General features: G+C 56.6%; 102 protein-coding genes, 4 tRNA genes and 1 pseudogene (1 of these 107 running past the window's edge). 65 read left to right on the top strand and 42 right to left on the bottom strand.

Annotated elements, in window-relative coordinates; translation table 11 throughout:
• The 3 genes in view from MXF20_RS11885 to MXF20_RS11875 are tightly spaced (at most 23 nt apart) and all read right to left on the bottom strand, a layout consistent with a single transcriptional unit that may run on beyond the window.
• Positions 1-362 carry the 5' portion of a molecular chaperone gene (locus MXF20_RS11885; RefSeq protein ID WP_418936852.1) on the bottom strand. Its footprint begins 337 nt before the window's first position, so only the first 362 of its 699 coding nucleotides appear in the window; it begins with the start codon at positions 360-362; its stop codon lies off the left edge, out of view.
• Between the two features lie 23 nt (positions 363-385).
• On the bottom strand, positions 386-889 hold the full coding sequence (locus MXF20_RS11880) for a spore coat U domain-containing protein (RefSeq protein ID WP_325969537.1): 504 nt from the start codon (positions 887-889) through the stop codon (positions 386-388).
• Positions 890-911: 22 nt separating this feature from the next.
• On the bottom strand, positions 912-1,481 hold the full coding sequence (locus tag MXF20_RS11875; protein WP_325969536.1) for a spore coat protein U domain-containing protein: 570 nt from the start codon (positions 1,479-1,481) through the stop codon (positions 912-914).
• A 547-nt stretch (positions 1,482-2,028) separates the two neighbouring features.
• Between MXF20_RS11875 and MXF20_RS11870 the strand changes: the two genes are divergently transcribed.
• A complete protein-coding gene (locus MXF20_RS11870) occupies positions 2,029-4,122 on the top strand; it encodes a putative bifunctional diguanylate cyclase/phosphodiesterase (RefSeq protein ID WP_325969535.1) in 2,094 nt (697 codons plus the stop codon).
• 159 nt (positions 4,123-4,281) lie between these two features.
• Positions 4,282-6,375, top strand: coding sequence for a putative bifunctional diguanylate cyclase/phosphodiesterase (locus MXF20_RS11865; RefSeq protein WP_325969534.1), 2,094 nt, complete (start codon positions 4,282-4,284; stop codon positions 6,373-6,375).
• A gap of 413 nt (positions 6,376-6,788) precedes the next feature.
• On the opposite strand, the gene MXF20_RS11860 is transcribed toward MXF20_RS11865, so the two are convergent.
• Together MXF20_RS11860 and MXF20_RS11855 are read right to left on the bottom strand one after the other, a co-directional pair.
• The gene (locus tag MXF20_RS11860) at positions 6,789-8,105 is read right to left on the bottom strand and encodes an Ig-like domain-containing protein (RefSeq protein WP_325969533.1); all 1,317 of its coding nucleotides are present in this window, start codon (positions 8,103-8,105) and stop codon (positions 6,789-6,791) included.
• A 15-nt stretch (positions 8,106-8,120) separates the two neighbouring features.
• Positions 8,121-9,152 carry an Ig-like domain-containing protein gene (locus MXF20_RS11855; protein ID WP_325969532.1) on the bottom strand — a complete coding sequence of 344 codons (1,032 nt, stop codon included), beginning with the start codon at positions 9,150-9,152 and terminating at the stop codon, positions 8,121-8,123.
• Between the two features lie 208 nt (positions 9,153-9,360).
• On the opposite strand from MXF20_RS11855, the gene MXF20_RS11850 reads away from it, so the two are divergent.
• Positions 9,361-10,791 (top strand): PLP-dependent aminotransferase family protein, encoded by a 1,431-nt coding sequence (locus MXF20_RS11850; protein WP_325969531.1) that lies wholly within the window; start codon positions 9,361-9,363, stop codon positions 10,789-10,791.
• Positions 10,792-10,803: 12 nt separating this feature from the next.
• Here MXF20_RS11850 and MXF20_RS11845 read toward each other — a convergent pair whose 3' ends face one another.
• From MXF20_RS11845 to pepA, 4 genes are all read right to left on the bottom strand, one after another.
• Complete coding sequence (locus MXF20_RS11845) at positions 10,804-11,310, bottom strand: GNAT family N-acetyltransferase (protein WP_418936851.1); 507 nt, start codon at positions 11,308-11,310, stop codon at positions 10,804-10,806.
• 63 nt (positions 11,311-11,373) lie between these two features.
• A complete protein-coding gene (locus tag MXF20_RS11840; protein WP_325969530.1) occupies positions 11,374-14,229 on the bottom strand; it encodes a valine--tRNA ligase in 2,856 nt (951 codons plus the stop codon).
• 5 nt (positions 14,230-14,234) lie between these two features.
• Positions 14,235-14,693 (bottom strand): DNA polymerase III subunit chi, encoded by a 459-nt coding sequence (locus MXF20_RS11835; protein ID WP_325969529.1) that lies wholly within the window; start codon positions 14,691-14,693, stop codon positions 14,235-14,237.
• A gap of 302 nt (positions 14,694-14,995) precedes the next feature.
• On the bottom strand, positions 14,996-16,507 hold the full coding sequence (pepA, locus tag MXF20_RS11830; RefSeq protein WP_325969528.1) for a leucyl aminopeptidase: 1,512 nt from the start codon (positions 16,505-16,507) through the stop codon (positions 14,996-14,998).
• Positions 16,508-16,774: 267 nt separating this feature from the next.
• Here pepA and lptF point away from each other — a divergent pair, with 267 nt between their 5' ends.
• Together lptF and lptG are read left to right on the top strand one after the other, a co-directional pair.
• Complete coding sequence (gene lptF, locus MXF20_RS11825) at positions 16,775-17,875, top strand: LPS export ABC transporter permease LptF (RefSeq protein ID WP_325969527.1); 1,101 nt, start codon at positions 16,775-16,777, stop codon at positions 17,873-17,875.
• The gene (gene lptG / locus MXF20_RS11820; protein ID WP_325969526.1) at positions 17,875-18,951 is read left to right on the top strand and encodes an LPS export ABC transporter permease LptG; all 1,077 of its coding nucleotides are present in this window, start codon (positions 17,875-17,877) and stop codon (positions 18,949-18,951) included. The genes lptF and lptG overlap by 1 nt, the downstream gene beginning before the upstream one ends.
• Positions 18,952-19,066: 115 nt before the next feature.
• Here the strand turns inward: lptG and MXF20_RS11815 are convergent, their stop codons facing one another.
• The 3 genes from MXF20_RS11815 to MXF20_RS11805 form a co-directional block, all read right to left on the bottom strand.
• A complete protein-coding gene (locus MXF20_RS11815) occupies positions 19,067-20,344 on the bottom strand; it encodes a DUF445 domain-containing protein (protein WP_325969525.1) in 1,278 nt (425 codons plus the stop codon).
• 23 nt (positions 20,345-20,367) lie between these two features.
• Complete coding sequence (locus tag MXF20_RS11810) at positions 20,368-21,870, bottom strand: DUF853 domain-containing protein (protein ID WP_325969524.1); 1,503 nt, start codon at positions 21,868-21,870, stop codon at positions 20,368-20,370.
• Between the two features lie 170 nt (positions 21,871-22,040).
• Positions 22,041-23,615, bottom strand: coding sequence for an ABC transporter substrate-binding protein (locus tag MXF20_RS11805; protein WP_418936850.1), 1,575 nt, complete (start codon positions 23,613-23,615; stop codon positions 22,041-22,043).
• A 527-nt stretch (positions 23,616-24,142) separates the two neighbouring features.
• On the opposite strand from MXF20_RS11805, the gene MXF20_RS11800 reads away from it, so the two are divergent.
• From MXF20_RS11800 to MXF20_RS11790, 3 genes are read left to right on the top strand one after another with little or no spacing between them, the layout of a single operon-like run.
• On the top strand, positions 24,143-24,874 hold the full coding sequence (locus tag MXF20_RS11800; RefSeq protein ID WP_031279537.1) for a gluconate 2-dehydrogenase subunit 3 family protein: 732 nt from the start codon (positions 24,143-24,145) through the stop codon (positions 24,872-24,874).
• 32 nt (positions 24,875-24,906) lie between these two features.
• Positions 24,907-26,676, top strand: coding sequence for a GMC family oxidoreductase (locus tag MXF20_RS11795; protein WP_021506726.1), 1,770 nt, complete (start codon positions 24,907-24,909; stop codon positions 26,674-26,676).
• A gap of 4 nt (positions 26,677-26,680) precedes the next feature.
• Entirely contained in the window at positions 26,681-27,925 is a 1,245-nt protein-coding gene (locus MXF20_RS11790) for a cytochrome c (RefSeq protein ID WP_325969523.1), read from the top strand.
• 111 nt (positions 27,926-28,036) lie between these two features.
• On the opposite strand, the gene MXF20_RS11785 is transcribed toward MXF20_RS11790, so the two are convergent.
• The 5 genes from MXF20_RS11785 to MXF20_RS11765 all read right to left on the bottom strand — a co-directional run bounded on the left by MXF20_RS11785 (position 28,037) and on the right by MXF20_RS11765 (position 31,197).
• Positions 28,037-28,714 carry a MarC family NAAT transporter gene (locus MXF20_RS11785; protein ID WP_021506728.1) on the bottom strand — a complete coding sequence of 226 codons (678 nt, stop codon included), beginning with the start codon at positions 28,712-28,714 and terminating at the stop codon, positions 28,037-28,039.
• A gap of 217 nt (positions 28,715-28,931) precedes the next feature.
• Positions 28,932-29,567 carry a hypothetical protein gene (locus tag MXF20_RS11780; protein WP_021506729.1) on the bottom strand — a complete coding sequence of 212 codons (636 nt, stop codon included), beginning with the start codon at positions 29,565-29,567 and terminating at the stop codon, positions 28,932-28,934.
• A 95-nt stretch (positions 29,568-29,662) separates the two neighbouring features.
• Positions 29,663-30,142, bottom strand: a complete 480-nt coding sequence (locus tag MXF20_RS11775; protein ID WP_021506730.1) for a carboxymuconolactone decarboxylase family protein — start codon at positions 30,140-30,142, stop codon at positions 29,663-29,665.
• Positions 30,143-30,154: 12 nt separating this feature from the next.
• Positions 30,155-30,760 (bottom strand): FMN-dependent NADH-azoreductase, encoded by a 606-nt coding sequence (locus MXF20_RS11770; RefSeq protein WP_325969522.1) that lies wholly within the window; start codon positions 30,758-30,760, stop codon positions 30,155-30,157.
• Positions 30,761-30,771: 11 nt separating this feature from the next.
• The gene (locus MXF20_RS11765) at positions 30,772-31,197 is read right to left on the bottom strand and encodes a GNAT family N-acetyltransferase (RefSeq protein ID WP_325969520.1); all 426 of its coding nucleotides are present in this window, start codon (positions 31,195-31,197) and stop codon (positions 30,772-30,774) included.
• 120 nt (positions 31,198-31,317) lie between these two features.
• Between MXF20_RS11765 and MXF20_RS11760 the strand changes: the two genes are divergently transcribed.
• The gene (locus tag MXF20_RS11760; RefSeq protein ID WP_325969519.1) at positions 31,318-32,697 is read left to right on the top strand and encodes a PLP-dependent aminotransferase family protein; all 1,380 of its coding nucleotides are present in this window, start codon (positions 31,318-31,320) and stop codon (positions 32,695-32,697) included.
• A 107-nt stretch (positions 32,698-32,804) separates the two neighbouring features.
• Here the strand turns inward: MXF20_RS11760 and MXF20_RS11755 are convergent, their stop codons facing one another.
• Positions 32,805-33,320: a DUF2501 domain-containing protein gene (locus MXF20_RS11755; protein WP_325969517.1), complete on the bottom strand. Its 516-nt coding sequence runs from the start codon at positions 33,318-33,320 to the stop codon at positions 32,805-32,807.
• A 249-nt stretch (positions 33,321-33,569) separates the two neighbouring features.
• Here MXF20_RS11755 and MXF20_RS11750 point away from each other — a divergent pair.
• From MXF20_RS11750 to MXF20_RS11740, 3 genes are all read left to right on the top strand, one after another.
• Positions 33,570-33,654, top strand: a tRNA-Leu gene (locus MXF20_RS11750).
• Positions 33,655-33,744: 90 nt separating this feature from the next.
• Positions 33,745-35,694: a site-specific integrase gene (locus MXF20_RS11745; protein WP_062729761.1), complete on the top strand. Its 1,950-nt coding sequence runs from the start codon at positions 33,745-33,747 to the stop codon at positions 35,692-35,694.
• A gap of 352 nt (positions 35,695-36,046) precedes the next feature.
• On the top strand, positions 36,047-36,916 hold the full coding sequence (locus tag MXF20_RS11740) for a hypothetical protein (protein WP_045345920.1): 870 nt from the start codon (positions 36,047-36,049) through the stop codon (positions 36,914-36,916).
• Between the two features lie 143 nt (positions 36,917-37,059).
• On the opposite strand, the gene MXF20_RS11735 is transcribed toward MXF20_RS11740, so the two are convergent.
• From MXF20_RS11735 to MXF20_RS11705, 7 genes are all read right to left on the bottom strand, one after another.
• Positions 37,060-37,395, bottom strand: a complete 336-nt coding sequence (locus tag MXF20_RS11735) for a hypothetical protein (RefSeq protein WP_008806418.1) — start codon at positions 37,393-37,395, stop codon at positions 37,060-37,062.
• Entirely contained in the window at positions 37,395-37,808 is a 414-nt protein-coding gene (locus MXF20_RS11730) for a GNAT family N-acetyltransferase (protein ID WP_045345921.1), read from the bottom strand. The genes MXF20_RS11735 and MXF20_RS11730 overlap by 1 nt, the downstream gene beginning before the upstream one ends.
• Positions 37,809-38,109: 301 nt before the next feature.
• Positions 38,110-39,951, bottom strand: a complete 1,842-nt coding sequence (locus tag MXF20_RS11725; RefSeq protein ID WP_045345922.1) for a TIGR04141 family sporadically distributed protein — start codon at positions 39,949-39,951, stop codon at positions 38,110-38,112.
• A gap of 505 nt (positions 39,952-40,456) precedes the next feature.
• Complete coding sequence (locus MXF20_RS11720; RefSeq protein ID WP_021314595.1) at positions 40,457-41,008, bottom strand: DUF4468 domain-containing protein; 552 nt, start codon at positions 41,006-41,008, stop codon at positions 40,457-40,459.
• Positions 41,009-41,110: 102 nt separating this feature from the next.
• On the bottom strand, positions 41,111-41,683 hold the full coding sequence (locus MXF20_RS11715; protein ID WP_045345923.1) for a hypothetical protein: 573 nt from the start codon (positions 41,681-41,683) through the stop codon (positions 41,111-41,113).
• 408 nt (positions 41,684-42,091) lie between these two features.
• Positions 42,092-43,105, bottom strand: a complete 1,014-nt coding sequence (locus tag MXF20_RS11710; protein WP_045345924.1) for a hypothetical protein — start codon at positions 43,103-43,105, stop codon at positions 42,092-42,094.
• A 155-nt stretch (positions 43,106-43,260) separates the two neighbouring features.
• Positions 43,261-43,728, bottom strand: a complete 468-nt coding sequence (locus MXF20_RS11705; RefSeq protein ID WP_062729760.1) for a DUF1643 domain-containing protein — start codon at positions 43,726-43,728, stop codon at positions 43,261-43,263.
• Between the two features lie 192 nt (positions 43,729-43,920).
• On the opposite strand from MXF20_RS11705, the gene MXF20_RS11700 reads away from it, so the two are divergent.
• Complete coding sequence (locus tag MXF20_RS11700; protein WP_045345926.1) at positions 43,921-44,475, top strand: recombinase family protein; 555 nt, start codon at positions 43,921-43,923, stop codon at positions 44,473-44,475.
• Positions 44,476-44,582: 107 nt separating this feature from the next.
• Positions 44,583-45,752, top strand: a complete 1,170-nt coding sequence (locus MXF20_RS11695) for a hypothetical protein (RefSeq protein ID WP_045345927.1) — start codon at positions 44,583-44,585, stop codon at positions 45,750-45,752.
• A gap of 40 nt (positions 45,753-45,792) precedes the next feature.
• Here the strand turns inward: MXF20_RS11695 and MXF20_RS11690 are convergent, their stop codons facing one another.
• Positions 45,793-46,290 carry a hypothetical protein gene (locus MXF20_RS11690; RefSeq protein ID WP_062729759.1) on the bottom strand — a complete coding sequence of 166 codons (498 nt, stop codon included), beginning with the start codon at positions 46,288-46,290 and terminating at the stop codon, positions 45,793-45,795.
• A 240-nt stretch (positions 46,291-46,530) separates the two neighbouring features.
• Between MXF20_RS11690 and MXF20_RS11685 the strand changes: the two genes are divergently transcribed.
• The 8 genes and pseudogenes from MXF20_RS11685 to MXF20_RS11650 all read left to right on the top strand — a co-directional run bounded on the left by MXF20_RS11685 (position 46,531) and on the right by MXF20_RS11650 (position 53,204).
• Positions 46,531-46,995: a helix-turn-helix domain-containing protein gene (locus MXF20_RS11685; protein ID WP_045345987.1), complete on the top strand. Its 465-nt coding sequence runs from the start codon at positions 46,531-46,533 to the stop codon at positions 46,993-46,995.
• An 801-nt stretch (positions 46,996-47,796) separates the two neighbouring features.
• A pseudogene (locus MXF20_RS11680) lies at positions 47,797-48,093 on the top strand (hypothetical protein); the annotation flags it as partial.
• Between the two features lie 392 nt (positions 48,094-48,485).
• A complete protein-coding gene (locus tag MXF20_RS11675) occupies positions 48,486-49,766 on the top strand; it encodes a hypothetical protein (RefSeq protein ID WP_325969515.1) in 1,281 nt (426 codons plus the stop codon).
• Positions 49,767-49,769: 3 nt separating this feature from the next.
• Entirely contained in the window at positions 49,770-50,195 is a 426-nt protein-coding gene (locus MXF20_RS11670; protein ID WP_325969514.1) for a DUF1493 family protein, read from the top strand.
• 199 nt (positions 50,196-50,394) lie between these two features.
• Positions 50,395-51,273 (top strand): AraC family transcriptional regulator, encoded by an 879-nt coding sequence (locus MXF20_RS11665; RefSeq protein WP_215481541.1) that lies wholly within the window; start codon positions 50,395-50,397, stop codon positions 51,271-51,273.
• A 186-nt stretch (positions 51,274-51,459) separates the two neighbouring features.
• On the top strand, positions 51,460-51,855 hold the full coding sequence (locus tag MXF20_RS11660) for a DUF6088 family protein (protein ID WP_325969513.1): 396 nt from the start codon (positions 51,460-51,462) through the stop codon (positions 51,853-51,855).
• Complete coding sequence (locus tag MXF20_RS11655; RefSeq protein WP_325969512.1) at positions 51,848-52,804, top strand: nucleotidyl transferase AbiEii/AbiGii toxin family protein; 957 nt, start codon at positions 51,848-51,850, stop codon at positions 52,802-52,804. Before MXF20_RS11660 ends, MXF20_RS11655 begins: the two co-directional genes overlap by 8 nt.
• Before the next feature lie 70 nt (positions 52,805-52,874).
• The gene (locus MXF20_RS11650; protein ID WP_159377926.1) at positions 52,875-53,204 is read left to right on the top strand and encodes a DUF1493 family protein; all 330 of its coding nucleotides are present in this window, start codon (positions 52,875-52,877) and stop codon (positions 53,202-53,204) included.
• A gap of 37 nt (positions 53,205-53,241) precedes the next feature.
• Here MXF20_RS11650 and MXF20_RS11645 read toward each other — a convergent pair whose 3' ends face one another.
• Positions 53,242-54,021, bottom strand: a complete 780-nt coding sequence (locus tag MXF20_RS11645) for an NAD(P)H-dependent oxidoreductase (protein WP_325969511.1) — start codon at positions 54,019-54,021, stop codon at positions 53,242-53,244.
• 90 nt (positions 54,022-54,111) lie between these two features.
• Here MXF20_RS11645 and MXF20_RS11640 point away from each other — a divergent pair, with 90 nt between their 5' ends.
• The 5 genes from MXF20_RS11640 to MXF20_RS11620 all read left to right on the top strand — a co-directional run bounded on the left by MXF20_RS11640 (position 54,112) and on the right by MXF20_RS11620 (position 58,298).
• A complete protein-coding gene (locus MXF20_RS11640) occupies positions 54,112-55,002 on the top strand; it encodes a LysR family transcriptional regulator (RefSeq protein ID WP_325969510.1) in 891 nt (296 codons plus the stop codon).
• Positions 55,003-55,162: 160 nt separating this feature from the next.
• Positions 55,163-56,032, top strand: a complete 870-nt coding sequence (locus MXF20_RS11635) for an SDR family oxidoreductase (protein WP_325969508.1) — start codon at positions 55,163-55,165, stop codon at positions 56,030-56,032.
• Positions 56,033-56,075: 43 nt separating this feature from the next.
• Complete coding sequence (locus MXF20_RS11630; protein WP_325969507.1) at positions 56,076-56,672, top strand: MFS transporter; 597 nt, start codon at positions 56,076-56,078, stop codon at positions 56,670-56,672.
• The gene (locus MXF20_RS11625) at positions 56,669-57,172 is read left to right on the top strand and encodes an MFS transporter (RefSeq protein ID WP_325969506.1); all 504 of its coding nucleotides are present in this window, start codon (positions 56,669-56,671) and stop codon (positions 57,170-57,172) included. The genes MXF20_RS11630 and MXF20_RS11625 overlap by 4 nt, the downstream gene beginning before the upstream one ends.
• 79 nt (positions 57,173-57,251) lie before the next feature.
• Positions 57,252-58,298, top strand: a complete 1,047-nt coding sequence (locus MXF20_RS11620) for a DUF1176 domain-containing protein (protein ID WP_058780925.1) — start codon at positions 57,252-57,254, stop codon at positions 58,296-58,298.
• Positions 58,299-58,331: 33 nt separating this feature from the next.
• Here MXF20_RS11620 and MXF20_RS11615 read toward each other — a convergent pair whose 3' ends face one another.
• The gene (locus tag MXF20_RS11615) at positions 58,332-58,952 is read right to left on the bottom strand and encodes a TetR/AcrR family transcriptional regulator (protein ID WP_325969505.1); all 621 of its coding nucleotides are present in this window, start codon (positions 58,950-58,952) and stop codon (positions 58,332-58,334) included.
• A 323-nt stretch (positions 58,953-59,275) separates the two neighbouring features.
• Between MXF20_RS11615 and MXF20_RS11610 the strand changes: the two genes are divergently transcribed.
• Together MXF20_RS11610 and MXF20_RS11605 are read left to right on the top strand one after the other, a co-directional pair.
• On the top strand, positions 59,276-60,415 hold the full coding sequence (locus MXF20_RS11610; protein ID WP_325969682.1) for an MFS transporter: 1,140 nt from the start codon (positions 59,276-59,278) through the stop codon (positions 60,413-60,415).
• A gap of 70 nt (positions 60,416-60,485) precedes the next feature.
• Positions 60,486-61,439, top strand: coding sequence for an alpha/beta hydrolase (locus tag MXF20_RS11605; protein ID WP_325969504.1), 954 nt, complete (start codon positions 60,486-60,488; stop codon positions 61,437-61,439).
• A 49-nt stretch (positions 61,440-61,488) separates the two neighbouring features.
• Here MXF20_RS11605 and MXF20_RS11600 read toward each other — a convergent pair whose 3' ends face one another.
• The gene (locus tag MXF20_RS11600; protein WP_262265058.1) at positions 61,489-62,172 is read right to left on the bottom strand and encodes a YecA family protein; all 684 of its coding nucleotides are present in this window, start codon (positions 62,170-62,172) and stop codon (positions 61,489-61,491) included.
• Between the two features lie 206 nt (positions 62,173-62,378).
• Here MXF20_RS11600 and MXF20_RS11595 point away from each other — a divergent pair, with 206 nt between their 5' ends.
• The 4 genes from MXF20_RS11595 to MXF20_RS11580 all read left to right on the top strand — a co-directional run bounded on the left by MXF20_RS11595 (position 62,379) and on the right by MXF20_RS11580 (position 66,182).
• Positions 62,379-63,398, top strand: a complete 1,020-nt coding sequence (locus MXF20_RS11595; protein ID WP_325969681.1) for an isopenicillin N synthase family oxygenase — start codon at positions 62,379-62,381, stop codon at positions 63,396-63,398.
• Positions 63,399-63,416: 18 nt separating this feature from the next.
• Positions 63,417-64,199 carry a MetQ/NlpA family ABC transporter substrate-binding protein gene (locus tag MXF20_RS11590; RefSeq protein WP_325969503.1) on the top strand — a complete coding sequence of 261 codons (783 nt, stop codon included), beginning with the start codon at positions 63,417-63,419 and terminating at the stop codon, positions 64,197-64,199.
• 111 nt (positions 64,200-64,310) lie between these two features.
• Complete coding sequence (locus tag MXF20_RS11585) at positions 64,311-65,648, top strand: serine hydrolase domain-containing protein (RefSeq protein ID WP_325969501.1); 1,338 nt, start codon at positions 64,311-64,313, stop codon at positions 65,646-65,648.
• Between the two features lie 39 nt (positions 65,649-65,687).
• The gene (locus tag MXF20_RS11580; RefSeq protein ID WP_031279558.1) at positions 65,688-66,182 is read left to right on the top strand and encodes an RcnB family protein; all 495 of its coding nucleotides are present in this window, start codon (positions 65,688-65,690) and stop codon (positions 66,180-66,182) included.
• On the opposite strand, the gene MXF20_RS11575 is transcribed toward MXF20_RS11580, so the two are convergent.
• Positions 66,179-67,624, bottom strand: coding sequence for a PLP-dependent aminotransferase family protein (locus MXF20_RS11575; protein WP_325969500.1), 1,446 nt, complete (start codon positions 67,622-67,624; stop codon positions 66,179-66,181). The two genes, MXF20_RS11580 and MXF20_RS11575, sit on opposite strands and share 4 nt — an antisense overlap.
• Before the next feature lie 105 nt (positions 67,625-67,729).
• Between MXF20_RS11575 and MXF20_RS11570 the strand changes: the two genes are divergently transcribed.
• Positions 67,730-68,440: a GNAT family protein gene (locus MXF20_RS11570; RefSeq protein WP_325969499.1), complete on the top strand. Its 711-nt coding sequence runs from the start codon at positions 67,730-67,732 to the stop codon at positions 68,438-68,440.
• A gap of 25 nt (positions 68,441-68,465) precedes the next feature.
• Here the strand turns inward: MXF20_RS11570 and MXF20_RS11565 are convergent, their stop codons facing one another.
• The 3 genes from MXF20_RS11565 to MXF20_RS11555 form a co-directional block, all read right to left on the bottom strand.
• Positions 68,466-69,017 carry a hypothetical protein gene (locus tag MXF20_RS11565; protein ID WP_325969498.1) on the bottom strand — a complete coding sequence of 184 codons (552 nt, stop codon included), beginning with the start codon at positions 69,015-69,017 and terminating at the stop codon, positions 68,466-68,468.
• A gap of 241 nt (positions 69,018-69,258) precedes the next feature.
• Positions 69,259-71,559, bottom strand: coding sequence for a phosphatidylglycerol--membrane-oligosaccharide glycerophosphotransferase (opgB, locus tag MXF20_RS11560; RefSeq protein ID WP_325969680.1), 2,301 nt, complete (start codon positions 71,557-71,559; stop codon positions 69,259-69,261).
• 210 nt (positions 71,560-71,769) lie between these two features.
• Positions 71,770-72,159, bottom strand: a complete 390-nt coding sequence (locus MXF20_RS11555; protein WP_325969497.1) for a tautomerase family protein — start codon at positions 72,157-72,159, stop codon at positions 71,770-71,772.
• Between the two features lie 120 nt (positions 72,160-72,279).
• Between MXF20_RS11555 and MXF20_RS11550 the strand changes: the two genes are divergently transcribed.
• Complete coding sequence (locus tag MXF20_RS11550) at positions 72,280-73,203, top strand: LysR family transcriptional regulator (protein WP_325969496.1); 924 nt, start codon at positions 72,280-72,282, stop codon at positions 73,201-73,203.
• Here the strand turns inward: MXF20_RS11550 and MXF20_RS11545 are convergent.
• Positions 73,177-74,391, bottom strand: coding sequence for a glycosyltransferase family 32 protein (locus tag MXF20_RS11545; RefSeq protein WP_325969495.1), 1,215 nt, complete (start codon positions 74,389-74,391; stop codon positions 73,177-73,179). The two genes, MXF20_RS11550 and MXF20_RS11545, sit on opposite strands and share 27 nt — an antisense overlap.
• Before the next feature lie 218 nt (positions 74,392-74,609).
• Between MXF20_RS11545 and MXF20_RS11540 the strand changes: the two genes are divergently transcribed.
• Positions 74,610-75,563 carry a WD40 repeat domain-containing protein gene (locus MXF20_RS11540; RefSeq protein WP_325969494.1) on the top strand — a complete coding sequence of 318 codons (954 nt, stop codon included), beginning with the start codon at positions 74,610-74,612 and terminating at the stop codon, positions 75,561-75,563.
• A 15-nt stretch (positions 75,564-75,578) separates the two neighbouring features.
• Here the strand turns inward: MXF20_RS11540 and MXF20_RS11535 are convergent, their stop codons facing one another.
• Positions 75,579-76,133, bottom strand: coding sequence for a histidine phosphatase family protein (locus MXF20_RS11535; RefSeq protein ID WP_325969493.1), 555 nt, complete (start codon positions 76,131-76,133; stop codon positions 75,579-75,581).
• A 585-nt stretch (positions 76,134-76,718) separates the two neighbouring features.
• On the opposite strand from MXF20_RS11535, the gene MXF20_RS11530 reads away from it, so the two are divergent.
• The 4 genes from MXF20_RS11530 to MXF20_RS11515 all read left to right on the top strand — a co-directional run bounded on the left by MXF20_RS11530 (position 76,719) and on the right by MXF20_RS11515 (position 81,650).
• On the top strand, positions 76,719-78,107 hold the full coding sequence (locus MXF20_RS11530; RefSeq protein ID WP_325969492.1) for an MFS transporter: 1,389 nt from the start codon (positions 76,719-76,721) through the stop codon (positions 78,105-78,107).
• Positions 78,108-78,182: 75 nt separating this feature from the next.
• Positions 78,183-79,205, top strand: a complete 1,023-nt coding sequence (locus MXF20_RS11525; protein WP_325969491.1) for a LacI family DNA-binding transcriptional regulator — start codon at positions 78,183-78,185, stop codon at positions 79,203-79,205.
• 12 nt (positions 79,206-79,217) lie between these two features.
• On the top strand, positions 79,218-80,201 hold the full coding sequence (locus MXF20_RS11520) for a nucleoside hydrolase (RefSeq protein ID WP_325969490.1): 984 nt from the start codon (positions 79,218-79,220) through the stop codon (positions 80,199-80,201).
• A gap of 228 nt (positions 80,202-80,429) precedes the next feature.
• A complete protein-coding gene (locus MXF20_RS11515; protein WP_325969489.1) occupies positions 80,430-81,650 on the top strand; it encodes an MFS transporter in 1,221 nt (406 codons plus the stop codon).
• On the opposite strand, the gene MXF20_RS11510 is transcribed toward MXF20_RS11515, so the two are convergent.
• From MXF20_RS11510 to MXF20_RS11500, 3 genes are all read right to left on the bottom strand, one after another.
• Positions 81,647-82,111, bottom strand: coding sequence for a YbaK/EbsC family protein (locus tag MXF20_RS11510; protein WP_325969488.1), 465 nt, complete (start codon positions 82,109-82,111; stop codon positions 81,647-81,649). The two genes, MXF20_RS11515 and MXF20_RS11510, sit on opposite strands and share 4 nt — an antisense overlap.
• A 95-nt stretch (positions 82,112-82,206) precedes the next feature.
• A complete protein-coding gene (fhuF, locus tag MXF20_RS11505; protein ID WP_325969487.1) occupies positions 82,207-83,001 on the bottom strand; it encodes a siderophore-iron reductase FhuF in 795 nt (264 codons plus the stop codon).
• Between the two features lie 148 nt (positions 83,002-83,149).
• Positions 83,150-84,244, bottom strand: coding sequence for a diguanylate cyclase (locus MXF20_RS11500; protein ID WP_325969486.1), 1,095 nt, complete (start codon positions 84,242-84,244; stop codon positions 83,150-83,152).
• Between the two features lie 228 nt (positions 84,245-84,472).
• Here MXF20_RS11500 and MXF20_RS11495 point away from each other — a divergent pair, with 228 nt between their 5' ends.
• Complete coding sequence (locus MXF20_RS11495; protein WP_325969485.1) at positions 84,473-84,757, top strand: DUF1435 domain-containing protein; 285 nt, start codon at positions 84,473-84,475, stop codon at positions 84,755-84,757.
• A gap of 89 nt (positions 84,758-84,846) precedes the next feature.
• On the opposite strand, the gene MXF20_RS11490 is transcribed toward MXF20_RS11495, so the two are convergent.
• The 4 genes from MXF20_RS11490 to rsmC form a co-directional block, all read right to left on the bottom strand.
• A tRNA-Leu gene (locus MXF20_RS11490) sits at positions 84,847-84,933 on the bottom strand.
• A 28-nt stretch (positions 84,934-84,961) separates the two neighbouring features.
• Positions 84,962-85,048, bottom strand: a tRNA-Leu gene (locus tag MXF20_RS11485).
• 31 nt (positions 85,049-85,079) lie between these two features.
• Positions 85,080-85,166, bottom strand: a tRNA-Leu gene (locus MXF20_RS11480).
• Between the two features lie 144 nt (positions 85,167-85,310).
• The gene (rsmC, locus tag MXF20_RS11475; protein WP_325969484.1) at positions 85,311-86,342 is read right to left on the bottom strand and encodes a 16S rRNA (guanine(1207)-N(2))-methyltransferase RsmC; all 1,032 of its coding nucleotides are present in this window, start codon (positions 86,340-86,342) and stop codon (positions 85,311-85,313) included.
• Between the two features lie 106 nt (positions 86,343-86,448).
• Here rsmC and MXF20_RS11470 point away from each other — a divergent pair, with 106 nt between their 5' ends.
• From MXF20_RS11470 to MXF20_RS11355, 24 genes are all read left to right on the top strand, one after another.
• Positions 86,449-86,859: a DNA polymerase III subunit psi gene (locus MXF20_RS11470; RefSeq protein WP_325969483.1), complete on the top strand. Its 411-nt coding sequence runs from the start codon at positions 86,449-86,451 to the stop codon at positions 86,857-86,859.
• Positions 86,831-87,271 carry a ribosomal protein S18-alanine N-acetyltransferase gene (gene rimI, locus MXF20_RS11465; RefSeq protein ID WP_325969482.1) on the top strand — a complete coding sequence of 147 codons (441 nt, stop codon included), beginning with the start codon at positions 86,831-86,833 and terminating at the stop codon, positions 87,269-87,271. Before MXF20_RS11470 ends, rimI begins: the two co-directional genes overlap by 29 nt.
• A gap of 20 nt (positions 87,272-87,291) precedes the next feature.
• Positions 87,292-87,972, top strand: a complete 681-nt coding sequence (yjjG, locus tag MXF20_RS11460; RefSeq protein ID WP_325969481.1) for a pyrimidine 5'-nucleotidase — start codon at positions 87,292-87,294, stop codon at positions 87,970-87,972.
• A gap of 865 nt (positions 87,973-88,837) precedes the next feature.
• The gene (locus MXF20_RS11455; protein WP_325969480.1) at positions 88,838-89,434 is read left to right on the top strand and encodes an SH3 domain-containing protein; all 597 of its coding nucleotides are present in this window, start codon (positions 88,838-88,840) and stop codon (positions 89,432-89,434) included.
• Positions 89,435-89,456: 22 nt separating this feature from the next.
• Entirely contained in the window at positions 89,457-89,954 is a 498-nt protein-coding gene (tssJ, locus tag MXF20_RS11450) for a type VI secretion system lipoprotein TssJ (protein ID WP_325969479.1), read from the top strand.
• Positions 89,955-89,962: 8 nt separating this feature from the next.
• Entirely contained in the window at positions 89,963-91,303 is a 1,341-nt protein-coding gene (gene tssK / locus MXF20_RS11445) for a type VI secretion system baseplate subunit TssK (protein WP_325969478.1), read from the top strand.
• Between the two features lie 19 nt (positions 91,304-91,322).
• The gene (locus tag MXF20_RS11440) at positions 91,323-92,564 is read left to right on the top strand and encodes a DotU family type VI secretion system protein (protein ID WP_325969477.1); all 1,242 of its coding nucleotides are present in this window, start codon (positions 91,323-91,325) and stop codon (positions 92,562-92,564) included.
• Between the two features lie 3 nt (positions 92,565-92,567).
• Positions 92,568-96,197, top strand: a complete 3,630-nt coding sequence (tssM, locus tag MXF20_RS11435; protein ID WP_325969476.1) for a type VI secretion system membrane subunit TssM — start codon at positions 92,568-92,570, stop codon at positions 96,195-96,197.
• A gap of 14 nt (positions 96,198-96,211) precedes the next feature.
• Positions 96,212-96,925 (top strand): type VI secretion system-associated protein TagF, encoded by a 714-nt coding sequence (tagF, locus tag MXF20_RS11430; RefSeq protein ID WP_325969474.1) that lies wholly within the window; start codon positions 96,212-96,214, stop codon positions 96,923-96,925.
• A gap of 17 nt (positions 96,926-96,942) precedes the next feature.
• Positions 96,943-97,953 carry a type VI secretion system protein TssA gene (gene tssA / locus MXF20_RS11425; protein ID WP_325969679.1) on the top strand — a complete coding sequence of 337 codons (1,011 nt, stop codon included), beginning with the start codon at positions 96,943-96,945 and terminating at the stop codon, positions 97,951-97,953.
• Positions 97,954-98,032: 79 nt separating this feature from the next.
• On the top strand, positions 98,033-98,560 hold the full coding sequence (tssB, locus tag MXF20_RS11420; protein ID WP_325969473.1) for a type VI secretion system contractile sheath small subunit: 528 nt from the start codon (positions 98,033-98,035) through the stop codon (positions 98,558-98,560).
• A gap of 2 nt (positions 98,561-98,562) precedes the next feature.
• A complete protein-coding gene (tssC, locus tag MXF20_RS11415; protein ID WP_325969472.1) occupies positions 98,563-100,059 on the top strand; it encodes a type VI secretion system contractile sheath large subunit in 1,497 nt (498 codons plus the stop codon).
• 314 nt (positions 100,060-100,373) lie between these two features.
• Positions 100,374-100,856: an Hcp family type VI secretion system effector gene (locus MXF20_RS11410; RefSeq protein ID WP_021313206.1), complete on the top strand. Its 483-nt coding sequence runs from the start codon at positions 100,374-100,376 to the stop codon at positions 100,854-100,856.
• A 149-nt stretch (positions 100,857-101,005) separates the two neighbouring features.
• A complete protein-coding gene (locus tag MXF20_RS11405; RefSeq protein WP_058771447.1) occupies positions 101,006-101,998 on the top strand; it encodes a hypothetical protein in 993 nt (330 codons plus the stop codon).
• Between the two features lie 415 nt (positions 101,999-102,413).
• A complete protein-coding gene (locus MXF20_RS11400) occupies positions 102,414-102,809 on the top strand; it encodes a lysozyme inhibitor LprI family protein (RefSeq protein WP_325969471.1) in 396 nt (131 codons plus the stop codon).
• Between the two features lie 310 nt (positions 102,810-103,119).
• Positions 103,120-104,940 (top strand): type VI secretion system-associated FHA domain protein TagH, encoded by a 1,821-nt coding sequence (gene tagH / locus MXF20_RS11395; RefSeq protein ID WP_325969469.1) that lies wholly within the window; start codon positions 103,120-103,122, stop codon positions 104,938-104,940.
• Entirely contained in the window at positions 104,937-105,728 is a 792-nt protein-coding gene (locus MXF20_RS11390; protein ID WP_325969468.1) for a PP2C family protein-serine/threonine phosphatase, read from the top strand. Before tagH ends, MXF20_RS11390 begins: the two co-directional genes overlap by 4 nt.
• Before the next feature lie 10 nt (positions 105,729-105,738).
• Positions 105,739-106,716: a hypothetical protein gene (locus tag MXF20_RS11385; protein ID WP_325969467.1), complete on the top strand. Its 978-nt coding sequence runs from the start codon at positions 105,739-105,741 to the stop codon at positions 106,714-106,716.
• Positions 106,717-106,732: 16 nt separating this feature from the next.
• On the top strand, positions 106,733-107,557 hold the full coding sequence (locus MXF20_RS11380) for a type VI secretion system accessory protein TagJ (protein WP_325969465.1): 825 nt from the start codon (positions 106,733-106,735) through the stop codon (positions 107,555-107,557).
• Positions 107,547-108,122, top strand: a complete 576-nt coding sequence (gene tssE / locus MXF20_RS11375; RefSeq protein WP_021506795.1) for a type VI secretion system baseplate subunit TssE — start codon at positions 107,547-107,549, stop codon at positions 108,120-108,122. Before MXF20_RS11380 ends, tssE begins: the two co-directional genes overlap by 11 nt.
• A gap of 2 nt (positions 108,123-108,124) precedes the next feature.
• Positions 108,125-109,999 (top strand): type VI secretion system baseplate subunit TssF, encoded by a 1,875-nt coding sequence (tssF, locus tag MXF20_RS11370; protein WP_325969464.1) that lies wholly within the window; start codon positions 108,125-108,127, stop codon positions 109,997-109,999.
• On the top strand, positions 109,996-111,042 hold the full coding sequence (gene tssG / locus MXF20_RS11365; protein WP_325969463.1) for a type VI secretion system baseplate subunit TssG: 1,047 nt from the start codon (positions 109,996-109,998) through the stop codon (positions 111,040-111,042). Before tssF ends, tssG begins: the two co-directional genes overlap by 4 nt.
• A 54-nt stretch (positions 111,043-111,096) precedes the next feature.
• Complete coding sequence (gene tssH / locus MXF20_RS11360) at positions 111,097-113,706, top strand: type VI secretion system ATPase TssH (protein WP_325969462.1); 2,610 nt, start codon at positions 111,097-111,099, stop codon at positions 113,704-113,706.
• A 29-nt stretch (positions 113,707-113,735) separates the two neighbouring features.
• On the top strand, positions 113,736-115,202 hold the full coding sequence (locus MXF20_RS11355; protein WP_325969461.1) for a serine/threonine-protein kinase: 1,467 nt from the start codon (positions 113,736-113,738) through the stop codon (positions 115,200-115,202).
• The last annotated feature ends 141 nt before the right edge of the window (positions 115,203-115,343 follow it).

Genomic DNA, 115,343 nt, shown 5'->3' with positions numbered 1-115,343 from the left:
CGCGGCGTTGGGATCTCATCCAGCACCACGCGATAGGCTTGCTCCTCGCCGGCGGGCGGCGCGCTCTGTCGGATCAGGCGCACCAGCTGCTTTTGGCCCGGCTCCAGCCTCACCAGTGGCGGGCTGGCCACCACCTGCTGCTGGGTTTGATACTGTTCCTGGCCATTGATTTGCTGCCAGTTAAAGATGCGCACCTGCATGATGGTGGTGGCGTTACCGCGATTCTCCAGCCACAGCTCGCTGGCTTTTTCCTGTGGGTTGATGGCGGGATCGATCGGCCAGATCATCAGCGAATTGGCGGCAAAGCTGGCGGGCGACAGGGCCAGAAGAAACCACACAAGCAGGGCGCGCAGGCTCATCATTTTTCATCCTTTTTATGCTGCCGTCACCAGCTCAGGGTGACGGTTAACGTATCGGTATAGGTCCCGGCGCGCGTCGGGCCGGGCAGGGTTAACAGGCCATAAATCGGCAGCACGATGTTGCTGGCGTTGCTGTAGCTCAGCGCTACCGGCGAGTTAACCGGAATCACCGTGGTGTGCGCCGCATTGGTATACAGGCTGTACGCCACGGTATTGGTGTTACTGGTATGTTTGAGGTTGCGGCTGCTGGTGTAATTGCTGCCGCCGTTGATGCTCATGCTGACGGCCGTACCCGGCGTGCAGGCGAGATTGATGGTGGTGCTTTGCACATAGCTGGCACTGACGCTGCTGCTCGCCACGCCGGATTGTGTGCCAAAATCCAGCGTGCCAAACACGCCGGTATTGGTACCGGAGACCACGCAGCCTGCCACCACTGACGCAGAGACCTGGAAGGTTGCCGTGGGCAAACTCCAGGCCGGGACACTCCCTATCAGCAGGGCCAGGCCGCCGGCGCGCTGCAGCCAGACCATCCTTCTTACCCCAACGCTGGCCTCAGTAATTCACCGCCACATTAATGGTGTCGGTGTAGGTGCCTGCCGGGATCAGCGGATTGAAACCGCCGCCGACGACGCGACCGTAAATGGCATAGTTAGTGCCGAGCGTCGGATCGGTGGTGCCGCTGGCGGCGATGTTGGTGTTATTGGCGATAGCGGTGGTAAAGGCGTTGTCGCTGTACAGGGTGTAAGCGATGCCCTGAGTATTGTCGGAGCCGAGCACCAGGTAGCGCGGCTGGCCGCTCACCGTGCCGTATACCGTGGCGGGCGCGGCGTTGCTGCTGGTCACCTGTACGTTAAACGTCTGGCCGGTGGTGCAGCGCACGTAGATCCCGTTACCGGCGGCGCCGACTAAGGTGGCGTTCAGGGTATCGAAGGTCGCCGCGCTGCTGCCGAAATTCAGGGTACCGAAGTTAACCCCGGTGGTGGCGGACTGGCCGTTCACCAGACAGCCGGTGGTGAGGGTCAGGGTCGCATTGATGGTTCCCGTTGTGGTGGCGGCAAAAACGGTTGCCGGGGCGAGCGCGGCGCTCAGGCTGGTAGCCAAAAGAAAAAGCTTGAGTTTCATAATCAATCCTTACTGATTATCCAAGGTCAGTGCTTTTTCGCCTGGTGATTCATTAATGAAACGAACCCGTAAATAACAAGACGCCGCGATCGGCAAACGAACATAATGCCCTGCCGCCTAAGAAAATTCTTAGAGGCTGACTTAGTGATTTATATCAGTTTTGTTTACTATAGAACACCCTTTTGCCGCTTGTACATCTGACCGGAGAATTTTTGCTAATCAATTGATTCTTTTCGCCGATAACGCAGTAATAACAAGGCCTGGCGAGCGGTTAAAAAAACCAAACTGCAAGTGATTCCTCCCTCTACCGCGACTTCGGGTTCAATGCTATGTTCATGCATTAATCAGATATCATTACTTTTCCCGGCCGCGACAGACGATGAGAATAAAAAATAGCCGTGCAATACCTCCAGTTATTACTGGATCTGTTTTCGTATTGCCGCATCGCCGGTGGCCATTACCTGCCTTTAATTGATGTTTTCACTTTTTCTGTTGTTAATTGACGATACCGCACCTGCGCCGCCGCGGGTTGAGTGGAGGAGCGCACATGTTGCTGGTTACCTGGGATAGCGTTCTGGTTGCCGTTTCGCTGATTGTCGCGTTTATTGCGGCGTTTACTGCGCTGGATACCGCCGGGCGCGTCGCCGTGTCGCGTGGCTTGCTGGCCAAACTGTGGCTGGTCGCCGGCGGAACCGCCATGGGCATTGGCATCTGGGCGATGCACTTCATCGGCATGCTGGCGATGATGATGCCAATGACCATGCGCTATGACATTCCGCTGACCGCCTTCTCACTGCTGCTGGCGATCCTCACCAGTATTTTCGCCTTTGCGCAGGGCCTGCAGGGCAGCCATCTGACGCGCCGCCGGCTGCTGCGCGGCACGGTGATCCTCGGCAGCGGCGTGGTCGCCATGCACTACTTCGGCATGATGGCGCTGCTGATTGAACCCGCCATTCACTGGGATTTCCGCCTGGTGGCGCTGTCGGTACTGATTGCCTACGGCGCATCCGGCACCGCGCTTTGGCTGGCGTTTCATCTGCGTCACGGCGAGAGCCTGCTGCTGATGCGCGCCTGCGCGGCGCTGGCGATGGGCGTTGCCATTGCCGGCATGCACTATACCGGCATGGCAGCAGCGCAGTTCAGCGCGCCGGGCAACATGCAGCACCACGGCATGGGGCAGGATGGCCTTGCGGTGTGGGTCACCATTATTACGCTGTCGATTCTTGGTCTGACGCTGCTGATCTCGATGCTGGATGCCCAGCTGCGCGCTGCGCGTCTTGCTGCCCGGCTGCGTCGCGCCAACAACGAGCTGCGTCAGCTGGCGCTGCATGACAATCTTACCGCGTTGCCCAATCGCGTGATGCTGGACCAGCAGCTCAGCACGCAAATCAAACAGGCGACGCTGGATGACCAGCACTTCGCCCTGATGTTTATGGATCTCGACGGCTTCAAAGCGGTAAACGATACCTGGGGCCATCACGTCGGCGATCGCTTATTGATCGCCGTGGCTGAACGCCTGCGCGCCCAGCTTGACGCGGGGATCTTACTGGCGCGCCTTGGCGGCGATGAGTTTGTCATGCTCTGTCCGCACTATGCAGCGTCGCAGGCTGAAGCGCTGGCGCAGCGGCTGGTGCACAGCATCGATGCGCCGTTTGAGCTGGATCGCTATTCGCTGCGCGTGTCGCTCAGCATCGGCATCGTGATCTTCCCGCAGCATGGCCGCAGCCCGCAGGAGATGATGTTCAACGCCGACTCGGCCATGTACCACACCAAGCACAGCGGGCGTAACGGCTGGAGCCTGTTTGAGCCGGTGATGAGCGCGGTGGCACAGCATCAGCTGGCGCTGGCTAACGACTTATGGAACGCGCTGGAATTTCAGGAGATGCGCCTGTTCTACCAGCCGAAGTTTCGCGCGGGCGGGACCATTCTGATGGGTTTTGAGGCGTTGCTGCGCTGGCAGCATCCGCGCCGCGGTTTGCTGATGCCGGATATGTTTCTGGCGCGCGCCGAGAAAACCGGCCAGATTGTGGCGCTCGGCAACTGGGTGATCAACGAAGCCTGCCGTCAGCTGCGACAGTGGCAGGACGAAGGCAACCGCGACTGGAGCGTGTCGGTTAACCTGTCAGCGCTGCAGTTCCATCAGCGCGATTTAATCGATACGCTGCGCCAGACGCTGCAGCGCTATCAGCTGCCGGAAGGCGCGCTGATGCTGGAGATCACTGAAAACATTGCCATGCGCGATCCGCAGTTTAGTCAGCAGCGCATCGCTGAGCTGCAGCGGCTGGGGGTTAAAGTGGCGATTGATAACTTTGGCATCGGCTACGCCAACCTGCTGCACCTCAAGCATCTGGAAGCCAGCGAGCTGAAAATCGACCGCGCCTTTATCAACAGCCTGCGCGCCGACAGCGAGGATGCAACCGTGGTAACCGCCATGCTGACGCTGGCGCAAAGCCTTAACCTGCGCATGGTGGCAGAGGGCGTGGAAACCGAGGAGCAGCAGCGCCTGCTGACCGGCCTCGGCTTCGATACGCTGCAGGGATATTTACTCGGCAAACCGACGCCGGCTGAGCGCATCGGCGAATTCACTACGGCACTGGCACCGCACTTTCCTGATAACGTGCTGCCGCTCACCGGCGCCTGACCAGCAATTTTTGTTCTCCTTCACATCGGAAGCTTTCATCGTTCAGTGACTCATATCGGCAGCCGGTCTGCCGATAATTTCAATTATAAAACCAACATTTTCTTTTTCATTTCAACAACACCACAGCTGACTTAACACAGCTTTATATGGGAAATCACTATGTTAGTGACTTCGTACGATCCGTTTACCGTGATTGTTTCAATCCTGGTGGCGATGCTGGCCTCCTTTACCGCGCTGGATATGGCGGGGCGTGTGGCTTCAACCTCCGGCCGGGTAGCGCTGGTCTGGCTGCTGGGCGGCGGTTTCGCCATGGGCGTAGGCATCTGGGCCATGCACTTCATCGGCATGCTGTCGATGAGCCTGGAAATGGTAATGAGCTACGATCCGCTGCTCACCGCCGCGTCGATGATCGTGGCAATTCTCGCCTCGATTTTTGCGCTGTGGCTGGTGTGCTCGTCCGTCGATCTGCCGTGGCGACGGCTGGTGGGCGGCGCGCTGGTGCTGGGATCCGGCGTAGTGGCGATGCACTACACCGGTATGGCGGCGCTGATGTTCGAGCCCGGTATCAGCTGGAACTGGGGCTGGATTGCGGTTTCGGTGCTGATTGCGCTGGTGGCCTCCGGTGCCGCGCTGTGGCTGGCGTTCAACCTGCGCGAAGGGCACGGTCGCCTCACGCTGCTGCGCTTTGGAGCTGCCGTGGTGATGGGCTGCGCCATTGCCGGCATGCACTATACCGGCATGGCGGCGGCCAACTTCCCGATGCACAGTCACGCCACGCATCATGGCGTGAACAGCGACTGGCTGGCCATGCTGGTCACGGTGGTGACGCTGGCGATCCTCGGCATTACGCTGCTGGTCTCAATGCTTGACGCGCGCATGCAGGCGCGCACCTCGATCCTCGCGCGTTCACTGGCGGAGGCCAACCGCGAGCTGGCGCAGCTGGCGCTGCACGATAATCTGACGCGGTTGCCGAACCGCATTCTGCTGGAGGATCGCCTGGAGCAGGCGATTAGCAAGGCCAATCGCGAGCGTTCGCAGTTCGCGCTGATGTTCATGGATCTCGACGGCTTCAAGGCGGTGAACGATGCCTTTGGTCACCACGTCGGCGATAACCTGCTGATTGCGGTAACTGAACGCATGACCAGCCAGATGAAAGGGCACTACACGCTGGCGCGCATGGGCGGCGATGAGTTCGTGCTGCTGATTGAGATTGGCGATCCCAACGATGCAGCGGCGGTAGCGGATATGCTGGTGAAAGCAGTGGATCGGCCATTTAGCGTCTCGCGCTACGAGCTGATGGTGTCGCTGAGTATCGGCATTGCCGTTTATCCCGGCGACGGCAAGGATGAGCGCGAGCTGATGTTTAACGCCGACGCCGCGATGTATCACACTAAAAACAACGGCCGCAACGGCTACAATTTCTTTCAGCCGTCGATGAACACGCTGGCGCAGTCGCAGCTGCAGCTCAACAACGATCTGTGGCAGGCGCTGGACAGCAACGAGCTGCGCCTGTTTTATCAGCCCAAGTACTGCGCGCCAAGCGGGCCGATCATTGGCTTTGAGGCGCTGCTGCGCTGGCAGCACCCGACGCGCGGTCTGCTGGCACCGGACACGTTTCTGCCGATCGCCGAGAAGACCGGGATGATCGTCAATATCGGCAACTGGGTGATCAACGAAGCCTGCCGCCAGCTGCATCTCTGGCACCGGCAGGGCCATCCAGACTGGTCGGTGGCGGTCAACCTCTCTGCGCTGCAGTTTGAGCAATGCAACCTGGTCGATACCGTCACACAGGCACTGGCGCAGCACCAGATTCCGGCCGAGCTGCTGACGCTGGAAGTCACCGAAACCACGGCGATGCGCGACCCGGAAGAGAGCGTGCGTATCCTGACCGAGCTGACCAACATGGGGGTAAAAGCCTCGATTGATGACTTCGGCACCGGCTACTCCAGCCTGTTGTATCTCAAGCGCTTACCGGCCAGCGAGCTGAAAATTGACCGCGCGTTCGTTAACGAGCTGCAGGCAAAATCGGAAGACGCGACCATTGTCTCCGCCATCGTCGCGCTGGCGCAGTCGCTGGATCTCAAAGTGGTGGCCGAAGGGGTAGAAACTCAGGAGCAGCAGGCGTTTCTCACCGGACTCGGCTGCGATACCCTGCAAGGCTATCTGCTGGGTAAACCGCTGCCGCCAGAGCGCATCAGCGAACTGCCGGATTTTGTTAAGGACAAACCCGGGGTGCTGACCGCGGTGAAGTAGGGCCTGTTGTTCGCCGCATCCTATTCCTCTCTCCGCGCGCGCGGTGTTTCTTTTCTTCCTCTCCCGCGTGCGCGTTGTGTGTCTTTTCTCCCTTTCCCGCGTGCGCGTTGTGTGTCTTTTCTCCCTTTCCCGCGTGCGCGTTGTGTGTCTTTTCTCCCTCTCCCGCGTGCGCGCTGTGTGCCTTTTCTCCCTCTTCCGAATGCGCGCGGTGTGTCTTTTCTCCCTCTCCCGAATGCGCGCTGTGTGTCTTTTCTCCCTCTCCCGCGTGCGCACAGTGTGTCTTTTCTCCCTCTCCCGCGTGCGGGAGAGGGCCGGGGTGAGGGCCAGACCGCACCACATCAAACAACAAAAAGCCGCAGCATCCCTGCCGCGGCTTTTATCTCATGCCCGCCTTAAAAAAGGGCGAAAAACACTTATACCAGCTCGACTTTCACCCCTTCCTGCACCAGCAGTTCAGCGTCACTACCGTTGTGGGAATAGACCTCATACTGCACGCCAGCTATGGTGACGGTGCCGGTTTGCTGAGTCCAGTTAGTCAGCAACTGTTCATCAGGGAGAATATCTTCAAGATGCACTGTTGCTCCCTCATCTCCCAGTATAACTAATTGTGTTTGTTCATTATCGATAAATAAATTCTTTGTCCCTTTATTTAAAATGTCATCCTGGGTTAAATGAAATTCCTCATTATCTTTTTCAATGTTAATAACCGAGGAATGATAGAATGTGCTAACAACTTCATTAGTATGAGCGTGGCTATCTTCTTCCTGGATGTTATTCAATTCATTTACTGGGGCGTTTTTGTAATCTGCTGCAGTGTATTTGATGTTGTCAATATCCAGGCCAGCACCTTCGTTTTTGATAATTATTTCGACATGATCGATTAGTTTCCCCTCAGGTGCGGTATAGGCTGTGGTTTTCCACGGACTATATTGAGTATGCGTTGTGGTGTAAATTACGTTATTATGTTGGTCGTAGACCTTGATGGTTGCAGGGTTTGATGCGTTTTCAATCCCGTAAAGATCAACTGAAAATGTTTTGGCATAATAGTCAAATACAATATCAATTGTCGCTGTGACTTTATCTCCACCTGCATAGAGATGACGAGATCCATTCGTGTCACTGATAACTAATGAATTTGGATTGCTCAGGTTTGAAAACTTTATTGTTCCCCCATCAATATTTAACCCTGATGATGAGACTTTTCCAACAGATTTTGAACTGAATGTTTCTGAGAAAGTTTTCCCAAAAATATCTGGTTGTATGTTCAGTTCAAATTGTGATGATTCCTTGCCTGATTCACCTGTTCTGGCTACAAATTGCCAGTTACCGTTAGGCAATTTTGTCTCCGGGATAAACGACCAGTTACCTGCGTGATCCGTTTTCACTGAGTGACCCGTATTCCAGCTGCCATCCTTAGCTCGATATTCGAGGTATACCACGGAGTTGGCTTCGGCCACACCCCGAATTTCTGGTGTCGCGTCATCAGTTGTCGCGCCGGATTTCAGCGAGCCGGTGAATTTACCCACGTTGTCAAACGCGCTCGTGATCTGTGGTATTAAACCCTCATCGGTGGCTATGGAGAGATCGAAGGTGCTTTTGCTGTTGTACGAGCCCGCATTATCACTCGCCGAAAACTGATAGCTGCCCGGCGAGAGACGATCGGTTTCATAGACCCAGTTGCCATCAGCGCCGGTCTGCACGCTGCCCAGCAGTTCCCAGTTACCCAGCACGTTACGGAAGTGAAGTTAGACAATGCTGTTCGCCTCCGCGCGGCCGTTCAGCGCTGGCGTGCGGTCATCGGTGATGGCGCCACTGTGTAACAGGCCGGTGTTGATGCCAAAATCATCCCACGCATGGGTAATAGAGAGTTCGCTTCCCGGCGTTAAATCGATCTCCAGCGTGAACTCATCGGTCCAGCCGCTGCCGGCGTAGGCGCGGAATTCCCACTTGCCTTCAGCCAGCGCTTTGTCCGGCGTCCAGCTCCATTCGGTGCCGTTCAGCGTGGCGTAGCCGCCGTCAACCCACTGGCCGTTCACGTCGCGGTACTGAATCAGCACGTTGCTGCCCGCCGGCGCGGTGCCGCGCAGGGTTGGCGTGGTGTCATCGGTCAGCGCGCCATTCAGCAGCTTGCCCTGTGCGGCACCCGCGTCGTCCAGCGCGTGGGTGATTTCCACTTTACCGGGAACCGGGATGGCGGCGTCGTCGGCAACGGTCAGCGTAAATGCCTCCGATGCCTGACTGACATAGCCGCGGCCATCGGTGGCAGTGACGTACAGTGAGTGCTCACCGTCAGCCAGCGTCGGAGTAATTTCCCAGTAGCCGTTGCTGCTGGCCTTGACGCTACCAATCAGCTGGTTCTGCGCGTTATACAGACGAACAATGCTGTCCGGCTCGGCCACGCCCTTCAGGGTCGGCGTGCGGTCATCGGTCTGCTGACCGGAACCTACCAGGCCGGTTTTATCGCCGAAATCATCTCCGACACCAATAATCAGCGGCTGGTCCGGCGCGGAGAGGTCGACGTTAACGATAAACAGCGAAGGCGCACCAATATTGCCGGCGCGGTCGATGGTGCGTACGGAGAGGTTATGCGGGCCTTCAGCCAGCGGAGATGGCGGCTGCCAGCTCCAGCTGCCGTCGGCGGCGATGGTCACGGTATAGACGGTAGAGTCCATGACGATTTCCATGATGCCGCCAGCTTCGGCCGGCGTTGAACCGCTGAAAGTGCGCTGCGGATTGGTGGTCCAGAGTTGTCTTGCGTTGGTGAGTGCTGTGCTCATGAGCTTATCCTGTTAGGTAATAATCACTGTCCTGGTGGGTCTGTCCGCATCAAACGGCAGGTGGCGATTATTAGTGGATCGGATAATTCTCCCAACGAGAACGGTCTTGAAGGAAATCCGCGCAGAAGCGGTTAAAGCAGGGATTTTTAACCGCCGCCACTGCAGGCAGGCTATACTGGCGCGCACGCAGGTCGCAGGGAACGGAGCCATGGCCAAATACCAGCAGCTGGTAGATCAGCTACGTACGCAAATTGAAGCACGCATCTGGCCGCCGGGTGAGAAACTGCCGTCGCTGCGCCAGCAGGCGGAGCAGAGCGGACTCAGCCTGATGACGGTGATGCACGCTTACGAAGTGCTGGAGAGCCAGGGCTGGATTGTGTCGAAGCCGCAATCGGGCTACTACGTGGCACCGCGCGCGGCGGAGAGCCGTCCGCGTTTGCCGACGCAGGCGATTGCCAAAACCGAGCAGGCCGATACCAACAGCTTCGTGTTTGATGTGCTGCAGGCAACGCGCGATCCGGCCATCATGCCGTTTGGCTCTGCCTTCCCCGATCCGGAACTGTTTCCTCAGCGCCAGCTGATGCGCTCGCTGGTGAAGGTCTCGCACAATCTTAAACCCACCGATGCCCTGAATAATCTGCCACCCGGTAATGAAGCGCTGCGAAAAATCCTCGCCCAGCGCTATGCGCAGCAGGGCATTACGCTGTCGCCGGATGACATCGTCATCACTAACGGGGCGATGGAAGCGCTGAATCTCAGCCTGCAGGCGGTGACCGAACCGGGCGACTGGGTGGTAATTGAGAATCCTTCCTTTTATGGCGCGTTACAGGCGATTGAACGGCTCAAGCTGAACGCGATTGCTATCGCCAGCGATGTGGAGCAGGGCATCGATCTGGATGAGCTGGAGCAGGCGCTGCAGCGCTGGCCGGTGAAAGCCTGCTGGCTGATGACCAACCGGCAGAATCCGCTTGGCTTCACGCTCAGCGCCGAGCGCAAGCAGCAGCTGGTGGCGCTGCTGACGCGTTATCAGGTAGCGATGATTGAGGACGACGTGTACAGCGATCTCTACCACGGTCACGATAAGCCGTTGCCGGCCCGAGCCTTCGACCGCGAAGGTTACGTGCTGCACTGCGGCAGCTTCTCGAAAAATCTGGTGGCAGGGTTTCGCGTCGGCTGGGTCGCGGCGGGGCGCTACGCGCAGCGCGTGCAGCGCATTCAGATGATGAGTACGCTCTCGACCAGCGCGCCGATGCAGCTGGCGCTGGCGGATTTTCTCAGTACCCGCAGCTATGACACACATCTGAAAAAGCTGCGGCAGACGCTGGCGAAGCGCAAACAGCTGGCACAGCAGGCGCTGCGCCGCGTGCTGCCCGCCGGGGCGCACATCAGCGACACGCCGGGAGGCTACTTTTTGTGGATTACCTTGCCGGAGCAGATCAATGCCACGCAGCTGTATCATCTGGCGCTGCAGCAGGGCATCAGCATCGCGCCGGGCCAACTGTTTTCCAGCAGCGAGCGTTTTAGCCACTGTTTCCGCTTCAACACCGCCTGGCCGTGGGATACGCGCGCCGAGGCGGCGGTGGAGACGCTGGGGGCGTTGATTGGCCAGCTGGCGCAGGGCGTTGCGGTAGAGAAATGAGTGGTTTTTCCCTCACAGCACCCGCAGCATTCTCACTTCGCAGTCCACGTGACCGGTACAGCCCAGCGCGCCATCAATCGGCTCAAAGCCCAGCGACTGATAAAGCTTGATGGCGCGCGTCAGGCTGCCGGTGGTCTCCAGGTAGCAGCGCCGGAACCCGCGCTGGCGGGCAAAATCCATTGCGCGCAGCGCCAGTTCGCGCGCTAAACCCAGCCCGCGCACCGACGGCAGGAAATACATCTTCTGCAACTCACAGATATCCGGTGCGCTGCAGGCGAGCGGTGCCACGCCGCCGCCGCCGACCACCTGACCTTCATGCTCCACAATCCAGTAAGCGCTGTTTGCCGCACTGTACAGCTCAAACAGCCGGTCGAGCTGCGGGTCGGACACGGTATAACCTTTATCCGCCGTCAGGCCGAACTCGGCGGAGACATCGCGGATCACCTGCGCAATTCGCGGATTATCGGCGGCGACAATCGGTCGCACCTGCAGGTTAAGTGGCGTGACGGTGGTCATCATAATCTTCCGATAGAAAAAAGCCGGGCAATGCCCGGCTTCGATTAAGCGTCAGGACTGAAGCGCTTACAATGCCGCAATCACGCCCTGCTGTTCAATCAGTTTTGCTTTTGATTGCTCCAGCTCAGCCACGCGCTCGCGCTCTTTCGCCACCACCGCTTCCGGTGCACGCGATACAAAGCCTTCGTTAGCCAGCTTGGTCTGAATCTTCTCGATCTCGACATCCAGCTTCACCAGCTCTTTCGCCAGACGCTCCAGCTCGGCTTCCTTGTTGACCAGATCCGCCATCGGGATCAGCAGCTCTGCGCCATCAACAATTTTGGTCACCGAGACGGGACCTTTCTCGCCGGCTGGCAGAATGGTCAGGCTCTCCAGACGCGCCAGGCGCGACAGGAAGGTGCGGTTCTCTTCGACACGACGCTGCGCCGCTGGCGAGCAGTCGCGCAGCAGCACGTCGAGCGGCTTGCTCGGCGCGATGTTCATTTCAGCACGGATATTACGCACCGCCACAATCGCCTGCTTCATCCACTCGATATCGGCTTTGGCCTCTGCATCTTCCTTCGCCGCGTCATACTGCGGGAACGGCTGCAGCATGATGGTATCGTGGTCGATGTTCTTCAGCACTTTCACGCGCTGCCAGATGGTCTCGGTAATGAACGGGATGATCGGATGTGCGAGGCGCAGCAAGGCTTCCAGCACCGTTACCAGCGTGTTGCGCGTGCCGCGCAGCTCCGCTTCGCTGCCGCTGTTCATCACCGGCTTGGTCAGCTCCAGATACCAGTCACAGAACTGGTTCCAGGTGAAGTCGTACAGAATGTTGGCTGCGATATCAAAGCGATAGCTATCCAGCGCTTCGCGGTACGCTTTCACGGTGCTGTTGAATTCTGTCAGGATCCAGCGATCCGCCAGCGACAGCTTCAGTTCGCCGCCGTTCTGGCCGCAATCCTGATCTTCGGTGTTCATCAGCACGAAGCGGCTGGCGTTCCACAGCTTGTTACAGAAGTTGCGGTAGCCTTCCAGGCGCTTCATATCCCAGTTGATGTCGCGACCGGTGGACGCCAGCGCGGCGAGGGTGAAGCGCAGCGCATCGGTGCCGGAAGGCACGATACCGTACGGGAACTGCTTCTCGGTGCGTTTGCGAATCTTCTCAGCCAGCTGCGGCTGCATCATGTTACCGGTGCGTTTCTCCAGCAGATCTTCCAGCGAAATGCCGTCCACCATATCCAGTGGATCGATGACGTTGCCTTTCGACTTGGACATCTTCTGGCCTTCTTCATCGCGGATCAAACCAGTCATGTAGACGGTTTTAAACGGTACCTGCGGCTTGCCGTTTTCATCTTTGATGAAGTGCATGGTCAGCATGATCATGCGCGCAATCCAGAAGAAGATGATGTCGAAGCCGCTCACCAGAACGCTGGTAGGATGGAAGGTGCGCAGCGCTTCGGTGTTCTCCGGCCAGCCGAGGGTCGAGAACGTCCACAGGCCGGAAGAGAACCAGGTGTCGAGCACGTCGTCATCCTGGCGCAGCGTCACGTCGGCGGCCAGATTGTTTTCCTGACGCACTTCTTCTTCACTGCGGCCGACATAGACGTTACCGTTGTTGTCGTACCAGGCCGGAATGCGGTGACCCCACCACAGCTGACGCGAGATGCACCAGTCCTGGATGTCGCGCATCCACGAGAAGTACATGTTTTCATACTGCTTCGGCACAAACTGAATGTCGCCGTTTTCTACCGCTTCCACCGCGACTTTCGCCAGCGGTGCGGTGCGCACGTACCACTGATCGGTCAGCATCGGCTCGATCACCACGCCGCCGCGGTCACCGTATGGCACCGTCAGATCGTGCGGTTTGATCTCTTCCAGCAGGCCGAGCTCGTCAACCGCCGCGACAATCGCTTTACGCGCGGCAAAACGCTCCATCTTCTGGAACTGTGCCGGAATTTCATCGGAACAGGCATCGCTGACTTCACCGTTGGTGTCGAACACTTCCGCACGCTCGCGGATGTCGCCATCAAAGGTCAGGATGTTGATCATCGGCAGCTTGTGACGACGGCCCACTTCGTAGTCGTTGAAGTCGTGCGCCGGGGTGATCTTCACGCAGCCGGTGCCTTTCTCCATATCGGCGTGTTCGTCGCCGACGATCGGAATACGACGGTTCACCAGCGGCAGGATCACTTCTTTGCCGATCAGATCTTTATAACGCGGATCTTCCGGGTTGACCGCCACGCCGGTATCGCCCAGCAGGGTTTCCGGACGCGTGGTGGCTACCACCAGATAATCTTTACCTTCGGCGGTTTTCACGCCGTCTGCCAGCGGATAGCGAATGTGCCACATCGAGCCTTTGCTCTCGCGGTTTTCCACTTCGAGGTCAGAGATCGCCGTGCGCAGTTTCGGGTCCCAGTTCACCAGGCGCTTGCCGCGGTAAATCAGGTTTTCTTTGTACAGACGGACGAAGACTTCTTTCACCGCGTTGGACAGGCCTTCATCCATGGTGAAGCGCTCGCGCTCCCAGTCAACCGAGTTGCCGAGGCGACGCATCTGGCGGGTGATGGTGCCGCCGGATTCGGCTTTCCACTGCCAGATTTTTTCGATAAACGCATCGCGGCCGTAATCCTGACGCGTTTTGCCCTCTTCAGCGGCGATCTTGCGCTCAACCACCATCTGCGTGGCGATACCGGCGTGGTCCGTACCTGCCTGCCACAGGGTGTTTTTACCCTGCATGCGCTGGTAGCGGATCATGGTATCCATGATGGTTTGCTGGAAGGCGTGACCCATATGCAAGCTACCGGTGACGTTCGGCGGCGGGATCATGATGCAAAAGCTTTCCTGGCTGGTATCGCCATTCGGTTTGAAGTAGCCCTGCTGTTCCCAGTGCTCGTAGAGCGGCTGCTCGATATCTTGCGGGTTATATGTCTTTTCCATATCTGCTATGTCGTTTGCGGCGGGGGTGGCGTCGCCGTATTCAATTGGAAACCAACGCTGCGATACGCTTTATAGCGGTCGCGCGCCAGTTGTTTCAGGGATTCTTCATAAGGTACGAAGTCTATCACTTCATGGAAACCGGTAGCAAAATCTGCGAACTGCGGCAGCAGGCTGATCAGCAGATCGCGCGGCGTACTGCCGCGTCGCTGTGGCCAGGCCAGTTCGACCGGTGCGCCGTAGCGCGGGCCTTCGCCTGCCAGATTGTGTGGCACAAAGGCATTGGCCGGACGCTGCCACAGCGCTTCATCCAGCCGATTGGCCTGCTGTTCATTTTCGCAGGCAATCAGGATGCGCTTACCGTCTCGCCAGCGGCTGGCAGCCAACTCGCACACCAGCGCTTCGATGGCGCTTAAGCCGTCGCTGGCGCTTTCAGACTCCATCACGTAGAAGGTGGCGTTTTTCATGGCAGGTTGTTTCCGTCAGTAACTCTGGGGCGCATTGTGCGACAGTAAGATTGCGGCGTCCAATAATAAGGTCGCCATGAACGGCGACCCTGTAAACCGTGCGGCGGATAATCAGGTCGCCATAAATGGCGACCCTACACCGTAGGGTGCGCGGTAATACGTATCATCACACTCGTAGGGTGCGCATTCATGCGCACCGTATCAATGGCCGCACGGCGTCAAACGCATTCATGCGCACCGTTCCAATGACCGCACGGTGTCAAACGCATTCATGCGCACCGTTGCAGGATTCGCCCCGGCTCTTAATCGTCGCCGTTCAGGCCAGCGCGGTTCAGCAGGAACTGCGACAGCAGCGGCACCGGACGGCCGGTCGCGCCTTTGGCTTTACCGGAGCGCCAGGCGGTGCCGGCGATATCCAGGTGCGCCCAGTTAAACTTACGCGCGAAGCGTGCCAGGAAGCAGGCGGCGGTAATCGCGCCGCCCGGACGGCCACCGATGTTGGCCATATCGGCAAAGTTGGATTCCAGCTGCTCCTGATACTCATCGGCCATCGGCAGACGCCATGCGCGGTCGCCCGACTGCTCTGAGGCGCTGATCAGCTCGTGCGCCAGCGGATTGTGGTTCGACATCAACCCGCTGACGTGGTGGCCCAGCGCGATCACGCAGGCACCAGTCAGGGTAGCGACGTCAATCACCACTTCTGGATCGAAGCGCTCAACGTAGGTCAGCGCATCGCACAGCACCAGACGGCCCTCGGCATCGGTATTCAGCACTTCAACCGTCTGGCCGGACATGGTGGTCAGCACGTCGCCCGGACGCATCGCGCGCCCGTCCGGCATGTTCTCACAGCCTACCAGCACGCCAACCACGTTCAGCGGCAGATTCAGCTCCGCCACCATGCGCATCACGCCGTACACCGACGCCGCGCCGCACATATCGTATTTCATCTCATCCATCGCCTCGGCAGGCTTGATGGAAATACCGCCGGAGTCAAAGGTCAGCCCTTTGCCCACCAGCACGATAGGACGCGCATCGGTGTCGCTGCTGCCTTTGTACTCAATCACCGACATCAGCGACTCATTGTGCGAACCGGCACCGACCGCCAGATAGGCGTTCATGCCCAGCTCTTTCATCTGCTGTTCGCCAATCACACGGGTGGTGACGTTTTTGCTGTAGGCATCAGCCAGCTGACGCGCCTGTGATGCCAGATACGCGGCGTTACAAATATTCGGCGGCATGTTGCTCAGGTCTTTCGCCGCTTTGACGCCGGCGGCAACGGCCAGACCGTGCTGAATAGCGCGTTCGCCGCTGGTCAGCTCACGGCGGGTCGGCACGTTGAACACCAGCTTGCGCAGCGGACGACGCGGCTCAACCTTGTTGCTTTTCAACTGGTCGAAGTTGTACAGCGCCTCTTTGGACGTTTCCACCGCCTGGCGCACTTTCCAGTAGGTGTTGCGCCCTTTAACGTGCAGCTCGGTCAGGAAGCACACTGCTTCCATCGATCCGGTGTCGTTCAGGGTATTGATGGTTTTCTGAATCACCTGTTTGTACTGGCGCTCATCCAGCTCGCGCTCTTTACCACAGCCGATCAGCAGGATACGTTCAGACAGGATATTGGGCACATGGTGCAGCAGCAGCGTCTGGCCCACTTTGCCTTCCAGCTCACCGCGGCGCAGCAGCGCGCTGATATAGCCATCGCTGATCTTATCCAGCTGCTCAGCAATCGGTGATAAACGACGCGGTTCGAAAACGCCAACCACAATGCAGGCGCTGCGCTGTTTTTCCGGGCTACCGCTTTTTACACTGAACTCCATGCACTCTCCTGAATCTTAAAGACAACGGCCTTAGCTGTCGTTAGAATGTAGCGCGTTCGTAACCCATTAATTTGTTGCGACGCCATGACAATTTAACGCCGGCGGCCATAATGAGTGGGGTGACAATGTGTTGTTTTTTCACCACCCTAACGCGTTCGTCATACTATTTTAGCTACCATGACGGCCATTGATGAAGAAAAATGGCTGATAAGCGTTGAAACTAGCGATTTTCCTGCAAAAAGACAAGTTTTCACAGGCGTACTAAGCGTGATCATCATTAGATATCTGGTTCGGGAAACGCTCAAAAGCCAGCTGGCTATCCTGTTCATCCTGCTACTTATCTTCTTTTGCCAGAAGTTAGTCAGGATTTTGGGTGCGGCGGTGGATGGCGAAATCCCAACAAATCTGGTTCTGACATTGTTAGGACTTGGCGTGCCTGAAATGGCACAACTTATCCTGCCCCTAAGCTTGTTTCTGGCGATTTTAATGACCCTTGGGCGGCTGTACACCGAAAGTGAAATCACGGTGATGCACGCCTGCGGGCTGGGTAAAGGCGTCCTGATTAAAGCGGCGATGATCCTGATGCTGTTCACCTCGCTGGTGGCGGCGGTCAACGTGATCTGGCTTGGCCCATGGTCCTCGCGCTATCAGGATGAAGTGACACAAAATGCCAAAGCCAACCCGGGTGCGGCGGCGCTGGCGGCAGGGCAGTTCCAGACCTCCAGCGACGGCAACACCGTGCTGTTCGTCGAAGACGTGAAGGGCAACAAATTCGGCAGCGTGTTCCTGGCGCAGCTGCGGCCGAAGGGCAACGCGCGGCCGTCGGTGGTGCTTGCTGACAGCGGTCACATGGAGCAGCACAAAGATGGCTCGCAGACGGTGACGCTGGACAAAGGCACGCGCTTTGAAGGCACGGCACTGCTGCGTGACTTCCGTATTACCGACTTCGTCAATTATCAGGCGGTGGTGGGGTATAAAGAGGCGGTGCTCGATCCCAACGATGCCGATCAGGCCGATATCAGCACGCTGATCAAAACCAAAACGCCGCAGTTCCAGGCGGAGCTGCACTGGCGTCTGACGCTGGTGTTCGCCGTGCTGGTGATGGCGCTGATGGTGGTGCCGCTCAGCGTGGTTAACCCGCGCCAGGGCCGCGTGCTGTCAATGTTGCCGGCGATGCTGCTCTACCTGATCTTCTTCCTGCTGCAGAGTTCGCTGCGCTCCAACGCGGCGAAAGGCCGGTTTGATCCGGCGATCTGGATGTGGGTGGTCAACCTGGCGTATCTGGCGCTGGCGGTCGCGCTCAACGTGTGGGATACCGTACCGATGCGCCGCTTCCGCGCGCGCTTTAGCCGTGGAGGATCCGTGTGATGTTTAAGGTCCTTGACCGCTATATCGGCAAAACCATCTTCAACACCATCATGATGACGCTGTTCATGCTGGTGTCGCTGTCGGGCATCATTAAGTTCGTCGATCAGCTGCGTAAAACCGGGCAGGGCGCGTATACCGCGCTGGATGCCGGTTATTACACGCTGCTCAGCGTGCCGAAAGATATCGAGATCTTCTTCCCGATGGCGGCGCTGCTGGGCGCGCTGCTGGGGCTGGGCACGCTGGCGCAGCGCAGCGAACTGGTGGTGATGCAGGCCTCCGGCTTTACCCGTCTGCAGGTGGCGCTGGCGGTAATGAAAACCGCGATTCCGCTGGTGCTGCTGACCATGGCGGTGGGCGAGTTTGTCGCCCCGCAGGGCGAGCAGATGGCGCGTAACTACCGGGCGCAGCAGCTGTACGGCGGCTCGCTGGTCTCGACGCAAAACGGCCTGTGGGCGAAAGACGGCAACGACTTTATCTACATTGAGCGCATCAAAGGCGACAATGAGATCGATGGCGTCAGCATCTATCGCTTCACCGATCAGCGGCGTCTGCTGAGCGTGCGCTATGCCGCCACCGCGACCTGGAAAAAAGATCGCAAACTGTGGGAGCTGTCGCAGGTGGATGAGTCGGACCTGAAAGATCCGAAGCAGATTACCGGTTCACAGAGCCTGAGCGGTGAATGGAAAACTAACCTGACGCCAGACAAGCTCGGCGTGGTGGCGCTGGACCCGGATGCGCTGTCGATCAGCGGTCTGTATAACTACAGCAAATACCTCAAGCAGAGCGGCCAGGAGTCCGGGCGTTACCTGCTGAATATGTGGGGCAAAATCTTCCAGCCGCTGTCGGTGGCGGTGATGATGCTGATGGCGCTGTCGTTTATCTTTGGTCCGCTGCGTAGCGTATCGATGGGTGTGCGCGTAGTCACCGGCATCAGCTTTGGCTTCCTGTTCTACGTGCTGGATCAGATCTTCGGGCCGCTAAGCCTGGTGTACGGTTTACCGCCGGTGCTGGGCGCGATTCTGCCGAGCGGCGCGTTCTTTGCTATCAGTTTGTATCTGTTGCTGAAGCGGCGGTAGGGAGTGTTGCAGGGGCGCGATTCGGGGCGCCCCTGTCATTCCCGCACCGTTACCGTAGGGTCGCCATTCATGGCGACCTTTTTTATTCATGGCGGCCAGGTCGATGCCCGCACCGTTAGCGCAACGTCTGCAGCCAGCCCGGCAGCTGCGACAGCAGAAACAGCACCAGGCCAATGGTACCGCCCACCAGCGTGCCGTTGATGCGGATAAACTGCAAATCACGACCAATGTTCAGCTCAATCTGCTGCGACATCTCGCGCGCATCCCAGCTCTTCACCGTATCGCTGATGTGGCGGGTGAGAAAGGTCGCGAACTCCGGTGCGACGCTGCGCGCGGCGTCTTCCAGATGCTGATTCATTGAGGCGCGCAGCGCCTCGTCGGCGGCCAGCGTTTCGCCCAGCCACAGCGCCGCCAGCCGCACCCGCTCCTGCACGCGTGAATCGTCACTGTTAAGGTCGCTCTTCAGCCAGCGGCGCAGGTCCTGCCACAGCTCGCCGATATAGCGGTTAAACGACTCATCCTCTTTCAGCCAGTGCTTGATGGTTTCAGCGCGTTCAGCCATTTCCGGATCGCTTTTCAGCCGCTCAATCAGGCGCTGTACCGCGCGGTTAAAGCCGAGGCGAAACTCGTGGCCCTGATCGCGCGCCACTTCATCCAGTATCGAATCCACCGCATTGGCGACCAGCTCAGCGCTGTGCTCGCCCAGCCATTCAGTCGGCAGCACTTTGGCTTTGATCGGATGCTCGCGCTTCAGCCAGCGCACGATCTGCAGCGCGATAAACTCGCGCGTGCCGGGTTTGTGCAGCAGACGCAGCAGCTGCTGTACGGCGGCGTCCAGCAGTTCCTGATGGCGATTGTTTTTGGTCAGGCTGTCCAGCAGCAGCGCGCTGGACTGCGTCAGGTCGACCTTATCCAGCGCTTTCTGCACCGCACGGCGCAGAAAGCGCTGAATACGCTGATCGTCGGTGAGATCGAGGAAACCGCGCATCACCTGCAGCAGATGGCGGCCAATGCGGTCGGCGTTGCCCGGCGTATTGAGCCACTGCGCCAGCAGCTGCGACGGATCGTGGCGGCGAATCAGTGCCAGCAGCGAATCGGTATCGAGAAACTTCTCCTGCACGAAGCGGCCCAGATTCTCGCCGATGCGATCTTTGTTGCGTGGAATGATCGCCGTATGGCGCGAGATGAACGGCACCGGCACGCGACGAAACAGCGCCACCACCGCAAACCAGTCGGCCAGCGCGCCGACCATCGCCGCTTCGGCAATCGCCTTCAGCCCCAGTACCCAGAAGCTGGGCGGCAGAAACAGCGTCACGACAAAGGTCGCGGCGGCCATCAGCAGCAGCGACAGCGCCAGACGCTTGCTCCGTTTTAATTGTTGATATTTATCCATACCACGATCATAGCAGAGAGCGATTAACGGCGGCGTCCACCGAGCAGGCTGCCCAGCACGCCGCGGATGATCTGATTGGTCACCTGACGCGCCGCGCTTTTCGCCACGCTCTGCACCACGCCGTCACGCTTGCCGCCGCGCGGCCCGGTGCTGCCGAACAGAATCTCTTTCAGCCCGCCCAGAATGCCGTCATCCACCGCCACGCTGTTGCCTTTGCTGGGCGGCGCATCGGCCTGCTGCGGCGCGGTCTGCACGCCCTGCTGCAACATCTCGAACGCCGATTCGCGGTCGACGGCACTGTCGTATTTGCCGTACAGCGGCGAATGGTTGATCAGGCTGTTGCGCTCGTCGGCGCTGGCCGGTCCCATGCGCGAGCCCGGCGCGATCACCATGGCGCGCTGCACCATCGACGGACTGCCTTTCTCATCGAGGAACGAGATCAGTGCTTCGCCGGTGCCCAGCGCCTGAATCGCCTCAACGGTGTCGAACGCCGGATTGGCGCGCATCGTTTCGGCCGCGCTTTTCACCGCTTTCTGATCTTTCGGCGTGAAGGCACGCAGCGCATGCTGCACGCGATTCCCCAACTGACCAAGCACGTTGTCAGGGATATCCGCCGGGTTCTGCGTGACAAAGTACACGCCAACGCCTTTCGAGCGAATCAGGCGAATTACCTGCTCCACTTTCTCCAGCAGCACCGGCGGCGCGTCGTTAAACAGCAGATGCGCTTCGTCAAAGAAGAACACCATCTTCGGTTTGTCCAGATCGCCGGCTTCCGGCAGCTGTTCATACAGTTCCGCCAGCAGCCACAGCAGGCTGGTGGCGTAGAGTTTCGGCTGCTGATAAAGCTTTTCCGCTGCCAGAATATTGATGAAGCCTTTGCCGTCGGCGTCACAGCGCATCCAGTCGCGGATATCCAGCATCGGCTCGCCAAAGAAGTGTTCGGCCCCTTGCTGCTCCAGCGCCAGCAGGCCGCGCTGAATCGCGCCGACCGAGGCGCTGCTGATGTTGCCGTACTGCGTCTGAAACGCTTTGGCGTTATCACCGATGTATTGCGTCATGGCGCGCAGATCTTTGAAGTCCAGCAGCAGCAGGCCCTGATCGTCGGCGATGCGGAAGATGATTTGCAGCACGCCGGACTGTACCTCGTTGAGGCTGAGCAGCCGCGCCAGCAGCAGCGGACCGAGATCGGACACCGTCGCGCGCACCGGATGGCCCTGCTGGCCGAAGATATCCCACAGCATCACCGGATTTTTCTGCGCCTGCCAGTCGGTGACGCCAATCTTCGCCAGCCGCGCCAGCAGCTTTTCCGAGCCGTCGCCCGCGGCCGCAATGCCGGAAAGATCGCCTTTGACATCGGCCATAAACACCGGCACGCCGATGGCGGAAAACGATTCCGCCAGCTTTTGCAGCGTCACGGTTTTACCGGTGCCGGTGGCGCCGGTTATCAGTCCGTGACGGTTGGCCATGGCGGGCAGCAGGTGCAGTTGAAGGTCAGGCGTCTGGGCGATCAGCAGTGGGGTAGTCATGGTGTTTGCGCTCTCCGGCATTGCGTAATGACTCAAAGAATAGCAAGCGGTGCGCGGGAGAGAGAGGGATATTTGGGTGAAAAATAAGGGGAGTTCCGATTGCTGCCCGCGCGATCGGCCCTTCTCCCGCAGGCGGGAGAAGGCTGGAATGAGGGGCAGTGCGTACCGACCTACCTCTTCTCTGCCGCATCGAAAAACAGCAGGCTCACGCCGATGCCCTGCTGCACGTGGCTGACATTATTCCGCACCGCCACCTGCTGTGCGCCCTGCAGCATCACCACGAACGGCGAATCCTGCTGCACGCGCTGTTGCAGCGCGGTATACAGCGCGCGGCGCTGGCTGGCGTCGCTCTCCCCGGCTGCGGCGCGCGTCTGCGCGCTCAGCTCAGGAATCTCCCAGCCGACGCGCCATGCCAGCGTTTTCGAGCCGCCCGGCACGTTATAGGCAAAGGCGCTGGCGTTGGTATTTGGATCCACATAGTCTGCGCCCCAGTAAATAAAGATCGACTGGAAGTCACGGCCGCGCATTTTGCTCCACAGCTCCGATTCCGCCACCGGCTGCAGCTCAATCTGCACGTCGGCTTTGGCAAAGCTGGCCTGCAGCGCCTGCGCCACGTCGATGTACGGCGGCTGATTGATCACCGTCAGCGAAAATTTGCTGCCGGGCCTGATACCGCCCTGTGCCAGGATCGCTTTGGCTTTGGCCACATCGTAATGGAACGGCTGATTCTCCAGCGCGCCGTCAAAGCCCTGCGGCAGGAAGCTCTGGTGAATACGGTACTGGCCTTTCAGCAGATCGCGTGAAATGGCGTTGTAATCCACCAGCCAGCGCGCCGCCTGCCACAGCGCCGGATTACCCAGCGCCGGCTGCGCTTTGTTTTGCGTATTAAACGCCAGGTAATAGACCAGGCTCGACGGGAATGCCTCGATGCGCAGCTGCTGGTCGTTTTTCAGCGCATCGATCTGGTCCGGGCCCAGCTGGTAAGCCACATCGACATCGCCCTGCTGAATCAGCAGGCGGCGTGCACCGGCATCGGCCACGCCTTTCAGCAGGATACGTTTTAACTGCGGCTGCGGGCTGGCGTGCGGATTTGCGCTCAGCACCAGCGCTTGCTGCGGTACATATTGCTGGATGCTGAACGCGCCGCTGCCTGCGGAGTGAGTGTGCAGCCAGCCGTTGCCGCTGTCGTTGGCGGTGATGTGCTGCTGCACGGTTTTGCTGTCCACCACCGAGGCCACCGGCGCGGTCAGCAGGCGCAGCGCCAGATCCTGACCAATCTGCGCCGGCCACTGAATCTCCAGCTGGTGATCGTTTACCGCCCGCAGCTGGCTGGTAATGTTGTCCGCCGTCCAGCCAAACTCAGCGAGAATAAACGACGGGGCTTTATTGAGCTGCACCGCTCGCGTCAGCGAAAACACTACGTCCTGCGCGGTCACCGGGTTACCGCTGGCGAAATGCGCATCCGGTTTCAGGTTGAACACCAGGCTGTGCGGCGTGCTGCCGGGCTGCCATGAGGTGGCGAGCAGCGGCGCCAGTTTTTGTGGCGCATCGCGATCGGCCTCTACCAGCGTCTGATAAATGTTGCGCTGCACGCTGTTGCTGACGGTCTCAAAACTTTCTGCCGGGTCGAAGCTGATAATGCCGTCGAGCGGCACGGCCACCACCAGCGTGTCTTTTGGCGTGGCGGCCTGCAGGGCAAAGGCGCTGCTGAATAAGGTGAAGAACAACAAGAGTGCTCGCATCATAATTATCCTGAGTGATTGATTCAGCGACTTTATCGCTGTCGCGCTGCAGGCTAAATGCCGTTTTGTTCTGAGCTGTGCCGGAAATAACAATTAATACCGTAAATTAACTAACGGCGCTATTTTTGTGCGCGCGCTGTCATATTCAGGAAATAAACTGGTCAGGCGTTGCTCATTTAGCCAGTAGGCTGTTATTGATAAGAATAAGCCCTGGTATGGAAGTATTATTTTTTCTGATTAATTAAGCTGAGCGACTATTTCTCACGCCGATTTGTTTCAGTCATTTGCCCAGTCTCTGGCGCTAATCTCCTGGCATTTGTACGGTTAAAAGCGCAATTCCCGCTGCGAAAGCGCGTCCACAGCGCATGGCGACTTTTCGTCAGGTTGATGGTTTCTCATCAAAACACATTTCTAATTTAATGCTTACATCCTGAAATATCTGTATCCATAAGATTGCCAGCTTGTTTGCCGATTTATAAATCTATTAACAAAAATAATTCCCTTTCTTAGCAAGTGAGAGTCGTCGCGCCATGCTTTTAGAAAAACCGACCACCAGACGTAAGTTTTTACTTGGGTCGTTGCTGGCTTTGCCATTAAGCGACCTGGTATTAAAAGGACTGACTGCAGCCCAGGCTGCGGAAATGGCAGCACCGGACCTTGCCGACTATAAACCGATCTTTTTTAGCGCTGAGGAGTGGCAATTTATTCTGGCCGCGACCGATCGCCTGATCCCTGCCGGTGGCAACGGCAAAGCGCCGGGTGCGCTGGAAACCAACGTACCAATCTTCATTGACCAGCAGCTGCACAGCCCGGAGTTCGGCGCAGAGATCTACCTGCAGGGGCCGTTTGACGTGCACGCGCCCGCCACCATGGGCTATCAGATCCCGTTCACGCCGCAGCAGATGTATCGCACCGGCATCAAACTGGTGGAGCAGTGGACGCAGAGCACCTACCACAAAGCGTTCTCGCAGCTGACGCTGGCAGAGAAAGACGCGGTGCTGACCAAAGTGAATAAAAACGACGGTATCGACTTCGCCGCGCTGGGCGAACCGAACCTGAAAGCCTCGCAGTTCTTCAGCCAGCTGCTTTCCGATACTAAACACGGCTACCTCGCTGACCCGATGTACGGCGGCAACAAAGGCATGAAAGCCTGGATCGCCATCGGCTTCCCGGGGGCACGCGCCAGCTTCACCGAGTGGGTGAAGCAGCACAACGTGCCGTATCCGCTCGGACCGGTCAGCCTGATGGGCGAACGCGCCTGAATCCCCGTATTTGGTATGTGAGACAGAAAAACATGGCACAGATTACAAAGAAAGAAGTCGACGTCGTGGTGTGCGGCCTCGGCTGGGCCGGCTCGCTGATGAGTATCGAGCTGGCAATGGCCGGACTGGACGTGCGCGCCCTTGAGCGCGGCGGCGAGCGCGACTACCCGGATTTCGCTTACCCGAAACCGGCCGATGAGTACGCCTATAACGTGCGCAACAAAGTGTTCGCCACGCCAAAAGAAGTGGCGGTCACCGTGCGTTACAACATGGACCAGACGGCGTTGCCAACCCGCAAATGGGGCGCATTTGCTCCAGGTACCGGCGTCGGCGGCGCGGGCATGCACTGGACGGCGGTACTGATTCGCCCGACGCCGACTGATATCAAACTGAAAACCTATGTCGATCAGGCGTATAAGCCCGGCATCCTGCAGGATGACATGCGCGTGATGGATTTCCCGTTCACCTGGGATGAGATCGAGCCGTATTTCTACAAGTTTGAGCTGATTTGCGGCCAGTCAGGCACCACCGGTAACCTGCGCGGGCAGATCCTGGAAGGCGGCGATCCGTTTGAAGGACCGCGTTCCGAGCCGTATCCGCTGCCGGCGCTGGACGATACGCTGAACAACGTGATGTTCAAAGAGGCAGCGAAGAAGCTCGGCTATCATCCGTTCCCGAACCCGTCAGCCTGCGTCTCGCGCGCGTGGAAAAACCCGTACGGCAACCAGATCGCTCCCTGCAACTACTGCGGCTACTGCTCGAAATATCCGTGCCTGAACTACTCAAAAGCCTCGCCGCAGACGGCGGTGATGGATGCTCTGAAGCGCATGCCGAACTTCTCCTATGAAGTGCACGCGGAAGTGTACAAAGTGGTGCTGCACGACGACGGCAAAACTGCGAAAGGCGTGCTCTATTTCGATGCCGACGGCAACGAAGTGTTCCAGCCGGCGAAGATTGTGGTGCTCTCCAGCTTCCAGTTGTACAACGTGCGCCTGATGCTGCTGTCCGGCATCGGCAAGCCCTACAACCCGATTACCGAAGAGGGTGTCGTCGGGCGTAACTATGCGTTTCTGTCCAACGGCGGCGCCACGCTGTTCTTCAAAGACAAGAACTTCAATGCCTTCGCCACCGCTGGCGCGACCGGTCAGATGTTTAACGACATCTCGCCCGGCAACTTCGACGGTCCGGGACTTGGCTTCCTGGGCGGCGCCAAAATCCACAGTTCGCAGGCAACCGGTACGCCGATTGGCACCGCGCTGCCGAAAGGCACACCGAGCTGGGGCATGGGGTACAAAGAGGGGCTGGAGCAGTGGTACAACCATTCGATGAAGATCAGTATTACCACCACCTGCCAGTCGTACCGCGATATCTATCTGGATCTGGATCCGCACTACACCGACCATCGCGGTCAGCCGCTGCTGCGCATGACCTTTAACTGGAAACAGAACGAGCTCAAGCTGCAGCAACACCTGAAAGGCATCGTTGGCGATATCGCCAAAGAGCTGAATCCGGACAGCATGAGCATGAGCTTCCTGCCGATGGGCGCTGACTTTGACCTGACCAAATACGTCTCTACCCACAACGTGGGCGGCGCGGTGATGGGCGACAACCCGAAAACCTCGGCGCTGAACAAGTACCTGCAAAGCTGGGATGTGCACAACGTGTTTGTGCCGGGCGGTAACGCCTTCCCGCAGAACTTCCAGGCGAACCCGACCGACACCATCGGCGCGATTACCCTGATGGCGGCGCAGGCTATCAAAGAGCACTATTTGCAGAATCCCGGCCCACTGGTACAGGCATAAGCACATGAAATTTAAATCATTGTTAATCGCTCACGCGGTGCTGCTGGCAAGCTGTGCGGTGCAGGCAGCAGATGACGCATCACTGATTAAAAAGGGCGAGTATCTGGCGCGCCTCGGCGACTGCATGGCGTGCCACACCGTGGCGGGCAAAGCGGATTACGCTGGCGGGCTGGCGATTGAGTCGAACCTCGGCACCATTTACTCCACCAATATCACGCCGGATAAACAGCACGGCATCGGCAACTACAGCGAGCAGCAGTTCTCGGACGCGGTGCGCAAAGGCGTGCTGCCGGACGGCTCGCGCCTTTACCCGGCGATGCCGTACCCGGATTACGCCAAAATCAGCGATGAAGACCTGCACGCGCTGTACGTCTACTTCATGCAGGGCGTGAAGCCGGATAGCGCGCAGCCGCCGGAAACAAAGCTGAGTTTCCCGTTCAGCCAGCGCTGGGGCATGCGTTTCTGGAACTGGGCGTTTACCTCGGACAAACCGTTCCAGCCGATTGGCGGCGCGTCAGCGGAGGTTAATCGCGGGGCTTACATCGTGGAAAGCCTCGGCCACTGCGGCAGCTGCCACACGCCGCGCGGCCTCGGCATGAACGAGAAGGCGCTGGACAGCAGCGACGATCGCTTCCTCGCCGGCGGCAGCCTGAATAAGTGGGAGGTGCCGTCGCTGCGCGGAGTGCCACGCTGGAGCGAGCAGGAGATTGTCGATTATCTGCAAACCGGACGTAACGATAAAGCCGCGGTGGGCGGCGAAATGACGTCGGTGGTGGAGCACTCCAGCTCGCACATGACGGATGCCGATCTGCAGGCGATTGCCGCTTACCTGAAGTTCCTCGGCGGCAATCCGCCGCTGCAGGCGTACGACGTGCAGGCGCAGCAGAAGACCGAAGCGAAGCTGACGGCGGCGAAGAATCTGTCCGAAGGCGAGCGTCTGTATCTCGACAACTGCGGTGCCTGTCACTTTGTCACCGGCAAAGGCGCACCGGGCATCTTCCCGGAACTGGATCAGGCCACTATCGTCAATGCGCAGGATCCCAGCGGGTTGATTCACACCATTCTGGGCGGTGCGCAGCAGCCCTCAACGGAGAAAGCACCGTCGACGCTGGCGATGCCGCCGTTTGCGTATCGTCTGACCGATGATGAAGTGGCGCAGCTGGCCACCTTTATTCGTCAGGGCTGGAGCAACCACGCGCCGGCAGTGACGAAAGAACAGGTGGCGGATGTGCGGAAAACGCTGCACTAAAACGTAGCGGCGCGACCTGTCGCGCTGTCCTGATGGCAATGCCCGGCGTCGCGTGATGTCGGGCATTGCGCGATGAACCGCGCCGCTAGCGTACGGTGCGATTTTTTATTTTTAATGAAACGTGTGCGCCACTTCCAGCACGCCGTTGATGACAAACTGCACGCCCATACACACCAGTAAAAAGCCCATCAGGCGCGAAATTGCTTCGATGCCGCCTTTGCCGACCAGCTTCATGATGGCGCCGGAGCTGCGCAGCGAAATCCATAAAATCACCGCCACCGCCAGGAACGTCAGCACCGGCGCGATGGCTACCACCCACGCGGGGAAATCGACGCCGGCTTTCACCGTCGAGGCCGAACTGATGATCATCGCGATGGTACCCGGTCCGGCGGTGCTCGGCATTGCCAGCGGCACAAAGGCGATATTCACCGTTTCGCGCGGGTCGTCGCTGGCGTCGAGTTCATCCAGCTTGTGTTTGGCCTCCACCGAATGCCCGACCGGTTTGGCGGGAAACAGCATGCGAAAGCCGATAAAGGCGACGATCAGCCCGCCGGCCATGCGCAGGCCGGGAATGGAGATACCAAAGGTGTGCAGCACCGCGTTACCGGCGTACCAGGCGACCATCATAATCAGGAACACGTAGATCGACGCCTGCAGCGCCTGGCGATTACGTTCCTGAAAGTTCATGTCACCCGCGAGGCCGAGAAACAGCGCCACGGTGGTTAACGGGTTAGCAAGCGGCAAAATCACCACCAGGCCGAGCCCGATGGCTTTGAACAGTTCCAGCATGATTTATTCCACATCCAGGTGCGCCCATGATGGCGCGGTTAACAGGCACAGCATTCAGACGCGCTCTTATTGCACCCAACCCGTAGCGGCGCAATTTATTGCGCATCAGACAGCGATGCGGCTGTCCAGGGCGCGCGAAAAATCGCGCCGCTACAGAATGTGCGATGAACGGGGCAGAATCATTCATCTGCATTCCCCGTCGCGGCGTAAAGCAGCATCAATGCTTCGGCGTTTCCATTGCTTCCAGCAGCTCGGGGAAAAAATCTTCCAGCAGATCCGGCGTCATCAGCTCGGGATAATGAATCAAATGCTCGCGAATGCGCTCATTCACGTCGGGCAGCAGGCGCTGAGCGGCGTCGCTGGCGCTGATTTTCTTCTGCTTCATCAGGCGCAGCACGTTATCCGGCAGGTTATCCTCATCTTCCTCGCTCTCCACGCCTTCCAGATCGTCCAGCTCATCCAGCAACTCCATCAGCGCTTCAATCTGCGGCGTGCGTGACTGATACTCTGCCGGCTTCTCGTTCTCCAGATAGCGCAGCAGCGCGCGCACCGGCGAGCCGTCTGGCGTGGCGGGCGGTTCACTGGCGAACCAGCTGAGCAGCGCATGCTGGCTCACCTGATGCACGTGATAACCGTTGTCCACCAGCTCATCGGCGAGGATATCGGCGGTATCGTGCTCAATCAGGCAAATGTGGGTGCGACCCGGCGTGAACTGCTCCAGCCACTGATAAATCTCCTCAATCACGCTGTCGGCGTAATGAAACGTCTGGCTGAGGTAGCTGTCATCCGGCTGGTGAACGCAGATGCGAATCAGGTCGGGATCGAAGTAAATCGCAATGTTGATGCCTTTCATGCGCGGTGTCCTGTGTGGTGCAAAACTTCACTATAGCGTCAGGGCGCGCAGAAAAACATGCTATCGCCAGCAGCCGCAGCCACTGACGATAAAAATTACCGCAAATCAGCACGATCCAGCCCGTAAGCGCTGTCGAGCGCGCCGGGTGCCATCTGCGACAGGATCATCAGCCGGTTCCAGGTATTGATCACCGCGATCTTAAAGGTCAGCTCGCTGATCTCCACCTCAGAGAAGTGTGCGCGCAGCTCGCCGTACAGCGCCTCGTCAACGCCGTGCTCGCCAATGCGCGTCAGCGCTTCGGTCAGGGCAAAGGCAGTTTTCTCACGCGCGCTGAACAGCGGCGATTCACGCCAGATCGCCACATGGTGCAGCCGCAGCTCGTGCTCGCCGTCAATCGCCGCCTGCTTGATGTGCATATCGAGGCAGAACGCGCAGTGGTTGAGCTGCGAGGCGCGGATATCCACCAGATGCCTGAGCGACTTCTCCAGCGACGCGCTGGCGACGCTGTTCGACAGATCCGACATCGCTTTGGCCAGCGCCGGGGTGGTTTTGAAATGGTTAACGCGTTGAGTCATGATTTTCCTCCGTCAGAACAGACGTTCAATGGTTTCGAGTGCTTCGGGTAACGCGCGGGCACGGCTGAGCGGGTCGTGCGTGCCGTCGACGCGGATAAACTGCACATCGCTGATGCCGATGTACGCCAGCGCCGCGCACACGTACGGCGTGAACTGGTCATCCTGCATAAAGGGCCCGTGGGCAAACACGCTGCCGCTGGCCATCACGCAGTAAACTTTCTTGCCGCTCACCAGCCCGACTTTGGTGCCTTCGGGCGTAAAGGCGAAGGTACGGCCGGCGCGGGTAATATGGTCGAACCAGGCTTTCAGCACCGACGGCAGCCCGAGGTTCCACATCGGCGATGAGATAACCAGGGTGTCGCAGGCAAACAGCTGATCCACCAGCTGTTCCGAGGTGCGAATGGCATTGCGCTGCGCTTCATCACGCGCCTCCGCTGGGGTAAAAAAAGCCCTGATGGTAAAGGCATCCAGATGCGGCAGCGGCTGTTGCGCCAGATCCAGCACCGTTTCGTGCAGATCGTGATGGCGGCTGCGCAGTTTTTCGATCAGACGCGCCGAGGCGATGCGCGACGCCGATCCCGCCAGATCCGGGCTGACTTTAATATGCAGCACATTCATGCAGTGATTCCTCATACGATAGGGCGATAAAAATGCAGGCCGAGCGCCTGATAGCCGCAGTGCTGATAAAACGCCTGCGCCCGGGTATTACTGATTGCGGTGTCCAGCACCATGCGGGTGCAGCCATACTCACGCGCCAGCACCGCTAAGCCGTCGAGCAGCGCGGCGCCGAAGCCCTGACCGCGCAGCGCGGGATCGCTCACCAGGTCATCGACGTAGCAGAAGCTGCCATGGATAAAATTCTCCAGCAGGCGATAACCGGCCAGCACCGCCGGCTGTCCCTGATGTTCGATACCGGCGAGGCGATAGCCCTGCGCCTGCTGACGCTGCGCCTGGGCGATAAACTGCGCCTTATCCGCCAGCCGCCCGCGCAGCGCACGCATCAGCGGGTAGCAGCGCGCGAGTTGTTCTTCGGTGGCGTAATGCACAATCTTCATGGCTGTCATCCGTATTGCGGGGGGAATGCCTGCATCTTAAACTGCTATGTCTGAGCGAAAAGGGCCATTATGCGTGAAAACAGGTAGGACATAGTGCAGTGGCTGAGAAAGGAGTGACGCGTGGGTTACAAAGAGATTTACCAGCGCTTCCGGCAGCAGATTCTTGCCGGACAGCTCCGGCCGGGCGATCGCGTACCGGCGATCCGCGTGCTGGCGAGCGAGCTGCAGGTGGCGCGTAAAACGGTTGAGGCCGCCTATGAAATCCTCATCGGCGAAGGCTATTTTGTCAGCCAGGGCGCGAAGGGCACGCGTGTCAATCCGCAGCTGAAGCTGGCGAGCGCAGCCACGCCACCGCGCGCACCGGCGACGACGCCCGCGCTGCTGCCGGTGACCGAGGGCAAAGGCGAGCTGCGGCTCGGCATCCCGGCGCTGGACGAGTTTCCGCATAAAAAGTGGCGGCTGCTGTCGGCGAAAGCGGCGCGCAGCCTGCGGCCGGACGAGATGATGATACCGCCGGTGATGGGATATGCGCCGCTGCGGGCGGCCATCGCCAGCTACCTGAACATTTCACGCGGCCTCAACTGCCAGCCGGAGCAGATCTTCATCACCAGCGGCTACCGCGCCAACCTGCGGCTGATTCTGGCGGTGCTGGCGCAGCCGGGCGACAAAGTGCTGTTCGAAGATCCCGGCTACTTCTTTGGCCAGCAGCTGCTGAAGCGCATCGCACCCAACCTGCACTATGTGCCGGTGGATGGGCAGGGTGTCGACGTGGATTATCTGCTGCGCTATCACGCCGATGCGCGCTTTGCAGTGGTGACGCCAACGCACCAGAGTCCGCTGGCGGTCAGCCTGTCGCTGCCGCGCAAGCATCAGCTGCTGGCGTGGGCGCAGCAGCATGACAGCTGGATTATTGAGGATGATTACGACGGCGAATTTCACTACACGCGTAAGGTGATTCCGGCGCTGAAAAGCCTGGATGTGCACGACCGGGTTATCTACACCGGCACCTTCAGCAAAACCATGATGCCGGCGATGCGCATCGGCTATCTGGTGATGCCGCAGCACACGCTGGCACAGTTCGGCGAGCTGGGCGAGATTCTGGAAACCGGCCTGCCGCTGCTGCCGCAGAAAATCCTCGCGCAGTTCCTCAGCGAAGGGCATTTTTATCGCCACATAAAGAAGATGCGCATCCTGTATCAGCAGCGCCGCCGCATGATGCTGGAGGCCATCGAAGCCAGCTTTCCGGGGCTGTTTACCTTTGAGCTGACCGACGGCGGTATGCACATCGTGGCGTTTCTGCGGCGCGGCACCCAGGACGTGGCGCTGGCGACGCTGTGGGCGCAGCAGGCGCTATACGTGCGGCCGCTGTCGGGCTGGTACGCGCAGACGCAAAAGCGCTATGGCCTGGTGATTGGCTACACCAATATTCAGTCGTTTGAACAGGCAAGGGCGCTGCTGGCGCGGGTGGCGGATGCGACGCGGACGTTGCTGGCGGTATAGCGGCAGTGTGGGGAGAAGAGGGCGCGGGGGACAGCCCGCGCCGGCTGGCATAAGGTGAGCGGCGATTCAGACGGCAGGAAGGCGGCCCCTGAACCCGCGCGAAGGAATCACATGCCGATGTATTTTTTGCCCTGCTTCAGCACTACATCGCAGGCTTTGGTTTTCAGCTTCTCACCCATCGGCGAGTTGCTCAGGCTCTGCAGATTCAGCTGCTGACCATTGCCGGTGTTCAGCATGCCCTGCAGCCCCTGCTGGTAATCGGTTTTCTGCTGCTGCGCGGTGGTGCTGCTCAGGCCCAGCTTGCTCAGCACCTGATCTTTCACCGACTTCACGTTGTTATCCACCACGTTGTGCTGCACGCAATATTCCATCACGCCGGCGGCGTTGGTCATGCTGTTGGCGCTCACCGCTTTATCGCCGCCGTTCAGCAGGCCGCTGAGCGAAGAGAGCGACAGTCCGCCGTTCTGCGTGTTGCTGGTGGCGGTGTTGCCGCTGTTCTGCTGCGACAGCTGCGATGCGGCGCTGCTCAGCTGATCCTGCCAGCTCGCCGCCGATGCGCTACCGGCCACCAGTGCCGCCGCGATACCCCATCCCCAAACTAACCGTTGTGTTGCTTTTTTCATCTCAACCTCGTTGTGCTTATACGTCTGACTGCGTCAGTTGTGGTTAAGAGGCATGTGGCGGCAGAAAGTTCCGGAGAAGTGGCCGCCGCGCGCGAGTTTGGGAGTGTTCCGGAGGCGACTGCCGGGGTTTTGCGCAGCGTTTTTGGCAGCGCTGCTTTTTTCGACGCTTAGCGCACATCCCCATCGATTCCGGTTGCGCCGCAAGCGCGTAACGGTATAATCGCCCACGTTTTCCGCATCCTCTTCAGTGCCGAAGTGGCGAAATCGGTAGACGCAGTTGATTCAAAATCAACCGTAGAAATACGTGCCGGTTCGAGTCCGGCCTTCGGCACCAAGACTCATCTAACCTATTGTTTTAAAACAATTTAATTCATAATCTTGCTTGAAATCGCGTAGCCCCTCTTACAAAAGGGTATACGAGGCGATGTCTCAGCGATATAAACTCTATCGTCGAACGAGCGGCATTTATGTTGTCCGCATTAGCGTTCCCCAACGTTTTCGTCGATACGCAGGACAGTGTGAGATTCACACTTCAACAGGCACTCACGATCTTCATGAAGCAAAGCAGAAGTCCGCGCTCCTGTTGGCGGTCTGGTATCAGACCTTACAAGAGTATGAACAATTGGATTATCGAACTTTAAGTGACTGCGCCCCACTGCTTGCTGGTGAGGGTATGATCTCGATTTCTAACTTTGCTCAGTCAATCGAGTTGCCTGTATCGCAATTGATTCGAGAGGTGATTAATCGTAACCTCCCGGTATTCTGGCTGGCGACTGGTCAGTTCGGTTTCTATGTTGATGAATTTAATGCAGTAGAGCGGGAACCCGGTGCAAAACGAGAAAAACAGTCTGATGATGAAAAGGATCAACCTAAAGAAGTCATCATTCTCAATAGCGCGTTTGAGCTGGGTATCGAGAGCTTCGCAAATGGTTATCTCCGCCCCTTCAATCCCCGGCATACTTTAGATTGTCTGTTGAGCGCTGGAGTATCCGAAGGAGAGGCTGCATTTCGAACTAGTGGTGATAACCAAAGTGGAGGTTGGTTCTTCGATTTACCCGGCGTAGATATAACTGTTGATAGCCTGTTGATTAGCAAAGTTCATGCTGAAGGCCTTCGACTTACATGGCTGGTTAAGACCACGCCACCAGCAGTTAGCATTCACCCTGCAGTGCCTCTTGTCGCTCCTGTTATCGCTAACGAATATGTTCACCGCAAACATTACAATGAAAACTTGTCATGGCTTCGTGAAGAGTATTTGAAACATCGGCGTAAGGGCAAGGTATCAGAAGCGGCGCTCCGCGATATTCGCTATTACTTCGATTTGATGATTGAAGTGATGGGGGATATTCAATTGGAAGATTTCGACCGTGATTTCCTCCGGGCTTATGAGAGCAAGTTGCGCACAATTCCTGCTAACCGTAATTTGATGAAAGGTAAGCACGGGGTTAAAACGCTGGATGAGTTAATCGCCAAAGCGGCAGAATGTGGCGATAAACTGATGACAGAAGAGTCTGTCAAAAAGTATATCAACGGCCTTTATGGTGCAATGGAGTGGGCTGTTGATGATGGTAAGTTTCTGAAATCGCCATGCGACAACTTTTTCCCTCCCGATGATAAAGGTGAGCGAGAGCAGGATCACACTGACATATTTGAACCGCATGAAATTAAGGCAATTTTTTCGCAACCGTGGTTTGTGGCTGGAACTGTTGAACGTAATGCGCAAGGGCGATTCCATCAATATTGCCCGTTTCACTATTGGGCGCCGTTGTTGGGCTTGATGACGGGGGCAAGGGTTAACGAGATTGCACAGTTAATGCTGGACGATGTTCTGGCAGATGACGGCGTTTATTACCTGAACCTTGAAAGCGATAGCGAAAACGGAAAGAAACTAAAAAACGCCAATTCCCGCCGCAAGATTCCTGTTCATTCTACGCTGATTAAACTCGGTTTTATCGAGTATGTGGATGCGTTGAAAGCTGCCGGGTATGACCGTCTTTTTCCCGAGCTTAAACCACATAAAACTAAAGGCTATGGTAGGCCAGTTTCCGCATGGTTCAATGAATCATTGCTTGCGGGTCGATTAAAACTTGAAAGAGACAGAAGCAAATCTTTCCACTCTTTCCGGCATTCTGTTTCAACTTTGCTTAAAGAGAAGGATGTTAGTTCGGAACTGCGTGGGCAGCTACTTGGGCATGTGCGCGGCAAAACAGAAACTGAAGTGCGATACAGCAAAGATTTAAAACCGGTTCACATGGTTGAGGTTGTCGAAAAGATTGATTTTTCTTTGCCCGAGATAGCGAGATTCAACATTCCTGATGGGCTGGATGCTGTAAGAGATGCGCTGCGAAGAAAGCGTGGCAAACAAACAGGTTGAGTCAGTTACTATTCAGTTGAGTGATGCTCTTGAATGCGCTGGGACGCTTCCTGGCGCATTTTTTATTAAAGGTCGTGGATTTAATAGTGCCAAATTTGGAGACGCTTAAAATGCGTCTGGTGAGACTTGATTTGCATTAGCTCAGAATTGATCTGACGGTTTTCTCTGACAACATACAATCAAGTCTAACAGTCCGCCTTGAGCGAAGAGCGGAAGTGAATCTGGAATACAATCTAAGGTTATGATATGTCTAACTAACAGGCCACCATAAACTAGTTAGCGCTGGAAGTGTGTCTCAACTGGTTTTACAGTTCAAAATGTGCTTGTATAGTGCGCTCAAAAAGGAGGGCATATGTCAAATGATGCTTTGATGATTGCAAGTGCTATTTTAAATTTGCAGCAGGAGTCGAGTAATTTTAAGGATTATATTTTTCCTGCATTGACTACTTCAGGTTCTGTGTTACTCGGTTACTTAATGGCTAATAATACATTTGCCAAACAGGAAATCATTAAGTCAGAGATAGCGCGAGTCAATGATTTTAATAAATTCCTAGTAGCAATCGATAGTGGTATGCAAACTCTGATAGCAATAAAAAACACATATATGGGTCGAATAAATTCTAACCCTATTGAAAGGGCTTTAAGTATACCTACAATTAGCTGTTATTTTTCACCGCCGCCAGATGTTACATTGATTATTTTTTTAGCAAAGGCTAATGAATACAATGCGTCTCGTGCATTTTTTGAGACATGGAATAACCTTCCTCGCGTGAATGCTATGTTAGGTAACTTTCAAAACCTTCATGATAAAATAAATCATCGCAATACTGTGTTATCTCAATTGCGTGAATTCTATCAAATAGATGATCAGGGACGTAGTGTTATGAACATCGGAACATTAACTCCTGAACAGTTTAAAGTCTTGAAAACAGCAGTGGACCTAACGGAAGGCGTATTATGTTTGGTTGAGGGGTTACTTAAAGAGTATTATTCTTGTTTAAAGAATATACCCAGTGCGGCAAAGTTATCTATAAATGAAAAAGTAACAAAAAAGCATGTTGAAGTATTAACCTATTCAAACCCATCACCTCAATTTCAAAAATCATTTTCCTCCATTCCAAATGTGGATATTTCAGCTCTAGCTTTCATACTTGGCGTTTCAGAAGAAGTTGCAAAAGCATCATTCATTACAGGTTATGAAAAAGTTCCGGTTGTTTTTTAGCTAATGTTAAATGAGTTAAAACTCTTCAATGCTCAAAATCGACATAGATGAGTCCGCTCTTGGCACAAAGCTGCCTGTCAGATTAGGTTTGGCTATCTGCCTTAGCTGTTTTAGGTCAAATCTAAGCTAATACACTTGATTACCTACGATTGCACCCGCAACCCGTCAACGCTTTCCGGTGGCAGGCTTATCACTGTTTTAATGCTTGTCTCGATGCTGCCAATGATGTCTTGGCGTGGGCCGTTCCGCCAATCAGCGCTTGCGTAGAAAGAATCTAGAACCATAGCCATGCTTTCTTGGTTGTTAAAAGCACGAATAAGGTAGTAGCAATCGGAATCATGCAGGGAGTTACCAAACGATACTACATCGATCCCGTGGCGTTGGTGTAGAGGAACGCTGATTTCCCGCATGATTGTGTGAAAAATGGTTCCGGTGCCTTTAAGTAAGGTGTATTGCAGTATTTCGACGGTTCGTTCCATTAATGCTGTCCCCAATTGAGTGCCATCCCTTCGCTTTCGGGGCGAACGCTTTTAAACCCGAATTTTTCATATAGCTCCGGGACATCTGCGATCAAGGTAATGTATGCTCCTGCGGGTGCATGTTGTCCAAGCCAGGACATTAAAGCTTCCATGATTTTCCGGCCCAGCCCTTTCCCCTGATGTTCTGGATCGACCGCAACCTCTACGATTTCGAAGTTGAGCGCGCCATCACCGACAATTCTCCCCATCCCGACAATGAGTCCCGAATATTCAATGTATACGCCATGAAAAGTTCTTGGAAGTGCATGTTTTGCAGCTTCAGGAGAGCGGGGTGTTAAACCGGATATGATGCGCAAGCGGCAAAAATCTTCTGCGGGTGGAACCGCGTCAACCAGATCGTATTTTGATTCCATATTCAGCCTCAGTGTCAAGAATTACTTTTTTTAGCACTAACATGAGCATCTATGCAATCTTCAGGAATTTGGGCTGAAAGCATATTGCCTCGATAAGGAGAAGCCTGTTATTGCCGAAGTTTTTTAACGCAATACCTTAAAGGGCAGTTTGCAAACCTAGGATCTCCACTTTTTCGCGCGACAATTGTTCCTGTAGCTTTCGTTGTATGGTAGAGAAACGTAACCCTAATTAATTATAAACAATTAAAAAACCCCGTATAAACTACGGGGTATGGCAGGTTTCTTTTTATTAAAGCATTTACTATAGACGTTCGCTCTCCCAAGCATGGCTCGTGCTTAACTTCCCGTGTTCACTAGCTTTTACATGAATCATAAATCTCGAGCCGATAGGGCTGTTAGTTATTTCTTGTGAGCATCTTGCGACTTTTGTTCCCTGAGGAAAAAGTTGGCTGTGATCAACAATAACTTCATTTTTACCATTTGCACCGGCAGACACAATCACTGTAATGCGCGGGTGTTTACTATAGCCTTCTTTAGAAGGGCTAATATCTTTTATAAAACTAACCACACCCTCTGTTCGATAAAGAGAAAGTGTTCTTAAGCTTCGCATTAAACTTATTTTAGAAAAAAGAGGGAGGTTTTCAGATTTCAGTTCCGCTGGTTTCTTGGTTATTATGCCAAACTCAACTTTATAATTACCACTATCTATCACGCGGTTGAAACTATCCAAATCTTTACCTTGAATATTTTCCTCGATTAATGACTTAAGTTTTTCTTTGCTGCTCTTTTCCAAAATGAGTAATTCTATAGAATTGACACCTTGATTGAAAAGATGGCTAAGTTGAGATGATCTTGAAGATATTTTTATATGATGAAAAATACAGTAATTATCCTGGTAACTTATTAAATCGCATGGTTCTATTTGTGAGTATCCATCGGGACTTATGTCTTTCTGATCTAAACATATATGGCATGCTGAGTTGTTTGCCACATCTTCATTATAGTTCTCTTCACTATAGTTTCTTATGTCATCCTTAATGTTGTCATGATCATATGAGGGAAGTTGGCTATCTTCACACCTTGCATCTATATAATCTTTCAAACTCTGCAAATATTCTTGGTCAACTTTATACCATTCACCTTCGCAGAGATGGTAAACAACTTCCTCGTTATCAAAGTGAATATCATAGATAAAACTTCTGTAAATGTTATATGCTTTCGTTATAACACCTTCTTCATTGCAGAGGTTAAGCGAGAAATCTTTGATTTTGTCTATATTGAACGTATTTAAGTCAACTTCTCCTAAATAGTCATAAAACTCTTCAAGACTAATGTCAGTATATATTGGGGATATGCCTTTCCTTCCTTTAAAGGAGCAGTAAATATTATCACTATAATCCACGATGTCCGGGATTGATAAGGCTAATTCATTGTTTTTATTAATGAAAGCATCTAAAAGAGAATCATCAAGACGCTTAATTTTAATAGGGTCTTTTTCTGGCGTTATTTTTTGTATGTTAGGGAAAGACTCTAAGTATTCATCACTGGAATATAAATCTAGTAGTTGGTCGCACAATCCGGTAAGTTGTTCTGGCTCGACTTTAAGTCCAACTTTTAAGCTGGTTGAACCAGTCGCATTTTTGAAGAGATCAATATATTGTGGTTTTACTTTTCCTGTCAGGCTTTTTAATATCTCGCTATTACTATCAAAATCTAAATAGGTTAAGTCAGACATAACAGGGACTTGCATTCTTTTCCTTCTTGATGCTCCGGGATCGACTATATCAGCGCTTTTTAACTCATTAGGTTCAAGGCTGTTTAAAGTAACTTTTAAGCCAAAATCATACTCGTAGGAAACATCTAGCAAGTTGTGATAAATATGGCCAAAAGTTAGAGCAAAACATCGATCTCTTACCGGAAGAAAAATTAATGCCCCTTTGTTTTCTTGTTTTAAATTTCCACCAATTGAGAAGTAGTCAACCCACCAAGGGGTTGTTCTAACCCTATCGGAAATAAACAAGGTTGCGCCTTGTGGGAGATTTAGAGCCTGAAAGCCACCGATAAGTTGATGGTTCAGCTTAAGGGAGTTCTGTGCATTGTAGCCAGCTTTAAGCAAAAAAATAGAAAAAGACCTTGTCTTCATATCATTTTAGCCCTTTGAGAGGTAAGCAGTTATGAAGTTACTCGCATTTGAGAAAAGGTTAAATTTTAACCCGTGCTATTCGTGATATAGGTCAAACATATCGCCACCTAACGACTCTGTTAACCTATTGAGTCTGAGCGTAGTGCTTGACTATAGTGCAGTATCGTTTCAAATACTCATGATGGTTCTCTACTTGTTTTTCCATATAGAGAAGGTTAAATGGTGATGCTAAAACGCGTCTGGTGACCTACGGTTGTATCCGCAAGACTCCTCAGACGCGCTAGGAAGCTATGTGGCGCGTTGTTGACTAAGGGGTATGAAATTGTGGTGCGGAATTTGCGGCGCTCTCATAGAGTTGCTAGCGTAGCCAAGTGAAACAGGATGCTTTCGAATGGAATAAAAATGCCGTGTGATAACCTGTCATAACTATCATTATGCACCCACATATAATCCCGGCTATAGAAAGCTCAAAAACTTATCCGGCAAGTTTTTGAGCTGATGGCTGTTACCAGTCTTTTGCAGCAGAGCTACTTTCAGTCACGATCTCGCGTTTGTATTGTTCCACAATATCATTCAACGCTTTTTTGGCTTTTGCTTGTCCACCAACAGTCATATTTGGCGAATCTATGGCAGGGAACGCAATCCCGCTGGTTACATGGGCCGGACGATAAATGTGGATATCATCAAAGGTGATGCGAGCTTTATCATCCTTTGTGTCGATTTTCATAGTGAATTTATATCGAACATCTTCATTAGCTAAGCAATCATTAAAACCGTCACATGGGTATTTAACATTCCCCTTGCCAACAATCGAACCTTCTTCTTTATCGGCATATTGGATTACGCTGTTAGAATCAGTGAAGACCTTTGCAACCCAAATTTTGGAACTACTGTAAAGTGCATCCTTTTTAACCCCGGGAACGTTAACAACACTGACTATACTACCCAGCGGTTGTTTAGCTGCTTCCATATCTGGTGAGGTCACACAACCTGTCAACACAGTAATACTGGATACAACCAAACTGGCTAAAACAGTTTTCATCATTACTTTTTTCATTCGATTTGTCCTTATCGCATTTTTATTAAGTGCAGTATGTAAATATGGTGCGGAATGAAGTTGGTTTCTCAAAACCGCAGGACAGGTCTCGCTTTTCTATTATCACCCGTAGTGGATATAGGCAAAAACAGCGACAGCAACGAGCGCGCCAAAACGTAATAACCCATTACGATGCTTGGTTAACCACTTCCGCTCGTAACGCAACGGCGTGTAGAAAGGTGTTACCCATTTAAGAAACTCTGCATTGAGGTTGTCCAAAGACTCTTTGGGCCCTTTAAGATTGCTGCCGACAATGTATTGGCGTCTTATCAAATCGATACGGCAGTTACCGATGTGTTCCCTTTCAGTTGTAAGCTCCGATTCATCAACGAAATCAAAGGACTCTACGAGAATTTGGTGTGCTGCCTGAAGATCTTTATGGGTGACAAAAGCATCACAGGTGATCAGGTCGCCTTGAGAGGTGAATGTCAGGAGATCAATCCCGTGAGTTGCTTGTAAATTATCGATTAGTTGTTGTCTGATGGCTCTATCAAATGGTCGGATGTATCCCCATTTCGGATCGATATCTCGACCATACTCCTCATAGCTGAAAAACTCGCCTTCAAGGGAGATCCCACCCCAATCAAAGCGCACATAACAATCCGGTTGGGCTTGGTAATGATTGGATACGGGCATAAGCTTCCTTGAGAAAGGAGATCAGAAAAATCCTAAGTGGTTAATTGAACTATGCGGGAGAGAATTTTTCAACAATGTTTATCTGCAAGTATAAGGATGATTTTGCCACCACCGAAGTTTTTGGACGCAATGCCTGAGAGGGGGACTTCCAAACCTAGGAGATCCACTTTCCCGCACCAAACTTATCCGGCTGCATTTGCACCGCGAACCCGATGTCGTGTCACAACGTTTGGTTCGTGTTTGATTGAAGGAAACAGTAACCGACAAACACCGATAGCTAAGACATGTAATCTGACAGTTGAGTTGTTATATATACAGTTATTAAGAGAGCTGTATCCAGACCAGCAGGAATGCGGCCTCTTTCCTGCTGATTGTCACTTTTTTTTGGAATAACGAAAGGGGGGCGGCTTAAACGTGGAGGCGCCGTAAAGCACCCTTAACGGCGTTTTGCAGATCGCTAACAACCGCCAGATGCGAGCTTTCTTTCCGCAGGCGCTTGTCAACGTTAACCATCATCCAGCTACGTTTATCCCTACGTCCGATGTTATTGAAAGAATGCAACCCGCGCTCGGCTGTTGCGTCGTTCACCTTACGAACTGCGTTGACAGCGGTAAACCGGAACAAATCACCGTCAGCCATCATTTCAGGCTCAATTGGTTTGCGAAATTTGAACAGGTGAGCGAGGGTTTCAAATCGAAAGCGCTGTATGTCGCTAAGATGGTGAAGAGAGTAGTGAGTGAGCGCAGCACCTTTTAACGTGACTTCAACACGAGCGCGTTGCTCTTCTAAAGGTAGTTTCTGATCGTTGTCAGTGCGTTTGTGATAGACCTGCCACGAGATGTTGTCCCACTTGTTACCTGTCCTGAAGTTTCGATATGGAGTGATACGTGTTCCGGGGAAAAGGTAGACATTTTTCCACGAAGCGGGATTGAATTGCCTTGGTCGGGTTCCGTTACTAAACAGGCTTGTCTGAAGCCGATAGGTCATTGCTCGTGTCGCTGATACTGACCGTTGTTTATGCCAGAAATCGCAGAAAACTTCGACTCCCACGATTTGTGGCTCACACGCAAATGGGAAACGGTTTTGCAATTGCTTGAGTGCAGCTTCCAGCTTCCCGCCATGGTTTGCCAGTAGATCACGGAAGCAAATCCGAAAAGTATCGTTAGTGCTGCTTATCGTAGGTTTTACCCACGTTTTAACGTTGTTGTCGGGACGGGGGGCGCATGATGACAACTTTGAGATACGTAGACCGCAGGGTTTAACCCAGAGTTTTAAACCGGTGATTTTAAGTAATTCATCCTGAACGTAGCGATGCTGGGTCAGTCTGGAGAAGCTGATCTTTAAGTCCAGCCAATCGATCCCGGCTGAAACCTTAAAGGATTTGCGGTCTGCTTCAGCAGCTACGTATTTTCGACTCTTCATAGTGCGACCTTATTGAAGGGAACTTCAAACCGGCATCAGGGTCGTTCGAACTGAGCAGATTTGAGAACATTTCGAGCACGGTAGCACAACGGTTTTACGATAAAAACCTTATTTATCAATATACTGCGTTCATATTCTGAACGCAGTAGTCCTTGCTAACTTAAGGGTATGAGAACACTGTCATTTTTCATATACAGAGGATGTTTGGGTTCACCTGTGGCGTTTAAGACAAAGCACATTGTGGTTTCTGGTAGCAACTGTCGGACTACTGCTGAGCGCTTGAGATGTCTGCCTTCGTTGCCCCATGCCGCCACTACCAGACCGGCACCGGCAATAAGCCTTAACAGATGGCTATCGTTATCTATACCAATGGGGTCAGGTGCTTTCATCATTTCATGTCGCTGGGTATGAACGAACGCGAACAGGTTGGCCATGTATACCCCGCCGTAGCCCCAGTTTTTGGCAAACGATATGCAGCGGCTCAAGGTGCGATCATCATTCTCAGCATCGGCATATGAAGGGTTTAGCCCGATGAAAAGGGCATATGGTTTTGATTCGTCCCAGACTCGTGATAACGAGTAGCGATACTGGCCGCACGGTGAAAAAATCGCGTCTTTAATCATTCCAGTTGTCCTTATGAAGTGATGGTTTCAGCCTAACATTTCTTTATCCGTTTTAAGCGCCAACAAACGACCGTTTTCTGGCACCTCCCAATTGCACGCTTTCACACTGTTGGAAAAATAGCCTTGGCTTTTCTGGCAGGCCATCCTAATGTTGGCCTCGTTTTCTGGCAGGGGTCAGATGGGGAGATAACAATGGCAACTTTTGGCTACGGACGTGTTTCGACATCGCAGCAGGATACTGAGAACCAACGGCTGGAGCTTGGGCAGGCTGGGTGGCAAATTGATTACTGGTTTGCCGATGTTGTTAGCGGGAAGGTTCCGGCAATGCAACGTAAAGCATTTTCTGAAATGCTCAATAAAATCCGCGATGGTGAAACGTTGGTGGTAGCGAAGCTTGATCGTCTGGGGCGTGATGCGATTGACGTCCTGCAAACGGTAAGGGCGCTGGCTGACCGTAATATCAAGGTTATTGTCCACCAGCTTGGCACGACTGATCTCACCTCCGCAGCGGGTAAGCTTCTATTGTCGATGCTGGCAGCGGTTGCAGAGATGGAGCGCGATCTTTTGATTGAACGCACTCAAGCGGGGCTGTCACGAGCAAAAGCTGAAGGTAAGAAGCTGGGAAGACCGTCTAAAATCGCGCCAGAAGCCCGTAGAGCGATTATAGAGAAAAAGAATAGTGGAACCAGTGTCAGTGCTTTAGCGCGTGAATACGGTGTTTCTAGGGCTACTATTAACGCTGTTTAATTACGATCTCAATTTTTAACAGCATAGGTGTTGGCGAACTTATCTGGATCGTTTTTAATTCAAAGATAAATTGGGTAGTTTTAGTAAGACAGAATTAAGGATATCTCATGGAACAGATGAAAGCCCCCGGTTTCTTGGCTGGCAATATTGGTGAACCGATAACATTAGAGAGGGTTGAACCCCTTGCAGGTTTTTCCTCTGCCTACGCAGCTAAAGGAGATATGTGTCAGCTTTGGACGAAAAACGGATTCACATCTGATCAGGATATTTTTCATAAAATAGCTAAAAGCTTCATTTCAATGCTTGAGCATTATACTCAAAGAGAGGGGAAATTTGTAAAACTATCTAACTGTGAAATGCTTCTTTTCATTATCCATGGAGATTTATCTGCTGAAATTTGGAATGATAAAGCCGCAGTGGCTAGCAATATTATTATGAAAAAACAAATTCAGCCAGGAATGGTTGTTTTTGAAAAGGAAATTGCTGATATATTAGATGTGCACTTTCCACTTTTAGAGTTCAAGCAGGATGATAAAGTTATATGCTTGTTTAGAGAGGGGTGGCGCTTTGGTTTATATTTTGATTTAAATCCAGATGGCGATTTCTCCGTGGATGATATGAATAAAAGTCTTGGTGTTTTGCACCGAATTGTGAAATATAAAAATATATACGATTCGATGTTCGATTCCGAAACGTTATCTTTTCTTATTGCCCGTGGTTGGTTTCCTTTTGCTGAATTGATCAACAACGGTTTTGATGTATTGCAGTATCGAGAGAAAAATGATGAGGTGTTTAATAAGTCGGCAAATCATCTTGTCTCTTTGTTTGATAAAGATAGGGTTAATTCAATACACAGTCGTTGGAAAAGCAAAGTTTACCTAAGTGAGAAGATGCCTATATTAGATGCTGCCTTTAGTTCTTTCTATAATGGAAATTATATTGCGACAATAAAAATTATACTTACTGAAATTGAAGGTGTTCTTCAACCTTTTTATATAAAAGCAAACTTAAAAAAAGGTAACAGCTCAGCCTTAACTGGTTTCGTCAAAGATGCTGCGATTAGAAAATTGCAAAGTAAAAATACACTGCTCTTTCCCGAAGAATTTTTGATTTATCTTAAACAAAACACATATTGTAGCTTTGATTTGATGACAGGAACTGCCAGCGCCAATTCTAGACACTCTGTTGGTCATGGTGCCGCAGCAGCAAAAACTTATACGAAAGAGAAAGCGATTCAAGCTATATTAACTTTTGATCAAATCGTTTTTTATTTGTAAGAGTAACGTATCTTTGATTTAGGGGGAAGTTACCCCCTATTTACTCAAACGAAGCCGCGATGACTTCTCCGGTATTGGCATTGAAAACACAAAAATACTGAAGCGGTATTTGCATCCCAAGGCTGTTAATCGCCTTAGCTTGTTGTCCGAACATTTGAATAGTTCGTTTGTTCTCGTCGTGCCAGAGGTAGGTGCTGAATACCGGCTGCGCTTCACTTTGCTGCCACACATGGCGAAACGTCGCTTTCTTGTCCATTACCTGTTTGCACTCTTTGACGGGGTTGTGGTGCGCTTTTGCATAGCATTCCGGGGCGTTACCTAAGCACGATGTTTCGTTTTTCGCTGCTGGGTGTTCTGCGCTTACAGCAGAAAATGCGCACATGCCTAGCACCAATGAGAGAGTGGCAAGAATCCCCCATGAAACTGCGCGTAGCGTGCTGATCTGACGTTTTGAAACAATGCGAGCAACAAATCCATAGCTGACGCAACTAAGCGCGACACCCGCCACCATTGGTAATAAAAAACCTGATCCCGCCATGATTCCCTCATTTTCAAAACCACATCGCGCCTACTAGCGAATGTTGGGGACGACCAACCGATGACGATCATAATACTTTGTGGATTTTAAATGTCACTATTGGTGTTCATTTTGAATCGTTAAGGGTTGTCATGAGGCAGGCGGCTAATGCGAGTGACTCAGCCCGCTGAAGTTAGGGTGGATTCAAAATGTCTCATATGGAGCGTGGCCTTTCAGTGGTCAAAATTGCACATTCAGTGCATGAGAAAATCCCTGAGAATACAGTTTGGCGAGCGGGTAAAAGAACTGCGTATAGCCACCGGATTGAGCCAAGAGGCGTTTGCTGATCGGTGTGGGTTTGCTCGTAGCTATATGAGCCGCATTGAACGCGGTGGGTCTAATGCGTCTCTGGATGCGATCGAGGTGCTGGCTAATGCTCTGAGTGTTGAGCCTTGGCAGTTGTTAGCGCCTGACTCATCCGAAAATAATGACCCAGAGCTGTTGGTTCCATACGCGGCCGATGGTTCGTGTTTTCACCCTGGGCTAGCGAGTTCGAGAGATGGCTCCTTCGGTGTGGGCGATAAGACCGCTCAGAAGCGTTTTGGCACGTTTTCCGAAGCTCTTGATTATCTGCGTAGCATGGAGACAGCAAAATGGCGTAGGCCCAATGCCAGCGGCAATTGGGGCATTGTGTCAGCGGTGCGATGGGACAAACTGAGAAAGTAGTTCAAATGTAAGTTTATGAATTTTTATGCTGTATGAATGAACAGTATTCATTAAATGCTGATAGTCTTATGTTTCATCAGCCCTTTGTTTCTATAAGAGTGAATAAAACAGCAAAATGCGGGTGCGTTACGTAGGCGTTACGGTGGCGTTTCAATTTGACTCTGAATGGATTAATTCATATCAATAACATTGAGTTAAATGGTTTTTATGAACAAAGCCCGCCGGGGTTTAACTGGTTTCAAAATCCGAACGCAGTGGCGTTTTCTTAACGCCCACTTAGCTGACAAACGTTCTTTCCTCCCGACCCGGCAGGCCTCCATAAACATCAAAAGGCAGGTATGGCACGTTGATGCTTTGTGCCGTCACGAACACTCGGTTTGATTCCGTCCACCGGATCAAACTTAAGATGTAGCCCCTAGAACAAAAAGGTCCTACGATTGTTCTTTTAAAGGCTAAAGGGAACGTGATTACAGCAGGTTATGGAGACTTAGGTTCGAGTCCGGCCTTCGCACCATACAAAGCTTTTTTCAAGTCTACCAACGTCTACTTTATTTCATAAAAACAGGGAGTTAAGCAGGCTTTCGACTTTTCTTAGTCTGTCCACGTCTACTCAATTCCTTGAACATATACCAACTGATGATGGTATAACTGATGGTATTCCCGGTTCGATTGATTTTGGTACCAACACTGTAGGTATCAACTGATGGCTCTCACCGATATCAAAGTCAGGACTACCAAGCCCTCCGACAAACCCTTCAAACTTACTGATGGGCAGAGTATGCGCCTGCTGATATCATATCTTTTTTTGTAGGATTTTATATCAAATACCCAAGTGGTATCGAAAAAATGACCTTCTCTAACAGTTAGGTTATTTTTACCTTTCTGCTACTTTCATATTATAGTCATATAAATAAGCTGGGTGATGACTTGATCAACAAAAAGCGTAGGAAGCATGTATATTCTTCATTGATTAACTTTATAGTCAGTAATGGTAGCCGAATAGAGAAAGTCTATGCTAATGAGAAAAAGAAATATGAGGCTTCGACCCTAAAAAGAGAATTATCGAAAAAGGACAAAAGGAAAAGATATGGGTTATAGTGTTTATATGGTTTTCATTAGGCTTACTTAATCTATTGTATGAATTTTAATATTAGATTCGTAAATCTGTGATTTTATAAATTCAATAATGCTTAAAAAGTATCCTTCAACATGCTTTTACTGTTATCATGCATACATAACAAGAACCTTTAACAAACGATAATAGAGGGTTGTGTATAACACTCCCTTGACCCCGTTAAGGTTAGCGAGCTGCTTAAGCATCGTTCTGTCAACCATCTTATTTATTTGAAAAATACCAATCCCACCTCTTAAGTTAATAACTTCTACTTGATAGCGCATTTTGGTAATTGGAATACAATTTTTTTGATTGGATCGTCAATAAGAAAAAGCTAGAATCCTTAGAAGGACATAGATTATCATAGGGTTAAGATATGACGATTGCGAAGGATAGTTCGACTGATGAAATCATTCACGGAAATGATCTCCGTGGAATGGATGATTTTTACATTAAGACAACTAGTTTTGAATGCCCATATGAACCATGTAAAATTAAAGCCACACCTTGTAGTTTTACTATGAAACATGTTAATCAATCATATTTTAGATATGGTGATAAACATAAGGATGGATGTGGTATTCATGATCCAAGATATAAAAACAATCATACTTCAAATGACGAAAGAAAACATAATTCTCCACCTGCTCCAGTTATATCACTTTTAAAAATTGATGTGAAACCAGGAAGTGGTTTTAAAAATGACAAAAATAGTAAAGATGAAAATCACAAGAATGTCAACAAAGGAAATGAACATCCTGTATCTTCATCAAGTATTAAGCCTGTCGTTGACTATTACATAAATAATAGCAATCATTATGAACAGCTATCAATTCCTCCATATGGCACGCGATCTTATAAAGATACATTCCAACTTATTTTTTACAAAAACAACATACGTTATTACAAACATGCTATTTATTATGGTGTAATCCAGTCTAATCTTCGTTTGCATGAAGATTCAGAAAAGCATTGTCTTACTTTCCTCGCAAGGGATAAGAAGACCCAAAAACCATTTACGCTTGAAATTGATGTTTCTAACTGGAATAAAAGTCAGAAGGATGTGTTTTGGAAAGAATATGAAAAGCAAAGGAAGGAAGCGGATAGGTATTATAAGGGGCTTAAAGATAAAAGGAATGCTAAAAAATTCCTGACGGTTTTCTTTTTTGGGATGCCGGATGAAAATGATAAATTTCTATTTAAGACAAGCCACTTTAAATTAGTATATGTGGCTTTCTTGGGTAAGTTTGAAAGCTCATATAATGATAGTAACTACTACATTGAAAATGATCTGTCTGTATCATCATTGTATGAACAACCCATTTCATTATCTGATATAGACCATAAAAATCATGAATATAATATTGAAACTTCATTAGATTTTAGTTCTCCTTTGCAAGAGCAAGAGCAAGAGCAAGAGCAAGAGCAAGAGCAAGAGCAAGAGCAAGAGCAAGAGCAAGAGCAAGAGCAAGAGCAAGAGCAAGAGCAAGAGCAAGAGCAAGAGCAAGAGCAAGAGCAAGAGCAAGGGCAAGAGCAAGAGCAAGAGCAAGAGCAAGAGCCAATAAACTCCTCTTTAAAGGAAAATACTGAGACTGTAGAAATGAAGAGTAAAGTTTGGGGGAGGCTGAAAAAGATAATCACTTTCTTTAAAAAGTGATTTATGTTTTCTATAAAAAAGCCCGTAGGTTTCAACTGCGGGCTATCAACTGCTCAGAAGTGTCTAGATTATCCGTGGCGATTCAAAAGTACCATATTCGAGTGGTATCAGGACAACTACAATAGCAAACCATTCTTGTCCAAAAGCCAAACCGAATTGAGCTATGAAACCAGCCTGAACACCGGACAATATCCCTGGGCGCGTGAAACCGGTGATGAAATTATGCAGGACTATTTTCAGCGTTTCGATGTCGATAACCGTGATTTTGACTTCCTGACATACTGGCCTTATGAAAAAGGCCTGTTACCAAACTTTCTTCGCCCCAAATCGCAGAGGATCTTAGATCAAGCGCGAAAGCCGTTAACGCTTCAGATGTTAATTGAATCGGCAAAAGCGGGGCGCTGGCTATATGATCTCAAAGAAGCCTGAGAGGCAGATTTTAAGTAAGTTTAAAAACATGAAGCCCAAATCTGCCAGCCCTCAAATGATCACGCAACATAAGTGCATAATCCCCCCGCTGATTCACAGCAAAAACCATCACCGCTCTTTACTCTCCCTCAAAACTCCGCAAGATCCATCAGGCCCACTCTCCGCCACACGGGCATACTCATTCCCCAGAGAGGATGCTATGCCAGTAAACAAAAACGATCACCGCGAGACCTATCGCAAGCGCTTTGACAAGGTGTTCGACTACATCGAACGCCATCTTGATGAAGCGCTGCTGCTGGAGCAACTGAGTGAAGTGGCGCACTTTTCGCCGTACCACTTTCACCGCCAGTTCAGCGCCTGGTGCGGCATGCCGCCGGGGCGTTATATCCAGCTGATGCGGCTCAAACGGGCGTCGTACCGGCTGGCATTCAATCCGCACGAGAAAATCATTGAGATTGCGCTCGATGCTGGTTTTCAGCATGCCGAATCATTCAGTCGCGCCTTTAAACAGGTATTTGACGTGACGCCGAGTGAGTTTCGTCAGCAGCCGGTATGGATGACCTGGCATCAGCGCATGCCTCAGCCACCCGTCAAACGGAGAGAGAGTATGTCAGTTGAGATTAAAATGTTTCCCACCACGCCGGTGGCGATGCTCACGCATCACGGCGATCCCCAGCGCATCAACGAAACTGCGGCGCAGTTTATTGCCTGGCGCAAAAGCAGCGGAGCGTCGCCGGTGCGCAGCAGCCAGACGTTCGGCGTCGCGCCGCACGATCCGGCCAGCACGCCAGCCGGGGATTTTCAGTATCACCTTTGCGGTTCGGTGACTGCACCGGTTAACGAAGACAACGCCTTTGGCGTCGTTAACAGCACCATTCCCGGCGGACGCTGCGCGGTGCTGCGTCATCACGGCTCGCACAGTGCACTGACCGAGCTGGCGCGATCGCTCTACAGCGAATGGCTGCCGGCCAGCGGTGAAGAGCTGCGCGATTTCCCGCTGTTCTTCCACTATCACAACTTCGTGCATGAGGTGGCGGAACACGAATTGCTGACGGATATTTATCTGCCGCTTAAGTGATGAGGAATCCCGATGGCGAAGGTCATCGGGAATGACTTCATGCAGTAACACTGTCTGCTAACCTGAAACCTTAATTACGCTGAAACCCGCTTATAGCAAGGCTTGTAGGAGGCTTGATGTCGTATGTTTGCTTTCCATAATGTCGTATGTTTGCTATGATGCAAAAATGAACAGAGAGGACGTAACATGACTATTAAAGCGCGCATGCAGTCACGGCTGAAACGCTCTAAGCGTTATGTTTTCACGCGTGATGACTTCAACGATCTTGCCGGTTACGACCAGATTGGCCGTGTATTGCGGGAACTGGTGAACGAAGGCCAGCTGCTTAAGGTTGGCTATGGCGTGTACACCAAAGCAAGAAAGAACGCGATTACGGGCAAAGTAATGCCTGCTGCACCCGGCGGTTCTGCTGCCGTTGTTATCGAGACGCTTAAACGTCTGAAAGTTGATTATCGTCTGGTTGGCGCGTCTGATGCCTATAACAGTGGGAAAACCACGCAGATTCCTGCATCCATGCAGATCAAAACGTCGCCACGTTTTAAACGCACCTTGTTAGTAGGAAGCAGTAAATTAAATGGATGATGTCATAGCGTTATTTCCTGATGTAGCCGATGCATTAGGCATCGAGTCTGTCGCTATCGTGGAAAAGGATTTCTATATTGTTGAACTGCTGCGGCTGTTACAGCCTTTAAACTTCGGGAGCCATCAGCTGGTATTTTGTGGTGGAACCGCTTTATCTAAGGCGGGTATTGCGCTTAACCGCATGTCTGAGGATGTGGATATCAAGCTTGTTCCCGTTGCCGATTTCTTTGCTAAAAACTCACGCACGCAGCGCAAAGCCATTCGTAAACACATCATCGCCGAAATAACGGAAATCATAGCCGCTTCAGCATTTTTTCGTTTTGATGAGGCGCAGCCTAAAACTATTCGCGATGAGTATCGTTATAGTGAACTTCCCATCCGTTATCCGCAGAAATACGCTCAGGTGCCATGCCTGAGACCGTTCATTAAGCTGGAGATCATTGAGGCGACGTTACTTGAACCGCCAGAAAAGCGTGATATTCAGTCGCTTGTCACTGCCCTGACACAACAAGGCGTTACGGTGCCGGGTTTTCCCTGTGCAACAGTGCTCGCTACTCAGGCAGAAAAGCTGGTGTCCATAATGCGCCGCCCTGCGGCCCACGTCAGAAGGCCGCAACGGGAAGACGATGCATCTTTAGTACGGCATGTGTACGATAATTTCTGCATTGCCCGCACCCATGAGATTGATTTAGCACGGCTACAAGCGTATGTGCGCCAGTGTATTAAAGAGGATATCGAGCGGTATGGTATTCAATATCCCGAATTCTGCACCTCCCCAATTGCAGAACTCAGAATGGGTTTAAAAGAGCTGGCAGAGAACCCTGTTCACCGCCAGCGTTATCAGCAATTCGTTGTGCCCATGGTTTACGGCCAGTCTCCGGCTTCCTGGGAGGAGGCGTTTGCCCGTTTTCAGCAGACGGCTATTGAGGTCCTCAGCGCCGCACGTTAATGCTTAGGCGAAGAGGGCAAGGCATGGCAAAATGCCCTGCGATCCTATCAGCACAGGCGAAGAGGCGACGATGACAGAGCAACTCGAACAGCGTATCTATGAACTGGTGCGGCGCTATGACGGCGTATATCTGTTCAAGCAGAAAACGCTCACGCCGCAGATTGATATCGACAGCGATCTCAACTTCGAGCGCGACGAAGCCGCCGCGCTGATGGAGGAGTTTTTCAGCGAGTTCGCGGTCGATCGCGCAAATTTCTCTATTGAAACTTACTACCCGGACGAACCGTCGCTGGCGCAAATCCTCAACCCGTTCAACAAGCGTGAAGTGCCGGTAGTGCCGGATTTCACGCTGGGCATGCTGATTGCGTCGGCGCAGGCGGGACGCTGGCTGTTTGAATAATGCGGCAGCGCGCCGCTGCGGTTTGGCGGCCTGCGGCTCAGCGCGCCATGTGCACGCCAAATCCGCGCTCGCCTTCCGCAAGATCCTCGCGCAGCGTCAGCGCCGGAATCTCATATTCACCGCCGTTCTGGCGGCGGAAGGCAATCGGTTGATCCTGCGCTAAGCGATCCAGCCGTTGCGCCAGCGCGGCGCACCAGTCGGCAAAGCGTTCCTGCGCCGACTTCTGCACGCGATACAACACCAGCGGTGGCAACACGCTGAAGCCGGGATAGAACAGCATGCCGTGCTGGATCGGGAACAGCAGATCCTCAATCGGGCCGTTGATGCCGCGCGGCGCGTAGTGCGACTCCCAGCCGCCGGTTGTCACCACCAGCATGGCGCGCTTGCCGGCGAGCGTGCCTTCGCCGTAGCGATCGCCCCAGTGGTGATCGTTGTGCTCGCCGACGCCATAGGCAAAACCGTTGGCATAAACGCGGTCAAACCAGCCTTTCATGATAGCTGGCATCGAAAACCACCACAGCGGAAACTGAAAAATCACCGTGTCGGCCCAGCGCAGCTTCTCCTGCTCGGCGGCAATGTCCGCTGCCTGCAGCTGATTGTCGTAGGCGAAACGCGAATCCAGCGTGGCATCAAAATGCGCGCCCACCGGGGGCGCCAGCGTGTCGGCGGCATCCAGCTGTGCTTTCCACTGCATGGCGTACAGATCTGACACCTGCACCTGATGGCCCGCCTGCTGCAGATGATTCACGGCAAAGTCTTTCAGCGATCCGTTCAGCGAGCGCGGTTCCGGATGGGCATACACAATCAAAACATTCATGGCGGTATCCTGTGAGATGAAAACCGCTGCAGGTTAAGCCAGCACTGGCTATAGTAGAAATCAATTACTGGTATCTCAGGTATAGACAGTATGAATATGCACTCGCTGGATTTGAATCTGCTGCACACCTTAGACGTGCTGCTGGTGGAACAGAACGTGACGCGCGCGGCGCAGCGCCTTAATCTGTCGCAGCCGTCGGTGAGCGCCCAGCTGGCGCGCCTGCGGGTGCTGTTTGACGATCCGCTGCTGTTGCCCGGTCCGCGCGGCATGCTGCCCACCGCCCGCGCCGAGGCTCTGCGCGAGCCGCTGCGTCTGGCGCTGGAAGCGCTGGAGCGTGCGGTGGCACCGCCGGCAGCATTCGATCCGGCGCGCGCGGAGCTCACCTGGCGCATTGCCGCCACCGATTACATGTCATCGGCGCTGATCCTGCCGGCGCTGAAACTTATTCGTGAAGCGGCCCCGCGCAGCCGCATGGCGGTATTCGCCCTCAATCCGCCACAGGTGGCGCAGCAACTGGAGAAGGGCGAGCTGGATGTGGTGTTTCACACCGGCGACAACGCGCCGCCGACGCTGCATCAGCGTCGCTTGTTCAGCGAGCGCTACGTGCTGGCCGGCCGGCACGATCATCCGCAGCTGCAGCAGCCCCTGACGCTGGACCGTTTTTGTCAGCTGGAGTTTGTGATGGTTTCGCCAGATGGCGGCGGCTTCAGTGCGGCCACCGATCGCGCGCTGGCCAGGCTCGGCCGCACGCGCCGCGTCGCGCTCTCGGTGCCGCATTTCCTGTTTATGCTCGACACGCTGGCCAACAGTGATTTGGTCGCCGTGCTGCCGGAGCGCCTGGTGCGAAACACACCGCAACTCACCGTGCTTGCACCGCCGCTACAGATTGAAGGGTTTGACATCCTGATGCTGTGGCACGAGCGCCTGCATCGCGATCCCGCCCAGCAATGGCTGCGCCAGCAAATTGTGGCGGCACTGTAAACCTGAACTCCCGCCGGATAAGTCGCGGTCTTCATGCTCTCAGGCCTTGCCCGACAAGGCTTGCTCCTGCATTGCTGATGCGATTAGCGCCACCGCTCCACAGCACGCATCATATCAACACGACGAAACACTCGCGTTTTAATGCGCAGGAGAGAAGACCATGCAGATATTTGTCACAGGGGCCACCGGCTGGGTAGGTTCAGCGGTGGTGGAAGAGTTGATCGCGGCGGGCCATCAGGTAACGGGGCTGGCGCGTTCGGCGGAAAAAGCTGCGGCGCTGACCGCCACTGGCGCGCAGGTTATTCGCGGTTCGCTGGAGGATGCTGACGTGCTGCGTGACGCCGCGCAATCCGCGGACGCCATCATTCATACCGCGTTCAACCACGATTTCTCGCGCTTCGTGCAGAACTGCGAGCAGGACCGTCAGGTGATCGAGTTGCTCGGCGAGGCGATTGCCGGATCGGATCGCATGCTGCTGGTGACGTCCGGCCTGTCCGGTATGGCGCGCGGGGCAACGGAGCTGGATCAGCCGCAGCCGGTGTCTCCGCGTCAGTCGGAAGCGGCGGCGCAGGTGCTGTCGCAGCGCGGCGTGCACGTGGCGACAGTGCGGCTGGCGCCGTCGGTGCACGGCCTCGGCGACCACGGTTTTGTGCCGATTCTGGTGCGGCTGGCGCGTGAGAGCGGGATTTCCGCCTGGTGCGGCAGCGGTGAGAACTGCTGGTCCGGTGTGCACCGTCGCGATGCGGCGCGCGTCTATCGGCTGGCGCTGGAGCAGGGCGTCACCGAACGCGTTTATCACGCGGTTGCCGATGAGGCGGTGCCGTTCCGCGCAATCGCGGAGACGATCGGACGCCAGCTCGGATTACCCAGCGGCGAGCGCGACCGCGCGCATTTTGGCTGGTTCGCCAACATGGCGGCGGGCAACATGGCGGTCTCCAGCCAGCGCACGCGCACGCTGCTGGACTGGTCGGCAACCCGCCCGGACCTGCTGAGCGAGCTCAATACGCCTGCCTATTACACCCATCTCTGATATCACGCTGCCGCTGCGTGCGGCAGTTTTCCGGATTATATCGATGAAAAACAATGTATTTATCACTTTGCTGCCGGTGACGCTGGCGGTGTTTATCGCGTTTCTCACCATGGGGATGCAGCTGCCGGTGCTGCCGCTGCATCTGCAGCAGAACCTCGGCATGGATACGCTGGCGATCGGCACGGTCATCGGCGCGCAGTTTGTCGCGTCGCTGCTGACGCGTTCGTGGGCGGGCAACTTCGCCGATATGCGCGGCGCAAAACGCGCGGTGCTGACCGGGCTGTTAGTGGTGGCGGGTTCCGGCGTGATCTACCTGATTTCGCTGCTGTTCATTGATCGGCCTGCAAGCTCGGTGGCGATCCTGCTGCTGGGGCGAGTGGTGCTGGCGCTGGGCGAGAGCCTGCTGGCCACCGGCGCGCTCGGCTGGGGGCTTGGGCTGGTGGGGCCGGCCAATGCCGGTAAAGTGATGGCGTGGATCGGTATCGCGATTTACGGCGCCTGGGCGCTGGGTGCGCCGCTCGGCGTGGCGATTTATCACGGCTGGCACTTCACCGGCATCGCCATGGCGATCATCGTGGTACCGCTGCTGCCGCTGCTGTTTATCACCCATGTGCGCGCCGTCGCGCCGACTTTGGCATGATCACCGCATTTATCGCGCTGCTGTTTGCGGCCAGGGCCTGGGGCAACGCGTCGCTGGCGTTCACCGCATTTGGCGTGGCGTTTATCGCAGCGCGCCTGTGCTTTGCCCATCTGCCGGATAAGCTGGGCGGCGCGCGCGTCGCGCTGGTATGCGTGCTGATTGAGGCCTGCGGTCAGCTGCTGATTTGGCGCGCGGATGACGCGACGCTGGTTTATTTCGGCGCGGCGCTGACCGGTTTTGGTTATTCGCTGGCCTTTCCGGCGTTCGGCGTGGAAGCGGTGCGCCGTGCGCCGCCGCACACCCGCAGCCTGGCGATGGGGGCTTACGTGGCGTTTCTTGATATCGCGCTGGCAGTCACCAGTCCGCTGGCGGGCGCGCTGGCCGCCCACCGCGGCGTGGCTTCGGTGTATCTCGCTGGCGCAATTGCCGTGGCGCTGGCGATGCTGGTGGCGCTGAGCCTGATGGCGCGTCAGCCACAACCACAGGCAGCGATGGAATAAGACCCGCCGCAAAAAATTCACTTCTCCCGCGCCGCAAAAATCATCACACTAGCCACCTTTACCATTAGGGAGAGATGGCATGAAAAGCCGATTGCTGCTGGCGCTGACGCTGTTCGCCAGCCTGAGCACGCCGTTGTGGGCCGACGAAGGCGTCTCGTTTAGCCATAAAGACTGGGAGCTGGCCTGTGATAATACGCTGACCTGCCGCGCCGCCGGCTACAGCGCCGAAGAGGGCGCGGGCGGATCGGTGCTGCTGACGCGCGCCGGCGGGCCAGACAGCCTGACGCACGGGCGCGTGGTGCTGGCTGATACCGGCGACGATGATGCGCAGCAGGTAAATGCGCTGGCGCTGTGGATTGACGATCGCGCGCTGGGCGAGGTCAGCAAAGCGGAGAACGATGAGTGGACGCTGAGCGACGCGCAGACCGAGGCGCTGATCGCCGCTATTAAAGGCAGCGCCAGAGTGGAGTTTCGCGGTGCGGCCGAGCCGTTTGAGCTCTCCGGCAACGGGGCCTTTGCCACGCTGTTAAAAATGGACGAGGCGCAGGGACGGCTGAACACGCCGGGCGCGCTGGTGCGCAAGGGCAACCAGCCGGAAGCCAGCGTGCCGGCGGCAGTGGCGATGCCGGTGATCCAGCAGGTCCAGGTGCTGAAAGCCGCGCCGCGCCCGCTGACGCCGGACGAACTGGCGCAGGTCAAGCCAAAGCTGATTGCCTCGCTGACCGATGACGACAGCTGTGACAATCTCGCGCCGTCCGACGATCAGCCAGAAGAGGGCGCAGAACCGCCTACGCTGACGCCGGTGGATGCGCAGCACGTGCTGATCGCCGCGCTGTGCTGGCGCGGGGCTTACAACGAAGGCTACGGTTTCTGGCTGCTGGATAACGGGCTGCAGGGCACGCCGCAGCTGATCACCGATTCCGGATCTGATTATCACGACGGCGTGATCAGCGAAGCGCAGAAAGGGCGCGGCATTGGTGACTGCTGGAGCACCGCTGCATGGGTGTGGGATGGTCGCCAGTTCGTGCAGAGCAGCGAGGCCACCACCGGCATGTGCCGTGCCATCCGCGCCGGCGGCGCATGGCAACTGCCAACGCTGGTCACCGAAGTCAAACCGGCGGGGTAATGTTCAGCGTGCGTCGCCAGGCGGCTGGGGCGCTTAATCCGTCACGGATTTTGCCGCGTCCCACACCGCCATGACGTGGGCGATGGCGGTATCGATCTGCGCGCCGTTGACGCCATCGCGCACCAGCACCGACACGCCCAGCAGAAAAGCGTCGAGGGCGATGGCGAGGGCGGCGGCATCGGTGTCGGCGCGCAGTTCGCCGCTGTCGATGCCGCGCTGCACGCAGGCCGTCATCCCTGCCAGCGTGCGGGCACGGGAGCGCGCCAGCGGCTGCGTGACATCCGCGTGTTCGGCGGAAGGTGCACTCATCACGCCCAGGCCGACCATACAACCCAGCGGATGGCCGGCCTCACACTGCATGCTGGCCGAGCGCCGCAGCGCGGTCTCCATCGCGGTGCGGGGCGGCAGACTGTTATCCCACAGCGGCTCCACCACCTGCGCGTAAGTCGACAGATAGCGCTGCACACACTCCTGAAACAACGCCTGCTTCGAGCCAAAGGCCGCGTAAAAGCTCGGTGCAGAAATACCGCCGGCAATCCCCGCCTTCAGCTGCGTTAATGATGTCGACTCATAGCCGTGCTGCCAGAAAATCTTCATCGCCTGTTCAATCGCCGCGTCACGATCGAACGTGCGCGGCCGTCCCATAATGGCCATCTCAGTGCTCCGTTAAGGTTAATGGTTAAATACTAATCGATACATAAGTCGTTGACAACGGTCTCTCACGTCAACTAATGTATCGATCAGTATATATTTGTACCGGCGGGCGGCGGATAGCGCATCCGCGGTAGTTTGTTCTTAAGCCGTAACAGGTAATCGCACTTCGCCAATTTATATACTGATCGGTACATATAATTTCAACGCCAGGCGCGCGCCTCACCTGCACGCTGATGACATCGGGAACGCTGATTGTGACGACTTTGAATACCGCCGTGGATAAAACCTGGCCGCTACCGCTGGGCGCGCTGCTGGCGCTGGCCATGACCGGTTTTATCTGCATCATCACCGAGACCTTACCGGCCGGACTGCTGCCGCAGATGGCGGCGGGCCTCGGTATTTCCACCGCGCTGGCCGGGCAGACCGTCACCGTCTATGCGCTCGGCTCGCTACTGGCGGCGATTCCGCTGACCATCGCCACTCAGGGCTGGCGTCGCCGTAACGTACTGTTGCTGGCTATCGTCGGTTTCCTGATTTTTAACTCCATCACCACGTTCTCGACCCACTTCGCACTGACGCTGGTGGCGCGCTTTTTCGCCGGCGCAGCGGCGGGACTCGCCTGGAGCCTGCTGGCCGGCTATGCGCGGCGCATGGTGCCGGTCCATCAACAGGGCAAAGCGCTCGCCGTGGCGATGGTCGGTACGCCGATTGCGCTGGCGCTGGGCGTTCCCGTCGGCACCTGGCTGGGCACGGCGGTGGGATGGCGCACGGCGTTCGGCATCATGTCGGCGCTGACGCTGCTGCTGATCGGCTGGGTGCTGCTGCGGGTGCCTGACTATCCAGGGCAAAGCAGCGATCAGCGTCTGCCGCTGCGCACGGTGTTCATGACGCCAGGCGTGCGTCCGGTGCTGGGCGTGGTGCTGGCGTGGATGACGGCGCACAACATTCTCTACACCTACATTGCGCCGTTCGTTAGCCAGGCGGGCCTCGCCGGGCAGGTGGAAAGCGTGCTGCTGGTGTTTGGCATCGCGGCGCTGGCGGCTATCGGCCTGGCCGGTCGCCTCGTCGATCACCACCTGCGCGTCGCCGTGCTTGGCAGTCTGGCGCTGTTTGCGCTGGTCTCGCTGCTGTTCATCTGGCTGGCGCGCTTGCCGCTGCTGGTGTATGTCGGCGTGGCGCTGTGGGGGCTGACGTTTGGCGGGGCGGCCACGCTACTGCAAACGGCGCTGGCGGATGCGGCAGGCGAGGGCGCGGATGTGGCGCTGTCGATGAACGTGGTGGTGTGGAACAGCGCGATTGCCGGCGGCGGTCTGGCCGGTGGCGTGTTGCTTACCCACTGGGGCGTGGCGTCTTTCCCGCTGGCGCTGCTGTTGCTGCTGGCGATTGGCTTCCTCATCGCACTGCAGGCGCGTCAGCACGGTTTCCAGGCCGGCGCGCGGCACCAGCGCGTACAAGGTCACTGATCTGCCGGGCTGACTTGAAATCTTAACCCACTGTTTTAAATGACATTATGACAGAATGGAGATCAATCACGTGCTGAAAAAATTACTGTTAACCCTGCTGCTTGCCTCGGCCGCGCTGTTTTCCGCCGCCGGGACCGCCGCGGATGAATTCCCGCTGCCCGCCGGTTTCACCAGCAGCTATCAAACTGTGGATGGCGTGCGCCTGCATTATGTGAAGGGCGGCAGCGGACCGCTGGTGTATCTGGTGCACGGTTTCGGACAGACGTGGTACGAGTGGCACCAGCTGATGCCGGAACTGGCAAAAAACCACACCGTCGTGGCGGTGGATCTGCCGGGGCTGGGGCAGTCTGACGTGCCGCATTCGTATCGCGCCACCGATGTCGCGCCGCTGCTTTATCAGCTGGCACAACAGTTCGCTGGCGGCAAAAAGTTCGATCTGGTGGCGCACGACATTGGTATCTGGAATACCTATCCGCTGCTGGTGAAACATCAGGACAGCATCCGCCGCGCCATCTTTATGGAAGCGCCGATCCCGGATGAAAGCATCTATCAGTTCCCGGCCTTTACGCCTGAAGGCGAATCCCTGGTGTGGCACTTCAGCTTCTTTGCGGCGCAGGGACAGCTCGCTGAGCAGCTGATCGCCGGTAAAGAGCGCCTGTTCTTTGAGCATTTCATCAAGGAACATGCCGCTAACAAAGCGGTGTTCACGCCGGCGCTGCTCGATCTCTACAGCAAATCCTATGCAAAACCACACAGCCTGAGCGCTGCCTTTGAATATTACCGGGTGCTGAACCAGGGAGTGGCAGACAATAAACTGCTCTCCCGCGAGAAAATTGCCGTGCCGATGCTGGCGATTGGCGGCGGCGGTCACGGCGGACTGGGTGCCTATGAGCAGCAGGTGGTCAGCCGCTACGCCACCCAAGTCACCGGCAAAGTGTTACCTGGCTGCGGTCACTGGTTACCTGAAGAGTGCCCTGCGCCATTGAATGCGGCGGTGATGGAATTTCTCGCGTCCGGGAAATAATGCGGTGCGCAGGCCAGTTTTAGCGCTGGCCTGCGTTGATGTGACCGTCTCAGGCTTTATTCAGGCAGCACTGCTTAAATTTTTTGCCGCTGCCGCACGGGCAGGGATCGTTACGGCCGGTTTTTTCACCGGCAAAATGCGGCAGCTGCGGGGCCGGATCGGGCTGCGCCATGCGCTGTTCCTGCCAGTACTCGTGCAGCTCCAGCGCCGCCGGACGAATCGCCTCGATGCTGGCCTCAAACGCGTCCGGGGTGAAGGCTTCACGCTGCGCCAGCTGCGCTTCACTGCCGTGCAGCGCAATCGCCTGCAGTGCCGGTTGCTGTGCCGCCGGCAGCAGCGACCAGTCCGCATCCAGCGCCACGCCACGCATATAGCCATAGCACCAGTCTTCCACCACGGTAAACAGCTGGCCTTCCATCTCCTGCTCGCCGAACAGCGGATCGAACTGCTCCGGATACTCCGCCAGCCGCTCGGCGATGTCGTTAAAGTGCTGGAAAGTCAGCGCCATGAAGCGGTCCATTTCGCGCGCGTTCGCCCACTGGGGAATCTTCTTCTCACCGCCCCAGATCGCCACCAGCCATTCGCTCGGTTCGATATCGTTCGGGCCGGAGAGCAGGGCGGTCAGCATGCCATCCAGTTCGGCAGTGTCCACCACGGAGTGTTCGTTGCCATATTTTTCCAGCATGTCATCAAGCCAGTTCAGCTCTTTTTCGGTTAACGGACCCTGATTCATCCGGCGTCTCCTGCGGTGTGCATTGGTGGGCAAAAATTGCTGGGCGCGATTATAGCGGCAGCGCGCCTGATTTACCGCTTTTTGCATATCGATAGCCGAAGTGCGCCTAAAAAGGAATCGCCATAACTTATCGCGCAACAGTATTGGCGGGAAACGGCGGCGAATGTCAGCGTAAACGCAGGATTTACCGATAGCGAGGAGACAACATCATGGCGGATACCCTGCCAGTACTGGATCTGGCCCTGCTGGAACTACCGGACGCAGAGCAGGTAGCTTACCTGGCGCAGCTGCGCGAGACCGCGCGTGACGTCGGTTTCTTCTATCTGGTTAATCACGGCATCAACCCGCAACTGCTGCATAACGTGCAGAGTATCACGCGGGCGTTTTTTGCCCTGCCGCCGGCGGAGAAGCAGCGCGTGGCGATGATCCACTCGCCGCACTTTCGCGGCTACAACCATGCCGGTGTGGAATACACCCGCGACCAGCGCGATCAGCGTGAACAGTTTGATATCGGTGCCGAACGCGCGGCGCTGACGCTGCAGCCGGGCGATCCGGCGTGGAAGCGGCTGCAGGGGCCCAACTTATGGCCGGAGGCGTTGCCGCAGCTGCGTCCGGTGATGCACGCCTGGCAGCAGGCGATGACCGCCATCGCGCTGCGCCTGCTACGGGCCTTTGCTAAAGCGCTGGCGCTGCCGGCGGATGCGTTCGACGCGCTGTATGGCACCCAGCCCAATGAGCACATCAAGCTGATTCGTTATCCTGGTCAGGCGGCAGAAGCCAGCCAGCAGGGCGTGGGCGCGCACAAAGACTCCGGCTTCCTCACCTTTTTGCTGCAGGACGATCAGCCCGGTTTACAGGTGGAAGTGTCACCCGGCCACTGGGTGGATGCGCTGCCCAAGCCGGGCGCGTTTGTGGTCAACATCGGCGAACTGCTGGAGATTGCCAGCAATGGGTATCTGCGCGCCACCGTGCACCGCGTGGTATCGCCGCCGGCTAATCGTGAACGCGTGTCGATCGCTTTTTTCCTCGGTGCGCAGCTGGACGCCGAAGTACCACTGTATCAGCTGCCGCCGCAGCTGGCGGCCGAAGCTCACGGCCCGACCAGCGATCCTGCCAATCCGCTGCTGCGCGAAGTGGGCTGGAACTACCTCAAAGGGCGTCTGCGTTCCCATCGCGATGTGGCGCAGCGCTATTACGCTGATGCATTAAGCACAGTGAAATCATAAGAAACCGAAGGAAAGCCGATGCAGAAAACGATGATCGCCTCACTGGCCCTGATGGCCCTGTTCAGCAGCGTGGCGTCCGCCGCGGCACTGCGCGTGGCCGCCGATCCGGTGCCGCACAGTGAAATCCTCAACCACATCCAACAAACCGACAAACAGCTCGATCTGCAGGTGATCGAGCTTAACGGCAACTTAAACGCCAACGAACTGCTGGCGCGCGGCGACGTCGATGCCAATTATTTCCAGCATGTGCCTTATCTGCGCGATCAGGAAAAAGCGCTGGGCGAAAAATTTGCCGTGGTGGCGACCGTGCATATTGAGCCGCTCGGCATCTACTCGCACAAAGTGAAATCACTGAAAGATTTGCCTGATGGCGCGCAGGTGGCGGTGCCCAACAACGTGACTAACCTGAGCCGCGCGCTCTATCTGCTGCAGGCCAGCGGCCTGATTACGCTGAAAAGCCGCAGCGCCACGACGCTGGTGACCACGGCGGACATCAGTGACAACCCGCACCATCTGAAGATCATTGAGGTTGAAGCGCCGCAGCTGCCGCGCGCGCTGGACGATGTGCAGCTGGCGATTATTAACGGTAACTATGCCCTGCAGGCCGGGCTGGTGCCGTCGAAAGACGCGCTGGCGCTGGAGCAGGCAAAGGATAATCCGTATGCCAACGTGCTGGTCACCACGCCAAAGCTGGCTGATGACCCGCGCATTCTCGCGTTAGCGAAAGATCTCGAATCAAAGCAAACTGCTGAATTTATCAACCAGCACTATAAAGGATCGGTTATTCCGGTTAATCAATAATGCCCGGCGCCACCTGCGGCTGACAGGTGGCGCACCCGCTGTTCTGTGGTATATTTCGCCACCAACACCAGTGGCACCTGCTGCATAACATAAAAAATAACTTATCAATTGATGGCTATTTCCCGCTTCGTCAGACTTCAGCGACTGACGCTTTCCCGCGCGCTGTATCGCCTGTTACTGCCAGCCCTGTGTCTGCTGCTCAGCGGCTGCGGGACACTGTCGCAAACGTCCGCACCGGTGAGCGATCGCGTGTACCTGTCCCACGCCACCTTCCATGAAAACGTCGATGACATTGTGCGCCACTACATGCAGCAGAAGCAGGTGTCGGGCATCAGCATCGCCATTATTCACCAGCGCGGCGCGCCGCAGTTTTACAGCTATGGCGTCACCGATGCGCGCCAGCGCTATCCCATCACGCCGGATACGCTGTTTGCGCTGGGCTCGCTGAGCAAAGGCGTTACCGCGGAGGTCATTATCGGGCTGGTGGATCGCGGCGAGCTGCACTGGAACGACACGCTGGCCACGCTGCTGCCGCGCGGCGTGCCGCTGAGTGAGGATGCAAAACGCATCACGCTGCTGCAGCTGGTCACGCACACCTCGGGGCTGCCGCGCCAGGATATGGATCTGCCGATGTTCCTGAAATTCATGGCTTACCTGCGCAGCGGCGAGAACTTTTATGGCAATCTGGATAGCGATGCCGTGCTGAGTTATCTGGCGGATTTCAGCGCCCCCGCACACCCGGCGGCACAGTACTCCAATCTCGGCTATGCGCTGCTGGGCTATATTCTGCAGCATCGTCTGCATCAGGACATTGAAACGCTGGCGCAGCATCAGCTGTTTGGTCCGCTCGGCATGACCAGCAGCAGCTTCCATCCGCAAACCCTGCGCGGCTATCCGTGGCGCGCGCTGGGCCACGCCGGCGATCAGCCCAAACTGATCGCGCGCGGTCAGCTGACGCCGGACTGGACCTTTCACGGCAACATGATTGCGGCCGCCAGTCTGTACAGCAACGCGCGCGATCTGATTCGCTACCTCGATGCGCATCTGCAACGTGATACGCACGGCGCGCTCGGTCAGGCGCTGGCGCAGGTCAATTATCCTTATGAGCAGCATGGCAACCAGGCGCAGAATATCGCCTGGGTAACCGACACCTATGGTCAGCAGCAGATCACCTATCAGGTGGGGTATATTGGCGGTTATGCCAGTTTTATCGGCTACGATCGCGCCCACGGCAATGCCATCGTGGTGCTGCAGAATGCCTTCAACTGGAGCAACTATCTCGGCATTGCGCTGCTGCGTGATTTGGCGCGTAAAGATCGCCGGGATATGAACACTGTTGCTTGCAATTTTGCTGCTCAGCAAAGCGCGCCGCCTGAGGTATGCTGTGGAGCGAAATTTGACGCGCTAAGCGCGGCGCGGGAACCTTCCGCACGTGGCGCTTGTCAGTAAATGGGACAGTTAAATAATTAACCAGAGTGGAAATCACCAATGCGCAGGACACACGTCACCCTTCTTTCAGCAGGAATTTTTCTGGGCGCTTTAAGCCTGACGCCAGCAGCGCTGGCTGAAGGTGAGCAAACCGATAGCGTACCGATGCCGCCGCAGGTGCAGCAAACCGCACCGGACGCCTCAGCGCCCGCGGCCACCAGCGATGCGCCGGCCAGCAGTGAACCGGCAGAATCCAGCGGCGATGTCGCGCCGATTCGCCCGTCACAAAACGGTCCGGGTGAAGCGCCATCCGCCGCCAATAATTACGATCTGCACACCATCATCATCGATTACAAAGAGTACAAAGTCGGTGACGTGGTGCCGGACGAATACCGTAAAAAGCAGTACACCATCGTGGAGTGGCAGCCGCGTCACCTGCCTGCTCCGCAGGAAGGCACGCACTGGGCTTACATCAATGCCAACTACATCCTGATCACCGACGACAGCGGCAAGATCGTGATGGGCAAATCCGGCGACATTTTCTTCAAGGGCTAAGTGCCCGGCAGCAGGCGCGCTAACTGCGCCACGCCTGCCATCATCTGGCTGGTGCTGGTATTGCCGTATCCCAGCACCAGTCCCTGCTGTTTTTGCTCGCCCAGATAAAAGCCGGACAGCGCGCCAGGCGCATAGCCATGGCGAAACAACTGCGCCGTCAGCGCCACATCATCCACCGTATCCGCTAGTGGCAACACCAGATGCATGCCGCATTCACCGCCGAGCAGCGGCACCCCGGCGCCAAACGTCTCCTGCAGCGCAGCCCGCAGCGTGGCCTGCCGCTGACGATACAGCCTGCGCATTTTGCTCAGGTGGCGGTTGAAATTCCCGCTGCGTAAAAACAGCGCCAGCGCCTGCTGTTCCGGCCGGTTACCGCCGCGTAACAGCTCATGCAAGGCTGGCCGCAGCCGCGGCAGCAGCGGGGCGGGCAGCACCATGTAGCCGATGCGCAGCGCCGGAAACAGGGTTTTGCTGAAGGAGCCGATGTAAATCACCGGCGTCGGCTGCGCCATGCCCTGCATCGCGGCGATAGGCTCGCCGCTGTAGCGAAAATCGCTGTCGTAATCATCTTCGATAATCCACGCCTGATGCTGCTGTGCCGCCGCCAGCAGCGCCAGCCGCCGCGCGGCGCTCATGATCGCGCCGGTGGGATACTGATGCGTCGGCGTGGTGTAAATCAGCCGCGGCGGGCGCTGCTGCCAGTCCTGCGCCGTCGGTGCCAGTCCCTGCGCATCCACCGCAATCGGTTCGATCTGCAGATCGCCGAGGCGCATCGCCGCTTTGGCACCGCGATAGCCCGGCTCTTCCACCCAGCCGGTGTCACCACGATTGGTCAGCAGCGCGACACACAGCGTCAGCGCCTGTTGCGCGCCTTCGGTAATGACAATCTGCTGCGGCGCACAGCGTACGCCACGCGCCAGTGTCAGGTGCTGCGCCAGCGCCTCGCGCAGCGCCAGCTCGCCCAGCGGATCGCCGTAGCCCAGTAGCTGTGCCTGCTGCGCGGTTTGATTGAGCGCACGACGCCACTGCGCCAGCGGGAAATGGGCCAGCGCCGGCGTGCTCGGGCGCAGCGCCAGCTCCTGGCCGGAGAGGCGATGCAGAGAATGTAACCCGGCAGCGCGCGCGGAAACCGGCCAGTGCGCGCTGTCGTCGGATGCCGGCACCGGCAGCGGCATCTGTGCCAGACTGCTGACGCGGCTGCCCTGGCGGTCGCTGAGGATAAATCCTTCCGCCTGCAGCTGTGACCAGACGGCGTTCACCGTATTGCGCGACACCTGCAGCTCAGCCGCCAGCTGGCGGGTCGCTGGCAGACGCGTGCCCGCCGCCAGCTGACCACTCAGTATCGCCTGACGCAGCCGCTGATACAGCTGCTGTTGCAGCGTCAGGCTGCCGTCGGCCTCTAACGGTGCCAGCAGCAGCGAATGCCGGTGTAATGCGCACATCGGCGCCTCCGTGGATCTATCGATTTGTCACATTGTGGCGCTTTTTCCGGAACCAGCAAAGTGGCACGCTACACGCTGTCACTCTCACACAGAAGGAATCGCTGTATGTCATCGCAGACCAATCGTTATGGACAACCCATCGGCCCGGCGCTGGAGGCGTGGCAGCCGCGCCCGTTGCCGCAGGGGCAGATTTTCAGCGGCCAGTATTGCCGGCTTGAGCCGCTGGATGCCGCACGTCACGGTCGCGAGCTGTATGCGGCTTATGCGCTGGCGGAAGATGACCGCGACTGGACCTGGCTGCCGGTCGGGCGCTTTGACGATGAAGCGTCTTATCTGGCATTTGCGCAGCAGTGCCAGCAGAGTCCGGATTACCTGCACTTCGCGGTTATTGACCGGCAAAGCGGGCAGGCGGTCGGCTCGCTGGCGCTGATGCGCATTGAACCGCAGCACGGTGTGATGGAGGTCGGCTTTGTGGTGTTCTCACCGCTGCTGAAGCAAACTCGCATGGCCACCGAAGCTCACTATCTGCTGATGCGTTACGCCTTCGAACAACTCGGCTATCGTCGCTACGAGTGGAAATGCGACAGCTGTAACCAGCCGTCGTACAACGCCGCGCTGCGGCTGGGCTTCCGCTATGAAGGCACGTTTCGTCAGATGATGGTGTATAAAAATCGCAGCCGGGATACCGCCTGGTTCTCTATCATCGACAGCGAATGGCCGCAGGTGAAGCTGGGCTTTGAGCGCTGGCTGGCGGCAGACAATTTCGACGCCCGCGGGCAGCAACGCGCCAGGCTGGAGACATTACGTCAGGCCTGACGCGTGGGCCGGACTGGCTGTCCGGCTAACCGGCAAAAATATATTTGGCGGCTGACAACACAAAGGCGCTGGCCATCGCCATCATCAGCCGCCGATGCCAGAGATTATCGCGTTTGAGCTCATTGAAACCGAGCTGCATGCGATGGTCGAGATCCAGCAGGCGCTCATCCACTTTTTCAAAGCGTTTATCAATTTGCCTGAATCGCTCATCGATTTGTTCAAAACGCTGATCGATTGTTCTGAATTGCGCATCCACTTTTTCAAAGCGTTTATCGATTGATCTGAATTGCGCATCCACCTTTTCGAAGCGTTGATCGATTTGTTCAAAGCGTTGATCAATTTTCCGGAATTGCTCATCGACGTTGTCAAACCGCAGCTCAATGGCTTTAAACGTATGGCGGACCTCATTTTCAAAATGCCTGAGGCTCTGTGCCAGTTTGTCGACACGCTGCGCGGTGGCGTGATTTGCCCGCATCACGCCTTCCATGGCCTGCGAAAGGTGCGTTTTGGTCAGGCTGTTTTCCTGCTGCATTTCGGCAAAAATGTCGACCATCACTTCGGCCTGGTGATCGGCCACGCCCGCCTGCTGCAGCGCTTTGAATGCCTTATGGGTGTTCATCATCGTCGGTATCATCCCTGTTGCTCCTGGTCGCCTTTCCTGTTGCCAGCAAGGTTATCCAGGTGGTGATAGTTGCACCATGTGATGATGTGGATTTTGCGCGACGTCTCGAAAAATATCAATTCGTACAACGAGTAACGCTCAGCGGTAATAAAAAGGGCCTGCACGCTGGCAGGCCCTGGTCTGGCACGCATCGTTATCAATTTTCGGGCTGCGGAATTATTTTTATCTCCGCCATGCCGATGCCGAGTTTGCGCGGATCCTGACCGGTAATGTTGCCAAGATTAGACAGCTGTGGCTCCGGCGGCGCGATGATCAGGTTGCGGCTGGCGCCGGGGTTGGTGAAATGCAGCGTCTGCGTGGAGAACGCGTCACCCAGAGTGAGCTGCTGTTCTTCCTCGCCGACGCGCACCGGAATCGGCCGATGGGCGTTGGCTCCATAGGCGCGCGCGGTGATCACCACGTCAAAGCGCGCCGGCAGCGGATCGACATATTCAATGTTCACCTCCGGCGCGAGGTTGGCGTTCGACCAGCGCCCCCAGCTTTCCGGCCGTGAAATGCCGCTAAAACGCTTCACGCTGGCTGGCGCGCCCGGCACGGTCAGCAGGAAGCTGTCCGCCTGATAGCGAATGGCATTGTCCTCAATGCGCATCTGCTGCTCATTGAGCTGATAGGTGGCGGCGCTGACCTCTACGTTGGGGAACTGCGCTTTACCCTGCCACACCGGCTGGTCGATGCGCGTCACCGTGGGCTGTCCGCCGGTCTGGCCCATCGCCAGGCAGAGATCGGTCGACAGCGCCAGCGTCGGCTGCCATAGCCGGCCCATTTTGAAGCAGCGATCGACCCAGACAAACTTATCGCTGGCGGCAAAATCGGCCAGCTGGAAGCGCAGCGGCGCGGCGTATTCGCCTTCCGGCAGCGGCTCTACCTGTTTATCGGAAACGCGGAACAGAATGGGCAGCCTGAACGTCGCGCCCGAGAAGCTAAAGGTATTTTTGGGCTGGTCGATGGTGAAGGTGTTCATCTGGCTGGGGAAATTCCACAGCTGGATGATATCGGCTTTCCATGCCGTCACTTTCTTCGCCATGTCATCGAACTGGCTGGAGAGCGAAGCCGAAGACAGCCCGCTGCGGCCAAGGCCAATCGCGTTATCCCCGCCAAGAATATCCAGCACCGTGGCACCGTTATCCAGCGTGCTGCGCTTGCCGTCCAGCACTTCGGCCTGCGGCTGATCGCCGCGGATCACCATAAACAGATCGCGGCGCGGTTGCTTGATCAGATACTGGTGCGCGGTGTTGTTCATGGCCAGGTGATCGGAACTCACCACAATCACGGTGTTTTTAAACCACGGCGAGGCTTTGATGCGGGCAATCAGGCGCGCCACGTGCTCCTGTGAACAGGCCACGGCGCTGAATGACTGATTGGGTTTACCGTCATAGCTGTAACTTTTGCGCTGGCAGCTGCGCGAAATAAAGCCGTCCGGATGATGGGTGTCCACGGTGAGCGTAAACAGCGCAAAGCGTTTCTGCTGACGCGACAGCTCCTCATACTTTTCAAACACTTCATCCATCACCGTATCGTCGTAAAAGCCCCAGTTGTTACGGTAGCTGGGGTCGGCGACGCGGCTCTTCAGCTCCTGCGAGCCGTACATGTTGGCGGCGTCAAAACCGTGTGACAGCAAAAAGGTGTCTTTGCCGGCAAAGCGCAGATCTGCGCCCTGAATAAACCAGTTCTCATAGCCGGAGTGTTTGAGAATATCGCCGAGGCAGATATTTTGCGGATAGAAGCTGGAAAGCGAAGCCGAGGCGTTGCCGTCGAACGGCGCAAACAGCGGAATACCGCACTGGGACGCCACCATGCCGGCGATGGTGTAATCGGTGCCGGGCAGTTGCTCGGTATTGCTGAAGTCAATGCTGTGATCTTTTTCGCGGCTCAGCTCCGGTGCCAGGCCGGGAAAAGCCTGCTGATCGAAGTAGGTACGTTCAAGACTTTCGCCGTAGATATATACCAGGTTGAGCTTCGGCGCGTTAATCTGCTTGTTAGGCGTTTTGTAATAGGTTTCGAAATCCGAGTCGGCCTGGCGTGCGTGAGAAGCGATCAGCTCTTTTACCTGGCGAAACGCTGGCGTGGTTTGCACCGAGCCGGCAGCGCAGGCGATCGCCAGCAGGCTCCAGCCGAGATGGTGTGGACGTTTATGCCGGCGCAGTATCCACGAGAGAAAACAAAACAGCAGAAACAGGCCGATGATTAAGCCAATCGCCGGTACCACGTATTTGCTCACGCCCGCGCCGGTCAGGCTGTTGGTCAGGGTGTACAACACCGCATCGTTGATGCCATCGCCGGTAAAATAGTTGCTGGCATACAGCGTGGCGTTAAGCACGATGAACAGGGTAAGCAGCAGTAAGATCAGGATAAACCAGAATTTATTTCGCCCGGCTTTGTACGAATAGACTGCAATCGCAGCCAAAAAGAGCACTATTGACAGCAACTCCAACGGCAGATCCTCACATTAAGTAAAAAGAACGCGTTCCCTGCGTCTGCGGCCCTCTGCGGGGGTTTTGCGTCAATCTATATTGGCTGTCACAGGGCTGCAACACATCCAACCAGATTTGTGCGGTGCATTGCGAATCGTTTAAGGCGGGTTTAGGCGGAGTCTGATTTAGCCTGGCAGCAACCGACGCGCTGCTGCCGGCCAGGGCGGGCGCGGGGTTTACAGCTTACCGGTAAGATACTGCGCTTCGCCATCGGCAAAGCTCCAGTCGCCTTTGCTGTTGGTGATGAAGCTGATCATCAAATCGTTGCCCTGCACGCCACAATGCTCCTGCAGCTCGCGCGCTAACTCTGCCATAAACCGCGTTTTCTGTTCTTCACTTCTCGGGCTGGTGTACACACGCACCATCACCAGATTGTCGCTGCGCTCGAAGCCCAGGCCAGTATCCTGAAAGACCATCTGATAACGCTTGTTTTCATGAACAATCTGGTAGCGATCGCGCGCCGGAACCTTAAAGGCCGTGAGCACCGCGCGATGGGCGGCATCGAGTAAGGTGCGAATCTCTGCTTCAGAACGGCCCTGAATTACATCAAATGTCAGTAACGGCATCAATAAATCCTCGTTTTTGCCCACGCGGAAAGAGTAGGATGAAACGCTATGCTGCCGCTTGCTGCCGGAAAGAAAAAGCGCGCTGATTAAAATGATTATTTATTATTTTGAACAATCCTGATGAAAGAAATTAAAACCGATGCACTCTGGGTGCATTTGCACTGGCTGACGGTGCTGGCGGAACTGGGCAGTTTTACCCGCGCGGCTGAACGGCTGGATGTCAGCAAAGCGGCGATGAGCCAGAAAATTAAAGAGCTGGAACAAATGGCGGGCGTGGCGCTGGTGCAGCGTACCACGCGCAGCGTGCGGCTGACGTCGGCCGGTGAAAAGCTGGTGGACGACCTGCGCGAGCCGTTTGCGCGCATCGCGCAGAGCTTCTTTAGCGTGCGTGACGAAGCCGGGCCGGTGCGCGGCCTGGTGCGTATCAGCGCGCCGGTGGCGTTTGCCCGCCAGCAGCTGGTGCCGATTATCGGCGACTTTCTGCGCGACTATCCGCAGGTGCGGTTGCAGCTCAACGTCAGCGATCGGCTGGTGTCGCTGGGGAGCGAGGGATTCGATCTCGCCATTCGCCACAGCCAGCAATTGCCGGAAACCCACGTCGCGTTACCGCTGTGTGAAACGCACACGCTGCTGGTGGCCTCGCCAGACTATCTGATGCGCCACGGCACGCCAGACACTCCGCAGGCACTGCAGCAGCATAACTGCCTCTATTATCCGCGCGGGCTTGAGTCGCCGCAGTGGCGCTTTCGCCTGCACAGTGGTGACAGCGAAACGGTGCAGGTGAAGATTCAGGGTAATTTTGCCACCAACAACAGCGAGTCGATACGTGACGCCGCGCTGCAGGGGCTGGGCATTGCTATGCTGCCGGACTTCAGCGCCAGCGCCGCGTTAGCCAGCGGCACGCTGCAGCAGGTACTGCCGCAGTGGCAGGCGGTCGATGCCTTTGCTGACCGCCTGTGGGTAGTGCGACCGTACGCGGCGCAGGTGCCGCGTGCCGTCACCACCTTTATCCACTGGCTACGCGCGCGCTTTGTTGATGGGTGACGCCAGCGGCGCGCTCAGCGGCACGACGGGCTGCATCATCGCGCCCAGCAGGCTGCCGCGGTTGTAATTACCCAGGCGCAGGTTGAAGTCGAGGTGCAGCTGCTCAATACCGCTCAGCTTAATCACCGGCGGCGGCGTGTGCGGCCGCTGATGAAACAGCACCGCGTGGGCAAAAGCGGCACTTTGCCAGTTGCTCAGCCGCTGATAGTAATACGCGTTGGCCTCACATTTACGCAGATACAGGTTCACACGGCGATGTTCGCGCATCGCCGCCTGCTGCGCCAGCGAACCCAGTTGCTGGGCCGGATCGGCGATTTTTTGCGTCAGCAGGGCAAAATCATCGCGCTTTGCCAGTTCATTAAAATAGTTGTGCGCCCCCAGATGCTTGATCGGCGCGTACTGCTTTTGCCATTCACGAATAAACGGGTTGTTGGGCGCAGCGGCGAGAAACCAGTTTTCGATCACCGGTGCCAGATAGTTGACGGTAGCAACTTCGCGATAATAACCAATTACATCCATGCGGCGTTCCTGATGCGCACGATGCACCCAGCTTAGATCTTCAAATAAAAGCGTACTGCAGTCAATGGCGATGCCGCCATAGCGTAATAATAACTCCAGGCGAATAACTTCACTTTTTTGCTGCTCGCTTAATTGTGTGGAAGTAAAAATAAAGTCCGGCAGCACTTCTTTTAACGTTAAACGATTTAATACGTAAACCTGATGGTCGGGATTATCCTGGCGCAGCTGTTTAATATTTAACGCCATCGATTTCGGTAAATATTCATTATCCCAGTACATCCAGATTATTTTAGGTATTTCCGGCAACGCTTTCTCACCAGAAAGTAACACGATATTGTCCTCTTCGCTGGGATCATATTCCGGCGCGCAGAGCGCATTATGCTGTTTTTTCTGCAGTAATGTCTGACCGGTAAAGGCGATTCTCTGCCAGTGTTGCCAGAGCGTAAGGGCTGGCTGGAGACGTTTTTTTGTCATGATGCACCTGATTATTGTGATTATGGGGAGCAAGGATTCCCTGATGCTGGCGGCTAGAGCACGCTTATGTTTCCTGACGGCTGTGTGTAAAAGACTACCCCTGCTTAATAATCGATCTGCAGGGGTAAGGCTACGATTTTTTTTCGCTTTCAGATTTACCGGAATCGGCTGGGTCCGCGATGGGTAATATTTCACATAAATAATATGCTCACTGGGTGGCTTTTTAATTTTTACCGATTAGGACTATTCCTAATAAAATACGCCTTTCCGGGCGCAGGCTGCGGCGTGGAGTAAAAGACGGCGATCGCCGGTCCGTTAACCACGCTGTATTTTCCTCTGGCCTGGCCGCCGCTTGCCCGCCACGGAGTCAGGTTAGCTACGCTTAGACGAGGCAACGAAAAAAAGGAGGCACTATGCAGCCACACAAGCGTGGGTTACTGGCGGTTGATAAGCAGGGCAACCGCGTGCTGTTTCTCAATCCCGACAGCTTCGCCGTTGAGCAGGAGCTGAATGCTTTACCGCCGCGGCCGCATGAACTGCTGATGCTGCCCGCGCTGGAGAAGGCCTATGTGCCGATTTACGGTGATGGCATCCATGGCGACAATCCGCATCCCGGGCACAAGGTGGCGATTATCGATTTGCGCCAGCGGCAGATTCGCGGCTTCATCGATCTGTCACCGCTGAAGGCGCCGCACAGCGGCCAGCTGGGGCGCGATGGTAAAGTTTACCTGTGCTGTGAGTACAGCGCGGCGGTGGCGGTGATCGATCCGCTCAGCGATACGCTGGAGAAAACCATTCGGCTGCCGTCGCATAACGCGCACCGCCTGACGCTATCGCCCAGCGGCCGCAAGCTGTTTACTGAAAACGAAGAGGACGCCAGCATCACCGTGGTGGATTTGTGCGAGGTGGAAGGGCGCATCATAGATAACATCCTGCTGCCGGGACCGATCGCCGGCATTGCCGCCTCGCCAAAGCACCCCTATCTGGTGGCCAGCGCGGCAGACGCGCCGCTGCTGTACGTGGTGGATCGCCAGAGCCACCGTATCCGCCAGCGCATCACGCTGCCCGGCCATCAGCAGCCGTGCCAGGTGGTGCGATTCAGTGCCAACGGTGAGCGGCTGGTGGCGATTGGCGACGGCGAAGGAGTGGTGACGTTGTTTGACGATCTGCTCAATCCGCTGGGTGATGTTGCGGTGGGCAACCAGCCGATGGATGGCTGTTTCAGCGCCGATAACCACAGCCTGCTGATCGCTAATCAGGGCGACGGCTCGCTTAGCCTGATTGATCTGACGCAGATGAAGGTGATTGCCACGCCGCAGGCCGGCACCGGCTGCGAAGTGCTGAGCTATTTTCATCTACAGTCCTGAGCGCGAGGCGGGCGCTCAGATAAACGGGCGATGATAAATCGCGCTGCTCCAGTGGCGGCTGCTGGCGTGTTTTTCTGCCTGCCAGCCGCGCTTGCGCAGCTGACGCGCAATCAGTTTGTTCATGATGCCGTGGCCCACCAGCAGTACCGTTCCGTGCTGCGACAGGGCAATCAGTTTGTCCGCTGCCCGCTGCGCGCGCTGCCGCGCATGCTGCACCGATTCCACGCGCCCGGCGTAGCCGCATAGCCACAGCAGTCGCAACAGCGCCAGCCACAGCGTTAAAGGCAGGTGCAGCCGCGCAAACGGCAGCAGCGGCATCGCCACCTCGCTGAACACCTCATCCACCTCCTGCGGCTGCAGGCCGAGCTTCGCCAGCGATGAGCGCGCGCGCGGCAGCGGGCTGGAGGCAATCACACTGGCCATGCGCGCAATCGCTCTGCTGCGCGGCGGTGGCGCATCACAAATCACCGCCTGATCATAGCCGGCACACCAGTCCGCCAGCGCCCGCGCCGTGAAGCGGCCGCTTACCGGATGGTCTGGCTTGCCGTGTCGCATAAGAATGATGGTCATAACGCTCCTGAGTGAAGGGGATCCAGTGTACTGCAGGCACGCAGCATCGCATGCGGTCGGGACGGTTTTAAGAATAATGCCCGGATGTCATCAAAACTTAACTGAAATGTGCGAAAACGACGCGGTGAAAGTTCGGTCGCTTTTTTCGCTAATGATAAGCAATAGTCGTTAATCACGCAGCGTGCGGGGATTTTTTTCGTGCGTGCCGGGCAATGTAATGTCATGAATTAACGCCATTTTTATCTTTTTCTCCAGCGCCATTGTGAAGATAATTTAATTATTTTCCATTTGATCACTTGATTTATCTACGCGCGTAGATAGACTGTCTTCACAGTGACAACTCACGGTGCCAGAGACGAAGTTGGCCTTGAGATGACCCAGTTACATTTGCCGTGCTAATGCGATCGATGAAAAAAACATCGGCGAAATCAGGCAAATAGATGAATTCCAACACCAGGGAATTCTTTACTGACCTTTCATCCAGGTTTGCCTACTGAACGTCGCCACCGGGGAGTTCCGCTTGTTGCAAGGGAACCGACCCACGGATGGGCGTTTACTGTTTTCATCTCTTTCAGGGAAATGGTTATGACGGTACATCACTCCGTTTCGCAACAAGCTTCACACGCTTCTGCTGCCGACGCGCGGCTGGACACTCCCTCCGGGCGCAAAGATTTCTGGCGCGCCACCTTCTCCTGCTGGCTGGGCACCGCGATGGAATATGCGGATTTCGCCCTGTACGGTCTGGCCGCCGGCATCATTTTTGGCGATGTGTTTTTCCCCGAAGCCACCCCGGAAATGGCACTGCTCTCCAGCTTTGCTACCTGGTCGGTGGGCTTTATTGCGCGCCCGATCGGGGCGCTGCTGTTCGGCTGGATTGGCGATCGCAAGGGCCGCAAAGTGGTGATGATCAGCACCATCATTCTGATGGGCGCGTCGACCACGCTGATCGGCCTGATTCCTTCCTACGCAACGATTGGCCTGTGGGCGCCGGCCTGTCTGGTGCTGCTACGCTTTACCCAGGGGCTGGGCGCTGGCGCTGAACTTTCGGGCGGCACGGTGATGCTGGGTGAATACGCGCCGGTTGAGCGCCGTGGTCTGGTGTCGTCAGTGATTGCCCTCGGTTCCAACAGCGGCACGCTGATCGCCTCGCTGGTATGGCTGGCGGTGATTCAGATGGATAAAGCCACGCTGCTTGACTGGGGCTGGCGCATTCCGTTCCTCAGCAGCGTGCTGATTGCCGCGGTGGCGCTGTGGATTCGCCGTCATCTGCGTGAAACGCCGGTGTTCGAGCGTCAGCAGGCGGAACTGCAGGCGCAGCGCCATGCAACGCTGGCGCACACCGCGACGCAAGCCGACAGCCGCAGTTTCTGGCAGCGCAGCCGCGCCTTCTGGACCATGGTCGGCCTGCGCATCGGCGAGAACGGCCCGTCCTACCTGGCGCAGGGTTTTATCGTCGGCTATGTCGCTAAAGTGCTGATGCTGGACAAATCAGTGCCGACTACCGCGGTGTTCATCGCCTCGCTGCTCGGCTTCCTGATCATTCCGTTTGCCGGCTGGCTATCGGACCGCTTTGGTCGTCGCATCACCTATCGCGGCTTCTGCCTGTTACTGATGGTTTATGCCTGGCCGGCCTTTAGCCTGCTGGACAGCCGCGAGCCGGCCATCGTCATTCCGGTGATTGTGGTGGGCATGGCGCTGGCGTCGCTGGGTATCTTTGGCGTGCAGGCGGCGTGGGGCGTGGAGATGTTCGGCGTCAAACACCGTTACACCAAGATGGCGGTCGCCAAAGAGCTGGGGTCTATTCTTTCTGGAGGCACCGCGCCGCTGGTGGCGGCGGCGCTGCTGTCGTTTACCGGTCACTGGTGGCCGATTGCCGTCTACTTCTCGGCGATGGCAACCATCGGTTTTCTCACCACCTTTGTGGCACCGGAAACGCGCGGACGCGATCTCAATCTGCCGGAGGATGCTATCTGACGCGCAGGATCGTGCAACATTCTTTGATTACGCTGGCCGGCATTCCCGGCCAGCGGCATTAACGCAGAGGCAATATTGGCGAAATCCCCAACCGGAAATGTCACACGCAGCGACGTCGCCAAAGCCGCCGGAACCTCGGTGGCGGTGGTCAGCTATGTGATCAACAACGGACCGCGTCCGGTGGCCGAAGCCACGCGTCAGCGCGTGCTGGCCGCCATCCAGCAGACCGGCTATCGCCCGAATGCGGTAGCGCGCGCGCTGGCCTCCGGCAGTACCAAAACCTTTGGCCTGATCGTGCCGAATATCGCTAACCCGTTTGTTGCTTCGATGGCGCACGTGCTGCTGCAGGAGTCGCTGAATCACGGCCACGTGATGCTGCTCGGCGATGCCGGCGATGACCGCCAGCGTGAGCTGGAGCTGATTCAGGGTTTGCTCAACCGCCAGGTTGATGGCCTGTTTTACACCAGCGTTGATCGTCATCCCTACATTGATGTCATCCAGGCGAGCGGAACGCCGCTGGTGATGCTGGACCGCATCGAACCGCGTCCTGGCGTCAGCATGCTGTGCGTGAACGAACGGGAAGCGGCGCGTCAGGTCACGGCGCACCTGCTCAGTCATGGTTATCAGCAGGTCGGCATGATCAGCGGCCCGCGCGAGATGCTTAACGCGCAGGATCGTATTCAGGGCTGGCGCGATGCTATGGCGCAGGCCGGGCTGATGGTAGACGAAGCGCTGATTTTCCCGGCCGGCTATTCGCGTCAGGGCGGTTACGACGCCGGGCAGCGCATGATTGCCAGCGGGCGAGTGCCGCGCGCGCTGTTTACCAGCAATGAAGGGCAGGCGATTGGCTGTATCCGCGCGCTGTCCGAACACGGTTTGCGCGTGCCACACGATGTCGCGCTGGTGTGTTTCAACGGCACCGAGCAGTCGGCTTTTCATGTGCCCACGCTGACCACCGTGCGCCAGCCGCTGCGCGAAATGGCTCGCAGCGCCATCGCCATGCTGAAAAACGGTCATGGTGAGGCACAGCTGGCCGAGTTTCCGCACTATCTGGAAATCGGAGAGTCCTGCGGCTGCCGGCTTCCTCAACATAAATAAAAACATAACACGATGAAAAGACTGATTATTGATTGTGATCCGGGAAACGGTATTGCCGGCGCCAACACGGACGACGGCCTGGCGCTGGCATTAGCGCTGGCGTCACCTACGCTGGCCGTTGAGCTGATCACCACCGTGAGCGGCAACACGCCGGGTGCGGTGGGCGCGCGGGTAGCGAAAGATTTGCTGCAGCGGCTCGGGCTGAACATTCCGGTGGTTCAGGGCGCGCAGCAGGCGCTGCGCGAAGATCCGGCACCGTGGCGCGCGCGGCTGGATAACGTCGCGGACCCGGCGTTGGGCGAACTGTGGCGCGGTGTGCGTCAGCCGCAGATGGTGGCACCGGACGGCAACGATGCGGCGGGCGTGATGGGCCAGCTGATTTGCGACCATCCCGGCGAGTTTACGCTGGTGGCGATCGGTCCGCTGACCAACGTGGCGCAGGCGCTGCAGCGTTATCCGCAGATGGCGGAGTCGGTGGCGGAGATCGTCATCATGGGCGGCGTGTTCGCGCTGGATGATTACATCAAAGACACCAATTTTGGCCTCGATCCGGAAGCGGCGCATCAGGTGCTGCACAGCGGCGCCACCATCACGCTGGTGCCGATGGACGCCACCACGCAGACCTTGCTCACTCATCAGGATCTCACGCGCCTCACCGCCTGCGATCACCCGCTGCCGCAGTTTGTGCGTGAAACGCTGCGACCGTGGATTGATTACTCCATCCGCACCCGCCATCTGCCGGGCTGCTGGATCCACGATGCGCTGGTCATCGCCTGGCTGCTCAACCAGCGGGTGGCGGACGGCGTGGATTATCACGTCGATATCGAGCTGCGTCCCGGTGCCACACGCGGCAAAACCTGGCGCTACCGCACGCCGCTGCGGCTGGACGTTGGCGTACCGCCGGACGCCGGTGCGCTGGTGCATGTGATGCAGAACGTCAACAATCCGCTGCTGCTCGAGGTGATCGAGCAGACGTTCAACGGATTGAAACGCTGAGATTTTGCTGTCGCGCGCTGTCTGCCGTCAGGGTAACAGCGCGTGTTTCCCTGCCGACACGCTTCCTTACATCGCGAATCACTCGCTGACAATTCCCCGCCGCGCTGCCTCTTTCTGACATGCTATATACAAATGGTTAACACAATAATAACCAGCGCAACCATTCGCTGGATAATGTTCCAATAAAAATCCGGCCGCGAGCCGGAAGCAATCAGACAGGATACCCTTATGTTTAACTGGACTGCGACCCAGCGCAACGTGGCTTTTGCCAGTTTCGCCAGCTGGACGCTGGATGCGTTCGACTTCTTTATCCTGGTGTTTGTGCTCAGCGATCTTGCGCACTACTTCAACACCAGCGTCTCTGATGTTTCCATCGCTATCATGCTGACGCTGGCCGTGCGGCCGGTGGGCGCGCTGGTCTTTGGCCGGCTGGCGGAGAAATATGGCCGCCGGCCAATCCTGATGCTCAACATCGTGCTGTTTTCGCTGTTCGAGCTGCTGTCGGCGTGGTCGCCCAACTTTGCTGCTTTCCTGACCTTCCGCGTGATTTACGGCGTGGCGATGGGCGGTATCTGGGGCGTGGCCTCATCGCTGGCGATGGAAACCATTCCCGACCGTTCGCGCGGCCTGATGTCCGGCATCTTCCAGGCCGGTTATCCGTGCGGCTATCTGCTGGCGTCGATAGTGTTTGGCCTGTTCTTTGAGCAGGTGGGCTGGCGCGGCATGTTCCTGATTGGCGCGCTGCCGATTCTGCTGCTGCCGTTTATCTATTTTAAAGTGCCTGAATCGCCGGTATGGCTGGCGGCGCGCGAGCGTAAAGAGAATCACGCGCTGCTGCCCATCATCCGTCAGCACTGGAAAATCTGCATTTACATGGTGCTGCTGATGGCCTGTTTTAACTTCTTCAGTCACGGCACGCAGGATCTCTACCCGACGTTCCTGAAAGTGCAGCACCAGTTTGATGCCCACACGGTGAGCATTATTGCCATCAGCTATAACATCGCGGCGATGCTCGGCGGCATCACGTTCGGCTCGCTGTCAGAGCGTATCGGGCGCAAAAAAGCCATTATGCTGGCGTCGTTTCTGGCGCTGCCGGTGCTGCCGCTGTGGGCGTTCTCCAGCGGGTCCTGGGCGATTGGCATCGGCGCGTTTCTGATGCAGTTCATGGTGCAGGGCGCGTGGGGCGTGGTGCCGACCTATCTGACCGAGCTGGTGCCAGCCAATGCACGCGCGGTGCTGCCAGGCTTCGTCTACCAGCTGGGGAATCTGATTGCTTCGGTCAATGCCACGCTGCAGTCGCGCATTGCCGAAGCCCACGGCGGTAACTATGGGCTGGGCATGGCGATTGTCGCCGGCACGGTGGCGGTGCTGATTTGTGTATTCGTGGCGTTTGGCCGCGAGACGCGCGGCATCAAAATTTCCGGCGCGGTGGCAGAAGAGACGCGTTAGCGCGCCTCGCAGACATCAATCCATTTTGCCGCAGTGAGATCGGCCATGCGCTGCGGCGAAATGCGTACCGCACTGTGAATCGAACCGGCCGCAGGTAACACTTCGTCAAAGCTGCGCAGCGACACATCGCAATAGACGGTCAGCGGATTTTCCAGCCCGAACGGGCACACGCCGCCGACCGGATGGCCGGTCCAGCTCACCACTTCATCCACGCTCAGCATGCGCGCTTTGGCGCCCAGCGCCGCTTTCAGCTTGCGGTTATCCAGCCGGGCGTCGCCGCGCGTGACAATCAGCACCACGCTCTCTTTCACTTTTAGCGACAGGGTTTTGGCGATTTGTCCCGGCGCAACGCCATGTACGCGTGCGGCCAGTTCTACGGTGGCGGTGCTTTCCGGCATCTCGATAATGTCGATATCCGGTGCGTGTTCGGCAAAGAAGTGCCGTACCGACTCCAGGCTCATTTTTTTCTCCGCTAAAAACAGAGCGTAAAAGCTGCCATAAGGCGGGAAAAGTGTAAACGGGAGAAAAGGAGAATCTGTAACAGAATGCGCCACGCTTACCCGGCATTCAACGTGCAGTTACCGCAGCGTTCGACATCCGGAATGCGGTAGCGCTGGCAGCAGCTGCGTCGCTCCATCGCGCCATTACGCGGAATCATGGTGCGATACAGCGGGTTATCGCTGCCGTCAGACAAGGATTTGCTGAAAAACAGCGCCTGTTCCAGCGTGCTGAGCGTGGTCGCAGGCAGCTGCTGCTGCAGCTCGCCGAGGAACCAGTAAAACGAGAAGCCCAGGTTATTCCAGATCAGCCGCGCGTTGATATCGCCGTGCTGCGCCATGCCGTTGACGGCGGGGATCAGGCAGTGCTGAATCAGGCGTTCGATCCGCTGCTGCGGCGTGAGATAGCGCGCATCCTCATCCTCCTGCACATCAATCCAGAAGGCGCACGGATGGCCGTTTTCGTGGAACTCAACGTGGATGCGCTGCGGCGAGCAGTCCAGCGCGCGCGGTTCCTGCAATAACGCGAGCATCAATGGCGGCAGCAGCAGGCCGAAATACCACTGCGCCCACAGCGACTGCAGCGGCTTGGCTTCCTGCGGTACATCGGGATGATGGCGATAGAGGTAGTCGCTGTAGCGCTGCGTCAGGCGACGATAATGATGGGGCGCGGACCATTCGGCCAGCGTCAGGGTGCCTGCCGGTGCTGGCTGTCCCAGTTTGACGTTATCCCGCATGTAGCTGCGCTGGTCGCACATCAGATCTTCCAGCGCGCTCGCTAAGCTGCGATCGCTCTGCATAAAGATCAGCGGATGCTCGCTAAAGCGATGATCCTGACGCGTGATGATGGCCATGCGGCTCCTGAGTGAAAACGGGAAGCGAAAAACAAATGATAATCGTTCCCGATTCACTGAGCAAGATGTCAGCAGCGCTGATCGTCCGGCCGCCACAGTTTTTCAGTGTTGATTCGCAGGGCAGGGCGCGGCTGGCTGGCCGCGCCTGTTACACGACATCGCTGCTCACCGGCGCCAGCTGCGGCAAATCCTCCCACGCCAGAATGGTATTCCGTCCCTGATTCTTCGCCACGTACAGCGCACGGTCAGCATTGGCGACCGCCTGCTCAAAGTCGTCAGCAAAAATCGGCGCGATACCGGCGCTGATGGTCACGTGGGTCGACACTTTGTCATTGAAGCGGTGCGGAATTTCCAGATCCACCACGTACTGCCGGATGCGTTCGGCCAGCTTCATGGCAATCGAGGCGTTAACGTTGGTCATCAGCACCAGGAACTCCTCGCCGCCGTAGCGCGTCACCACATCGCGCGAGCGTACCGCATCACGTATCGCCACCGACACCCGTGCCAGCGCCTGATCGCCCATCGCATGACCGTAGTTGTCGTTGTAAGCCTTGAAGTTGTCGATATCCAGCAGCAGCACAAAGTGGCTGCCGGCATGGTTTTCCAGAATGGTGTCCAGCCGGTTCTTCAGTCCGCGCCGGTTATACAGGCCGGTAAGCGGATCGAGCATGCTTAAATCGCTGAAGCTCTGCTTCTCTTCATACAACTGGCGCACCAGCCGCAGGGTGAAGGTGTCAAAGCGGCGGCGCATCAGGTGGTGCAGCGAGAAGCCAATCAGCGGCAGCGTAATGGTGAACAGGATAGTCATTAAATGCTGACCATCATCAAGTAACAATACGGTTAATACCGGTGGCGTAATGTGTAAACAGAACGCAAGCAAATAATCACTAAGAGCAATCGCGCTGATAAAAAATACGCTCAGTAAACTGATTATTAAAAAGCTGCCGTCAAAATAAAACACCATGTGATAACGGTGATTGATATGCCAGGCCCACAGGGCGCCTAATAGCAACGCGACAGGATTTAATAACGGGAATTTTAGTTTCGGCGCGATTAAGCATAGCGCCAGCAGCGTGGTGCTAAAGCCCGCCACCAGCGTCACCGGCAGCGAATGGATCGGATTATCTGTACCGAAAAGCGGCAGCAGACAAAAAAGCGAAACGGCGACATTTAAAAACAAAAATAGCATCAGCGACAGCCGATACTTGCTGTGTTTCAACTCATCATAAGATTGTAATTTCATTATTATTACTCGTGACAGCCCTGAAATATCAAAGCGCTACCCGCAGGAAATAATCCCACAACGCGGATAGTGAGCACGTTTTTGCTGTGTTATCAAAATAGTTATCGGCGGCAATCTAGCATTTTCCAGTAATTCTGTCATCCGGCGCGGGCAGGGCAAAAAATTCGCTGCAGGATGAGAAATATTATCATATGATAATGGGAATATTTATCATTTGAGGGTTGCGCGATGATCATGGCGATGATGGCCGCCTGCGGCTTATGGGGCGTCAGCTGGGTGATGGGTAAACGTCTGGATAGCGGCTGGGGGGTGTTACTGCCCTGCGCGGCGATGCCGGTGTTTGCGCTGTGGGAGCCGAGCTTCAGCCAGTGGCGCTTAGTGATGATTGTCGCGTTGCTGCTTACCGTGGTGATGCTGTTTCACCATCGTCTGCGTCATTATCTGCTGCTGCCTTCCTGCCTGGCGCTGGCCGGCGGCCTGGCGGCAATTTCAGTGAATTATCATGTGATTTGATGGCGTGCAGAAACGACAACATCACGCAAGAGCGTGATAGCAGCGGTAAAAATAATCAGGGATGAACTGCCGGAGAGAAGTGACAACGTTGGTGCGAAGAGAGGGACTTGAACCCTCACGTCCGTAAGAACACTAACACCTGAAGCTAGCGCGTCTACCAATTCCGCCACCTTCGCATCGTAGTTGTCTGTTTATATCACCGCATGGTGCGAAGAGAGGGACTTGAACCCTCACGTCCGTAAGAACACTAACACCTGAAGCTAGCGCGTCTACCAATTCCGCCACCTTCGCGCAGTGCACGCGATATAAACTTTGTGATTATTGGTGCGAAGAGAGGGACTTGAACCCTCACGTCCGTAAGGACACTAACACCTGAAGCTAGCGCGTCTACCAATTCCGCCACCTTCGCCTACCTGCAACACCTTACAGTATTGCTAACCACGGAGGCGCATTTTAGAGATTTTACTCATTGCGTCAACACATATTTTGCGACGGTGAAACGACTGCTGCAAAAAGCAACGTTTTCCCCGTCGCATCGCGGGTTTAACTGCGCTTATCGCGCTTTCGCACCGCGTCCATACACCGCACGATACACTTTGAAGCGCCCGGTCTGCGCCAGCACTTCATGGTTACCGAAGGTTTCGTCCAGCACCTGCGGATAAGGCAGGAAGGCGTTGGCCACAATGCGCAGCTCGCCGCCGCTATTAAGGTGCTTCACCGCGCCGCGGATCAGCGTGTGGGCGGCATCGAGGCTGGTTTGCAAACCGTCGTGGAACGGCGGGTTGGAGATGATGAGATCAAAACGGCCGCTGACGTCCGAGAACACGTTACTGGCAAACACGTCGCCTTCCAGGCCGTTAGCGGCCAGCGTGGCTTTACTCGCCTCGATGGCGGCAGCGTGCACGTCGCACAGCCACAGCCGGACTTTTGGCGAATGCTGCGCCAGCGCGGCGGCTAATACGCCGCTGCCACAGCCGATATCCAGCACTTTACCTTTGGTGTGCGGCGTCAGGGTGGAAAGCAGCAAGTCGCTGCCGATGTCCAGCCCGTCGCGGCTGAACACGCCCGGCAGGGTATGAATGGTGAGATCGTCCAGCTGATAGCGATTGCCGAACGCGCTGGCGTCAAAGCTGGCCTGCTGCGTCAGCTGACCGTGATACAGCCCGCAGCGGCGCGCGCTGTCGATCTTCTCCAGCGTGGCCCAGCTCTCCAGCATGCCTTCGGCGCTGCGTACGCCGCTGCGGTTTTCACCGACGACAAAAATATCGCAGCCCACCGGCAGCAGTGACAGCAGGTTTTGCAGCTGGAACTGCGCTTCCGGTTTGTTCTTCGGCCAGAAATAGACCAGCGTGTCGCAACCGGCCACGTCGGCCGCGCTGGCCACCAGACCGTACACGGCCCGCTCACCGAGGCGACGGCTGAGGTTCTGCCAGTGATGGTACTGCTGAGTGTGCACGCGGCTCGACGCGGTTTCCAGCTGGGCGGGCAGATCATCCTGCAGGTCGCCGGCGAACAGTACGTGGCGGGCGGTAAATTCATCACTGTGGCGCAGAATCACTTCGCTGGCCGGGGTAAAAGCAGACATGGAACGCTCCTGTTAAATCAGAGCGGCGATTATAGTGCTTTGTTGGCGCATGTTCGATGGGTTTGCTAGCATAGCGTCGCATTCTGGCAGGATTACAGGTAACAGCATGAGCACAAGGCGCGACTGGCTTCTACAGCAACTGGGGATTACGCAGTATCAGCTGCGACGTCCGCGCGTGCTGCAAGGTGAAATTGCCGTCACGCTGACGCCGGACACGCGTCTGGTGCTGGTCGCTGAGCAGGCGCCGGACCTGCAGGAGCCGCTGGTGCGCGACGTACTGCGGACGCTGAGCATTCAGCCCGCGCAGGTGATGACGCTGACGCCGGAACAGCTGCCGATGCTGCCGGAGCAGGTCGACTGTGCCGGCTGGCTGCTGGGCGTGGCCAGCGATCATCCTTTTAACGGCATTACGTTAACCAGCGCCGTTTTCAATGAATTAATCAGCAGCGGCGCCGCTAAGCGCGCGCTGTGGCAACAGATGTGTAACCATGACAGCCATCTCTTTCATCACCCCTGATTTACAGCCGCAGCTGCTGGAAATCGAGCGCCGCGCGCACGCGTTTCCGTGGAGCGAACAGACCTTTGCCAGTAATCAGGGCGAACGTTACGTCAATCTTTGCCTGCACGCGGACGGCCAGCTGGCCGGCTTCGCCATCACCCAGGTGGTGCTGGATGAAGCATCGCTGTTCAATATCGCGGTCGATCCCGCGTTTCAGCGCCGCGGCTATGCGCGCCAGCTGCTGCGGCAGCTGATTGCCGAACTGGAGCAGCGCGCAGTGATGACGCTGTGGCTTGAGGTACGCGCTTCCAATCAGCCCGCGATTTCGCTGTATCAGCAGCTCGATTTTCATCAGGTCAGCGTGCGGCCAAACTACTATCCCACCGCCAGCGGGCGCGAGGATGCCATCATTATGGCGCTCACGCTCTGACGTCATTCAAAAGGGGCACTATGTTAAACGACTGGGACTGCATCCTGTTCGATGCGGATGACACACTTTTTCATTTTGACGCGTTTGCCGGCCTGCAGCGCATGTTTGCCAGCTACGACGTGCACTTTAGCGATCAGGATTACGCTGACTATCAGGCGGTGAATAAACCGCTGTGGGTTGATTACCAGAACGGCACCATTTCAGCGTTGCAGCTCCAGACGCGCCGCTTCACGCTGTGGGGTGAAAAACTCAGCGTGGCACCGGAAGTGCTGAACAGCGACTTTCTCAATGCGATGGCCGAGATTTGCCTGCCGCTTGATGGCGCAGCCAGCCTGCTGGATACGCTCAAGGGCAAAGTCAAAATCGCCATCATCACCAACGGCTTCACGGCGCTGCAGCAGGCACGCCTTGAACGCACCGGTTTCCGTGACTACTTTGACGCGCTGGTGATCTCCGAACAGGTAGGCGTGCCCAAGCCGGATGCGGCGATTTTTGACCATACGCTGGAGCGGTTAGGGAATCCCGATCGCCGCCGGGTATTAATGGTCGGTGATACGCCGGAATCGGATATCCTCGGCGGTATGAATGCCGGTATCAAAACCTGCTGGATCGATCACGGCACGCGCCCGCTGCCGGCGCATATCACGCCGACCTGGCAGGTAAAATCACTGCCTGAGCTGCAATCCATTCTGACGGCTTAACTATTACCATTCCCGCACTTTTAGCGTTTTAAACCAGCCTTTTCTCTCTGGCTGGTTTTTTTAACTGCCAGTTTCCCTTTATCACCTGCATTTTGTCGTCCGTTCCTTTTGTTCCGCGCCCGACAGTAATCAGCGCCGATCAGCGCCATTTTTTTTATGACAATTTTTAATGATCGCGCGGGCAAAATTTCATCTTTCGTTTACAATCTTTCACAGTTTTAATGGATTGCTAAGAATAGTCTTATGTATTCGCGCAAAAGTGACGCAGATTTGCATTAAAAATATTTGTTAACCTTTACTGAACTGAAATCCTCTGCTAGCAGCGCGTTGAAATTTTGTCAGTCTTCTGTAAACTTCCGTCAGACATTAACAAATGGATTGTGATTGCACGCTTACGGGCAGGTTTTACCTGACTCGTGCGGTAGCTATGATGTTTCCAGTCTTTTATATGTTGTTGATATATCAAACAAAATGGCAATTTCTGCAGCAGATGCTGTAAGTGGTTGCTGTTATCCTCATAATCGTGACCGATTAATCAGATTCATCGAACGTGATAGTTTTTATACCAGGGATGGCATAAGAGAAACCGGGGTCTGGCACTGAACAGCCCTTTCGCTTAGCAAAAAATGATCATGTTGCTGATCGTTTGTGAAACGATCAGAATTCTTCCGACACCATCCCTGTCACCAATGTTGCATTTTTAATACTTAATTCAGGCTGATCAATTTTCGCCTCGCGCAGGCGATGCGTTAGCCGCACTCATTAGAAGGTTAACTTTTCAACTGGTACTGAATCGTCACCGGCGCCAGCCGGGCGCACGATTCATTTTGCTCTTAACCGGCCTCTGGCCACTTTTTAGGCGTTAATGGAACTAAACATGAAGAAAATGGTGAATCTCCGTATGGCGTTAGGCCTGATGTTTGTTTTCGCGGTCGCAGGATGTAAAGCACCGCCAAAAATGACTGACGACACTATTGTCAGCAGCACCGTTGACGGCGTCACGCTGTCGCACCGTTATGCGGTACAGCCGCCGGCGCAGTTCAGCCCGGTGAACGAGGCGTATCGCGCGCTCTATCCGGCCTCGATCATGACCCGCCCCAGCTTCGGCGGCAAAGTGGTGGATACGCTGAAAAGCGGTGAAACCTACACCGTGATTGGCCAGGTTGAAAACAACTGGCTGGCGCTCGGTGAGCAGGCACAGGCGGCGGATGAGGCGCAGCCAGAGGCCGCAGCAACGGATGACAAAAAAGCGCAGCAGCCAGCAGCGCAGCCTGCGGTGCAGCTGATTGGTTATGTCCCGTTCCGCGCGGTGGTAAAGAGCGCGCTGTATGAGCAGACCATCAAAGCGGACCAGCCTAAGCGCCGCGCCCGCGCCAGCAGCAAGAAAAAGACCTGCGTCGCGGTGGATGGCGACAGCAAAGCGTGCCAGAACAGCAACAGCGGCACCTGGATCATCAACTAACGCGCTAAGCAGGGAGGGCTGAATGATGACGATGATTTCTCTCCGCCGCGCCGGGTTACTGCTGCTGGCATGCCTGCTGGCCGCCTGCAGCAGCAACAGTCCGACGCCGGTGGCTCGCTATAACCTGGACTTTCAGGCGCATCCACAAATCAATGCCGGTGCGCCGCTCAAAGTCCGGGTGATGTTGCTGACCTCCGATGCGGAATTCATGTCCGCAGACTTCTACTCCCTGCAGAACCAGCCCGCCACTGCGCTAGGCAGCACGCTGCTCAACAATCAGCAGTTTTTCCTGATGTCAGGCCAGCTGAGTAAAACCCTCAGCGCCAAAAGTCTGCCGGAAGCGCGCTTCATCGGCATCATGGCGGAGTATCAGGCGCTGGACGGTAAAGTCTGGCGCCTTGCGCTGCCGTTCCCGGATGGCGACGACAGCGCATTCTGGCAGTTCTGGAAAAATAACGATGGTGAGTTGAACGCCCGCGTCGTGGCGGATATCAACGGCCTGCGCGTGGTTAAGCAGTAAGGATGCCTATGAACCGAGCCGAAAAGGTTGTCTGGACCGAGGGGATGTTTCTGCGTCCTCACCATTTCCAGCAGTCGGAAAATTTTCTTCACAGCACCCTGCGCGAGTGGGGCCAGTCACAGCGCGCCTACACCTGGGGATTTTTTGACCTCGAATTTGATGAAGCGCTGCTGCGGCAGGGCAAGCTGGCGCTGAGCGCTGCCAGCGGATGTCTGCCTGACGGCACCTTCTTCTCGTTCAGCCAGCCGCAACACGGACCGGCCCCGCTGGATCTGCCGGCTAACGTCGATCGCAGCAAAGTGGTGCTGGCGATCCCGGCACGGCGTAACGGGCGCGAAGCGGTCACCTTCCAGGAGACGCAGGATTCGCTGGCGCGCTATCTGGCGTGGGAAGCCGAGGTCGAAGATGACAACGCTCAGGCGGTCGGCGCTGCCACCGTTCAGTTCGGCAAACTGCGCCTGCGTTTGATGCTGGAACAGGATCTCACCGCAGAATGGACGGCGATGGGCGTGGCGCAGGTGATTGAAAAACGCAGCGATAACCACGTGCGCCTCGACACCGATTACATACCGCCGATGCTGACGCTCAACGCCAGCCGTCCGCTGCAGAGCATGCTCAATGATCTGCACGGGCTGATCCAGCAGCGCAGCCAGCAGCTGAGTCAGCGCACGCCAGGTACCGGCCGCTTTAACAGCGCCGACATGGTCGATTTTATGCTGCTGACCTTGCTCAACCGTCAGCTTGGCCTGCACACACACTTACAGCACCTGCCGCTGCTGCATCCCGAAACGCTCTACGGCCACTGGCTGCAGCTGGCTGCCGAACTGTGCAGCTGGATGCCTGCGCGCACGCCGGATGCGCTGCCGCTGTACGATCATGACGATCTGCACGGCTGCTTTACCCGCTTAACGCTGCTGCTGCGCCAGGGACTGTCACAGGTGATGGAAGAGAGCGCCATTCAGCTGCCGCTGACGCAGCGCTCGCACGGCCTCAACGTGGCTACCGTGCCGGAAAGCAGCATGGTGCGCGAGTTCGGCTTTGTGCTGGCGGTCAAAGCCAGCGTGCCGGCCGAGGCGCTGAAAACCCACTTCCCGGCACAGATGAAAGTCGCGCCCGTCACCAAAATCCGCGATCTGGTGCAGCTGCAGCTGCCGGGACTGGCGCTAAAAGCCATGCCCGGCGCGCCGCCGCAAATTCCGTGGCATGCCGGCTACAGCTATTTCGAGCTCGATAAGAACAGCGAGCTGTGGCAGGAGATGGAGCGCTCAGGAGCCTTTGCGCTGCACCTGGCCGGTGAGTTTCCGGGTCTGAACATGGAGTTCTGGGCCATTCGTAGTCAGTCAGAATAATCAAAACTGAGCACGCCGCATGATGCAGGAACAACAGAAACTGAACAGTGACGTCACACAGCAGGATGTCAGCCATCAGAATGTGCTGGTCGCCGCAGCGAATCCGCTGATTAACGCGATTCCGCAGATTCGCCACTCCGTCTCCCATGACGATCCGGCGCGGCTGCGCCAGCAGCTGATCGATCAGATCCGCCGCTTTGAGCTCAGCTGCCAGCAGTCGGGGCTGAGTTATGAAGTGATCGTCGGCGCCCGCTACTGTCTGTGCACCGCGCTGGACGAAGCGGCGGCGCTGACGCCGTGGGGCAGCCGCGGTGTGTGGACCAGTAACGGCCTGCTGGTGACGTTTCATAACGAAACCTGGGGCGGTGAAAAGTTCTTTCAGCTGCTGGCCAAACTGTCACAAAACCCGCGTCAGCACATCCTGCTGCTGGAGCTGATCTATTTCTGCCTGCTGCTTGGCTTCGAAGGGCGCTATCGCGTGCTGGATAATGGGCGGTCGCAGCTGGAAACCATCAAACAGCGTCTGCTGCAGATGATCAAAAGCGTGCGCGGCAGCTATGCGGCGGCGCTGTCACCGCATCCCACCGATCAGCCGGTGCTGCGCAAACTGTGGCGGCCGATGATTCCGCTGTGGGCCTGCGCGGCGGTGGCTGGCTTTGCCGCCTGCCTGTTCTACATCGTCCTCAACTGGCGTCTGGGCGACTACACCTCGCCGGTGCTGGCCAGCATCTATCAGACCGCGCTGCCGGAAGTCAAAATCAGCAACCCGGCGCCACCGCCGCCCGCCACGCTGAACCTGAAGGCGTTCCTTAAGCCGGAAATTGATGCCGGCCTGGTGGCGGTACGTGATGAAGCCGACCAGAGCGTGGTCACGCTGAAGGGCGACGGCCTGTTCGCCTCGGCATCCACCGAAGTGCGTGGCCGCTACGATGCGGTGATTCAGCGCATTGCGGCTGCGATGAACAACGTCAGCGGCAAGATTCTGGTGATTGGCTACAGCGATAACGTGCCAATTCGCAGCGCCCGCTTCGCCTCCAACTATGAACTCTCCCTGGCGCGCGCGCAGTCGGTGCAAACCCTGCTGCAGCAGCAGCTGGCGCAGCCGTCGCGCGTTAAGGCCGAAGGGCGGGGCGAAAGCCATCCGCTGGTGCCGAACACCAGCGCGGAGAATCGCGCCCGCAACCGTCGCGTAGAAATTACTCTGCTGGTCGCGCCGGACGCGACGCAAGCGGAACTCAACGGCCTGGCGAGAGGGAACTAATCCATGCTGAATATGCTTTTTGCGGTGCTGACCAGCCGCCTCGCCTGGGGTTTTGTCGGCATTACCGCGCTCTCCTTTATCATCTGGGTGATTGGCCCGGTGTTTTCCATTGTCGACTCGCGGCCGCTGGAGCCAGAGCAGAACCGCATCATCAGTATCGCGCTGCTCTATCTGGTGTGGGGACTGAGCCAGGCGATTCCGCGCCTGTATAACTTCTGGCTCAACCGCAAGCTGATGTCGAGCCTCGAAACCAGCAAAAGCGATGCGCCGGAGCAGGATCGCAAACGCCTGACTAATGAAGAGCAGGTACTGGCGAGCCGTTTCTCCGAAGCCACCGACATGCTGAAAAAAGCGCACTTCCAGCGCACCAGCAGCAAGGGCGCGCCTTTCTGGGCGCAGCGCTTCAGCCATCAATACCTCTACCAGCTGCCGTGGTACATGATCATTGGCGCACCGGGTGCCGGTAAAACCACCGCGCTGGTCAACTCCGGGCTGCAGTTCCCGCTGGCGGACAAATTCGGCAAAGCGGCGCTGCGCGGCATCGGCGGCACGCGCAATTGCGACTGGTGGTTCACCAACGAAGCGGTGCTGCTGGATACTGCCGGCCGTTATACCACCCAGGAGAGCCAGCAGGAGCGCGACGCCAGCGAGTGGCATCACTTTCTCGATCTGCTGCGCAAATACCGCGGCCGCCAGCCCGTCAACGGTGTGATTGTCACGCTCAGCGTCTCCGATTTGCTGACCCAATCACCAGAAGCGCAGCGCAACCAGGCGCTCGCGCTGCGTCAGCGGCTGATGGAGCTGCACGATCGCCTCGGCATCCGCTTCCCGGTTTATGTGCTGGTCACCAAAACCGACCTGCTCAAAGGCTTCCGCAGTTACTTCGCTTCGCTGGATAAAACCCAGCGCGAGCAAATCTGGGGCTTTACCTTCCCGTGGGCGCAGGCGTCGACCGCTGAGTTTGAGCTCAACAGTCAGTTTCAGCAGGAGTATTCACTGCTGCAGCAGCGTCTGGATGCCGGCCTGGCCGATACGCTGTTAGCGGAAAGCGATGCGCAGGCGCGGGCGGAAAGCTACCTGTTCCCGCAGGAGTTCGCCGCGCTGCGGCCGCTGCTGGCGGAGGCGCTGGATACGCTGTTTGCCCGCTCTGATTTCGAAACCCAGTTCGCGCCGCGCGGCATCTACTTCGCCAGCGGGACGCAGGAAGGCCTGCCGTTTGACCGCGTGATGGGCGAGCTGAGCCGTGCCCTGCATCTGCCGGGACAGCGCAGCGGCGAGTCCGGCAGCTGGGATCAGGTCGACAAAGAGGCGCCGATCCCGCCGAACAAAGGGCAGAGCTTCTTCCTGAAAGGCGTGCTGGAAAATGTCATCTTCCAGGAGTCGGGTCTGGCGGGCAGTAACCGCTGGTGGGAGCTGCGCAATCGCGCCGGATTGTGGTCCGGCTATCTGGCGCTGCTGGTGCTGGTACTGATTGCCGGCGCGCTGTGGCTCACCAGCTACAGCAAAAACAAAGCCTATTTACAGGAGATGGCGGGCAAAACGCCGCAGGTGGAACAGCTGGGACAACAGCTGGAACGCCAGGGCAATGGCGATCTGTTTGCGCTGGTGCCGTATCTCAACACGCTGCTGCAGCTGCCAAAAAGCGCCGACTTCTCGCTGGACGATCCCCCGCTGACGCGCCGTATGGGGCTGTATCGCGGTACCGAAGTCAGCGACGCCACGCGCACCCTGTATGACAAAGCGCTGAAACAGCTGCTGTTGCCGCAGGTGGCGCAAAACATCACCCGCTGGTTGCGTAACGACAACGGCAGCGATGCGGATTACAGCTACGAAGCGCTGAAAGCTTACCAGATGCTGTATCAGCCAAAACATTACGACGGCAAGTTTCTGCATGCCTGGCTGATGCTGAATATCACCCGCGAACTGCCGCAAAACGTAACGCAGCAGGAAGTGAAACAGCTGGCGTGGCATCTGCAGCAGTTGCTCGAGACACAGATCCAATCCTCGCCGTATGCGAAGGATGACGCGCTGGTAAAGCGCGAGCAGGCGCTGATTAACCAAATGCCGCTGTCGCAGCGCGTCTACGGACGCCTGAAGCGCCTGCTGCAGCGTGACGGCAGCCTGCAACCGGTCACTCTGGCGGCGCTGGGCGGGCCGCAGAGCGAGCTGGTGTTTTCACGCAAAAGCGGCAAATCGGTCAATGACGGCGTAGCGGGCCTGTTCACGCCAGACGGCTACTGGCAGCACGTTGATAAACAAATCGCGCCGGTCACGCAGGCGTTGTTTCAGGATGATGTCTGGGTGCTGGGCGGCGTCGCATCGCCGGAGAACAGTCAGCAGACCGACCTCGCGGTGCGCCAGCTTTACGTGCAGGATTACATCCGCCAGTGGGAGCAGTTCCTCAGCGATATCCAGCTCAACAGCAGCGCGGATTTGTCGCAGCGAATCAACACTGCGCGCCTGCTGTCGGGCAACCACTCGCCGCTGCGCCAGCTGGTGGTCAATCTGAGTAAGCTGCTGACGCTAAACCGCGCGCAGCCGGATGAGCAGAACGTGCAGGCGCAGCCGGCAGCGGGCAACAGCGCCACGCGCACTTTAGAAGCGCTGTTCAGTTCCTCCAAAGCCAGCGCGGCGTCGGGCCAGGGCGCAACGCAGCAGGCACCGGAACAGGCGGTGGCGGTGCACTTCGCTCCCATTCTTGAACTGGCACAGCCGCTGCAGCAGGGCAGTAAGGTGCTGGCGGTGGATGATTTTCTGCATCAGATCGACGATCTCTACCGCTATCTGACGGCGGTGCAGGACGCGGCCAACAGCGGCATGCCGCCGCCGTCCGGCGATGCCATCAGTCGTCTGCAGGCCAGCGCCGGTCGCTTACCGGGTTCGCTGCAAAATATGGTTTCCAGCATGGCCGTGGGTGCCAGCAGCGATGCACAGCGCCGCGATATGGATAACGTGCGCAAGCGCATCACCATGGAAGTGGGCAGCTTCTGCCGCCAGGCGATTGCCGGCCGTTATCCGCTGGTGCGCAATGCGCGCAGCGAAGTGACGCCAGACGATCTGGCGCGCATGTTCGCGCCGGGCAGCGGGCTGATGGACAGCTTCTTCCGCGACAATCTGGCCAGCAAAGTGGATACCACCAACGCCGCGTGGCGCTTCACGCCGGGCATCGACGGCAAAACGCTGCCGGGCGGTGAAGCGCTGCTGCGTCCGTTCCAGCAGGCGCAGTCGATTCGCGATGCCTTCTTTGCTAACGGGGCGACCACGCCGTCGTTCCGCGTCACGCTGCGCACGGTGAAGATGGATAACGACATCCTTAACCTGACGCTCGACGTCGACGGCCAGATTCTGCGTTACAGCCACGGCCCGCAGGCGGTGCAGATGGTGAGCTGGCCCGGACCGGGTGGCACCAGCCAGGTGCGGATGCAGCTTGGTCTGACCAACGGCACCACTTCGACGCTGGTGACCAGCGGTCCGTGGGCGCTGAACCGCTTCTTCGATCGCGCTCGCTTAACCGCGGTCGGTGGCCTGACCCGCGAAGCCAGTTTTAACGTCGATGGCCATCAGGTCACGTTGTCGTTCACCCCTGGCAGTATTCGTAACCCGTTCCAGCTTCCCGGCTTTAGCTGCCCCTGAAACAGGACCTGATAATGACTCATTACGCAGCACCCGGCTGGTACGGCAAATTGCCCAGCTCGGGTGACTTTGTGAAGCGACGCTTCCCCGATGTGCTGTACCGGCAGTGGTCGAACTGGTTTCAGGTCGGACTGCATCACTGGCAAACCAGTGAAGAGAGTGAAAACGCGCCGTCGCGCGCCTTTCTCAAAGCGCCGGTGTGGAATTTTGTCGTGCCGCCGATGCTCGGCAGCCAGCTGATCCAGATGGGTTGCCTGATTGCCGCCCGCGACAGCGTCGGCCGCAACTATCCGCTGTGCGCGCTGCGCCATTTTACCCCTGCCGAGTGGTCACCGGCGCTGCTGGCCCGCTCGGGCGAGTGGTATCAGCAGGTCGGCAATATGCTGCTGCGTGTGGTGCAAAACGGCGGTACGCCAGAGCAGCTCGACCAGGCGCTGCTGAGCATTCCGCAGCCCCAGCAGCCGCAGACTGACGGCGAACAGTCGGACATTTTACAGGTGATTGGCGACGGCGAGCCGTCGACGCTCAACTGGAAACTGCCGGGCGACAGCTTCGACCCGCAGTTTTACACCAGCTTCTGGTGGACAAATCAGAGCGACGGTTTCCCGCTTTACACCCAGGTGCACAGCGGCAACTTTACCGCACAGCTGTTCTCACTGCTGTTCGACCCGGCCGGCGGGGCAAAACCCGGACGAAACGGACTTTATCCTCCGATGTTTGAATCCTGAGGCCAACCGCCATGACGATGAATATAGATGCGCTGCTGGCGCCGGTCAGCAGTGAAAACCCCTGCGGTGACAACCTGGAATACCACGCGGATTACCAGGCGATGGAGCAGGCCAGCACCGGTAAAGCCGAACAGCAGTTTGGCGAGACGATAATTCCGGCGGAGCCCGCTGACTGGAATAAAGTCGAAAAGCTGGCAATTGATTTACTCAGCCGCAGCAAAGACCTGCGAGTGATGTTAGCGCTTACTCACGCATGGACTGAACTGAAAGGCCTGCCGGGTTATGCGCAGGGGCTGAAGCTGATTGAGCAGGCGCTGCTGCTGTACTGGGAGCCGCTGTGGCCGCGACTGGAAGAGTACGGCGAACAGGATCCGTTCTACCGCATCAACGCGGTGGCGCTGCTGGGCGATAAATCGGCGCTGAGCAGCGCGGTACGCCAGAGCTGGCTACTGCGCTACGCCTCGGATGGCATCACGCTGCGCGACGCCGCAGCACTGTGCGACGGCAGCAAGACTGAAGTCGCGGACTATCCGGGTGGCCTGCCGCGCCTGACCGATGAGCTGGCACGCGGCGAGCAGCCCAGCGTTGAAGCGGTTCTGCAAATAAGTGAGCGTTTGCAAACTATTACCGAAACCCTGACCGAACAGCTGGGCGAAGCGGCGGTGCCGGAGCTGTCGCAGCTGCGCAGGCAAATCGCCCTGATCGCTGAGCGCTGTCAGGCTACCGACCTCAGCGCGCTGCAGCCGGCCGTAGTAAATGAGCAGCCGCCGGAACCGAGCGTCGCCGCGCCCGCTGCAGCGGTCCGCACCGCTGACTGGCGCAGCGTGCAGCTCAGTTCGCGCGCTGATGCGCAGCTGATGCTGGAGAAGGTGAAGCACTATTTTACGCAGCACGAACCCAGCCATCCGGCACCGCTGATGATCGACCGTGTACAGCGGCTGATTGAGCTCGATTTTATGGACATCATCCGCGATCTGGCACCAGACGGTGTCAATCAGCTGGAAAACATCTTTGGACGCCGCGACTAAGCGAGCGTAACAACTCAACGCAGTGAGACCTGCGCGCCTCCTGCGCAACTTTACCCGCGCACCCTTAATGGAGAAAACCATGGCACCAACGAAATCCAGTGGGCAGAAGTTCATTGCCCGCAATCGCGCGCCTCGCGTTCAGATTGAATATGACGTGGAAATTTATGGCGCGGAACGCAAAATTCAGCTGCCGTTTGTGATGGGCGTCATGGCGGATCTGGTCGGTAAACCGCTGGAGCCGCAGGCGAGCATAGATGAACGTAAATTCCTTGAAATTGATATCGATAACTTCGATGAGCGCATGAAAGCGCTGAAGCCGCGCGCGGCGTTTCAGGTGGATAACACGCTCAACGGCGAAGGCAAACTTAACGTCGAGCTGACCTTTGAGAGCATGGACGATTTCGCGCCGGATGCGATTGCCCGCAAAGTCGAACCGCTGAGCAAACTGCTGGAAGCGCGTACCCAGCTGTCAAATCTGCTGACCTACATGGACGGCAAAAACGGTGCGGAAGAGCTGATCGGTAAAATTCTGCAGGACCCAACGCTGCTGAAAGCGCTGACCCATCTGCCGAAGCAGGATGAAACCGCTGAAGGTAAGGAGGAGTAATCATGACCCAGTCTTCGCATCAGCAGCAACAGGGCGCCTCGCACTACAGCGAGAATGAACTCAGCGCGCTGCTGAACAAAGAATTTCGTCCGACCAGCGATCAGGCGCGTGCAGCCGTCGAAAGTGCCGTGAAGACGCTGGCGCAGCAGGCGCTGGAAAACACCGTCACTCTCTCGAATGATACCTATCGCACCATTCAGGCGCTGATCGCTGAGATTGACGACAAGCTGTCGCAGCAGATCAACCAGATTATTCATCATGAAGAGTTTCAGCAGCTGGAGAGCGCGTGGCGCGGTCTGAGCTACCTGGTGAACAACACCGAAACCGACGAGATGCTGAAAATCCGTTTCATGAGCATCTCCAAGCAGGAACTGGGGCGCAACCTTAAGCGTTTTAAAGGCGCTGGCTGGGATCAGAGCCCGCTGTTTAAAAAGATTTATGAGCAGGAGTACGGCCAGTTCGGTGGTGAGCCGTTTGGCTGCCTGGTGGGCGATTACTATTTCGATCACAGCCCGCAGGACGTGGAGCTGCTGGGCGAAATGGCGCGCATCAGCGCGGCAGCACATTGCCCGTTCATTACCGGCACGGCACCGACCATCATGCAGATGGAGTCGTGGCAGGAGCTGGCGAACCCGCGCGACCTGACCAAAATCTTCCAGAACACCGAATACGCTGCCTGGCGCAGCCTGCGTGAATCGGAAGATGCCCGTTATCTCGGCCTGGTCATGCCACGCTTCCTGGCGCGCCTGCCGTATGGCATTCGCACCAATCCGGTGGATAGCTTTGATTTTGAAGAGCAGACCGACGGCTCAAATCACAACGGCTACACCTGGAGCAACGCCGCCTACGCCATGGCAGCCAATATCAACCGCTCATTCAAAGAGTACGGCTGGTGCACCGCGATCCGCGGCGTCGAGTCTGGCGGTGCGGTTGAAAACCTGCCGTGTCACACCTTCCCGAGCGATGACGGCGGCGTAGACATGAAGTGCCCGACGGAGATTGCCATCAGCGATCGTCGTGAAGCCGAGCTGGCGAAAAACGGCTTCATGCCACTGGTACACCGCAAAAACTCCGACTTTGCTGCCTTTATTGGTGCGCAGTCGCTGCAAAAGCCTGCGGAATACCATGATGCCGATGCGACCGCTAACGCACGTCTGGCTGCACGCCTGCCGTATCTGTTTGCCTGCTGCCGCTTCGCGCACTACCTCAAGTGCATCGTGCGCGACAAGATCGGTTCATTCCGCGAGCGTGATGAAATGGAGCGCTGGCTGAACGATTGGGTGATGAGCTATGTCGACGGCGACCCGGCGAACTCGTCACAGGAAACCAAATCGCGTAAGCCACTGGCTGCCGCCGAGGTGAGCGTGGAAGAGCAGGAAGATAACCCGGGCTACTACGCCGCGAAATTCTTCCTGCGTCCGCATTACCAGCTGGAAGGCCTGACGGTGTCACTGCGTCTGGTATCGAAACTGCCTTCACTCAAATCGAATGAGAATTGATTAACGGCATCAGGCCGTCATGTATGGCGGTCTGAATGCTCACAAAGCTTTGCAGTTAACGTGCAGACGCAAAACGCGTATTTGCAAGCCGACTCCACGTTTCGATATTGATATCGAGGAACTAAAGGATTCACTATTTTTTATTGCTCCATCCAGTGGGGCAATAAAAACACTCTCTGAATAAACCATGTAGCGATATTCAGAAAACGAGGCAGAGGTAAAATATGGACTGTTTTATTCAGCCCCATGCTTTCCTGTTTGCCATAACGATGCTTTATCAAAGCAGAACGTAAATCAAGCAAGAGAAGATAATTATGGCTATTGATATGTTTTTAAAAGTTGATGGTGTGACCGGCGAGTCTAAAGACTCCAACCACACCGGCTGGACTGATATTACCTCTTTCAACTGGGGTGCTAACCAGCCGGGTAATATGTCTGTTGGCGGCGGCGGCGGTGCAGGTAAAGTAAATTTTGCTGACCTGAGTGTAAATGCACTGATTGACAAATCCACCACTGCAATCCTGAAAAATTGCGCCAGCGGTAAGCATATCAGCAAAGTAGAGCTGTCCGTATGCAAAGCAGGCGGCACGCAGATTGAATACGCACGCATCACACTGGAAGATGTGCTGGTGTCAAAAGTTGATTATACCGGTGCTGCTAATGGCGATACCCTGAGCGTGACTTACGCGTTCCAGGCTGCCAAAGTGAAACAGCAATACTGGGAGCAGAGCTCTTCAGGTGGTAAAGGCGCGGAAAGCAGCGCTGGCTGGAACATCAAAGAAAATAAAGAAGCGTAATGGCTTTATTAAGCGGCCCTGTGGGGCCGCTATAAATATTTCAGAACAGTTATCTGAAAATATAATTGGGTGGGATAAAGCTTACAGAAGAGATGTTAATAAGATTCTGTTTTGACTAAATGAATATTTAACTGCAAAAGGAGATTGTGATGACAGGTAAAACTTCCATCGAACCGGGATTTTGTGTAGTGCAGCGCCCTGGAAGCCTCACCGAGCAAGCGATGTGGCTTTACGGTACGCGCAACATGCCGGCGGCAAATTACTTTTTGCAGTTAAATGCTGATGTCGCATGGGCTAAACCAGGACAAATCCTGATCGTTGCTGATCCGGAAGGAAACAATCATCCTGCGGCGATGAGTGCCCTGGCAACGGCAAAAGCGACAACCAACAATAGTCTTGCACATCTATCCGTTGATGAGGCTGACTTCTTCAACCGGCACTATGCTTCGATCGCTGCTATTACCAATTATATGGATCAAGCTTCTGGTCTGATCGGTGATGCAGGCGAGAAATACTTCTCAGAAATAGCAAATAAACTTACTGCAATTGAAAATGCCTATCGCAATCAGTACCTGACGGCAGGCACGCTATTTGGTGAGCAGTTTTTTATTGAGCGTCGCCGTCTGTTTGGCGAACTCGAACAGCTGCTCAATCGCGTTTCGCGATTGATTCTGAATTTGAGACCCTACGATAAAATTAAACATGCATTGAATTTGTCCAGTTCATCCATTGTGCACGACTGGCAAACCGCTGGAGTGGGAGCAATTCGTGGCTACTCAACCTACGTAGATGGTGCAGCGAAAGCAGCTAAGTTTATGAAAGCCGGGGGGTTGGTAGCTGTAGGATTTGGTGCCTTAAATACGACGAATGAGGTCTATCAGGCTTGTACGGTTGATCGCAAAGATCAGTGTGCGCAGGTTGCGGTCGCAAAATATTCAGAGTTTGCAGCTGGTATTGCTGGGGGCTATTATGGGGCGAGCCTTGGTGCCGAAATCAGCACGAGTCTTTGTCTGGCATTAGGCGTTGCAACAGGACCAATTGGCATACTTGCATGTAGTATTGTTGGTGCTGCTGCAGGAGGGTACTTATTAAGTGAAGGCTTTAAAGCCGGGGCAGGTATAACTATGGAAAAGATACTTTGAATTTTTTACTATTAATATCTGTAGTTCTGATAAGCATAGGATGTATCTTGCAAATATATGCATTCATCCTCTTTAAAAAAAACAAGGAAAAACTCGATTTTATATTGAGTGAGTTTCAGCGTCTAAATTTGCAGCTAGATATTACCACGCAGATTGCTAATCATTTTTCATCATTATTTCATCATAACAAGGTCTCATATTTTGCACGGCTTTATAAAGGTGTGACCATGTATCATAAGAAAAATGAGCGAGTTAGTGCTGAAACATATAATTTTGTTCAGAATCTCCCATCTGAAAAGATCAAATGGTTGCTCATGCTTCATAAACTAAACTTAATTAGTGCACTGCTTTTATTTGTAGGTGCCATAACTATTTTAATTTATAAACACACACACTGATTTGTTCAGGAGGTTGCTTGAGGTTTTCAAAGTTATATATTTTTACTTTTCTTTTGGTAATGAATAAATCAGCTTTTGCTACAGCCCTCTGCTCCAGCGAACCCTCAGATAGCGCCGTTTATCAGTGCACACTTCATGAGAAGCAGTTAGCTGAAGACGCGTTGAATCAGGAATACACCGCGGCAAAAAAACGGATTGCATCATCATACCGCGCGGATAAAAAACTGGCGGATGATTACCTTAGCACATTAACAAATACCCAACGTGGCTGGCTAAAGTACCGTGATGGACAGTGTAAGCTGGAAGCTTTTGATGCAGAGGAAGGGAGTATCGCTCACGAAGTAGCGACTAATATCTGCATTGTGCGCATCAATAAAGAACGCCTGGAATCATTGAAGCAGATTCCTTATTAAAGAAGAACACTCTTTTCTGCCTCTTATCCGCTAATTGGCTTAGTGAGCAACTCTATTAATTACAGTACCACGCACATATTGTAGCGGCGCGATTCATCGCGCAATAAATGGTGCCGCTAAAAAATTGCAATCATTTCTAAGCCAACGGAAATTCTAAATGGCAAATATGACAAAGCGCATCGCGCTATAAAGCACCACATCAATCACCTTATATCACCCACAGCATCGTATTACCCGCTTCCTATATTCCGCGTCTTTCCCGGAGAGCCGCGCAATATAGATGCCGAACCGCTAACCGCAGGAACCCGTTATGCGCTTTACGATAATAACGACTAAACCCGGCCACCAGCCGCCGCAAACCCGCTGTGACTTTATGCCGCCCGGCGGCACCATTGGCCGCGGAGTGGACAACAATCTGGTGCTGCCGGATGACGATCGCACCATTTCTCGCCTGCAGGCGATTGTGCACATCACCGCCGCTGGCGAATGCCGCCTCACCAACCGGGGCAACGTGACGCGCGTGCTGCTCAATGACATCCCGCTGGAGCGCGGGCGTCAGGTGGAATTACAGGATGGCGACGTGCTGGGCATCGATGATTACCAGCTGCTGGTCAACGACCTCAACGGCGCGCAGCAGCCGCAGGCCGCGACGCTGGCACCGCAGCCCGTGGTGCAGGCGCCGGTAATGGCTGATGCGCCAGCGGCGGAAAAAGATGCCAGTACTGCCGCGATCCCCAGCGAGATCTGGGACAGCCTCGCCAAAGAGTTCTCGATCTCCGACGATCTGTCGAAGCGCAAAGCCGCGGCCGCGGTGCTGCCGGAGGCCAATCCGCTCACCGCGCCGGCCAGCCTCGATCGCAACCCGGAGGATCCGCTGGCCCAGCTGGTGAACGATGCGCCGCTGGATATTGGTCAGCAGCCGAAAAACACCAGCCTGTTCGATGAAGGCGATGCGCTGTTCGCGCAGGAAAGTATCTTCGACGATCGCACCCCCAGCACGCTGTCGGCGCAGCAGAATGCCGCCGCGCAGCCGCAGGTCGAGAGTGCCACCGAGCTCGATCCGCTCAGCCTGTTTGGCAGCCAGAGCAGCAGCGACGTGCGCAACCACGACGATCCGCTCGGTCTGATGATGGGCAACGCGGTTCCGCTGGCGCAGCCGGAGATCGCGCCGGCACAGCCCGTTCAGCCGCAGCCCGTCGCCCAGCCGGAAACGCACAGTGAACTCTCGCCGGAGACGGCACCGGTCGAGCTGGCGGATCTCAGCAGTTCGCCACTGTTCGATGACACCGAAACCCAGGCCACCTCGCCGCTGATCGAACCGCAGGCAGAGCAGCCAGAGACGGTCGCGCCGCAGATGGATTACGGCGGTATTACACTGCCCACGCCGCAGGCGGTGCAACGTGTCCCATCGCCGACGCCGAAAGGGCGGCTGCGTATCGATCCGGTGGCTTCCAGCCATCAGAACGCGGCACCCGCCAGCCAGGCGACTGCCAGCCACAGCAGCGGCGACGCGCTGAAAGGCGAGCTGCTGGATGCGCTGCTGGAAGGCATGGGGCTGCGCGATCTGCAGCCCACGCCGCAGTTCGACCGCGAGCAGATGCTGCAGTTTGGCCAGATGCTGAGCATGTTTTCGCAGGGCACCGTCGCGCTGCTGTCGTCACGTTCGATTCTCAAGCGTGGCGTGAAAGCGGATATGACGGTGATCCTCGACGACGCCAACAACCCGTTCAAACTGCTGCCGTCCGGCAAAACCGTGCTGATGCAGATGTTTGGCAGCCGCATGCCGGGCTTCATGCCGCCGCGTCAGGCGGTGCGTGATGCGCTGATCGATCTGCAGGCGCATCAGCTCGGCATGATCGCCGGGATCCGCGCCATTATCGCTTCGATGCTGCAATCATTTAACCCGGATCAGCTGGAAGAAGAAGCACGCCAGGCGGGATCGCTGTCGCGCCTCGGCCTGCCGGGCAGCCGCAAAGCCGCGCTGTGGGAGCATTTTGTTGAGCGCTACGGCGAGACGGCGGGCGAGATTGAGGACGATTTCCACACCCTGTTCGGCGAAGCTTTCCTGCATGCCTACGACCTGGAAGTTAATCAGTACAAAGATTCACAAACCCACACGGATGACGCATGAATATCACCATTGCTTCCACGTCGAATCAGGGCGACCGCGCCAGCAATCAGGATCAAACCGGTGAGGTCATCGGCCAACGCTCAGCCTGCTTCGTGGTGTGCGACGGCGTAGCAGGATTTCCCGGCGGCGACGTGGCCGCCCGCATCGCGCGCAGCAGCCTGATGGAGGCGTTCGACGGCAACGCGCATCTGGATGCGCAGTCAATTCGTAACTACGTCAACCACGCGAATCACGCGATTCGCCAGCAGCAGAAAGCCAGCAGCGAGCACAGCCGCATGGGCACCACGCTGGTCAGCCTGTTTGTCGACCGCGACTACGAGCTAGCCTACTGGGCGCACGCGGGCGACAGCCGGCTGTATCTGTTTCGCCGCGGTTATCTCTATCACGTGACGACCGACCACAGCCTGGTGCAGCAGATGAAAGATGCCGGCCACCAGACCGAAGGCATCAACAGCAACCTGCTCTACTTTGCCCTTGGCATGGGCGATGAGCAGCGCGACGCCAGCTACAGCGATGTGGTGGAAATAGAAGACGGCGACGCCTTTTTACTGTGCACCGATGGCTTCTGGCACGGCGTAACGCTGGAGCAGATGCAGCAGTCGCTGCACATGGTCAATACGCCGGAAGAGTGGCTGACGCTGATGCAGCAAATCATCCGCAACGGTCAGCCGGATAACGGCCAGCAGGATAACTTCAGCGCGCTGGCCGTCTGGATTGGCTCACCGCAGGACACCACCTTACTGCACTCGCTGTCCGAAGCGGCGCAGTTTTTCCCTCTTCGAGATTGAGAACGCCAACATGAAACATGGATTACTGGGTCTGGCTGCGCTGCTGCTCAGCACGCACGCATTTGCTGAGAACTATCGCATCGTGCAGTCCCCGGCACAGAAACTGGATGTCTGGATTGATGACGTGAAAGATAACCAGCTGGCGAGCTGGTGTAAGCGCAACGTGGATTTACGTATCGTCACCCACGGCGAGAAAAATGTTGCGGCACTGGAGGATTTTCTGCCGCGCGTTGCCGGGCTGATGGCATCGCAGTGTAAAGCGCTGCAGCAGCTCAACTGGGCGCTCAACGATGACGACGGCAACCCGATCGCCAGCGGCAGCGCTGCCAAAGCGCAGCAGTGGCAAACGGTGGTGACGCCGCCGCCCGCGCCCGTGCAGCAGCCAGAGGCCGCTGCGGTTGCACCTGCCGCGCCGGTGCTCAACTCGCCGCAGGCCGATACCACGCCGTGGCTGCAGTTCAGCCTGCTCGACGGCTGTCACTTCCGCACCTGGTGGCAGCATCCGGCGCAGACCAGCGCACTGTTCGTGCCGTCAAAACAGGGACTGAGCTGCGGTCAGGATGGCTGGCTGAGCGGCCACAGCAGCCTGACGCAGATGGGCAACGGTGCGGCAAAAACCGTGGTGGTCACTTTCCTGCAGGGCTTCCCGATTGCCGGCCTGAATAACAAACAGCAGAGCGCCGAGCTCAGCATCACTACCGTCAACAGCGAACGCATGGTGCTGAGCAACGAGAAGTCGCCAGACAGCTGGCTGGTGCTGCCGTTCAGCAGCCAGTTCAACGGCTGGCAGGCACCGGATCAGGTGGTGGTGCAAATGCCCGCCAGCGATGCCGCCGATGAGAGCGCGCTGCGCGCCCGGCTGCAGGAAGTGCGCAAAGTATGGTCGCCGTGGCTGAGCGCCAGCGCACCGCTGAAAGTCCAGCTGGTAGAGCAGCTGCATCCGGAGCTGAAAGATCCCGCCGCTGCGGTTTACCGCACCATTAACTAACGCAAAAGGAGCTTGCATGGAGTCGTTACAATCGCGCCTCGCCAGTGCCTCACTGGCCGATAACCTCGCTGATATCACCCGCCAGATTCAGGCCAGCCCGGCCAGTGCCGACCTGCGCGCGGCGTTTGTGCAGCTGCTGTGCCTGGCGGGCAACTGGACGCGCGCGCAAACCCAGCTGCAATCGTGGCTGGCGCTGACGCCCCAGGCGCAGCCGACCGTCACCTTACTGCAGCAGGCGATTGCCGGTGAGCAGCAGCGTGAAGCGGTACTGCGCGGCGAGGCGCAGCCGCAGCTGCCGGGCAGCGCGTGGGCGTGGTGCGAAACCCTGCTGGCTGCGCTGACCGCCGAGATTCGCGGTGACTTCGCGCAGGGCGCTGAGCAGCGTGCCGCCGCGCTGGCGCAGGCCGACGCCAATCCGGGCCAGCTACAGCAGCAGGAACAGACGACAGACTTCGCGTGGCTGATGGACGGCGACAGCCGCTTCGGGCCGGTGTGCGAAGCCATCGCCAACGGCCGCTACTACTGGATTCCGTTCGCCGCGATCCGCGAGATGGAATTTCAGGCACCCGCCAGCGTCACCGATTTGGTCTGGCGCCATACGCGCGTGCAGCTGGTAGATGGCAGCGAGCAGATTTGCCAGATCCCGGTGCGCTACCCGCTGCTGCCGGGGGCGGATGAGCGCTACCTGCGCGCCAGCGTCACGGAATGGCAGCCGCTGGGCCACGATGACAGCCAGTTTATCGGTCACGGCCAGAAGCTGTGGCTGAGCGACAGCGGCGAGTATCCGCTGCTGACGCTGCAGCAGCTGGCGTTCCAGCCAGGCGGCAGCGATGAGCCGTGATAACAGCTCGCACAACGATGGCTATGCCCAGCTGCACGGCGGTTTCCGCGCGCGTAAAAATCGCGATGCGCTAACCGCGCGCGACAAGCTGCAATCCTCGCTGCTCGATCGTCTGACTGACAACGCGCCGGACAAGCAGAGCGAAGCCAGCAACACCACGCTGATTTCACACAGCACGCTGCGCCGCCACGTGCTGCGCGATCTGCAGTGGCTGTTCAACACCATCAACAACGAAGCCCAGCAGGATCTCAGCGCCTTTGGTGAAGTGCAGCGCTCGGTGTGGAATTTTGGCGTGGCGCCGCTGGCCGGACAGAACATTTCCGACATCGAATGGCAGGATATGCAGCGCAAAATGACCGATGCCATTCTGCACTTTGAGCCGCGCATTCTGCCGCAGGGGCTGCAGGTGCGCTGCGTTAGCGATCTGAAATCGCTCAGCCTGCACAACGTGTTATCAATTGAGATCAAAGGCCGCCTGTGGTGCGTGCCTTATCCGCTGGAGTTTCTGTTCCGCACCCAGGTTGATCTGGAAAGCGGTCACTTTGAACTACTGGATGCAGGTTAATCATGGACAGCAAACTGCTCGACTACTACAACCGCGAACTGGCCTATCTGCGTGAGCTGGGCGCGGAGTTCGCTGCGCGCTATCCGAAAGTTGCCGGGCGGCTGGGGATGCGCGGCATCGAAGTTGCCGATCCTTACGTTGAGCGGCTGATGGAGGGCTTTGCCTTCCTGACTTCGCGCGTGCAGCTCAAAATGGACGCCGAGTTCCCGCGCTTCTCGCAGCGGCTGCTGGAGATGATTGCACCGTCTTATCTGTCACCTACGCCGTCGATGGCGATTGCACAGCTCACGCCGGACAGCCGCAAAGGCGACATCAGTAATGGCTTCCACGTGCCGCGCGGCACCATGATGGAGAGCCAGCACCTGAAGAAAAACGGCGTAACCTGCAGCTACACCACGGCGCACGATGTCACGCTGCATCCACTGCGCATCAGCGACGTTTCCCTCGGCGGCGTGCCGGGCGATCTGCCGCTGGGTGAACTGAAGCTCAGCGGTCGCGGTGCGGCCAGCGCGCTGCGCGTGCGCATCGCCTGTGAAGGCATTTCGTCGCTTAGCCAGCTGAACGTCGCCGATTTAATGTTGTATCTCAGCGGCCCGGACATTCAGGCGCTGAAACTGCTGGAACTGCTGATGCAGCACCGCGTCGGCATGCTGCTGCAATCGGTCGAACAGAAGCCGCTGCGCCAGGTGCTGCCGGATGAGGCGCTACAGCAGGAAGGCTTTGCGCCGGAGCAGGCGTTGCTGCCGGACGATCTGCGCAACTTCGACGGCTACCGGCTACTGCAGGAGTATTTTGCCTTCCCGGCGCGTTTCCAGTTCATCAGCCTGAGCCAGCTGGCACCGTTTCTGCGCCGCTGCGACAACGCGCAGGAATTCGACATTATCATCCTGCTGGATAAGGCCGACAGCGCGCTGGAAAGCGTGGTGGACAGCAGCCATCTGGCGCTGCACTGCACGCCGGTGATCAACCTGTTTCCCAAAACGGCCGAGCGCCTGAAGGTCAGCGACAGCCAGCACGAATATCATCTGGTGGTGGATAACATCCGGCCGCTGGACTACGAAGTGCACTCGGTACAGCGGCTTTACGCCACCGTTGAGGGCAAGCGCGAAGAGCAGATGTTCCGCCCGTTCTGGAGCACCTTCAGCGGCGACGACGGCGATTACGGCGCCTATTTCTCGCTGCGCCGCGAGCAGCGCACGCTGTCCGAGCAGGCGCAGCGTTACGGCACGCGCACCGGCTACATCGGCTCGGAAGTGTTTTTGTCGCTGGTGGATGAGCATCACACGCCGTGGCGCGACGACATGCGCTATCTGTCGGCAGACGTGCTCTGCACCAGCCGCGATCTGCCCCTGATGCTGTTGCAGCAGGAGCAGGGCAATTTCGTCATGCCGGATTCGATCCCGGTCGGTCAGCTGAAATTGTGTAAAGGCCCGACGCCGCCGCGTCCGGCGCTGGCCGAAGGGCTCTCCGCGTGGCGTCTGATTAGCCACCTGCAGATGAACTACCTGAGCCTGATGGACAGCAGCGACGGCCAGGGCGCGGCTGCGCTGCGCCAGCTGCTGAGCCTGTACGCCAATCTCGCCGAAGCGGCGGTGGCGCGCCAGATTGACGGTATTCGCCACTGCCAGCTCAGCGCGGTCAACCGCCGGGTGCCGGAACCGGGCCCGGTAGTGTTTGCGCGCGGCGTCAGCATCACGCTGGAGGTCGACGAACAGGCGTTCTCCGGTGCCAGTCCGTGGCTGCTCGGCAGCGTGCTGGAGCGGGTGTGCGGCCGGCTGGTGGCGCTGAATAGCTTTACCGAATTCACCCTCAACAGCCAGCAGCGCGGCGAGGTGGGCTACTGGCCGCCGCGCATGGGCAGGAAGGCGCTGCTATGAGCGAAGGGCAGATCATTCCGCTGCAGCGCGCCCAGCGGCTGCCGGACGATTTCTGGCAGGCAGTGATGGCGGCACCGTGGCGCTACGATCTGTTTCAGCTGCTGCGCCGGCTGGATGCGCAGGGCGGCCAGCGTTATCCGCTGGGACGCGCGCCGCTGCCGAAATTCGAAGCGCTGCGCATTGGTCAGAAACCATCGCTGGCGTTTGCCCCGGCAACGCTGGCCAGCGTGCAGCCGCGCGCAGAGGACGCGCGCCATGACGTGGCGATATACAGCTTTGGCCTGTTTGGCCCCAACGGTCCGCTGCCGACCCACCTGACGGAATATGTGCACGAGCGCATGGTGCACCATCAGGATCACAGCCTGGCGGCGTTTGCCGACATCTTTCACCATCGCGCCACGCTGCTGTTTTATCGCGCCTGGGCCGATGCGCAGCCGGCCGTTTCGCTGGATCGCGCCGATAACAGCCGCTTTGTCGATTACCTTGCCTGTCTGGCCGGCATCGGTTTACCGGCACAGCAGCAGGCCAGTTCGCTCAGCCTGCATGCGCGGCTGATGCTGGTCGGCCACCTCAGCCGCCACGGTCACGATGCCGAAGGGCTGGTACGCATTCTGCGTCACTACTTTGGCGTACCGGTGCAGCTGGCACAAAACGTGCCGCAGTGGCTGACGCTGGACGCGCGCGATCAGGCGCGGCTGGGGGCCGGACGCCAGATGCCGCGGCTGGGCGAATCGGCGTTTCTCGGCGTGGCGGTGCGCGATGTGCAGCACCGCTTTCGCCTGCGGCTCGGTCCGCTGAACGCGCAGCAGTATGCCCACTTTCTGCCGGATGCGCCGGGCGCGCGCGAAGTGCGCGACTGGGTGCGTCACTATCTCGGCATCGAAATGCAGTGGGACCTCAGTCTGATCCTGGCGGCGGAAGAAGTGCAAAGCGTCACGCTGGGAGGCAATGCCCGGCTGGGCTACACCAGCTGGCTGGGACACGCGCCACAGCCGCAGGATCGCGAAGATTTCATGTTTGAGGTTGAGGCAGCCGCAAGCTAGCCCAATCGCTTTTCCCTGTTACACAGCCTGCTTCTTTCATCAAAGAGACCCGATATGTCAGAAATCAGCCGTGCCGTGTTATTCGGCAAACTGGATACGCTGTTATTTACCTCGCTGGAAAGCGCCACCGCCTTTTGTAAACTGCGCGGCAATCCTTATGTTGAGCTGGTGCACTGGCTGCACCAGCTGATGCAGCAGCAGGATGGCGACTTACAGCGGGTGATCAGCCATTTTTCACTGGATGAAAACGCGCTGACGCGGGATATCGTCGCGGCGCTCGACCGCCTGCCGCGCGGCGCGGGTGCGGTTTCCGATCTCGCCGAACACATCGACAGCGCGGTCGAGCGCGCCTGGGTCTATGCCTCGCTGAAGTACGGTGCGACGCGCATTCGCGGTGGCCATCTGCTGATTGGCATGCTCAAAACCTTCAACCTCGCCAGCGTGCTGAAAGGCATCTCCGGCCAGTTTGGCCGTATCAATGCTGATGCGCTGCTCGAGCAGTTCGACACGCTGCTCGCCAGCAGTAAAGAAGCACAGCAGGCGCTGGTGGCGCAGCCGGGCGCGGAGAGTGCCGCACCGGCAGCCAGCACCAGCACGCTGGCGCAGTACGCGCAGGATCTCACCGCGCGCGCACGCGAAGGACGCATCGATCCGGTCACCGGCCGTGATGAAGAGATCCGCCAGATGGTGGATATTCTGATGCGTCGCCGGCAGAACAACCCGCTGCTGACCGGCGAAGCGGGCGTTGGCAAAACCGCGGTGGTCGAAGGCCTGGCGCTGCGTATTGCCGCTGGCGACGTACCGGCTCCGCTGCAGGATGTGCAGCTGTGGCTGCTGGATATCGGCATGCTGCAGGCCGGGGCCGGCATGAAAGGCGAATTTGAAGCACGCCTGCAGGCGCTGATTAATGAAGTACAGTCCAGCCCGACGCCGATCGTGCTGTTCGTCGACGAGATCCACACGCTGGTCGGAGCCGGCGGCCAGCAGGGCACCGGTGATGCCGCCAACCTGCTGAAACCGGCGCTGGCGCGCGGCCAGCTGCGCACCATCGGGGCCACCACCTGGGCCGAATACAAAAAGTATATTGAGAAAGATCCGGCGCTGACGCGTCGTTTCCAGACCGTGCAGGTGCAGGAGCCGGATGAAGCCAAAGCGATTCTGATGCTGCGCAGTACCGTCAGTGCGCTGGAGAAGCACCATCAGGTACTGCTGCTTGATGAGGCAGTCAGCGCGGCGGTGAAGCTGTCGCACCGTTACATTCCGGCGCGCCAGCTGCCGGACAAAGCGGTGGCGCTGCTGGACACCGCCTGCGCACGCGTGGCGGTGAGCCAGGGCGCACAGCCGGCGGCACTGGAAGATTGCCTGCATCGTCTGGCCGCGCTGGAGATTGAAGCGGAAATCATTGCGCGCGAAAGCAAAGTCGGGCTGGGCGACGCGGCGCGTTCGCAGGCGGTTGCCGCGCAGCGCGCGACGCTGGAAACTGAGCGCGATGCGCTGCAGCAGCGCTGGCAGCAGGAGTGTGAACTGGTCGATCAGCTTATTGCGCTGCGGGCGCGCTGCGTGACGGAGGGCGAAGTCGCGCTGCGCGATGAGCTGGACGCGACGCAACAGCAGTTGCAGCAGGTACAGGGCGAAGCGCCGCTGCTGTTTGCCGCCGTGGATGCCAGCGTGGTGGCCGCCGTGGTCGCGGACTGGACCGGGATCCCGCTGGGGCGCATGGTGAAAAACGAAATCGACGCGGTGCTCAATCTCGCCGATACGCTCAACCAGCGCGTGATTGGCCAGCGGCACGGTCTCGATCTGATCGCCAAACGCGTGCGCACCTCACGCGCGCGCCTCGACAATCCGAACAAACCGGTCGGCGTCTTTATGCTGTGCGGTCCCTCCGGCGTCGGCAAAACCGAAACCGCGCTGGCGCTGGCCGAGTCGCTGTACGGCGGCGAGCAGAACATCATCACCATCAACATGAGCGAGTTTCAGGAAGCCCACACCGTTTCCACCCTGAAAGGCGCACCGCCGGGCTACGTGGGTTATGGCGAAGGCGGCGTGCTGACCGAAGCGGTGCGGCGTCGTCCTTACAGCGTGGTGCTGCTGGATGAGATCGAGAAGGCGCATCCGGATGTGCACGAGCTGTTCTTCCAGGTGTTCGATAAAGGCTGGATGGAGGATGGCGAAGGGCGCCATATCGACTTCCGCAACACCATCATTATCCTGACCTCCAACGTCGGTACGCAGCTGATCAGCGCGATGTGCGCCGATCCGGAGCTGATGCCGGATCCGGAGGCGCTAAGTACCGCACTGCGCAAACCGCTGCTGGAGGTGTTCCCGCCGGCGCTGCTCGGTCGCCTGCTGGTGGTGCCGTATTACCCGCTAAGCGACGCGATGCTGGCGGAAATCGTCCGGTTGCAGCTGGGCCGTATTGTTCAGCGCCTCGCCGACAACCACGGCATCAGCGCGCAGATTGACGATTCGGTCATCAGCCAGATCGTGCAGCGCTGCACGGAAGTGGAGTCCGGTGGCCGCATGGTCGACGCCATCCTTACCAATACCCTGTTGCCGCAGATGAGCCAGATGCTGCTCAGCGCCCACGCCCGCGATGAACGCTATCGTCGCGTGCAGGTGCGCTGTGAGCAGGGCGAGTTTGTTTGCCAGTTCGATGTCTAAAGCCGTTAGTGATCAGAGAGTTTTCGAAAATGTCGGAACACGATAATCCCCTCAACGTACCCAACGCTCTGCCGGTGGGTTACCGTTTCAATGAGTTTGAAATTAAAGAAGTGATCGGTGGTGGCGGCTTTGGCATTGTTTATCGTGCCTGGGATCATCAGCTCGAGCGTGATATCGCCATCAAAGAGTTTATGCCAGCTTCGCTGGCGGTGCGCAGCGATGATCTGAACCTGGTGCTGCGCAGCGAACGCTTCAGCAAAACCTTTCATGCCGGGCTGAACAGCTTTATTCAGGAGGCGCGCCTGCTGGCCCGTTTCAACCATCCTAATCTGCTGCACGTGCTGCGTTTCTGGGTGCAGAACGACACTGCTTATATGGGCACGGTGTTTTACAGCGGCACCACCTTATCGAACCTGCGCGAACGCAATCCGCAGCTGGTGGATGAAGCCTGGATTCGTCGCTTGCTGCCACCGCTGCTGGGGGCGATCAAAACCATCCACGACGCCGGTTACCTGCACCGTGATATCTCGCTGGATAACATCCAGATCCAGAGCAGCGGTGAGCCGGTGCTGCTGGACTTTGGCTCCGCGCGTAAAACCATTGGCAACCTGTCGGATGAGAGCGAAACCATGCTGCGTCCGGGCTATGCGCCCATCGAGCAATACAGCGATAACGACGAAAGCGAACAGGGCGCGTGGACGGATATTTACGCGCTGGGCGCGGTGCTGCACACGCTGATCACCGGGGCGCCACCGCCGGTGAGCGTGGTGCGCAGCATCGAAGATAACTACCAGCCGCTGGCCGCGCGCCGCCTGCCGGGCTACTCCCAGGCATTGCTGACGGCGGTGGACAGCGCGCTGGCACTCAAACCGGAAGATCGGCCGCAGGATATTGATGCCTTTGCCGCGCTGATGGCGCTGCCAGAGCGCGAACCGGAACCGCTGCTGAGCGCCAAAATCAGCGGACCGGGCACCATGCTGGTGCCGGTGGAAGAAGCGAACGAAGCCGAAACGCTCTCGCCGGTGAAATCGCTGCTGCGCCATCGCTTAGCGCTGCCGGGGCTGGTAGCTGCGGGCGTGCTGGTGGGATTGTGCGTGGGCCTGCTGATGTCCGGGGGCGATGAGCCTGCGGCGCCGGCAGAGACGGTGCAAAACAGCGCGCCAGCTGCTGATCCGGCAGTTTCACCTTCAGCGCCGTCAGCGTCGTCAGCGCCAGCCGCAACGGCAGCGGTAACGCCGGAAAAACCGCGCGAAGTGGAGCCGCAGCCTGCGCCGCCGCCGGAGCCGGTCGCGCAGGTTTACATCAAGCTGCAGCAGGGCGAACGCGTCCAGGTGAATGGCAAACCGCAGGCGCTGGTGCCTGCCGCCAACGGTTTTGCCGCGCTGCAGCTGGCGCCAGGCAACTATACCTTTGCCATCAGCGGCCAGGGCGGCACGCGCGAGCAAACGCTGACCATCAGCGAAGAAGGCGTCTGGTTGCTCGATCCACACAGTTAATCATCAGGGATTTATTATGTTCTCACGCATCACCGCGCAGCTGCCGATGGACGGCCTGCTGTTCTGGAAACTCACCGGCGCCGAGGCGCTGTCGCAGTCGTTTGAGCTGAACGCCGAGCTGCTGGCCACGGACGCGCGCAT

The organism is Pantoea dispersa (assembly GCF_035783935.1).
In the GTDB taxonomy this organism is placed as follows: domain Bacteria; phylum Pseudomonadota; class Gammaproteobacteria; order Enterobacterales; family Enterobacteriaceae; genus Pantoea; species Pantoea dispersa_C.
Note: the sequence above shows the minus strand (reverse complement) of the source record. Positions and strands in the feature narration are given on the sequence as shown.

What these genes read in the sequence shown, in the direction of transcription:
- lptG (WP_325969526.1), top strand. Translation starts at nt 17,875, where the DNA reads ATGTTTAAGGTCCTTGACCGCTATATCGGCAAAACCATCTTCAACACC.
- MXF20_RS11655 (WP_325969512.1), top strand. Translation starts at nt 51,848, where the DNA reads ATGGATGATGTCATAGCGTTATTTCCTGATGTAGCCGATGCATTAGGC.
- MXF20_RS11355 (WP_325969461.1), top strand. Translation starts at nt 113,736, where the DNA reads ATGTCGGAACACGATAATCCCCTCAACGTACCCAACGCTCTGCCGGTG.
- MXF20_RS11850 (WP_325969531.1), top strand. Translation starts at nt 9,361, where the DNA reads ATGGCCAAATACCAGCAGCTGGTAGATCAGCTACGTACGCAAATTGAA.
- MXF20_RS11660 (WP_325969513.1), top strand. Translation starts at nt 51,460, where the DNA reads ATGACTATTAAAGCGCGCATGCAGTCACGGCTGAAACGCTCTAAGCGT.
- MXF20_RS11495 (WP_325969485.1), top strand. Translation starts at nt 84,473, where the DNA reads ATGATCATGGCGATGATGGCCGCCTGCGGCTTATGGGGCGTCAGCTGG.
- tssB (WP_325969473.1), top strand. Translation starts at nt 98,033, where the DNA reads ATGGCACCAACGAAATCCAGTGGGCAGAAGTTCATTGCCCGCAATCGC.
- tssC (WP_325969472.1), top strand. Translation starts at nt 98,563, where the DNA reads ATGACCCAGTCTTCGCATCAGCAGCAACAGGGCGCCTCGCACTACAGC.
- MXF20_RS11700 (WP_045345926.1), top strand. Translation starts at nt 43,921, where the DNA reads ATGGCAACTTTTGGCTACGGACGTGTTTCGACATCGCAGCAGGATACT.
- MXF20_RS11835 (WP_325969529.1), bottom strand. Translation starts at nt 14,693, where the DNA reads ATGAAAAACGCCACCTTCTACGTGATGGAGTCTGAAAGCGCCAGCGAC.
- MXF20_RS11630 (WP_325969507.1), top strand. Translation starts at nt 56,076, where the DNA reads ATGAAAAACAATGTATTTATCACTTTGCTGCCGGTGACGCTGGCGGTG.
- MXF20_RS11710 (WP_045345924.1), bottom strand. Translation starts at nt 43,105, where the DNA reads ATGAAGAGTCGAAAATACGTAGCTGCTGAAGCAGACCGCAAATCCTTT.
- MXF20_RS11810 (WP_325969524.1), bottom strand. Translation starts at nt 21,870, where the DNA reads ATGACTACCCCACTGCTGATCGCCCAGACGCCTGACCTTCAACTGCAC.
- MXF20_RS11755 (WP_325969517.1), bottom strand. Translation starts at nt 33,320, where the DNA reads ATGAAAAAAGCAACACAACGGTTAGTTTGGGGATGGGGTATCGCGGCG.
- MXF20_RS11590 (WP_325969503.1), top strand. Translation starts at nt 63,417, where the DNA reads ATGCAGAAAACGATGATCGCCTCACTGGCCCTGATGGCCCTGTTCAGC.
- MXF20_RS11645 (WP_325969511.1), bottom strand. Translation starts at nt 54,021, where the DNA reads ATGAATGTTTTGATTGTGTATGCCCATCCGGAACCGCGCTCGCTGAAC.
- tssH (WP_325969462.1), top strand. Translation starts at nt 111,097, where the DNA reads ATGTCAGAAATCAGCCGTGCCGTGTTATTCGGCAAACTGGATACGCTG.
- MXF20_RS11780 (WP_021506729.1), bottom strand. Translation starts at nt 29,567, where the DNA reads ATGAAAGGCATCAACATTGCGATTTACTTCGATCCCGACCTGATTCGC.
- tagH (WP_325969469.1), top strand. Translation starts at nt 103,120, where the DNA reads ATGCGCTTTACGATAATAACGACTAAACCCGGCCACCAGCCGCCGCAA.
- MXF20_RS11735 (WP_008806418.1), bottom strand. Translation starts at nt 37,395, where the DNA reads ATGGAACGAACCGTCGAAATACTGCAATACACCTTACTTAAAGGCACC.
- MXF20_RS11720 (WP_021314595.1), bottom strand. Translation starts at nt 41,008, where the DNA reads ATGAAAAAAGTAATGATGAAAACTGTTTTAGCCAGTTTGGTTGTATCC.
- MXF20_RS11610 (WP_325969682.1), top strand. Translation starts at nt 59,276, where the DNA reads ATGACCGGTTTTATCTGCATCATCACCGAGACCTTACCGGCCGGACTG.
- tssK (WP_325969478.1), top strand. Translation starts at nt 89,963, where the DNA reads ATGAACCGAGCCGAAAAGGTTGTCTGGACCGAGGGGATGTTTCTGCGT.
- MXF20_RS11775 (WP_021506730.1), bottom strand. Translation starts at nt 30,142, where the DNA reads ATGACTCAACGCGTTAACCATTTCAAAACCACCCCGGCGCTGGCCAAA.
- MXF20_RS11500 (WP_325969486.1), bottom strand. Translation starts at nt 84,244, where the DNA reads ATGAAATTACAATCTTATGATGAGTTGAAACACAGCAAGTATCGGCTG.
- rsmC (WP_325969484.1), bottom strand. Translation starts at nt 86,342, where the DNA reads ATGTCTGCTTTTACCCCGGCCAGCGAAGTGATTCTGCGCCACAGTGAT.
- MXF20_RS11690 (WP_062729759.1), bottom strand. Translation starts at nt 46,290, where the DNA reads ATGGCGGGATCAGGTTTTTTATTACCAATGGTGGCGGGTGTCGCGCTT.
- MXF20_RS11550 (WP_325969496.1), top strand. Translation starts at nt 72,280, where the DNA reads ATGAAAGAAATTAAAACCGATGCACTCTGGGTGCATTTGCACTGGCTG.
- MXF20_RS11770 (WP_325969522.1), bottom strand. Translation starts at nt 30,760, where the DNA reads ATGAATGTGCTGCATATTAAAGTCAGCCCGGATCTGGCGGGATCGGCG.
- MXF20_RS11815 (WP_325969525.1), bottom strand. Translation starts at nt 20,344, where the DNA reads ATGGATAAATATCAACAATTAAAACGGAGCAAGCGTCTGGCGCTGTCG.
- MXF20_RS11390 (WP_325969468.1), top strand. Translation starts at nt 104,937, where the DNA reads ATGAATATCACCATTGCTTCCACGTCGAATCAGGGCGACCGCGCCAGC.
- MXF20_RS11695 (WP_045345927.1), top strand. Translation starts at nt 44,583, where the DNA reads ATGGAACAGATGAAAGCCCCCGGTTTCTTGGCTGGCAATATTGGTGAA.
- fhuF (WP_325969487.1), bottom strand. Translation starts at nt 83,001, where the DNA reads ATGGCCATCATCACGCGTCAGGATCATCGCTTTAGCGAGCATCCGCTG.
- tagF (WP_325969474.1), top strand. Translation starts at nt 96,212, where the DNA reads ATGACTCATTACGCAGCACCCGGCTGGTACGGCAAATTGCCCAGCTCG.
- MXF20_RS11640 (WP_325969510.1), top strand. Translation starts at nt 54,112, where the DNA reads ATGAATATGCACTCGCTGGATTTGAATCTGCTGCACACCTTAGACGTG.
- MXF20_RS11540 (WP_325969494.1), top strand. Translation starts at nt 74,610, where the DNA reads ATGCAGCCACACAAGCGTGGGTTACTGGCGGTTGATAAGCAGGGCAAC.
- MXF20_RS11765 (WP_325969520.1), bottom strand. Translation starts at nt 31,197, where the DNA reads ATGAAGATTGTGCATTACGCCACCGAAGAACAACTCGCGCGCTGCTAC.
- MXF20_RS11790 (WP_325969523.1), top strand. Translation starts at nt 26,681, where the DNA reads ATGAAATTTAAATCATTGTTAATCGCTCACGCGGTGCTGCTGGCAAGC.
- MXF20_RS11600 (WP_262265058.1), bottom strand. Translation starts at nt 62,172, where the DNA reads ATGAATCAGGGTCCGTTAACCGAAAAAGAGCTGAACTGGCTTGATGAC.
- MXF20_RS11685 (WP_045345987.1), top strand. Translation starts at nt 46,531, where the DNA reads ATGAGAAAATCCCTGAGAATACAGTTTGGCGAGCGGGTAAAAGAACTG.
- MXF20_RS11455 (WP_325969480.1), top strand. Translation starts at nt 88,838, where the DNA reads ATGGAACTAAACATGAAGAAAATGGTGAATCTCCGTATGGCGTTAGGC.
- MXF20_RS11675 (WP_325969515.1), top strand. Translation starts at nt 48,486, where the DNA reads ATGACGATTGCGAAGGATAGTTCGACTGATGAAATCATTCACGGAAAT.
- MXF20_RS11715 (WP_045345923.1), bottom strand. Translation starts at nt 41,683, where the DNA reads ATGCCCGTATCCAATCATTACCAAGCCCAACCGGATTGTTATGTGCGC.
- MXF20_RS11585 (WP_325969501.1), top strand. Translation starts at nt 64,311, where the DNA reads ATGGCTATTTCCCGCTTCGTCAGACTTCAGCGACTGACGCTTTCCCGC.
- yjjG (WP_325969481.1), top strand. Translation starts at nt 87,292, where the DNA reads ATGTTAAACGACTGGGACTGCATCCTGTTCGATGCGGATGACACACTT.
- MXF20_RS11620 (WP_058780925.1), top strand. Translation starts at nt 57,252, where the DNA reads ATGAAAAGCCGATTGCTGCTGGCGCTGACGCTGTTCGCCAGCCTGAGC.
- MXF20_RS11725 (WP_045345922.1), bottom strand. Translation starts at nt 39,951, where the DNA reads ATGAAGACAAGGTCTTTTTCTATTTTTTTGCTTAAAGCTGGCTACAAT.
- MXF20_RS11785 (WP_021506728.1), bottom strand. Translation starts at nt 28,714, where the DNA reads ATGCTGGAACTGTTCAAAGCCATCGGGCTCGGCCTGGTGGTGATTTTG.
- MXF20_RS11650 (WP_159377926.1), top strand. Translation starts at nt 52,875, where the DNA reads ATGACAGAGCAACTCGAACAGCGTATCTATGAACTGGTGCGGCGCTAT.
- MXF20_RS11510 (WP_325969488.1), bottom strand. Translation starts at nt 82,111, where the DNA reads ATGAGCCTGGAGTCGGTACGGCACTTCTTTGCCGAACACGCACCGGAT.
- tssF (WP_325969464.1), top strand. Translation starts at nt 108,125, where the DNA reads ATGGACAGCAAACTGCTCGACTACTACAACCGCGAACTGGCCTATCTG.
- MXF20_RS11865 (WP_325969534.1), top strand. Translation starts at nt 4,282, where the DNA reads ATGTTAGTGACTTCGTACGATCCGTTTACCGTGATTGTTTCAATCCTG.
- MXF20_RS11530 (WP_325969492.1), top strand. Translation starts at nt 76,719, where the DNA reads ATGACGGTACATCACTCCGTTTCGCAACAAGCTTCACACGCTTCTGCT.
- MXF20_RS11575 (WP_325969500.1), bottom strand. Translation starts at nt 67,624, where the DNA reads ATGTGCGCATTACACCGGCATTCGCTGCTGCTGGCACCGTTAGAGGCC.
- pepA (WP_325969528.1), bottom strand. Translation starts at nt 16,507, where the DNA reads ATGGAGTTCAGTGTAAAAAGCGGTAGCCCGGAAAAACAGCGCAGCGCC.
- MXF20_RS11730 (WP_045345921.1), bottom strand. Translation starts at nt 37,808, where the DNA reads ATGGAATCAAAATACGATCTGGTTGACGCGGTTCCACCCGCAGAAGAT.
- MXF20_RS11800 (WP_031279537.1), top strand. Translation starts at nt 24,143, where the DNA reads ATGCTTTTAGAAAAACCGACCACCAGACGTAAGTTTTTACTTGGGTCG.
- tssE (WP_021506795.1), top strand. Translation starts at nt 107,547, where the DNA reads ATGAGCCGTGATAACAGCTCGCACAACGATGGCTATGCCCAGCTGCAC.
- MXF20_RS11670 (WP_325969514.1), top strand. Translation starts at nt 49,770, where the DNA reads ATGTTTTCTATAAAAAAGCCCGTAGGTTTCAACTGCGGGCTATCAACT.
- MXF20_RS11515 (WP_325969489.1), top strand. Translation starts at nt 80,430, where the DNA reads ATGTTTAACTGGACTGCGACCCAGCGCAACGTGGCTTTTGCCAGTTTC.
- MXF20_RS11440 (WP_325969477.1), top strand. Translation starts at nt 91,323, where the DNA reads ATGATGCAGGAACAACAGAAACTGAACAGTGACGTCACACAGCAGGAT.
- MXF20_RS11615 (WP_325969505.1), bottom strand. Translation starts at nt 58,952, where the DNA reads ATGGCCATTATGGGACGGCCGCGCACGTTCGATCGTGACGCGGCGATT.
- MXF20_RS11840 (WP_325969530.1), bottom strand. Translation starts at nt 14,229, where the DNA reads ATGGAAAAGACATATAACCCGCAAGATATCGAGCAGCCGCTCTACGAG.
- MXF20_RS11405 (WP_058771447.1), top strand. Translation starts at nt 101,006, where the DNA reads ATGACAGGTAAAACTTCCATCGAACCGGGATTTTGTGTAGTGCAGCGC.
- MXF20_RS11880 (WP_325969537.1), bottom strand. Translation starts at nt 889, where the DNA reads ATGGTCTGGCTGCAGCGCGCCGGCGGCCTGGCCCTGCTGATAGGGAGT.
- tssM (WP_325969476.1), top strand. Translation starts at nt 92,568, where the DNA reads ATGCTGAATATGCTTTTTGCGGTGCTGACCAGCCGCCTCGCCTGGGGT.
- MXF20_RS11875 (WP_325969536.1), bottom strand. Translation starts at nt 1,481, where the DNA reads ATGAAACTCAAGCTTTTTCTTTTGGCTACCAGCCTGAGCGCCGCGCTC.
- MXF20_RS11745 (WP_062729761.1), top strand. Translation starts at nt 33,745, where the DNA reads ATGTCTCAGCGATATAAACTCTATCGTCGAACGAGCGGCATTTATGTT.
- MXF20_RS11855 (WP_325969532.1), bottom strand. Translation starts at nt 9,152, where the DNA reads ATGAGCACAGCACTCACCAACGCAAGACAACTCTGGACCACCAATCCG.
- MXF20_RS11385 (WP_325969467.1), top strand. Translation starts at nt 105,739, where the DNA reads ATGAAACATGGATTACTGGGTCTGGCTGCGCTGCTGCTCAGCACGCAC.
- MXF20_RS11795 (WP_021506726.1), top strand. Translation starts at nt 24,907, where the DNA reads ATGGCACAGATTACAAAGAAAGAAGTCGACGTCGTGGTGTGCGGCCTC.
- MXF20_RS11625 (WP_325969506.1), top strand. Translation starts at nt 56,669, where the DNA reads ATGATCACCGCATTTATCGCGCTGCTGTTTGCGGCCAGGGCCTGGGGC.
- MXF20_RS11555 (WP_325969497.1), bottom strand. Translation starts at nt 72,159, where the DNA reads ATGCCGTTACTGACATTTGATGTAATTCAGGGCCGTTCTGAAGCAGAG.
- MXF20_RS11665 (WP_215481541.1), top strand. Translation starts at nt 50,395, where the DNA reads ATGCCAGTAAACAAAAACGATCACCGCGAGACCTATCGCAAGCGCTTT.
- MXF20_RS11580 (WP_031279558.1), top strand. Translation starts at nt 65,688, where the DNA reads ATGCGCAGGACACACGTCACCCTTCTTTCAGCAGGAATTTTTCTGGGC.
- MXF20_RS11410 (WP_021313206.1), top strand. Translation starts at nt 100,374, where the DNA reads ATGGCTATTGATATGTTTTTAAAAGTTGATGGTGTGACCGGCGAGTCT.
- MXF20_RS11705 (WP_062729760.1), bottom strand. Translation starts at nt 43,728, where the DNA reads ATGATTAAAGACGCGATTTTTTCACCGTGCGGCCAGTATCGCTACTCG.
- MXF20_RS11470 (WP_325969483.1), top strand. Translation starts at nt 86,449, where the DNA reads ATGAGCACAAGGCGCGACTGGCTTCTACAGCAACTGGGGATTACGCAG.
- tssJ (WP_325969479.1), top strand. Translation starts at nt 89,457, where the DNA reads ATGATGACGATGATTTCTCTCCGCCGCGCCGGGTTACTGCTGCTGGCA.
- rimI (WP_325969482.1), top strand. Translation starts at nt 86,831, where the DNA reads ATGACAGCCATCTCTTTCATCACCCCTGATTTACAGCCGCAGCTGCTG.
- MXF20_RS11805 (WP_418936850.1), bottom strand. Translation starts at nt 23,615, where the DNA reads ATGATGCGAGCACTCTTGTTGTTCTTCACCTTATTCAGCAGCGCCTTT.
- MXF20_RS11535 (WP_325969493.1), bottom strand. Translation starts at nt 76,133, where the DNA reads ATGACCATCATTCTTATGCGACACGGCAAGCCAGACCATCCGGTAAGC.
- tssG (WP_325969463.1), top strand. Translation starts at nt 109,996, where the DNA reads ATGAGCGAAGGGCAGATCATTCCGCTGCAGCGCGCCCAGCGGCTGCCG.
- MXF20_RS11570 (WP_325969499.1), top strand. Translation starts at nt 67,730, where the DNA reads ATGTCATCGCAGACCAATCGTTATGGACAACCCATCGGCCCGGCGCTG.
- MXF20_RS11870 (WP_325969535.1), top strand. Translation starts at nt 2,029, where the DNA reads ATGTTGCTGGTTACCTGGGATAGCGTTCTGGTTGCCGTTTCGCTGATT.
- MXF20_RS11740 (WP_045345920.1), top strand. Translation starts at nt 36,047, where the DNA reads ATGTCAAATGATGCTTTGATGATTGCAAGTGCTATTTTAAATTTGCAG.
- tssA (WP_325969679.1), top strand. Translation starts at nt 96,943, where the DNA reads ATGAATATAGATGCGCTGCTGGCGCCGGTCAGCAGTGAAAACCCCTGC.
- MXF20_RS11520 (WP_325969490.1), top strand. Translation starts at nt 79,218, where the DNA reads ATGAAAAGACTGATTATTGATTGTGATCCGGGAAACGGTATTGCCGGC.
- MXF20_RS11845 (WP_418936851.1), bottom strand. Translation starts at nt 11,310, where the DNA reads ATGATGACCACCGTCACGCCACTTAACCTGCAGGTGCGACCGATTGTC.
- MXF20_RS11380 (WP_325969465.1), top strand. Translation starts at nt 106,733, where the DNA reads ATGGAGTCGTTACAATCGCGCCTCGCCAGTGCCTCACTGGCCGATAAC.
- MXF20_RS11635 (WP_325969508.1), top strand. Translation starts at nt 55,163, where the DNA reads ATGCAGATATTTGTCACAGGGGCCACCGGCTGGGTAGGTTCAGCGGTG.